At 62.5% G+C, this 113,266-nt stretch carries 114 protein-coding genes, 2 tRNA genes and 1 pseudogene (2 of these 117 cut by a window edge); 29 read left to right on the top strand and 88 right to left on the bottom strand.

Annotated features, from left to right (window positions below; translation table 11 throughout):
• From queF to rapZ, 4 genes are all read left to right on the top strand, one after another.
• On the top strand, positions 1-809 hold the 3' portion of the coding sequence (gene queF, locus NX775_RS18155; protein WP_183554115.1) for an NADPH-dependent 7-cyano-7-deazaguanine reductase QueF. The gene continues 28 nt to the left of window position 1, outside the view; the window shows 809 of its 837 coding nt (coding positions 29-837); its start codon lies off the left edge, out of view; its stop codon occupies positions 807-809.
• Positions 810-1,187: 378 nt separating this feature from the next.
• Positions 1,188-1,670 (top strand): PTS sugar transporter subunit IIA, encoded by a 483-nt coding sequence (locus tag NX775_RS18150; protein ID WP_183554119.1) that lies wholly within the window; start codon positions 1,188-1,190, stop codon positions 1,668-1,670.
• Positions 1,671-1,735: 65 nt separating this feature from the next.
• Positions 1,736-2,671, top strand: coding sequence for an HPr(Ser) kinase/phosphatase (gene hprK / locus NX775_RS18145; protein ID WP_183554122.1), 936 nt, complete (start codon positions 1,736-1,738; stop codon positions 2,669-2,671).
• Between the two features lie 59 nt (positions 2,672-2,730).
• Entirely contained in the window at positions 2,731-3,609 is an 879-nt protein-coding gene (gene rapZ / locus NX775_RS18140; RefSeq protein ID WP_258837228.1) for an RNase adapter RapZ, read from the top strand.
• Positions 3,610-3,890: 281 nt separating this feature from the next.
• On the opposite strand, the gene NX775_RS18135 is transcribed toward rapZ, so the two are convergent.
• The 7 genes from NX775_RS18135 to NX775_RS18105 form a co-directional block, all read right to left on the bottom strand.
• A complete protein-coding gene (locus tag NX775_RS18135) occupies positions 3,891-4,637 on the bottom strand; it encodes an NADPH-dependent F420 reductase (RefSeq protein WP_258837227.1) in 747 nt (248 codons plus the stop codon).
• A gap of 129 nt (positions 4,638-4,766) precedes the next feature.
• Entirely contained in the window at positions 4,767-5,060 is a 294-nt protein-coding gene (locus NX775_RS18130; protein WP_258837226.1) for a Dabb family protein, read from the bottom strand.
• Positions 5,061-5,089: 29 nt separating this feature from the next.
• Positions 5,090-5,854 (bottom strand): SDR family NAD(P)-dependent oxidoreductase, encoded by a 765-nt coding sequence (locus tag NX775_RS18125; protein WP_258837225.1) that lies wholly within the window; start codon positions 5,852-5,854, stop codon positions 5,090-5,092.
• A gap of 70 nt (positions 5,855-5,924) precedes the next feature.
• Positions 5,925-7,790 (bottom strand): tannase/feruloyl esterase family alpha/beta hydrolase, encoded by a 1,866-nt coding sequence (locus NX775_RS18120; RefSeq protein ID WP_258837224.1) that lies wholly within the window; start codon positions 7,788-7,790, stop codon positions 5,925-5,927.
• 37 nt (positions 7,791-7,827) lie between these two features.
• A complete protein-coding gene (locus tag NX775_RS18115) occupies positions 7,828-9,171 on the bottom strand; it encodes an NtaA/DmoA family FMN-dependent monooxygenase (protein WP_258837223.1) in 1,344 nt (447 codons plus the stop codon).
• A complete protein-coding gene (locus tag NX775_RS18110) occupies positions 9,171-10,391 on the bottom strand; it encodes an epoxide hydrolase family protein (RefSeq protein ID WP_258837222.1) in 1,221 nt (406 codons plus the stop codon). Before NX775_RS18110 ends, NX775_RS18115 begins: the two co-directional genes overlap by 1 nt.
• 136 nt (positions 10,392-10,527) lie before the next feature.
• Positions 10,528-11,274: an NADPH-dependent F420 reductase gene (locus NX775_RS18105; protein WP_258837221.1), complete on the bottom strand. Its 747-nt coding sequence runs from the start codon at positions 11,272-11,274 to the stop codon at positions 10,528-10,530.
• A 101-nt stretch (positions 11,275-11,375) separates the two neighbouring features.
• On the opposite strand from NX775_RS18105, the gene NX775_RS18100 reads away from it, so the two are divergent.
• Together NX775_RS18100 and NX775_RS18095 are read left to right on the top strand one after the other, a co-directional pair.
• Positions 11,376-11,750 carry a winged helix-turn-helix transcriptional regulator gene (locus NX775_RS18100; RefSeq protein ID WP_258837220.1) on the top strand — a complete coding sequence of 125 codons (375 nt, stop codon included), beginning with the start codon at positions 11,376-11,378 and terminating at the stop codon, positions 11,748-11,750.
• Positions 11,751-11,975: 225 nt separating this feature from the next.
• Positions 11,976-12,740, top strand: coding sequence for an SDR family oxidoreductase (locus tag NX775_RS18095; RefSeq protein ID WP_258837219.1), 765 nt, complete (start codon positions 11,976-11,978; stop codon positions 12,738-12,740).
• 169 nt (positions 12,741-12,909) lie between these two features.
• Here the strand turns inward: NX775_RS18095 and NX775_RS18090 are convergent, their stop codons facing one another.
• The 9 genes from NX775_RS18090 to NX775_RS18050 all read right to left on the bottom strand — a co-directional run bounded on the left by NX775_RS18090 (position 12,910) and on the right by NX775_RS18050 (position 20,689).
• Complete coding sequence (locus tag NX775_RS18090; protein ID WP_258837218.1) at positions 12,910-13,980, bottom strand: DUF5694 domain-containing protein; 1,071 nt, start codon at positions 13,978-13,980, stop codon at positions 12,910-12,912.
• An 85-nt stretch (positions 13,981-14,065) separates the two neighbouring features.
• Positions 14,066-15,142: an enoyl-CoA hydratase/isomerase family protein gene (locus NX775_RS18085; RefSeq protein WP_258837217.1), complete on the bottom strand. Its 1,077-nt coding sequence runs from the start codon at positions 15,140-15,142 to the stop codon at positions 14,066-14,068.
• A gap of 98 nt (positions 15,143-15,240) precedes the next feature.
• On the bottom strand, positions 15,241-15,597 hold the full coding sequence (hpf, locus tag NX775_RS18080) for a ribosome hibernation-promoting factor, HPF/YfiA family (RefSeq protein ID WP_183554132.1): 357 nt from the start codon (positions 15,595-15,597) through the stop codon (positions 15,241-15,243).
• 74 nt (positions 15,598-15,671) lie between these two features.
• Positions 15,672-17,159 (bottom strand): RNA polymerase factor sigma-54, encoded by a 1,488-nt coding sequence (locus tag NX775_RS18075; protein ID WP_258837216.1) that lies wholly within the window; start codon positions 17,157-17,159, stop codon positions 15,672-15,674.
• Positions 17,160-17,173: 14 nt separating this feature from the next.
• Positions 17,174-17,929 carry an LPS export ABC transporter ATP-binding protein gene (lptB, locus tag NX775_RS18070; RefSeq protein ID WP_183554134.1) on the bottom strand — a complete coding sequence of 252 codons (756 nt, stop codon included), beginning with the start codon at positions 17,927-17,929 and terminating at the stop codon, positions 17,174-17,176.
• Positions 17,926-18,474 (bottom strand): lipopolysaccharide transport periplasmic protein LptA, encoded by a 549-nt coding sequence (gene lptA, locus NX775_RS18065; protein WP_258837215.1) that lies wholly within the window; start codon positions 18,472-18,474, stop codon positions 17,926-17,928. The genes lptB and lptA overlap by 4 nt, the downstream gene beginning before the upstream one ends.
• 45 nt (positions 18,475-18,519) lie before the next feature.
• Positions 18,520-19,125, bottom strand: a complete 606-nt coding sequence (lptC, locus tag NX775_RS18060) for an LPS export ABC transporter periplasmic protein LptC (protein WP_258837214.1) — start codon at positions 19,123-19,125, stop codon at positions 18,520-18,522.
• Between the two features lie 5 nt (positions 19,126-19,130).
• On the bottom strand, positions 19,131-19,667 hold the full coding sequence (locus NX775_RS18055) for a KdsC family phosphatase (protein WP_258837213.1): 537 nt from the start codon (positions 19,665-19,667) through the stop codon (positions 19,131-19,133).
• Entirely contained in the window at positions 19,667-20,689 is a 1,023-nt protein-coding gene (locus NX775_RS18050; RefSeq protein WP_307732298.1) for a KpsF/GutQ family sugar-phosphate isomerase, read from the bottom strand. Before NX775_RS18050 ends, NX775_RS18055 begins: the two co-directional genes overlap by 1 nt.
• A 109-nt stretch (positions 20,690-20,798) precedes the next feature.
• On the opposite strand from NX775_RS18050, the gene NX775_RS18045 reads away from it, so the two are divergent.
• Positions 20,799-22,778 (top strand): monovalent cation:proton antiporter family protein, encoded by a 1,980-nt coding sequence (locus NX775_RS18045; RefSeq protein ID WP_258837211.1) that lies wholly within the window; start codon positions 20,799-20,801, stop codon positions 22,776-22,778.
• A gap of 3 nt (positions 22,779-22,781) precedes the next feature.
• Here NX775_RS18045 and NX775_RS18040 read toward each other — a convergent pair whose 3' ends face one another.
• The 4 genes from NX775_RS18040 to NX775_RS18025 form a co-directional block, all read right to left on the bottom strand.
• The gene (locus NX775_RS18040) at positions 22,782-23,900 is read right to left on the bottom strand and encodes a DUF484 family protein (protein ID WP_258837210.1); all 1,119 of its coding nucleotides are present in this window, start codon (positions 23,898-23,900) and stop codon (positions 22,782-22,784) included.
• Between the two features lie 115 nt (positions 23,901-24,015).
• The gene (locus NX775_RS18035; RefSeq protein WP_258837209.1) at positions 24,016-24,861 is read right to left on the bottom strand and encodes an MOSC domain-containing protein; all 846 of its coding nucleotides are present in this window, start codon (positions 24,859-24,861) and stop codon (positions 24,016-24,018) included.
• 181 nt (positions 24,862-25,042) lie between these two features.
• Positions 25,043-26,134, bottom strand: a complete 1,092-nt coding sequence (gene ychF / locus NX775_RS18030; protein ID WP_258837208.1) for a redox-regulated ATPase YchF — start codon at positions 26,132-26,134, stop codon at positions 25,043-25,045.
• Positions 26,135-26,276: 142 nt separating this feature from the next.
• Positions 26,277-27,374, bottom strand: a complete 1,098-nt coding sequence (locus NX775_RS18025) for a patatin-like phospholipase family protein (protein WP_258837207.1) — start codon at positions 27,372-27,374, stop codon at positions 26,277-26,279.
• A 106-nt stretch (positions 27,375-27,480) separates the two neighbouring features.
• On the opposite strand from NX775_RS18025, the gene NX775_RS18020 reads away from it, so the two are divergent.
• Positions 27,481-29,229: a DUF3857 domain-containing transglutaminase family protein gene (locus NX775_RS18020; protein WP_258837206.1), complete on the top strand. Its 1,749-nt coding sequence runs from the start codon at positions 27,481-27,483 to the stop codon at positions 29,227-29,229.
• Between the two features lie 21 nt (positions 29,230-29,250).
• Here the strand turns inward: NX775_RS18020 and pth are convergent, their stop codons facing one another.
• The 7 genes from pth to NX775_RS17985 all read right to left on the bottom strand — a co-directional run bounded on the left by pth (position 29,251) and on the right by NX775_RS17985 (position 35,407).
• Entirely contained in the window at positions 29,251-29,835 is a 585-nt protein-coding gene (gene pth / locus NX775_RS18015; protein ID WP_258837205.1) for an aminoacyl-tRNA hydrolase, read from the bottom strand.
• A gap of 125 nt (positions 29,836-29,960) precedes the next feature.
• Positions 29,961-30,554 carry a 50S ribosomal protein L25/general stress protein Ctc gene (locus tag NX775_RS18010; protein WP_183554157.1) on the bottom strand — a complete coding sequence of 198 codons (594 nt, stop codon included), beginning with the start codon at positions 30,552-30,554 and terminating at the stop codon, positions 29,961-29,963.
• A 204-nt stretch (positions 30,555-30,758) separates the two neighbouring features.
• A complete protein-coding gene (locus NX775_RS18005; RefSeq protein WP_183554159.1) occupies positions 30,759-31,709 on the bottom strand; it encodes a ribose-phosphate pyrophosphokinase in 951 nt (316 codons plus the stop codon).
• Positions 31,710-31,854: 145 nt separating this feature from the next.
• A tRNA-Gln gene (locus NX775_RS18000) sits at positions 31,855-31,931 on the bottom strand.
• 82 nt (positions 31,932-32,013) lie between these two features.
• Entirely contained in the window at positions 32,014-32,907 is an 894-nt protein-coding gene (ispE, locus tag NX775_RS17995; protein WP_258837204.1) for a 4-(cytidine 5'-diphospho)-2-C-methyl-D-erythritol kinase, read from the bottom strand.
• Between the two features lie 11 nt (positions 32,908-32,918).
• The gene (gene lolB / locus NX775_RS17990) at positions 32,919-33,548 is read right to left on the bottom strand and encodes a lipoprotein insertase outer membrane protein LolB (protein WP_502572603.1); all 630 of its coding nucleotides are present in this window, start codon (positions 33,546-33,548) and stop codon (positions 32,919-32,921) included.
• Positions 33,549-33,607: 59 nt separating this feature from the next.
• Entirely contained in the window at positions 33,608-35,407 is a 1,800-nt protein-coding gene (locus NX775_RS17985; RefSeq protein ID WP_307732297.1) for a tetratricopeptide repeat protein, read from the bottom strand.
• A 102-nt stretch (positions 35,408-35,509) separates the two neighbouring features.
• Between NX775_RS17985 and mutM the strand changes: the two genes are divergently transcribed.
• The 3 genes from mutM to mutY are packed head-to-tail and all read left to right on the top strand — an operon-like array spanning position 35,510 to position 39,429.
• Positions 35,510-36,343 carry a bifunctional DNA-formamidopyrimidine glycosylase/DNA-(apurinic or apyrimidinic site) lyase gene (gene mutM, locus NX775_RS17980; RefSeq protein WP_258837202.1) on the top strand — a complete coding sequence of 278 codons (834 nt, stop codon included), beginning with the start codon at positions 35,510-35,512 and terminating at the stop codon, positions 36,341-36,343.
• 21 nt (positions 36,344-36,364) lie between these two features.
• Positions 36,365-38,317, top strand: a complete 1,953-nt coding sequence (locus NX775_RS17975; RefSeq protein ID WP_258837201.1) for a dynamin family protein — start codon at positions 36,365-36,367, stop codon at positions 38,315-38,317.
• On the top strand, positions 38,314-39,429 hold the full coding sequence (mutY, locus tag NX775_RS17970; protein ID WP_258837200.1) for an A/G-specific adenine glycosylase: 1,116 nt from the start codon (positions 38,314-38,316) through the stop codon (positions 39,427-39,429). Before NX775_RS17975 ends, mutY begins: the two co-directional genes overlap by 4 nt.
• A 188-nt stretch (positions 39,430-39,617) precedes the next feature.
• Here mutY and NX775_RS17965 read toward each other — a convergent pair whose 3' ends face one another.
• The 8 genes from NX775_RS17965 to NX775_RS17930 all read right to left on the bottom strand — a co-directional run bounded on the left by NX775_RS17965 (position 39,618) and on the right by NX775_RS17930 (position 49,487).
• Positions 39,618-40,766: a deoxyguanosinetriphosphate triphosphohydrolase gene (locus tag NX775_RS17965; RefSeq protein WP_258837199.1), complete on the bottom strand. Its 1,149-nt coding sequence runs from the start codon at positions 40,764-40,766 to the stop codon at positions 39,618-39,620.
• Positions 40,763-42,373: a bifunctional shikimate kinase/3-dehydroquinate synthase AroKB gene (gene aroKB, locus NX775_RS17960; RefSeq protein WP_370660599.1), complete on the bottom strand. Its 1,611-nt coding sequence runs from the start codon at positions 42,371-42,373 to the stop codon at positions 40,763-40,765. The genes NX775_RS17965 and aroKB overlap by 4 nt, the downstream gene beginning before the upstream one ends.
• Positions 42,374-42,479: 106 nt before the next feature.
• Complete coding sequence (locus tag NX775_RS17955) at positions 42,480-44,384, bottom strand: Ig-like domain-containing protein (protein ID WP_258837197.1); 1,905 nt, start codon at positions 44,382-44,384, stop codon at positions 42,480-42,482.
• A gap of 40 nt (positions 44,385-44,424) precedes the next feature.
• The gene (locus NX775_RS17950; protein WP_258837196.1) at positions 44,425-46,635 is read right to left on the bottom strand and encodes a type IV pilus secretin PilQ; all 2,211 of its coding nucleotides are present in this window, start codon (positions 46,633-46,635) and stop codon (positions 44,425-44,427) included.
• On the bottom strand, positions 46,632-47,159 hold the full coding sequence (locus NX775_RS17945; RefSeq protein WP_258837195.1) for a pilus assembly protein PilP: 528 nt from the start codon (positions 47,157-47,159) through the stop codon (positions 46,632-46,634). Before NX775_RS17945 ends, NX775_RS17950 begins: the two co-directional genes overlap by 4 nt.
• Before the next feature lie 17 nt (positions 47,160-47,176).
• Positions 47,177-47,851 (bottom strand): type IV pilus inner membrane component PilO, encoded by a 675-nt coding sequence (locus tag NX775_RS17940; RefSeq protein WP_258837194.1) that lies wholly within the window; start codon positions 47,849-47,851, stop codon positions 47,177-47,179.
• Positions 47,848-48,465, bottom strand: coding sequence for a PilN domain-containing protein (locus NX775_RS17935; RefSeq protein ID WP_258837193.1), 618 nt, complete (start codon positions 48,463-48,465; stop codon positions 47,848-47,850). The genes NX775_RS17940 and NX775_RS17935 overlap by 4 nt, the downstream gene beginning before the upstream one ends.
• The gene (locus tag NX775_RS17930; RefSeq protein WP_307732293.1) at positions 48,465-49,487 is read right to left on the bottom strand and encodes a pilus assembly protein PilM; all 1,023 of its coding nucleotides are present in this window, start codon (positions 49,485-49,487) and stop codon (positions 48,465-48,467) included. Before NX775_RS17930 ends, NX775_RS17935 begins: the two co-directional genes overlap by 1 nt.
• A 361-nt stretch (positions 49,488-49,848) precedes the next feature.
• Between NX775_RS17930 and NX775_RS17925 the strand changes: the two genes are divergently transcribed.
• A complete protein-coding gene (locus NX775_RS17925; protein WP_258837191.1) occupies positions 49,849-52,182 on the top strand; it encodes a penicillin-binding protein 1A in 2,334 nt (777 codons plus the stop codon).
• A 63-nt stretch (positions 52,183-52,245) separates the two neighbouring features.
• Here NX775_RS17925 and cyaY read toward each other — a convergent pair whose 3' ends face one another.
• Positions 52,246-52,575 carry an iron donor protein CyaY gene (gene cyaY / locus NX775_RS17920; protein WP_258837190.1) on the bottom strand — a complete coding sequence of 110 codons (330 nt, stop codon included), beginning with the start codon at positions 52,573-52,575 and terminating at the stop codon, positions 52,246-52,248.
• A 40-nt stretch (positions 52,576-52,615) separates the two neighbouring features.
• Between cyaY and lptM the strand changes: the two genes are divergently transcribed.
• Both lptM and lysA read left to right on the top strand, forming a co-directional pair.
• Positions 52,616-52,798, top strand: a complete 183-nt coding sequence (lptM, locus tag NX775_RS24205; RefSeq protein WP_258837189.1) for an LPS translocon maturation chaperone LptM — start codon at positions 52,616-52,618, stop codon at positions 52,796-52,798.
• 29 nt (positions 52,799-52,827) lie between these two features.
• The gene (gene lysA, locus NX775_RS17910; RefSeq protein WP_258837188.1) at positions 52,828-54,105 is read left to right on the top strand and encodes a diaminopimelate decarboxylase; all 1,278 of its coding nucleotides are present in this window, start codon (positions 52,828-52,830) and stop codon (positions 54,103-54,105) included.
• Positions 54,106-54,348: 243 nt separating this feature from the next.
• Here the strand turns inward: lysA and msrQ are convergent, their stop codons facing one another.
• The 5 genes from msrQ to NX775_RS17885 all read right to left on the bottom strand — a co-directional run bounded on the left by msrQ (position 54,349) and on the right by NX775_RS17885 (position 60,165).
• Positions 54,349-54,969, bottom strand: a complete 621-nt coding sequence (gene msrQ / locus NX775_RS17905; protein WP_258837187.1) for a protein-methionine-sulfoxide reductase heme-binding subunit MsrQ — start codon at positions 54,967-54,969, stop codon at positions 54,349-54,351.
• Positions 54,969-55,946: a protein-methionine-sulfoxide reductase catalytic subunit MsrP gene (gene msrP, locus NX775_RS17900; protein ID WP_258837186.1), complete on the bottom strand. Its 978-nt coding sequence runs from the start codon at positions 55,944-55,946 to the stop codon at positions 54,969-54,971. The genes msrQ and msrP overlap by 1 nt, the downstream gene beginning before the upstream one ends.
• A gap of 134 nt (positions 55,947-56,080) precedes the next feature.
• Entirely contained in the window at positions 56,081-57,259 is a 1,179-nt protein-coding gene (ccsB, locus tag NX775_RS17895) for a c-type cytochrome biogenesis protein CcsB (protein ID WP_258837185.1), read from the bottom strand.
• Between the two features lie 23 nt (positions 57,260-57,282).
• Positions 57,283-59,382: a cytochrome c biogenesis protein ResB gene (locus tag NX775_RS17890; protein WP_258837184.1), complete on the bottom strand. Its 2,100-nt coding sequence runs from the start codon at positions 59,380-59,382 to the stop codon at positions 57,283-57,285.
• Between the two features lie 111 nt (positions 59,383-59,493).
• Positions 59,494-60,165 carry a c-type cytochrome gene (locus tag NX775_RS17885; protein WP_258837183.1) on the bottom strand — a complete coding sequence of 224 codons (672 nt, stop codon included), beginning with the start codon at positions 60,163-60,165 and terminating at the stop codon, positions 59,494-59,496.
• 151 nt (positions 60,166-60,316) lie between these two features.
• Between NX775_RS17885 and yihA the strand changes: the two genes are divergently transcribed.
• Together yihA and hemB are read left to right on the top strand one after the other, a co-directional pair.
• Positions 60,317-61,066 carry a ribosome biogenesis GTP-binding protein YihA/YsxC gene (yihA, locus tag NX775_RS17880; RefSeq protein ID WP_258837182.1) on the top strand — a complete coding sequence of 250 codons (750 nt, stop codon included), beginning with the start codon at positions 60,317-60,319 and terminating at the stop codon, positions 61,064-61,066.
• A gap of 19 nt (positions 61,067-61,085) precedes the next feature.
• Entirely contained in the window at positions 61,086-62,093 is a 1,008-nt protein-coding gene (hemB, locus tag NX775_RS17875) for a porphobilinogen synthase (RefSeq protein WP_258837181.1), read from the top strand.
• A gap of 218 nt (positions 62,094-62,311) precedes the next feature.
• Here the strand turns inward: hemB and NX775_RS17870 are convergent, their stop codons facing one another.
• From NX775_RS17870 to NX775_RS17850, 5 genes are all read right to left on the bottom strand, one after another.
• Positions 62,312-63,238, bottom strand: coding sequence for a hypothetical protein (locus tag NX775_RS17870; protein ID WP_258837180.1), 927 nt, complete (start codon positions 63,236-63,238; stop codon positions 62,312-62,314).
• Between the two features lie 140 nt (positions 63,239-63,378).
• Positions 63,379-66,486: an efflux RND transporter permease subunit gene (locus NX775_RS17865; protein ID WP_258837179.1), complete on the bottom strand. Its 3,108-nt coding sequence runs from the start codon at positions 66,484-66,486 to the stop codon at positions 63,379-63,381.
• Positions 66,483-67,667, bottom strand: coding sequence for an efflux RND transporter periplasmic adaptor subunit (locus tag NX775_RS17860; protein WP_258837178.1), 1,185 nt, complete (start codon positions 67,665-67,667; stop codon positions 66,483-66,485). Before NX775_RS17860 ends, NX775_RS17865 begins: the two co-directional genes overlap by 4 nt.
• 122 nt (positions 67,668-67,789) lie before the next feature.
• Complete coding sequence (locus tag NX775_RS17855; protein ID WP_258837177.1) at positions 67,790-69,145, bottom strand: ATP-binding protein; 1,356 nt, start codon at positions 69,143-69,145, stop codon at positions 67,790-67,792.
• Positions 69,142-69,870 (bottom strand): response regulator, encoded by a 729-nt coding sequence (locus NX775_RS17850; RefSeq protein WP_183554216.1) that lies wholly within the window; start codon positions 69,868-69,870, stop codon positions 69,142-69,144. The genes NX775_RS17855 and NX775_RS17850 overlap by 4 nt, the downstream gene beginning before the upstream one ends.
• Positions 69,871-70,066: 196 nt before the next feature.
• Here NX775_RS17850 and NX775_RS17845 point away from each other — a divergent pair, with 196 nt between their 5' ends.
• Positions 70,067-70,600, top strand: coding sequence for a Spy/CpxP family protein refolding chaperone (locus NX775_RS17845; RefSeq protein ID WP_258837176.1), 534 nt, complete (start codon positions 70,067-70,069; stop codon positions 70,598-70,600).
• A 41-nt stretch (positions 70,601-70,641) separates the two neighbouring features.
• Here NX775_RS17845 and dsbD read toward each other — a convergent pair whose 3' ends face one another.
• From dsbD to NX775_RS17695, 30 genes and pseudogenes are all read right to left on the bottom strand, one after another.
• Positions 70,642-72,516: a protein-disulfide reductase DsbD gene (dsbD, locus tag NX775_RS17840; protein WP_258837175.1), complete on the bottom strand. Its 1,875-nt coding sequence runs from the start codon at positions 72,514-72,516 to the stop codon at positions 70,642-70,644.
• A gap of 125 nt (positions 72,517-72,641) precedes the next feature.
• On the bottom strand, positions 72,642-73,037 hold the full coding sequence (gene rplQ / locus NX775_RS17835) for a 50S ribosomal protein L17 (RefSeq protein WP_183554222.1): 396 nt from the start codon (positions 73,035-73,037) through the stop codon (positions 72,642-72,644).
• 188 nt (positions 73,038-73,225) lie between these two features.
• On the bottom strand, positions 73,226-74,203 hold the full coding sequence (locus NX775_RS17830) for a DNA-directed RNA polymerase subunit alpha (RefSeq protein WP_159627930.1): 978 nt from the start codon (positions 74,201-74,203) through the stop codon (positions 73,226-73,228).
• Positions 74,204-74,486: 283 nt separating this feature from the next.
• The gene (rpsD, locus tag NX775_RS17825; RefSeq protein ID WP_183554224.1) at positions 74,487-75,110 is read right to left on the bottom strand and encodes a 30S ribosomal protein S4; all 624 of its coding nucleotides are present in this window, start codon (positions 75,108-75,110) and stop codon (positions 74,487-74,489) included.
• Between the two features lie 249 nt (positions 75,111-75,359).
• Positions 75,360-75,764 carry a 30S ribosomal protein S11 gene (gene rpsK, locus NX775_RS17820; protein ID WP_005663404.1) on the bottom strand — a complete coding sequence of 135 codons (405 nt, stop codon included), beginning with the start codon at positions 75,762-75,764 and terminating at the stop codon, positions 75,360-75,362.
• 14 nt (positions 75,765-75,778) lie between these two features.
• The gene (gene rpsM, locus NX775_RS17815; RefSeq protein WP_183554226.1) at positions 75,779-76,144 is read right to left on the bottom strand and encodes a 30S ribosomal protein S13; all 366 of its coding nucleotides are present in this window, start codon (positions 76,142-76,144) and stop codon (positions 75,779-75,781) included.
• A gap of 16 nt (positions 76,145-76,160) precedes the next feature.
• Positions 76,161-76,274 (bottom strand): 50S ribosomal protein L36, encoded by a 114-nt coding sequence (gene rpmJ / locus NX775_RS17810; protein WP_005663407.1) that lies wholly within the window; start codon positions 76,272-76,274, stop codon positions 76,161-76,163.
• Between the two features lie 39 nt (positions 76,275-76,313).
• A pseudogene (locus tag NX775_RS17805) lies at positions 76,314-76,522 on the bottom strand (S1 domain-containing protein).
• 21 nt (positions 76,523-76,543) lie between these two features.
• Entirely contained in the window at positions 76,544-77,878 is a 1,335-nt protein-coding gene (secY, locus tag NX775_RS17800; RefSeq protein ID WP_183554228.1) for a preprotein translocase subunit SecY, read from the bottom strand.
• Positions 77,879-77,906: 28 nt separating this feature from the next.
• The gene (rplO, locus tag NX775_RS17795; RefSeq protein WP_183554230.1) at positions 77,907-78,338 is read right to left on the bottom strand and encodes a 50S ribosomal protein L15; all 432 of its coding nucleotides are present in this window, start codon (positions 78,336-78,338) and stop codon (positions 77,907-77,909) included.
• A 28-nt stretch (positions 78,339-78,366) separates the two neighbouring features.
• The gene (gene rpmD / locus NX775_RS17790) at positions 78,367-78,546 is read right to left on the bottom strand and encodes a 50S ribosomal protein L30 (RefSeq protein WP_123069947.1); all 180 of its coding nucleotides are present in this window, start codon (positions 78,544-78,546) and stop codon (positions 78,367-78,369) included.
• An 11-nt stretch (positions 78,547-78,557) separates the two neighbouring features.
• Entirely contained in the window at positions 78,558-79,076 is a 519-nt protein-coding gene (rpsE, locus tag NX775_RS17785; RefSeq protein ID WP_183554232.1) for a 30S ribosomal protein S5, read from the bottom strand.
• Positions 79,077-79,088: 12 nt separating this feature from the next.
• Entirely contained in the window at positions 79,089-79,451 is a 363-nt protein-coding gene (gene rplR / locus NX775_RS17780) for a 50S ribosomal protein L18 (RefSeq protein ID WP_258837174.1), read from the bottom strand.
• An 11-nt stretch (positions 79,452-79,462) separates the two neighbouring features.
• Complete coding sequence (gene rplF, locus NX775_RS17775) at positions 79,463-79,996, bottom strand: 50S ribosomal protein L6 (protein WP_183554236.1); 534 nt, start codon at positions 79,994-79,996, stop codon at positions 79,463-79,465.
• Between the two features lie 10 nt (positions 79,997-80,006).
• Positions 80,007-80,402, bottom strand: coding sequence for a 30S ribosomal protein S8 (gene rpsH, locus NX775_RS17770; protein WP_183554237.1), 396 nt, complete (start codon positions 80,400-80,402; stop codon positions 80,007-80,009).
• 14 nt (positions 80,403-80,416) lie between these two features.
• A complete protein-coding gene (gene rpsN, locus NX775_RS17765; RefSeq protein WP_183554238.1) occupies positions 80,417-80,722 on the bottom strand; it encodes a 30S ribosomal protein S14 in 306 nt (101 codons plus the stop codon).
• Between the two features lie 5 nt (positions 80,723-80,727).
• On the bottom strand, positions 80,728-81,267 hold the full coding sequence (rplE, locus tag NX775_RS17760; protein WP_123069942.1) for a 50S ribosomal protein L5: 540 nt from the start codon (positions 81,265-81,267) through the stop codon (positions 80,728-80,730).
• 6 nt (positions 81,268-81,273) lie between these two features.
• Entirely contained in the window at positions 81,274-81,588 is a 315-nt protein-coding gene (rplX, locus tag NX775_RS17755; protein WP_171085179.1) for a 50S ribosomal protein L24, read from the bottom strand.
• Between the two features lie 9 nt (positions 81,589-81,597).
• Entirely contained in the window at positions 81,598-81,966 is a 369-nt protein-coding gene (gene rplN / locus NX775_RS17750; RefSeq protein WP_183554239.1) for a 50S ribosomal protein L14, read from the bottom strand.
• Positions 81,967-82,200: 234 nt separating this feature from the next.
• Positions 82,201-82,473 carry a 30S ribosomal protein S17 gene (gene rpsQ / locus NX775_RS17745; RefSeq protein WP_183554240.1) on the bottom strand — a complete coding sequence of 91 codons (273 nt, stop codon included), beginning with the start codon at positions 82,471-82,473 and terminating at the stop codon, positions 82,201-82,203.
• A complete protein-coding gene (gene rpmC / locus NX775_RS17740; RefSeq protein ID WP_183554257.1) occupies positions 82,470-82,661 on the bottom strand; it encodes a 50S ribosomal protein L29 in 192 nt (63 codons plus the stop codon). The genes rpsQ and rpmC overlap by 4 nt, the downstream gene beginning before the upstream one ends.
• Positions 82,662-82,673: 12 nt before the next feature.
• A complete protein-coding gene (gene rplP / locus NX775_RS17735) occupies positions 82,674-83,093 on the bottom strand; it encodes a 50S ribosomal protein L16 (protein ID WP_145653055.1) in 420 nt (139 codons plus the stop codon).
• Positions 83,094-83,095: 2 nt separating this feature from the next.
• Positions 83,096-83,938 (bottom strand): 30S ribosomal protein S3, encoded by an 843-nt coding sequence (gene rpsC, locus NX775_RS17730; RefSeq protein WP_183554260.1) that lies wholly within the window; start codon positions 83,936-83,938, stop codon positions 83,096-83,098.
• 11 nt (positions 83,939-83,949) lie between these two features.
• Entirely contained in the window at positions 83,950-84,282 is a 333-nt protein-coding gene (rplV, locus tag NX775_RS17725; protein WP_183555278.1) for a 50S ribosomal protein L22, read from the bottom strand.
• Positions 84,279-84,554: a 30S ribosomal protein S19 gene (gene rpsS, locus NX775_RS17720; RefSeq protein WP_119811777.1), complete on the bottom strand. Its 276-nt coding sequence runs from the start codon at positions 84,552-84,554 to the stop codon at positions 84,279-84,281. The genes rplV and rpsS overlap by 4 nt, the downstream gene beginning before the upstream one ends.
• Positions 84,555-84,563: 9 nt before the next feature.
• On the bottom strand, positions 84,564-85,391 hold the full coding sequence (gene rplB / locus NX775_RS17715; protein WP_183554262.1) for a 50S ribosomal protein L2: 828 nt from the start codon (positions 85,389-85,391) through the stop codon (positions 84,564-84,566).
• Positions 85,391-85,708 (bottom strand): 50S ribosomal protein L23, encoded by a 318-nt coding sequence (gene rplW / locus NX775_RS17710; protein ID WP_183554264.1) that lies wholly within the window; start codon positions 85,706-85,708, stop codon positions 85,391-85,393. The genes rplB and rplW overlap by 1 nt, the downstream gene beginning before the upstream one ends.
• Positions 85,705-86,325 carry a 50S ribosomal protein L4 gene (gene rplD, locus NX775_RS17705; protein WP_183554266.1) on the bottom strand — a complete coding sequence of 207 codons (621 nt, stop codon included), beginning with the start codon at positions 86,323-86,325 and terminating at the stop codon, positions 85,705-85,707. The genes rplW and rplD overlap by 4 nt, the downstream gene beginning before the upstream one ends.
• 3 nt (positions 86,326-86,328) lie before the next feature.
• Positions 86,329-86,985, bottom strand: coding sequence for a 50S ribosomal protein L3 (rplC, locus tag NX775_RS17700; RefSeq protein WP_183554268.1), 657 nt, complete (start codon positions 86,983-86,985; stop codon positions 86,329-86,331).
• Between the two features lie 276 nt (positions 86,986-87,261).
• Positions 87,262-87,338: transfer RNA gene (locus NX775_RS17695), tRNA-Val, on the bottom strand.
• Positions 87,339-87,737: 399 nt separating this feature from the next.
• On the opposite strand from NX775_RS17695, the gene ggpS reads away from it, so the two are divergent.
• Genes ggpS through NX775_RS17680 form a run of 3 tightly spaced genes read left to right on the top strand, consistent with a single transcriptional unit; the run spans position 87,738 to position 92,092 of the window.
• On the top strand, positions 87,738-90,056 hold the full coding sequence (gene ggpS / locus NX775_RS17690) for a glucosylglycerol-phosphate synthase (protein WP_258837173.1): 2,319 nt from the start codon (positions 87,738-87,740) through the stop codon (positions 90,054-90,056).
• Between the two features lies 1 nt (position 90,057).
• Positions 90,058-91,173 carry a mechanosensitive ion channel family protein gene (locus NX775_RS17685; RefSeq protein WP_258837172.1) on the top strand — a complete coding sequence of 372 codons (1,116 nt, stop codon included), beginning with the start codon at positions 90,058-90,060 and terminating at the stop codon, positions 91,171-91,173.
• A gap of 28 nt (positions 91,174-91,201) precedes the next feature.
• On the top strand, positions 91,202-92,092 hold the full coding sequence (locus NX775_RS17680) for an AraC family transcriptional regulator (RefSeq protein WP_258837171.1): 891 nt from the start codon (positions 91,202-91,204) through the stop codon (positions 92,090-92,092).
• 12 nt (positions 92,093-92,104) lie between these two features.
• On the opposite strand, the gene NX775_RS17675 is transcribed toward NX775_RS17680, so the two are convergent.
• The gene (locus tag NX775_RS17675) at positions 92,105-92,860 is read right to left on the bottom strand and encodes an SDR family NAD(P)-dependent oxidoreductase (protein ID WP_258837170.1); all 756 of its coding nucleotides are present in this window, start codon (positions 92,858-92,860) and stop codon (positions 92,105-92,107) included.
• 158 nt (positions 92,861-93,018) lie between these two features.
• Here NX775_RS17675 and NX775_RS17670 point away from each other — a divergent pair, with 158 nt between their 5' ends.
• From NX775_RS17670 to NX775_RS17635, 8 genes are all read left to right on the top strand, one after another.
• Complete coding sequence (locus NX775_RS17670) at positions 93,019-94,152, top strand: epoxide hydrolase family protein (RefSeq protein WP_258837169.1); 1,134 nt, start codon at positions 93,019-93,021, stop codon at positions 94,150-94,152.
• Between the two features lie 167 nt (positions 94,153-94,319).
• A complete protein-coding gene (locus NX775_RS17665; protein WP_183554281.1) occupies positions 94,320-94,895 on the top strand; it encodes a TerD family protein in 576 nt (191 codons plus the stop codon).
• Positions 94,896-94,980: 85 nt separating this feature from the next.
• Positions 94,981-96,000 (top strand): ATP-grasp domain-containing protein, encoded by a 1,020-nt coding sequence (locus tag NX775_RS17660; RefSeq protein ID WP_258837168.1) that lies wholly within the window; start codon positions 94,981-94,983, stop codon positions 95,998-96,000.
• Positions 95,997-97,175 carry a phosphoribosyltransferase domain-containing protein gene (locus NX775_RS17655; RefSeq protein WP_307732289.1) on the top strand — a complete coding sequence of 393 codons (1,179 nt, stop codon included), beginning with the start codon at positions 95,997-95,999 and terminating at the stop codon, positions 97,173-97,175. Before NX775_RS17660 ends, NX775_RS17655 begins: the two co-directional genes overlap by 4 nt.
• On the top strand, positions 97,153-97,917 hold the full coding sequence (locus tag NX775_RS17650; protein ID WP_258837167.1) for an HAD hydrolase family protein: 765 nt from the start codon (positions 97,153-97,155) through the stop codon (positions 97,915-97,917). The genes NX775_RS17655 and NX775_RS17650 overlap by 23 nt, the downstream gene beginning before the upstream one ends.
• Complete coding sequence (locus NX775_RS17645) at positions 97,914-99,005, top strand: cysteine protease StiP family protein (protein ID WP_343828430.1); 1,092 nt, start codon at positions 97,914-97,916, stop codon at positions 99,003-99,005. The genes NX775_RS17650 and NX775_RS17645 overlap by 4 nt, the downstream gene beginning before the upstream one ends.
• Positions 98,998-99,915: an HpcH/HpaI aldolase/citrate lyase family protein gene (locus NX775_RS17640; RefSeq protein WP_258837166.1), complete on the top strand. Its 918-nt coding sequence runs from the start codon at positions 98,998-99,000 to the stop codon at positions 99,913-99,915. Before NX775_RS17645 ends, NX775_RS17640 begins: the two co-directional genes overlap by 8 nt.
• The gene (locus NX775_RS17635; RefSeq protein WP_307732288.1) at positions 99,912-101,252 is read left to right on the top strand and encodes a TerD family protein; all 1,341 of its coding nucleotides are present in this window, start codon (positions 99,912-99,914) and stop codon (positions 101,250-101,252) included. The genes NX775_RS17640 and NX775_RS17635 overlap by 4 nt, the downstream gene beginning before the upstream one ends.
• A gap of 193 nt (positions 101,253-101,445) precedes the next feature.
• Here the strand turns inward: NX775_RS17635 and NX775_RS17630 are convergent, their stop codons facing one another.
• The 11 genes from NX775_RS17630 to NX775_RS17580 form a co-directional block, all read right to left on the bottom strand.
• Positions 101,446-102,075, bottom strand: coding sequence for a hypothetical protein (locus NX775_RS17630; protein ID WP_258837165.1), 630 nt, complete (start codon positions 102,073-102,075; stop codon positions 101,446-101,448).
• Between the two features lie 361 nt (positions 102,076-102,436).
• Positions 102,437-102,751, bottom strand: coding sequence for a 30S ribosomal protein S10 (rpsJ, locus tag NX775_RS17625; RefSeq protein WP_183554295.1), 315 nt, complete (start codon positions 102,749-102,751; stop codon positions 102,437-102,439).
• A gap of 189 nt (positions 102,752-102,940) precedes the next feature.
• Positions 102,941-104,134, bottom strand: coding sequence for an elongation factor Tu (gene tuf / locus NX775_RS17620; protein ID WP_183554297.1), 1,194 nt, complete (start codon positions 104,132-104,134; stop codon positions 102,941-102,943).
• Positions 104,135-104,218: 84 nt separating this feature from the next.
• Positions 104,219-106,324, bottom strand: coding sequence for an elongation factor G (gene fusA, locus NX775_RS17615; protein ID WP_258837164.1), 2,106 nt, complete (start codon positions 106,322-106,324; stop codon positions 104,219-104,221).
• Between the two features lie 130 nt (positions 106,325-106,454).
• Entirely contained in the window at positions 106,455-106,925 is a 471-nt protein-coding gene (gene rpsG / locus NX775_RS17610; RefSeq protein WP_183554302.1) for a 30S ribosomal protein S7, read from the bottom strand.
• A 135-nt stretch (positions 106,926-107,060) separates the two neighbouring features.
• The gene (gene rpsL, locus NX775_RS17605; RefSeq protein WP_005663517.1) at positions 107,061-107,444 is read right to left on the bottom strand and encodes a 30S ribosomal protein S12; all 384 of its coding nucleotides are present in this window, start codon (positions 107,442-107,444) and stop codon (positions 107,061-107,063) included.
• A gap of 271 nt (positions 107,445-107,715) precedes the next feature.
• The gene (locus NX775_RS17600; protein ID WP_183554304.1) at positions 107,716-108,603 is read right to left on the bottom strand and encodes a LysR family transcriptional regulator; all 888 of its coding nucleotides are present in this window, start codon (positions 108,601-108,603) and stop codon (positions 107,716-107,718) included.
• Between the two features lie 51 nt (positions 108,604-108,654).
• Complete coding sequence (locus tag NX775_RS17595) at positions 108,655-109,629, bottom strand: alpha/beta hydrolase (RefSeq protein ID WP_258837163.1); 975 nt, start codon at positions 109,627-109,629, stop codon at positions 108,655-108,657.
• A 31-nt stretch (positions 109,630-109,660) separates the two neighbouring features.
• Positions 109,661-110,155: a hypothetical protein gene (locus NX775_RS17590; RefSeq protein ID WP_258837162.1), complete on the bottom strand. Its 495-nt coding sequence runs from the start codon at positions 110,153-110,155 to the stop codon at positions 109,661-109,663.
• A gap of 62 nt (positions 110,156-110,217) precedes the next feature.
• The gene (locus NX775_RS17585) at positions 110,218-111,252 is read right to left on the bottom strand and encodes an AraC family transcriptional regulator (protein WP_258837161.1); all 1,035 of its coding nucleotides are present in this window, start codon (positions 111,250-111,252) and stop codon (positions 110,218-110,220) included.
• Positions 111,249-112,118, bottom strand: coding sequence for a GGDEF domain-containing protein (locus NX775_RS17580; RefSeq protein ID WP_258837160.1), 870 nt, complete (start codon positions 112,116-112,118; stop codon positions 111,249-111,251). The genes NX775_RS17585 and NX775_RS17580 overlap by 4 nt, the downstream gene beginning before the upstream one ends.
• Before the next feature lie 291 nt (positions 112,119-112,409).
• Between NX775_RS17580 and NX775_RS17575 the strand changes: the two genes are divergently transcribed.
• A protein-coding gene (locus NX775_RS17575) for a TonB-dependent receptor (protein WP_258837159.1) crosses the window boundary here: on the top strand, positions 112,410-113,266 show its beginning. Its footprint extends 1,645 nt past the window's final position; the window shows 857 of its 2,502 coding nt (coding positions 1-857); its start codon is at positions 112,410-112,412; its stop codon lies beyond the right edge, outside the window.

Genomic DNA, 113,266 nt, shown 5'->3' with positions numbered 1-113,266 from the left:
GCAAATCCTCCGCCTACCAGAGCCAGTACGCGCCCGAGCTGCTGTTCCCGATCGCGCGCCAGCAAAAGCGCGATGAGCTCGGCCTGTTTGCGGATGCCGGCACCATGCCGTTCTTCGGTGTCGACATCTGGAACGCCTATGAACTGTCGTGGCTGAACATGCGCGGCAAGCCGCAGGTGGCGATTGCGACGATCACGGTCCCGGCCGATTCGCCGAACATCGTCGAGTCGAAATCGTTCAAGCTGTACCTGAACTCGTTCAACCAGACCCGCCTGGCCGGTCCGGACGCCCTGCTGGCCCTGCTGCGCGACGATCTGTCGGACGGCTTCGGTGCGCCGGTGCATGTCACGCTGACCAGCCCGGAAGCATTCGGTGCGATCAAGATGGGCGAACTCGACGGCGTGCTGCTGGATCGGCTCGACGTCGAGATCGACGGCTATTCGCCGTCCCCGGAACTGCTGAGCGCAGACGACGAAAACGGCCAAGTCGAAGAAACGCTGGTGTCGCACCTGCTCAAGTCGAACTGCCTGGTCACGGGCCAGCCCGACTGGGGCACGGTGCAGATCCGCTATGTCGGCCCGCAGATCGATCAGGAAGGCTTGCTGAAGTATTTGATCGGCTTCCGTGAACACAATGAGTTTCACGAGCAGTGTGTCGAGCGCATCTTCATGGACGTACTGCGCCAGTGCAAGCCGACCAAACTGGCCGTGTATGCGCGCTACACGCGGCGCGGCGGCCTGGATATCAACCCGTGGCGCGCCAATTTCTCCACCGGCAAACCGCCGAATCTGCGTGGCGCGCGCCAGTAAATATCGCGTTTCTGACAGGATGCGACTCGCACGCCTGTACGTTTTTGGCGACAGCCGTGCGCCGGGCCTGGCAGTATGCACAGGCATGATGCAGTACTGAAACTGCTTGTTTTTTCAGCAGATCGTGTGCAAAAATCGGCCAATCTCAGCGCAAGCATGTATTTACTGGTCGCGTTCTGCGATTTGTTAAAAAAATTGCGTGGTGGCGTTAACATGAATCAACGCTGCTGTTGCCCTGTTTTGACGGGCACCATGCGACCGTCCCGCCAACTGGCCTGACGCTCGCGATTTCGAGTGTCCCGGCCATAAAACAGGCCTATAATCCGTGCTCGCAAGCACGCCACTTGTGCCGCGCACTTGTGCCACGCACCCCATGTTATGACCAATTTAAGCAAAATCCTCTCGCTCGAAAACGTCCAGCTCGACATCGAAGTGTCGAGCAAAAAGCGCGCCTTCGAGCAAGCCGGCCTGATCTTCGAGAACAATTGCGGTATTGCCCGTTCGATTGTGTCCGACAACCTGTTCGCGCGCGAGCGTCTCGGCTCCACTGGCCTCGGCCACGGCGTGGCCGTCCCGCACGGCCGCATCAAGGGCAGCAAGAGCCTGAAGGCGCCCCTGGCCGCGTTCGTGCGCCTGAAGGAGCCGATTCCGTTCGAGTCGCCCGATGGCCAGCCGGTAAGCCTGCTGTTCTTCCTGCTGATTCCGGACCACGTCACGCAGCAGCACCTCGAGATCCTGTCGGAAATCGCCGAGCTGTTCTCGGACGAAGCCATCCGCACTGCGCTGGCGACCGACGCCGACCCGAAGGCTGTCCACGAGCGCATTATCAACTGGCAACCCAGCCTGCAAGCTCTGGGTTAAACTTCACGTCACTGCAACGCGCGGCAATGATGTCGCGCGCCTTTTTTGTGACGAAGACGATGCCCATGCTGCAGTCCCCGCTGACCATTCAACGGCTGTACGACGATAACCGCGACAGCCTGCAGCTCGGCTGGTTCGCGGGCTTTCCCGGCGGCGAACGCCAGATCGCCGGCGACGCCGCGTCGGCCGCCGACCAGGTCGGCCACCTGAACCTGATCCACCCGGGCCGCATCCAGGTCTTCGGGCACCAGGAACTCAATTACTACCACCGCCTGAAAGCCAATTCGCGCACCCACGTGATTGGCGAACTGATCGGCGGCGGGCCGCCGGCGCTGATCATCGCGCAGGGGCTGGAAACGCCGCCCGACATCCTCGCGATCTGCGACGAGCAGAACATCCCGCTGTTTTCCACGCCGCTGCCGGCAGCGCAGGTGATCGACTTCCTGCGCGTGTACCTGTCCAAGAAGCTGGCCCAGCGCGTGATCATGCATGGCGTGTTCATGGACGTGCTGGGCGTGGGCGTGCTGATCACCGGCGAATCCGGCTTAGGCAAGAGCGAACTGGGCCTGGAACTGATTTCGCGTTCGCACGGCCTGGTGGCCGACGATGCGGTGGAATTCTCACGCATTGCGCCGAACATGATCGAAGGCCGCTGCCCGCCGCTGCTGCAAAACCTGCTCGAGGTGCGCGGCCTGGGCCTCTTGGACATCAAAGCGATCTTTGGCGAGACGGCGGTGCGCCGCAAGATGCGCCTGAAGCTCATCGTCCACCTCGTCAAGCGCGGTGCGCTGGACGAAGAAGTCGAGCGCCTGCCCTTCCATTTCCCGACCGAAGACGTGCTGGGCCTGCCGATTCGCAAGGTCGTCATCCCGGTGGCGGCCGGCCGCAACATCGCCGTGCTGCTCGAGGCGGCCGTGCGCAACACGATCCTGCAACTGCGTGGCATCGACACGCTGCAGGAATTCATGGAGCGCCAGCGCCAGGCCATGAGCGCCGATTGACCCGGTGCCCGCGACCTGCGGGTGTACGGAGGACCGGCGCTTGCGGTATCATCGCCCCCATGCACATCGTCCTCATCACCGGCATTTCCGGCTCGGGTAAATCCGTGGCCCTGAATGTCCTGGAAGACGCCGGTTACTACTGCGTCGACAACCTGCCGCCTGCCCTGCTGACGGCCCTCGTCAATACCGTCAGCGAAAGCGGCGGCGGCAAGATCGCCGTCGCAGTCGATGCGCGCAGCGCCGAATCGCTGGCCGAACTGCCAGTCAGCGTGCAGCGGCTGCGCGACGACGGGCACTCGGTCAAGGTCATGTTCCTGACCGCGAGCACCCATTCGCTCGTGGCGCGCTTCTCCGAGACGCGCCGCAGCCATCCGCTGTCACACGAACTGCGTCCGGGCGAAAACCCGGCATCGCGTCTTACGCTGATCGAATGCATCGCTGAAGAACGCGAGCGCCTGTCGTCGATCGAGAACCTGGGCCACGTGATCGACACGTCCGAGCTCTCGTCGAACAAGCTGCGCGGCTGGATCAAGGAACTGGCCGAAATCGACCACGCGCCGCTGACGCTGTTCTTTGAATCGTTCGCCTTCAAGGTCGGCGTGCCGCTCGACGCCGACTTCGTGTTCGACGTGCGCGCAATCCCGAATCCTTACTATGACCTGGCGCTGCGCCCGCTCACCGGCAAGGATGCGCCCGTGATCGCCTTCCTCGATGCGCAACCGAGCGCGGTCGAGATGCTGTCCGACATCCAGAACTTCGTCGCCAAGTGGCTGCCGTCGTTCAAGACCGACAACCGCAGCTACCTGACGGTGGCGGTGGGCTGCACGGGTGGACAGCATCGCTCGGTGTACATGGCCGAACACCTGGGCGCGCACTTTGGCGCGACCGAGCGCGTGATTGTCAGGCATCGCGAGCAGCCGAAGCATCGGGCGGCGTAAGACCCGCACGCTTGTTCAGGTTGGCAATTGGAGGGAAAAGATAGTTCTGATGCCGGCGACATCATCATGCAAATGATGATGACGTTCGACGATGCGCTGTATGCATAGGCATCTCGCATTTCTGCAGATGACGGATCTTGGCATGACCGTGATCCGTCGCTGGGTGAAACAGTACGACACCAGACAACAAGGCTAACCCGGCATTGGCAAACCACTTTCGGTTGAGAGACGGCGCGTTCGTCAGCAGTAGCAGCAGTGGCGGCAGCTTCGTCGATCTTGGTTCAGCTAAATAATGCTCGGTTTAGTCTTACGAGATATGCAGCATCCGGATTTGTACCGTCCCCACCGAACCTTTCTGTAATTGCTTCTACCGCAATATCGCGTCGGGCAGGAAGACGAGATTTGACCGCGGTGCCCAATGCGTCCTCCAGTTCTTTTTCCGTGAGATCCGTACAATATGCCGGTGAACCTGGTTGATGACGCCAGGATTCGGCCAAAGTACCAGAATCAACGGGATCAAACCCGATATCATCGACTAACTGCATCGCGACTCGCTTGTGTTCGGAATTGTCGCCAGCTACGGGAATGGCGAGCCTGCCAGGCGTTCCGGGCGCGGTACCAAGTCGGGCTAATGAGTCAGATCCCATTGCGTTCCAAGCTTTGACTACCTCGCGGCCGAGTAGTTCCTTTACCCAGATGCTTTCAACCTTGCCGTCTTCAATAGCATCTATTTTTTGATCGCGTGAAGGATAATAATTGGAAGTATCAATCAAGACGCACTCTCTTGACGCAACTTTTACCGCCTCTACCAATTTTGGCAGTACAACCAGTGGAACAGAGAGGATTGCGACATCCACATCAGAGAATACCTCCGTGACCTCAACCACTTGGATTCCTGAATCTTTAAGATTCTCCGGAATCAGATGGATTCCTCTCGCGTCTGAAATTCTTACGTCATGACCGGCTTGATTGAGTTTCTTAATCAAAGTTCCGCCGATATAACCAGTTCCTATGATACCAATTTTCATGATTTTTCGTCCTATTCCGTGGGAAATCAAAATTTAGAGTAATTACTTCAATGGCGAGAAATTTTTAATTTCTGCTCTGAGTCTTCGCAGTCAGAATTTATTAAACAGCCCGACTTGGAACTGAAGCAGTCAATCTGGAACTTCGTAATCGATGATTGCGATACTTGTTCGAAATCCAGAAATATAATCGGCCACTGCCAAGTGATCTGGATCCTTGGAAAATACGTCGAGTGCTGAACGATCCGTGAGGTGTGCAACCAACCCGAGCCTGCAGTTCCCCTCAATCCCCATGTCAATGTCAGCTTTTAAAGAAACGAGCCCAGGAATTTTTCCAACTAATGCGTGAAGCTGATTACGGGCTTGCATCAAGTCTTCAGTCGATGTTTCTTTAGTTATTCCGAATAGCACGATGTGTTGAATCATGACTTCCTCGATCCTGATAATGAAACGAATTATTGAGCGGTGAATCCACCATCGATGATAAAGTCAGCACCCGTCGTGAACCTTGATTCATCAGACGCCAGAAATAATACGGCGTATGCCAAATCGATCGGCTCTGCCGGAAAACCCATCGGCACTTTCGAAAGGGTACGTTCGGTAACTTCCTTGGAAAAACTATCCATGATAGGCGTACGAACAAGCCCGGGAAATACGGTATTGACACGAATGCCCTTTTTCGCGACGTCGATAGCGATTTCTTTTGTGATGCCTTGAAGTGCAGCCTTCGTCGCCGAATAGGCAACGGAGCCTCCACTGATTCCGCCAACAAGTCCAGCTGCCGAAGAAATATTAATGATCGAGCCTTTGCCGTTCTTGATCATCTCGGGCATCACGGTTTTGATACCGAGAAGCGTTCCCACCAGATTTACGCTCACAATCCGCATGGTCTCTGTTGTGTCAATGTCCCACACATTCTCATGAGTCTTCCCAGGCATCCCCGCGTTGTTGACCAGAATGTCTACCTTGCCGAATTTTTCCATGGTTTTTGCAAACACGTGCGCCCACTCTTCCTCAGTCGCGATGTCGTGCTGGACTGCAATAACCGACTCGCCGCCTAGTTCATCATTGATCTCTTTTACGGTTTTCAGAAGCATTTCGCCGTTCATGTCAGTAGCAATGACTTTGGCTCCTTCTTGCGCGAACAATTTGGCTTCAGCCTTGCCTTGTCCACCTGCCGCGCCGGTGATGATTGCAACTTTATCTTTGAGTCGATTCATGATTCATCCTTTTTGATTTGAAAAAATTCATCGCCAGACTAGCCGAACCTGATGCCCGCCATTACCAATTTCATTGGCACTTGTAGCTTGAACCTGATTGTTCCGAGCCAGTTCCGACATAACGCAACTTTTTCGGGAATAGGCACAGTGGTAATGTCAGACGGGCGTCACCCGATTGCACCTTGATATCTTGTGGTGCCTGGTCATGCTCCACCCAAGTCTGGAGTGCAGCGAACATTTCGTCGCGTCCGGACGCCGGTTGCGGAATTGGAATGAAAGGCGCTCCTTCGGAACGTCCACTATGAGTGAAACCGGGGACAAGATAAAATCGATAGAAACGCTGAGCATTCTTGATTCCGCCCATATTTTCTACAACTTTTTGGTAGTAATGTATCGAGCCCTGAACCGGGATGTATTCATCGTCCAAGCCGTGATACATCAGCAGTTTTCCTTTTGCAGCAGCAAAAGCAGAAAGGTTTGAGCTATCGGTATTAATTGCACTGAATTGGCTCTGCAATGCCAATCCCTGTGACCGCGCATTGACCAGACCGGCATAATCAAGCTCTGTGATCCAGCGATTCTCCCCATTGCCGGTCGCATTACGAAAACCAGTACTGCCGAGCAAGGGATTTTTCAATTCCAATGCCACCTGGTCCGCAGCGAGAAGTAAGCCTGGAGCACCTCCTGCAGATGTATTCTTCAGCTCCACACTGCGGGTCCAGCCAAACCATAGCCGCTTTGTGTCAGAAAGACCGATGCTCTCGCCATTGTCAACGGCAGGAGAAGGCGCGCTGCCGTCTCGCGTCTGGCCATACCAGAGCTTGTTAACCACCTTTGCTTCTTCGCGAGTGATGCAAGAAGTTGACTGTGGCGCAGCAGCTGCTCCTGCTGATGTGCTGTGTGGACACAAAACTGCGGAATCCTCCACGGGATCGTATCGGCAAGCCAGCGGGTCAAGCACGAATCCTAGCGTCGATCCTCCGCATGCCTGGATGGCAGCTTTTGTGACAACGGCAAGCTTTTCAGGAGCAATCACGCGTCCCAATTCCTGCTTCATAGCAATCTGGCCGTACAGATTTCCGGTGTGGAACGTGCTCCAGTTAATCGCCGGAGCGCCAGCAAGGATGCCGTCGAAGTCATCCGGAAAGCGCTGCGCTACCTTCAGGGCTTGTCGTCCCCCTGTCGAAAATCCATCCCAGTAAGCGAACCGATGCGGGCGACCGTAGTAGGCCCGTGTCACTGCCTTCGTCTTCTCCGCAAGTTCGTGGAGACTCCGCTCTGAAAAATCGCGCCATCCGACGGTATTGATGCTACCGTCAGGATTCATCGCGAACGATGCATCGACGGGTGAGCCAGCATGCCCGTTATCCGACGTCGCCACGACAAACCCTTTAGTGACAGCGGCTGAATGGATGTCGTCGCTGGCGACAATAGTGGGGCTAGCCTGTGGCGTACCAGACCAGCCGCTATTACCGAAGACGCGAATGCGCTGGTTCCACGTTTGTGGCGAGGGTAATAAGATTTCAATCCCAATGCCTGCAGATGTCGACGGGGCACCAGCCGGGCCGGGGTTCCCAGGACCGACAATCAGCTTAACCATACACAAATCCGTCCCGGCGATAGGTGGCTGCGCGGTACCGCCCCCCTCGACTGCCGAAGCTGATGAGGCCGCGCTTGGATCATCTGTCAACACAAGACGGTCGCCCCGCTTGAACGGCTTCGCGATCACCAACCGGGTATCGGCATGGTCTGCCAAAGCGGTCTTCAGCTCAGCCCCACAGTTCCCAAGCAATCCTGACTTCGCTTGAGTCGTCTGCGCTAACACTGCAGTCGGCGCCATGGCGGCAGTGATTGACACCATGATGATTGCCACCTTAGTGCGAACGGTGCTGTATTGATGCTCCGGTGGTTTCCAGGGCTTCGTTGTACACGCCATGCGTAATCTCCTGAGGTTATTCATGAATTGATATTGTTCAGTCGTGGAGACGCCGGTCGAGCCCGTATTGCGCCGGCGCGCCAAGGTGTTCGCGTAAGGTCGAACCACCATAATCAGAATGAAAAATTCCGCGGGCCTGCAGGATTGGAATCACCCCGTCAACGAAAGCGTCGATGCCATCATCGATGTCCGGAGATATCCAGAAGCCGTCTACAGCGCCCGCTTCGAGCCACTCCTGCATGTGATCCGCAGCTTCAATAGCCGGACCAGCGATCACCGGGTGATAGTCAATAACGCCATGAGCAAGAACGTCCTTGAGGCTCCATCCTTCGCGCGCTACTTTCAGCGCGTTCGAGGACCGCGGATCTCTGGTTGATGGCCGAGCATTGGCGAGCTGCTCGCGTGACAAAGGAGTATCGAGCTGCGAGAGGTCAAGTCTGATGCCAAGCATCTGTTGGAGGTACGCCAGCCGCTGTGGCAAAGACGTGCCCATCATGGTGATCCGTCGATCCAGTGCAGTCCGCTTGGTATCGGTGATCGACGTCATCAAGCCAGCAAAGAACTTCACCTCATTCGGATCGCGACCTGCGCGTTCTGCCGCGTTTCTCAACGCCATACGCTGGGCACGTGCATCATCGATCGTAAACACGGCGCCAATAAGCGCGTTGGCATAGCGGCCGGCAAGATCGTGACCGTTCGGGCTGCCGCCCGCATGGAAAATGACTGGCTGTCCCTGTTCAGATGGCGGGATATATAACGGGCCGCGCGAAGCGACATATTTGCCGCCTGCGGCAACCGGTTCGATATCGTCCGCCCTGGCGAACTGTCCGCTCGCCTGATCGTGAACCCATGCGTCCTTGCCCCAGCTTCCCCAAAGCGCTTGAACCAGCTGAATGGCTTCGTGCGCCCTGCCATAACGATCTGCGCTCGATGGGAGACGCTTGCCATAATTTACCGCGACATCTTCGCTACTCGATGTCACAGCGTTCCAGCCGGCGCGCCCATGGCTCATGACGTCAAGCGCCTTGAACTGACGCGCCAGATTGTAAGGTTCATTGAACGTTGTCGAACCAGTGGCGACAAGACCGATATGGCTTGTCTCGCGAGCGAGCACTGCCAGCATCAGCATGACGTCCAGGCTGTAATACGGGGGTTCGTGCTCGATGTCTCCAATGTGACTGGGGCCATCCGGCAGAAACAGGAAATGGAGCTTGCCGCGTTCCGCAGCCTGGGCATGCCTGATCTTTGCCTCGAGGCTGGTATAGCTCTTTGGATCAACACCCGGCACACGCCATGCACCGGGTTGAGACCCGTAGCCGTTTCCGAGTTGCATACCGATCAGCAGTTGAGTCGGCACGGGAAGGTTGCTCGTCATGCTCATTACCGCACCTTGCTGAACGTGGCGCGCAATTCGTCGACGAACGCGGCAGGTTGTTCCCAGGCGGCGAAATGGCCGCCTTTCGGCAGCTCGTTGAAATGAACGAGCTTCGCAAAGCGTGGTTCCGCCCACCGCTTTGAGATGCGTGCTTTCTCCCCCGGGAACATGCTGACGCCTGTGGGCAATGGCATCGGCTCCTCGATCGTCACCTGACGAGGTTTCTCCTTCGCCGTCTCCCAATACAAACGGGCTGAGCTCGGCCCGGCGTTCGGCAGCCAGTAGAGCATGATGTTGTCAATCATGTCGTCGAGTTTGAATACCCGTTCAGGTTCGCCGCCGCTGTCGGAGACGTCCGCCAGCATTTGGTAAATCCACGCCGCTTGCCCGGCTGGAGAATCGGCGACACTGTAGGCAATCGATTGCGGATGTTTGCTTTGTATCGCGAAGTATCCTGACAAATTGTCCAGATACTCTTGCATATCAGCGAGAATCTTTTGCTCTTCTGGCGTTGCGCTCGAGCGTTCAGTGTCGGTGGGCGTGAAATCAACCAGGTTCAGGTGGATGCCGATCAACCCTTCCGGTTGCATGTAACCGAGCCTGGTTGTAATTTGCGCGCCCCGATCGCCGCCTTGCGCAACCCACCGCTTGTACCCCAGTCGCTCCATGAGGACGATCCAGGCTTTGGCGATGCGCTCGTTATTCCACCCAGTCGTTGTAGGCTTGCCCGAAAAACCATGACCTGGCAGTGACGGTATGATCAGGTCAAACGCATCCGCTTCCTTGCCACCGTGCGCAACAGGATCAGTCAATGGGCCAATGACGTGCCGGAACTCCAGCACTGAGCCCGGCCAGCCATGAGTTAGAAGCAATGGCAGGGCATTCCGCTCTTTTGAGCGGATATGTAGAAAATGAATGTCGATGCCATCGATCTCGATGACATATTGCCCTGAACTGTTAAGAAGCTTTTCGCAAGAACGCCAGTCATAACCGTTCTGCCAACGTTCGACCAAGCTGCGAATATTGGCAAGTGGTGGTCCTTGCGTGGTGTCTTCAACGGTTTCTTTATCCGGCCACCGGGTCTTTGCCAGGCGCGCTTGAAGATCGATCAGTCGCGCACGTGGAACCGCAATCTTGAACGGTCGAATGCCGTTCGCAATTGCGGTAGCTGGTTGAAGTGGCGCACTGCGCAAGACCTCAGCAGCACTCGCTGTTGCAGAAAACATGGAAACGCCAGCGATAGCGCTACCCGAGAAAATGAATTGCCGACGATGCATGAGAGGCCTTTCGGTAAGCGGGTTCTGGCCAACCCACTCGTTTATTGGATGAATGTCTGCGCCTGGCGCGACGCGTATTGCACGCTTACATATTGATGGCGCGGACCAACCGAACACCCCATTCTTCGTCAGGATTCGTTGTGCTGTCCCCAAGGCGCTCCTGCATTACGGCAACGCCGAGATCTCGACGTTTGGGCAGCCTGTCTCGCTGTGCAGCATCCAGAGCCGCGCCGATCTCAGAGTAGGAAAGATCCGTGCAATACACGGGCGCGCCTGGCTGTTGGCGCCACGAGTCCGCGAGCGAGCCAGCATCGAAAGCATCAAGGCCGGTATCATTGACCAGCGACATGGCTACCTTGCGATCGTGATCTCGATCCGCGGCCACCGGAATAGCGATCCGATCAGATGCCCCGACCGGCTTTGACTTCCTGGCCAGAGACGCTGAGCCAATTGCATTCCATGCTTTGACGATTGGGCGACCAAGCTGCTCGGCTACCCACATGCTCTCGGCTTGTCCCTGCTCGATGGCGTCGATCTTTTCATCGCGGAAAGGATAATAGTTGGAGGTGTCGATGACGACAGTCTCAGCGGGAAGGCCGGCTACCAGCGATGCAATATCCCGGATGCGATTGAGTGGAATGGACAGAATGACGACCTCCACATCCGTCAGGGCGTTCTCGGTAGTCACAGCGAGCGCACCTGAAGATAGAAGTCCTTTATCAATCGTTTCAGGGCCACGCGAATTTGCGACCTTCACCTCATGCCCGGCCTGGCTCAAGCGCACAACAAGCGTCTTACCAATGTTTCCTGTTCCCAAAATACCGATTTTCATATTCCCTCCCATTGACGATTACTGTGGTGTCATAATATGGACTAACTTCTGTAACAACAAGAACCCACCAAAAAGTGGGATACACACCAAAAGGTAAGTGCATGTCGATTCGTGATTGGAAATGTGAGGACTCAAAGCAGCAGCTGGTCTGGGCGGCTGCAACAGGCGAAGCGCTACGTGTGCTTGAGGGCAAATGGAAGATCGTCATCATCTTCCAGCTCTTTGCAGCAAAACAGCCGCTTCGCTTTTCGGAACTCGAGCGCCGCGTGGAGGGCGTCAATCAAAAGATGCTCATCCAGCAACTGAAAGAGTTGGAAAAGGACGAGATTGTCATACGGAAGATTTATCCGCAGGTGCCACCTAAGGTCGAATATGCACTTAGCGAAATGGGCCTGGCGCTCGGCCCATCAATTGAATGCCTGATCGATTGGACATTTATGCGCCGAGAAACTACTAATGGCGGTTTGGAAGCTTAGTCGCTTGCAGGTTCGCATTATTTACATGCTCTGCACTTAGCCGCAGCGCACTGCTCAATCGCTTGCAAACCCTGGCAAGGTAAGTCTCGCGTTGTAGTCCTATGCGGTTTATCTAGTCCATGAACCAGTATTCATGGCCTTCGATTTGAAAGCAATAAACGAATAGATCGTCATCCGTTAGCTGGTTAGGCTGTGAGTCTCCTCCATACTTTCAAAGGATTCACGATGCTGCAGTTATCAGGGAAAGTAGCAATCGTCACTGGCGCAAGTTCAGGCATTGGATACGAAACGGCCAAGCTATTCGCAAACGAAGGTGCGAAGCTGGTCGTCACCGCTCGCCGCCACAGCGAACTTGTCAAACTGGTCGCGGACATCGAGCGGATTGGCGGTGAGGCAGTTGCCATTGCCGGGGACATCAGGGACGAGAACCTTGCGCGCTCATTGGTTGAAATGGCAGAAAGCCGCTTTGGCGGACTCGACATTGCTTTCAACAACGCTGGTACGACAGGGGATCCCGCCCCAGTGGCCGATATACCGGCTGATGCCTGGCAAGCTACACTCGATACAAATTTGACGGGCTCTTTTCTTGGTGCGAAGTACCAACTGCCCGCAATGATAAAACGAGGCGGTGGTTCGATCATTTTCACGTCGACATTTGTCGGAAGCACTGTGGGTTTTCCAGGAATGGGGGCATACGCTGCCAGTAAAGCAGGACTGATCGGTCTGATGCAGGTTATCGCCGTGGAGTATGGCATGCACGGTATTCGCGCCAATGCTTTACTCCCAGGGGGAACCGATACGCCGATGGGCCGAGCGACCGCCAATACGCCTGAGGCGCTGGCTTTTGTAAAAAGCTTGCACGCCCTCAAACGCATTGCACGGCCGGAGGAAATCGCCCGCTCGGCACTCTATCTCGCTTCGGATGCCTCCAGCTTCAGCACTGGCTCGACGCTTTTGGTGGATGGTGGCGTGTCAATCAACCGCACGTAATAGAAGAAATGCCAGTGACACCAGCATCGCTGATGCGAATGCCGCAGTCGTGTCAGATCGTATCGACTACCTTCCCACTGGTGTAGTACACGTAGGTCAACGGTCCATCAGGAATAAGCTGGCTAATTTCATTGATTGGTTCTGCTTTTAACGAACTGCGACCGTCACATTATTTCAGCACCCGTGCCGCATCCACGATCCGCACATCATGCATCTGGTGCAGATATGACTCAAGATATCCCTTGTGCGACGCGCCGACGATGACCAGCATGCGCTGGCCGGGCCGCATCCCCAGCACGTCCCGGATATTGGCCGCCATGCGCAGGTTGCGCGTTTCCCAGTAACCGACGTACTGGCGGCCGAAGCGCTGCGCTGACGGCTCGTTGATGGCCGCGCCGAAGTCGCTACGGTAAATTAGGGCCGCCTGGCCAGGCGCATTGTCAGCGCGGTACATCGCCAGCACGCCTTCGGCACCCGCCAGCAAGCTCTCCTGCGCCTTGTCCACCGCCGTGCGCTGCTTCGTGGCTGGGTTGTCCCACGCCGTCATCAGCGCATCGCCAAACGCCTTCTGGTCTTCAGACGCGCTGTCGGCGGTATGGTCGTCCATCGCATACAGGCGCTCGTGCCCGAGCCGGGCGGCCAGGCGCGCACCGATCATCAGGCTTTCGTCGCGTCTGGTTTCCAGCTTCACGAGCACGCCGACCAGTGCAGCGTCCAGGCCGTCGCCGGCACGGCGCTCGCCCTCGGGCAGGCGCAGCCACTGGACCAGCGCCGATGCCTGCTCGCCACCAGCGAGGAACAGCGCCGCCAGGCGCCGGCGCTGTGCGGGTGTAGGCGCAGCGGGCCAGGCTGCCAGCAAGGCCTCGGCGGCCTCGGTCGCCGTCGCGACATCCAGTCCCGTGGCCAGCCGCGCCGGCGCGGGATCCCGGCAGTAGGCGCCGATCGAGTCCTTGTAGCGCGCCGGGTAGCTTCGCATGAAGTCGCACTGCGGCCCGGATACCGCCTCGATCGCAATCGCCTGCGGCTTCCATGCGGCCAGGCGCTCGTTCAGCAGCGTCAGACTGGCGGCCTGGAAGGTGTTCGGCAATTGTGACAGATGGGGCGAGCCCAGCACCAGCACCTCGTTGGCAGGCCCGGAGACCGGTCCCTTGAATGCACTCGCATTGAAGTCAGGCTGCCAGGACTGGGCGGCGGCGCTGCCGCACAAGGTCATCGACAACAGCAAGGCGGTTATGCGCATCGGGGGTCCTCATCGGTTCATGAAGCCACGATGTTTGCACCGCCTGCGCGAAAAGTCACGCGTAAACGGATATGCATGGAGACGCTTACGCGAGATGCCGCAGCGGATGCGCATGCACCGGCCACACCGGCGCAAAGAAGTGCGCGACCATCGCATCGGTCACGAGCTCGAGCGACGGCGGATTCCATTGCGGCGCATTGTCCTTGTCGATGACGAGCGCGCGCACGCCTTCGAGTACTTCACCATGCTCGAAGTTGCGGCGCACGAGCGAGCGTTCCAGGCGCAGGCAGTCGGCGACGTCGAGCGACGCGCCGCGCAGCAGCAGCTCGCGCGTCACGCACATCATCAACGGCGAGCGCTGACGCATCGCGCGCAATGCCTTCTGCGCGAATGGCGTGTCGTCACCCTCGAGCGACGCCATGATTGCCGCCACCGAGTCCGCGCCGAAGTGCGCATCGATGCGCGCGCGGTTGGCCTGCAATTCGCTCTCGCCGGCATGCTGGCTGGAGAACGCGCGGATCGCCGCCGGCAGATCCGCGCCCGGCGTCGCTTCGATCAGCGCGTGCAATGCCGCCAGGTCGCTGCCTGCCACGAACACATCGGCCAGGCCCACGTACAGTGCGTCGGCCGCGCCGATCGTCAAGCCGGTCAAGCCCAAAAACATCCCCAATTGGCCCGGTGCGTGCGACAGGAAATGGCTGCCGCCGACATCGGGGAACAGGCCGATATTCACCTCGGGCATTGCCATCTTGGTGCGCTCGGTGACGATGCGCAGGCCGCAATCGGGCCCACCCTGCGCGATGCCCATGCCGCCGCCCATGACCACGCCGTCCATCAGCGCAATGTACGGCTTCGGATAAAAATGGATCAGGTGGTTCAGCGCGTATTCTTCGGTGAAGAAATCCTCGAGCAGTGCGCTGCCGCCTTGTGGCGAGGCGTTGCCGACGTCGTGGAAGAAGCGGATATCGCCGCCCGCGCACAGTGCTTTTTCGCTGCTGCTGGTGATCACGACCGCATCGACGGCGGCGTCAAGCTGCCAGCCGAGCAGGATCGCGGTCAGCGCGCGCACCATGTCCAGCGACAGCGAATTGAGCGCCTTGGGACGGTCGAGGGTGATGATGCCGGTGCGGTTGGCGATGCGGGTCAGGACGTGTTCGGACATGGCGTGATCCATCGAAAGGAAACACATATTTTACCGGCAGCGGGATGCAAAAAGGGCGTCCCGAAAAGACGCCCCTGGCGGTGGTGACCTGCGCTCGATCAGGCGGCAGCGACGTCTGCTTCGTCGACGTCCAGGCGTTTGATCGCTGTGCGGTTATGGTCTTTGAGCATCTGCTTGTGCTTCAGAATTTGTCGATCCAGTTTATCCATCAACATGTCGATCGCGGCATACAGGTCTTGCGCGACGCTCGCCACGTGCAGGGTCTTGCCCGACACTTGGACATTGATTTCAGCTTTTTGCCTTTTTTCTTTTTCAGTGAGGTTATCGACGGCCAGGAAGACGTGGGTATCTATGACTTGATCGAAATGGCGAATAATGCGTTCCAGCTTATTCTGAACGTATTCACGGATGGCAGGGGTTACTTCGAGATGGTGACCACTGATGGTGAGGTTCATACACACTCCTTTGAAGATGTCACGTCGCTTGCACCATACAGGAGCTGAAGGCACAGACTGTATGAGCGGCGTTGTTACAAGGCTTTGCGGAGACTGACGGGGGGGATCTTGAGCGCTTCACGGTATTTTGCGACCGTCCTGCGCGCAATGACCATGCCTTGTTCCCCGAGCATTTCCGCGATCTTGCTATCGGATAATGGATTCTTAGGGTCTTCTGCTCCTGTCAATTGTGCGATGAGCGCACGGATTGCCGTTGAGGATGCTTCGCCTCCCGCTTCGGTGGCAACGTGGCTACCGAAGAAATACTTCAACTCGAACATGCCGTGCGGGGTCAGCATGTATTTCTGGGTTGTGACACGAGAGATCGTGCTCTCGTGCAGACCTAGTGTATCAGCTATCTCACGCAAAACAAGGGGCCGCATGGCAACCGCGCCATGGCTGAAAAAGTTGCGCTGGCGCTCGACAATGGCCTCGGCCACACGCAGGATCGTGTCGAAACGCTGGCGCATGTTCTTGATGAGCCACTTCGCCTCTTGCATCTGCGCGCCCATCTGGCTCTCGGTGCGGCCCTGCTTGAGCATGGTGGCGTACAGGCTGTTCACGCGCAGGCGCGGCATCACGTCCTGGTTCAGCGTGACCGCCCAGCCGTTCTTGGCGCGCCGCACGATCACGTCCGGCACCACGTAATCCGACACGTTCGACGCGAACGCGGCGCCCGGGTGCGGGTTGCACTGGCGGACCACGGCCTGCACTTCGCGCAGGTCTTCGTCGTCGCAATCGAGCGCTTTTTTCAGCTTGCTGTATTCGCGCTGCGCGAACCAGGTCAGGTACCCTTCGACGATCTTCAGGGCCATGCGCCGCGTGACCATCGGCACGCCCGGCATGCGCCGGATCTGCAGCGCCAGGCATTCGGCCGCACTGCGCGCGCCCACGCCCACCGGGTCCATGCTCTGCACCATCGCCAGCGCGCAGCGCAGCTCGTCGAGGTCGACCTCGAGTTCTTCGGGCAGACGCGCATGGATGTCGTCGAGCGGTTCTTCCAGGTAGCCGTTGTCGTCGAGCGCGTCGATCACCAGTTCGGCCAGCGCGCGGTCGCGGGTCGACAGCAGCGTTTCGCGCACCTGTTCCATCAGGTGTTCGCGCAGCGTGATGGCGCACGCCTCCAGCTGCGGGCGGCCGTCTTCGTCGTCGCTGCTGCTGCCACTGCCGGACGACGCACCGCTGCCTTCGCTCCACTCATTGTCGGGCCGGTCGCCATCGACCGCGCCGCCTTCGGCGCCCTCGCCCTCGGCCGGCGCGCTGCCCTCACCTTCGGCCTGCTGGCCCGGCGCGGGTGGCGCCTCGCCGGATGCCGGCGCATTGTTGATGGCCCCATCGGCCAGCAAGCGCACCGAATGATCGAGCGGATCGTCGAGCCTTTCGAGCAGCGGGTTATCGCCCAGTATCTGCTCGATCTCCTGATGCAGTTCGAGCGTCGACAGCTGCAGCAACCGGATCGATTGCTGCAGCTGTGGCGTGAGCGCCAGGTGCTGCGAAGTGCGGAGCTGAAGGGACTGTTTCATCAATTGAGTATGGCTTACATGCGGAAATGTTCACCAAGGTACACGCGGCGCACCGACTCGTCGGCGATGATATCGTCGGGACGGCCGGATGCGAGCACCGCCCCCTGGTTGATGATGTAGGCGCGGTCGCAGATACCAAGCGTCTCGCGGACATTGTGGTCGGTGATCAGGACGCCGATCTTGCGCTCCTTGAGGAAGCGTACGATGCGCTGGATCTCGATCACGGCGATCGGATCGACGCCGGCGAACGGTTCGTCGAGCAGCACGAAGCGCGGGTTGGTCGCCAGTGCGCGCGCGATCTCCACGCGGCGCCGCTCACCGCCCGACAGCGACAGCGCCGGGTTCTCGCGCAGCTTCTCGATCTGCAGGTCGGCCAGCAAAGTATCGAGGCGGTCGCTGATCTCGGTTTTGGTGAGCGACTTGCCGTTGACCTTCTGCAGTTCGAGCACGGCGCGGATGTTTTCTTCCACGGTCAGCTTGCGAAACACCGAGGCTTCCTGCGGCAGGTACGACAGGCCGAGCACCGCGCGGCGGTGGATCGGCAGGCTGGTGATGTCGGTGCCGTTGATGCTGATCGAGCCGGCGTCCGACGGCACCAGGCCGACGATCATGTAGAACGACGTGGTCTTGCCGGCGCCGTTCGGGCCCAGCAAACCCACCACTTCGCCGCATTCGACATCGAGCGACACGTCGCGCACGACCAGGCGCTTGCCATAGCTTTTCTGCAGGCCCTTGACGACCAGCGTGCTGCGATCGTTCAGTTCCGTCATTGCGTGCCTCCGGCCGGCGCACGCTTGGGCGCCAGGATCAGCGTGCCGCGTCCGCCGCCAACCTTGCTCTCGCCGCTGACGTCATTGCGCACGGCGACGACTTCCTTGCGGTTGTCGTACGAGATGAACGGACCGGTCATCTGGTTGGTCATCCGGTCGTTTTCGAGTTCCTTGACGACGGCGTTCGAGTACAGGCGCACCAGCTCCGAACGCTCATCGTATTCGATGCGTTCGGCCTGGCCCTCAACCCACAGGTTCGGGCCGCCGTCGCGCTTCTGGCGGAACGTGGCTGGCTTGCCGTTGGCCGCGGTGAGCGTCACGCTCATGTAGCCTTCGGGCGTCTCCCGAAGAACGGCGCGCTCGGCCTTGATCAGCAGCGTGCCGCGGGTCACGATCACGTTGCCGGTAAACGTGCGAATGCCGGCGACCCCGTCGGCATCGGAATTATCAAACTCGAGAGCCGCCTGCTTGAGCGAGTCGGCCTTTTCGGCCATGGCGGTCAAGGAAAGGAGTGAAAAGAAAGCGGCAGCAAATAGTTTTTTCATTGTGGTGCTGTTCCTGGGTTAGCACGCGCGCATGGCTTGCAGCCTTCAGCGCTGGCGTGGCGGATAGACGATACGGCCGCGGCCGGACAATTTCATCTGCATGGTCGCATTGTTGGCGACCATGCCGGTGGCCTTGAGAGTGGACGCGCCAAGCTCCATGTCGATCGGCTGGTCGGTCTTGACGATTTCTTCGTCGGGCAATACGGTCATGGCCTGCGTGCGCACGCGCAGCGCTTCGCTGGTGGGCGTCTTCGGGCGCTGCAGATCGACGTCGCCGAACAGTTCGACGCGGTGTTCTTCGTGGAAGATGCGCGCGCTCTTGGCCACCACCGTCATCGGCGGACGGCCCGGTTCGACACCGCGCATCAGCGGCTGCTCGACGTTCGACACATCGCCCAGCGGGATATGGGCCAGGCGCTTGCCCGACACCACGTAGCTTGGCTGGCCGTTGGGCGTCATCCGCACGAACGAGAAATTCTCGACGATGTAATCCGGCTCGTCGGGCGGGCCGCCCAGCTGCGCGTCGATGTCGGTCGCCTGCATCAGCTGCAGCAGCCAGAAGCTGCCAAAGGCGAAGAACACGCCGATCACGATCATCGCCAGCAGATTCCAGCGATGCGAGGTGCGCTTGTTGGAGACGAGAGTAGCCATGACGCTCAGGCGAAATACGGCGCGAGCGCCTGGTCATAGGTGCCCTGCGCGCGCATGACCAGGTCGCAGATCTCGCGCACCGCGCCACGCCCGCCACCGTTCTTCGTCACGTAATGCGCGCGGTGCTGCACGTCCGGATGGCCGGACGGTACCGCAACGGCAAAGCCCACGCGCGCGAACAGCGGCAGGTCGATCACGTCGTCGCCGATGTAGCCGCATTGGTCGGCGGTAAAGCCGGTGGCTTCGAGCAGATTGGCAAAGCCGATGCGCTTGTCGTGGTTGCCCTGGTAGACATGCGAGATGCCAAGGTCGGCGGCGCGCCGGACGACGATCGGCGACAGACGCGCACTGATGATCGCAGTCTGCACACCGGATTTACCCAGCATCTGAATGCCCAGGCCATCGAGCACATTGAAGGTCTTGGTGACTTCGCCATCGGGGCCATAAGTCAGGCTGCCGTCGGTGAGCACACCGTCGACGTCGAAGATCATGACCTTGATGCGCGCGGCGCGCTCGATGTGGGCCAATACAGGAATAGTCATCAAATCACCTTTGCGCGGGTCAGGTCGTGGATGTGCAGCGCGCCGACCAGCTGGCCCGCCTCATCGATCACGAGCATCTGGTTGATGCGGAATTCTTCCATCACGGCGACCGCGTCGACCGCCAGCTGCTCGGGGCGCACGCTGCGCGGATTGGCGTGCATGACGTCGCGAATCAGCACGTTCGAAAAATCGTGCATGCGCTCGATCACGCGGCGCAAGTCGCCGTCGGTGAACACGCCCAGCGGACGGCCATCAGCGTCGACCACGGCGGTCATGCCCATGCCCTTCTGGCTGATCTCGAGCAGCGCCTTGACCAGCGGGACATCCAGGCCCACCGACGGGATGGCGTCGCCAGTGCGCATCACGTCGCGCACGTGCGTGAGCAGGCGCCGGCCCAGCGCGCCGCCCGGATGCGACAGTGCGAAATCCTGCTCGCGGAAACCCCGCACGTCGAGCAGCGCCACGGCCAGCGCGTCGCCCATGGCCAGCGTGACAGTGGTGCTGGTGGTCGGCGCCAGGTTGAGCGTGCAGGCTTCTTTCGCCACCGCGATATTCAGATGGACGTCGGCCAGCTTGGCCAGACGCGAGGCCGGCTTGCCGGTCATGGCGATCACGCGCGCGCCCAGGCGCTTCACGGCCGGCAGGATGTCGAGCAGTTCGGACGATTCGCCGGAATTCGAAATCGCGATCAGGATGTCATTCGCCGTGACCATGCCCAGATCGCCGTGCGCGGCTTCGCCCGGGTGCATGAAGAACGCCGGCGTACCGGTGGACGACAGCGTGGCGGCGATCTTGCGGCCGATGTGCCCCGACTTGCCCATCCCCGAAACGACCACGCGGCCGGTGCCGGCGTAGATCAGCTGCGCGGCGTCGACGAAGCTGCTGTCGTCGCCCAGGCGCGCGTGCAGCGCCACGATGGCGTCGGCCTCGATGGCAAGCGTCTGGCGACCCAGTTCCAGCACGCGCTGCGCCAGGGTTTCGTCAAAACTTTTCAGCATTATTTGGTCATCAGTTACACTCATTCCAGAAGTATAAACGAATTGCGAAAGCAAAAAACTTGCCAGTCGTAACATTCGATGACAAGCACGCCTCACGGCGCATCGCCACCACAACCACCGCCCGTTTCACCCCATGCATTCTGGTCTCGAACTTACCCTGTTGCTGCTTGGCTGCGCCGTCCTCGGCGTGGTGGCCTTTCGCACGCTGCAACTGCCGCCGATGCTCGGCTACCTGGCTGTCGGCGTTCTGATCGGCCCCCACGCCCTGGCCCTGGCCGAAGACAGCCCCACCACCCATGCGCTGGGCGAATTCGGCATCGTCTTTTTGATGTTTTCGATCGGGCTCGAATTCTCGCTCGGCCAGCTGCGCTCGATGCGGCGCATCGTGTTCGGGCTGGGACTCGGCCAGGTGGTGACGACGGTCGCTGCGGCCATGGGCATCGGCCTGCTGGCGGCCTACCTGATGCCCCACCTCACGCTTGCCTGGCAGGCCGCGTTCGCACTGGGCGGGGCGCTGGCCATGTCGTCCACGGCGATTGTCGTCAAGCTGCTCACCGAGCGCCTCGAGCTCGAGAGCGAACATGGGCGGCGCATCATCGGCATCCTGCTGTTCCAGGACCTGGCGGTGGTGCCGCTGTTGATCATGATCCCGGCGCTGGCGCGCGATCCGGAAGACATGGCCATCACGCTGGGCCTGGCCGCGCTCAAGGCAGGCCTGGTGCTGGCACTGCTGCTGTTCTTCGGCCAGAAGCTGATGGGTCGCTGGTTCACGATCGTGGCCAAGCGCCGCTCGCAAGAGCTGTTCATGCTCAACCTGCTGCTCGTCACACTGGGGTCGGCCTGGATCACCGAGCAGGCCGGTCTGTCGCTGGCCCTGGGCGCTTTCGTCGCTGGCATGCTGATCTCCGAAACACCCTACAAGCACCAGGTGGAAGAAGACATCAAGCCGTTTCGCGACGTGCTGCTTGGCCTGTTCTTCATCACGATCGGCATGCTGCTCGACCTGCGCCTGGTGAGCCAGTACTGGTGGCAGGTCACGCTGCTGCTGGCGCTCGTGGTGCTGCTCAAGGCGGGCCTGATCGTGCTGATGGCGCGCGCATTCGGCGCGCCGCTGGGCACCGCGCTGCGCACGGGTCTCGCGCTGGCGCAGGCCGGTGAGTTCAGCTTCGTGCTGCTCAGCCATGCATCCGGCTCGAAGCTGATCGATCCGTTCGTGATGCAGCTGGTGCTGGCCTCGATGGTGCTGTCGATGCTGCTGGCGCCCTTCATCATCGGCTACATGGACCGGATCGTGATGAAGGTCGCGGCCAACGAGTGGATGATGCAGTCGCTGCAACTGACGCAGCTGGCCACGCGCACCATGACCACGCAGAAGCACGTGATCATCGCCGGCTTCGGGCGCAGTGGCCAGAGCCTGGCAACGCTGCTGAAAGAAGAAGCCTTGCCATGGTATGCACTCGACCTGGATCCGGAGCGGGTGCAGAAAGCGCAGGCGGCCGGCGCGTCAGTGTCGTACGGCGACGCGGCGCGCCGCGAAAGCCTGATCGCAGCTGGCGTACACCGCGCCAGCGCGCTGGTGATCACGTTCGCCGACACGCGCCAGGCGCTCAAGGTGCTGCATCTGGTGCACGAACTGGCGCCCGCCCTGCCCGTGATCGTGCGCAGCCACGACGATGGCGACATGGACGTGCTCAAGGCAGCCGGCGCGACCGAGGTGGTGCCCGAAGCGCTCGAGAGCAGCCTGATGCTCGCCTCGCACGCGCTGGTCACGCTCGGCGTGCCGCTGCGCCGCGTGGTGCACCGGGTGCAGGCCGCGCGCAAGGGCCGCTACGCCACGCTGCGCGGCTACTTCCACGGCGCGGACGACAGCGGTGCGGACCTCGAACATGGCCAGGTGAAGCTGCATTCGGTGCGCCTGCACGCGCAGGCCGGCGCAATCGGCCTGTCGCTGGGCGCGTTGCAGTTGCAGGATGTGGCGGTGGAGGTAACGGCCTTGCGGCGCGGCGGCCAGAATATCGCGCCTGGCCCGGCCGTGCTGCTGGCGGCGGGCGACGTCGTGGTGCTGCGCGGCGACAGCGAGGCGGTCAGCCGCGCCGAGGAGCGACTGCTGTAGGCATCACGTGAACGTGACGACCTGATTGCGACCCGCGGCCTTGGCCTGGTACAGCGCTGCGTCGGCCGACGCGATCAGCTCCTGTGCGACGCCTTCAATAGCGTGATCGCGCTCGAAATCGGTCAGCGCCGCCACGCCGATCGACACCGTCACGTCCACCTGTTCCCCTGTGCTCAGGTCCACCGGCAAGCCGGCTACGCTCGTGCGGATGCGGTTCGCGACGATGCTGGCGTTTTCCAGGTCGGCGTCGATCAGCAGAACGACGAATTCTTCGCCGCCGAAGCGGCACAATGTATCGGACATCCGCAGTTCGGCCTTGATGCGGGTGCACACCTCGCGCAGCACGTCGTCGCCGCCCTGGTGGCCGACCGTATCGTTGACGCGCTTGAAGTGGTCGATGTCGATGTACATGCAGGACAGGCGGTAGCCCTGGCGCCGCGCGCGCGCGATTTCTTCGGCCAGGCGCCGGTCCATGTAGCGCCGGTTGTAGGCGCCGGTGAGCGAATCGGTCAGGCCGATGTACTTGAGCATTTCGTTGCTGATCACGTTCTCGAGGCAGATCGCGATGATCGAACCCATGTGCTCGACGAAATCGGTGCCCAAGGCCGGCGTAAAGCGGCTTGCGTCGGCGCTGCCCAGGTTCAGGCTGCCGATCAGGCGCTTGTTGCGCAGCAGCGGCACCAGTGCCACGCTGCGCAGGTCGACCGGCGGCTGCGGGAACATCGCGCGATGCCGGCCCGGCGCATAGGGGCCCAGGATGGGCCGCGGCTGGCGCTCCGGCGCCATGTCAAAGCCAAGCTCGACCGCGTGCTCGCAGAACATCAGGTTGGGCAGCGTTTCAAAATCGACGCCGAGGCGGTGCATGACCGTATAAATATCGGCGTTCTGGTCGATCAGCGACAGCGTGACGATATCAAGGTCCGAGATCACGGGCAGCGTGCTGAAGATCGTGCCGACCAGGTCGGGAAAACTGCTGGCGCCGACGATTTGCAGGTCGAACGCCTGGTGGCGGCACATGATTTCGTGATTGCGCTCGGCCTGTTCGAGCACATACGCCATGCGTGCACGCAAGGTCTCGTTTTCCGCCATCAATTCCCGCGACGACACGCTCGGCTCGTGCATGAAGAATTCCTTTCAGCAATAACCGTAACATTACGCCATGTTCCTGAGCTTGGATACGAAAAACCGCCTGATCATGCAGGCGGTTAGGCGATTTTGCGACAGTAGCGCGGTCCGTCTAGAAAGCGAGCTCGACGTTCAATGGCTGGCCGACGCGCAGCGTCTGGCCGATGCCCTCCTGCACGATCACGTTCATGCCCACCGTGACGGCGCCGTCCATGCGCGGATTGGCGCGCCAGGCTTGCAGGATGTCGAGCGGATCGGGGCCGGGAATGCCGGTGGCCTGATCAACCGCCGGGATCGGGCAGCGCGCGCACGGCTTGACGGGGCGCAGCGTCATTCCGTCGCCGTGGAAGGCAGCCACGAAATCTTCCTCGAACGCGGCGATGCCATCGACGACGACGTTCGGGCGGAAGCGGTTCATGGGCAGCTTGGCGCGGCCGGCCTGCGCGAGTTTTTCGTTGATATCGTCGAGCGACGCCTGGCCGATCAGCAGGATCGGATAGCCATCCGAAAAGCGCGTAGCGGCCGGGACGCCTTTTGTCCATTTGGTGCTGGTCGGGCGGTGGACGTCGGGGCGAAAGCGCACCAGGCGGCATGGGGCTTTGAGGGCGGTGGTGAACCAGCTGGCGGCCGCGTCGCCGCAATCGGCGGCGGGGATGCGGTCTTCCCAGAGCAGCACTTCGACAGTGGGTGCGGCAGCGTCGTGCGCCAGTGGCAGGTGCAGGGGTGGCATGCCGGGGGCGTTGACAATCAGCGCTGTGGCGTCGATGCGCGGCGTGACCGTGGCCATGCGCGGTACTTCGCGCTGGGTCAGGAACAGGCCGTCGGGCGTCACCAACATCCATTCGCGGTCGTGCACGCCGTTGGCCGAGAGGCCGTCGAGGGCGAGACGGGCTTCAGGGACGGACAGGCCAGCGCAGGATTTGATCGGGTAGATAACGAGTTCGGTGAGGGTGGCCATGTGCTCAATCTCGGGCGGCGTAAAAAAAGGCCCAGCAGGGCCAATGTCGTAGCGTGGGCGGGTTTCCCGCCCACGCGTTCAACCCGCTTTCGCCATACCACGGCGCGAGGTTGGTTTGAACGCGTGGACGGCATAGCCGTCCACCCTACTTTGGTAGCGCGCCGGGTATCCAGGGCGCAGATCAGACGTTGAACAAGAAGTTCAACACATCGCCATCCTTGACGACATATTCCTTGCCTTCAGCGCGCATCTTGCCCGCTTCTTTCGCACCGGCCTCGCCCTTGTACGCCAAAAAGTCGTCATACGCGATCGTCTGCGCGCGGATGAAGCCGCGTTCGAAGTCGGTGTGGATCACGCCAGCCGCCTGTGGCGCGGTGTCGCCCACGTGGATGGTCCAGGCGCGCACTTCCTTCACACCGGCGGTGAAATACGTCTGCAGGCCGAGCAGCTTGTAGGCGGCGCGGATCAGGCGGTCCAGGCCCGGCTCTTCCATGCCCAGGTCGGACAGGAAGTCGGCCTTGTCGGCATCGTCCATCTCGGCGATTTCGGACTCGATCGCGGCGCTGATGGCCACGATCGGGGCGTTCTGCTCCTTGGCGTACGCGGTCAGCAGGTCCAGCAGCGGGTTGTTGGTGAAGCCCGTGTCGGACACGTTGGCCACGAACATCGCCGGCTTGGCCGTGATCAGGTGCAGCGTCTTGATCATTTCCATTTCGTCGGCGTCCAGCCCCATGGTGCGCACTGGATTGCCCTGGTCAAGGTGCGGCATCAGGCGTTCGCAGATGGCAACCAGCTTGGCCGCATCCTTGTCGCCCGAGCGCGCTTTCTTGCCTTCGCGGTGGATGGCTTTTTCGACGGCGGTCATGTCGGCCAGCGCCAGCTCGGTCTGGATGACTTCGATGTCGTCCAGCGGGCTGACCTTGCCGGCCACGTGGATCACGTTGTCGTCCTGGAAGCAGCGCACGACGTTGATGATGGCGTCGGTTTCGCGGATGTGCGACAGGAACTGGTTGCCCAGGCCCTCGCCCTTCGATGCACCGGCGACCAGGCCGGCGATGTCGACGAATTCAACGATGGCGTTGACCATGCGTTCCGGCTTGACGATGGCCGACAGCGCATCCATGCGTGGATCCGGCACTTCGACGACGCCGACGTTCGGTTCGATGGTGCAGAACGGATAATTTTCAGCCGGGATGCCGGCCTTGGTCAGCGCGTTGAACAGGGTGGACTTGCCGACGTTTGGCAGGCCGACGATGCCGCATTTGAGGGTCATGAGAACTCTTTCTGATTCGGTAAAAAGCGAGCGATCAATGAACCGCTCTAAACCCTGCATTGTAACCCGGACCGGCTTTTCTGCTGAAAAAAAAGGCGCACCGCCCCCGTGCTGCAACGCTCGCGATTGCCCCAGTGACAAGCTAGATTGGCTGGATGCGCGCCAGGTCGGGCCGCAGCGCGAATTCGGCCAGCTCATCGCGCAGGCGCTCGCCCTCCCCGATCGCGCGGCGCCAGACGCGGATGCGCTCGTCGTGGTCGAGGCCGAATGACGTGAAGTCGGTCCGGTCCGGCAATTTGCCGCGCGGTAGCGAGCGCAGGAATTCCGCAGAAGGCGTCACCAGCAGCACATTCTCCAGCCAGCTGCGGTTGGGGCCGCGCGCCGCGCGTCGCCACGGCATGCTCTTGTCGAGCCAGCCTGGCACGATGTGATCGGTGAAATGCGGATACAGCACCAGTTCGCTCTTGTCCGCGCCGGCCGCGCGCGCATACGGCAAGGCCAGGTGGTAGTCGATGATGCCGCCATCCCAGTAGCTGCCGGGAGGCGCCTCGGCGATATCCGTCACTGCTTTCATGATCAAGGGCAGCGTGCCCGAGGCCAGCAGGCCAGAGGCCAGATTTGCGCGCGTCAGTGCCGAAAAATGCGTCGTGAAACGGTCGAACGGCTCGCGCAACCATGGTGCCTGGCTGCGCGCATCGTGGATGACCACCCTCTCCATCAAGCGCCCCAGCCAGGCCCGCGAGCCGGCATTGTGCAGCGCGGCCGAGGCGAAGCCGCGCAGTTCGGCGTGGCGGCCGACCGGTGCGGCGAGCGAACGCAGGCCACGGTCAGCCAGGATGTGCAGGCGGTGATGGGGATGTCCGATGATGTCGTCTTCATGCCCGCTCACCAGTTCGGCCAGCAGGGCTTGCACGACATCGTCGATCTCCTGCGCACTGGGTTTCAGGCGCGTGTAGCGCTGGCCGGTGTAGAGTTCGGCCAGGCGGGCAAACGCCTTTGCCGGATCCTTCTGGCACGCGGCGGCCATGCGCCAGGCGCCGATGGAGGCGCCGATCAGGGTCCGTTCGCGCGGCGCCGTGGGCAACCACTCGCCGAACAGCCACGCATCGAGCGATGCGAAGATCAGGCCCTTGGGGCCGCCGGCTGCAGCCGGCACGATGGCAATGTCCTGCGCGCGCAAGCCATGCGCGGCGATCTGGGCCATGGCAAGTGGGCCAGCCTGGAAGGTAAGCGCTCTCATCGTGAAATTATCGCAGAAGTCCGGCCAGCAGCAGCCGCTTGCGCGACATCAATCCTGCATGGACGCCGCCCCGTACCATGGGTCGGTCGTGTGTCGGGAGATTGTCATGATGCTGCGCTTTGTCGTCATGCTGTGTCTGCTTCTGTGGCCATTACTGGGCCTGCAGCCGGCATGCGCGCGTGATACGGGCGTCGACCGCCACGTACGGCACTTTGTGGTCGAACCCAGTGGCGCCTACCTGCTCACGGTCGAACAAACCAGAACCATCGCCCAGCGCGATGCGCTGCACGACCACGCCCGGTACGAGATCGGCTACAACCAGGCGCTCGAGGGCATCATCGCCATCGAGGCGCATACCGAAAAGGCCGACGGGCGCCGGCTCGCTGTGCAGCCGCACCAGATCCGCGACCAGCAACAAGCCGCTTCGGTCGACGCTCCAATGCTCCAGAACACACGCCTGAAGATTGTCGTGTTTCCCGATGTCGGCGTGGGTGACCAAGTGGCGGTGCGCTATGTCGTGCGGCGCCATACGCCGCTGTTTCGCGGCCACTTCGAAGACCTGTCCAGTGCCAGGCTCCAGCGCCAGCGCGACTTCCGGCTGGTCTATGACATGCCGGCCGCGATGCTGCTGCATGCCGACGCCGCCGGTTTCGTCCCGACCGCCGCCGCTGACCTGCCCGCGCCCGCCGCCGGCAAGCGCCGCTACGCCTGGCGCTATCTCGATGGCGACAATGCCCGGATCGAGGTCGGCTCGGTCAGCGAACTTGACCACGGCAATCGGCTCGCCGTCTCCACCTTCGCCGATTACGCCGCCCTCGCCCGCGCCTACCAGGACCGCGTGGGCGCACGCGTGCTGACCGACGACATGGTGGCGGCGCTTGCAACGCGCGTGACTGGTGATGTGACCGAGCCCCGTGCGCGTGCGATCGCGTTGTCCGACTGGGTACGCCGCAACGTGCGCTATGTGGGTGTGCACCTTGTTCCCGGCGGCGTGGTGCCGCACGCGGCGGCCACCGTTCTGGCGAACCGCTACGGCGACGCCAAGGACCACGCGACGCTGCTCGTCGCCCTGCTGGCCAGCGCCGGCATTGACAGCACCGTTGCCCTCGTCAACAACGGCAACGCCTACCAGTTGCCTGCCGCGCCGACGCTGGGCGTGCTCAATCACGCGATCGTCTACGTGCCGTCGCTGCAGCTGTATCTCGATTCGACGGCCAACAGCGTGGCCGGCGGCTTCTTGCCAGCGACCTTGCTCGGCAAGCCGGCGGTGCTGACGCGCTCGGGCGAGTTCGCGATGCTCCCCTTCTTCCAGCACGCGCAAAGTCGAACGCTCACGCAGTTCACCATCCAGCCCGATGGCAGCAGCCGTTTTACGGTCACGCGCACCGGCAGTGGCGCCCTGGCAGAACCGTACCGAAACGTCCCGGGCGGCGATGCCGCAATATCGTCGCGCGGCGCCAGAAACGGTTTCACGCAACCACCGGGCCCGGCGCGGCTGGCCACGACCTACGATCTAAAGGGTAGCCTGGGCGATGCCGTATTGACGTTCGCGCAGGAGCACGAGCGACACCAGGACTTCGTGTGCCCGGCAATCGATGCCGAGGACGAAGTGCGCTTTCATCTGCCGACGCGCTCGCTTGTGCAGGCACTGCCCCGCGCCGTGCATGTAGACGACGCCAACTTTGCCTACCACTCGCGCTATGCACGGCGCGGCGCGCTGGTGACGGTGCAGCGTCAGCTCAAGTTCCGCCACACGGCGGCAACTTGCACGCCTGACGACTACCGGCGCATGCGACCCGCACTTGAGCGCATGCTACGCGACCTGCGCTCACAGGTCGTGTTCAGGCGCGGCTGAAGCTGGCCGTGCACCTGTCTGTCAGGCAGTGTGCAAACGCATCGTGGCCGTGTCGAACTTGCCTTCGCAGACCAGCGGAATGATGTGCAGGCTCTTGTCGATCGATTCCTCGATCAGGCTCTGCTCTTCGCGGCGCGGGCGGTGCAGAACGAAGTCAGCCACCACCTGCTGCAGGTTCATCGTGCGCGGGTGGCCGATGCCAAGGCGCAGGCGCCAGTAGTCCTGGGTACCCAGCGCGGCCGTGATGTCCTTCAGACCGTTGTGGCCACCGGATGAACCACCCTTCTTGAGCTTGGCAACGCCCGGTGGCAGGTCGAGTTCGTCGTGCACGACCAGCACTTCATCCGGATTGATTTTATAAAAACGCGCCAGGCCGCCTACCGACTGGCCGGAACGGTTCATATAGGTCTGCGGCTCGAGCAGCCAGACGTCGTTGCCGGCAATCGACGTCTTGGCGACCAGGGCGTTGAAACGCGATTCGCGCTGCAGACGGCAGCCAGGCAAGCCATTGGCGAGATTGTCCACGAGCCAGAAGCCGGCATTGTGGCGGGTTTGTTCGTACTCGGGGCCGGGATTGCCGAGGCCAACGATCAGTCGAATGGACATGCGTGAGATTCTGTCGAGAAAAGGCGATTATCGCCGAAACGTGCAAATCAAAAAATAAAAACCCGCCGGGCAAGCCGCGGCGGGTTTCTGTGCGATGCGTCGCCGGAGCGACGCGTCAGCTGCGATTACTCGGCAGCTGGGGTCTCTTCAGCGGTGACTGCGCCGCGTGGGATGGTTGCGGTGACGATGGTCAGGTTCTGGCCATGGGTCAGTGCGGTGACGCCTTCTGGCAGGACCAGATCGTCGGTGTGGATCGAGTTACCGGCTTCCAGGTTTGCCAGGTCGACTTCGATGAACTCTGGCAGTTGGCCTGGCAGGCACGACACTTCCAGCTCGTTCAGCACGTGCGAGATGACAGCGCTGTTCAGCTTGACGGCTGGCGAGTTCTCGGCGTTGACGAAGTGGAAAGCGACCTTGGTGTGCACTGGCTTCGACGAATCGACGCGCTGGAAGTCAGCGTGCAGGACCAGTTGCTTGAACGCGTGCATCTGGAAGTCACGCAGCAGGACTTGCTGGGTCTTGCCGTCGATTTCCAGGTCCAGAACCGAACCGTGGAACGCTTCTTTTTTCAGCGCGTGCCACAGGGCGTTGCCGTCCAGGGCGATCAGCTCAGGCGTACCTGCGCCACCGTAGATGATGCCTGGCGTTTGACCAGCTTTACGCAGGCGGCGGCTCGCTCCGGTCCCCTGCAGAGTGCGGTTGAATGCGACTACTTTCATGTGATACTCCAAAAATAAAACAGGCCCGAATGCCGAAGAAAACGATCAACAGCCCGGTAGCCAAGTGGCGACCACCCCCGCGACCAGGGGCAGTCAGGAAAGAGCGCATTGTTACGCGCTCAAAAGATACAGAAAACCTGGATGCTACAACGGCGCGCCGGCTGTTTAGCCAGGCGCGCCGTGAAAAACGACGTCGATATGAACTTAGTCGACGAACAGCGAAATGACCGAGTCACCCTTGACGATCCGCTTGAAGGTCTCGGCCAGCAGCGGTGCGCAGGTCAGCTGGCGGATCTTGCCGCAAGCGGCGCCGGCGGCGCTGAGCGGGATCGTGTCGGTGACGACCAGTTCATCCAGCGGCGAGTTCGCGATGCGTTCGATCGCCGGGCCGGACAACACGGGGTGCGTACAGTAAGCAACCACCTTCTTGGCGCCGCGCTCCTTGAGCACTTCGGCAGCCTTGCACAGCGTGCCTGCGGTGTCGACCATGTCATCCATGATCACGCAGTTACGGCCTTCGACTTCACCGATGATGTTCATCACTTCGGACACGTTCGCCTTCGGGCGACGCTTGTCGATGATCGCCAGGTCGCAACCCAGGCGCTTGGCCAGGGCGCGGGCGCGCACCACACCGCCGACGTCTGGCGAGACGACCAGCAGGTCGTCGTAGTTGCGCTTCTGCAGATCGCTCAGCAGGATTGGCGATGCGTAGATATTGTCGACCGGGATATCGAAGAAACCCTGGATCTGGTCAGCGTGCAGATCCATGATCAGGACGCGCTCGACGCCGGCTTTTTCCAGCATGTTTGCTACGACCTTGGCCGAGATCGCAACGCGCGCCGAACGCGGGCGACGATCTTGACGGGCATAACCGAAGTAAGGAATCGCTGCAGTGATACGGCCAGCCGAGGCGCGCTTGAGAGCGTCGACCATCAGGATGATTTCCATCAGGCTGTCGTTGGTCGGTGCGCAGGTCGATTGCAGGACGAAGACATCCTTGCCGCGCACGTTCTCATTGATTTCGACCATGACTTCGCCGTCAGAAAACTTCGAGACGACAGCCTTGCCGAGTGGAATACCGAGGCTTTTTGCGACCCCTTCTGCTAGCGCCGGATTGGCATTGCCGGTAAAAACCATCAGGTTTTCGTAAGCCATGGGAGTCCCAAAAGGTAAGAAGCGTTAATACAGTAGAAAAACAATCAGCCGGCTATACCGGCTGATTAACATGCTGATGTGGCGCTTGGCACCGCATCGCGATTCTCTTGCTGGACGCATCGGCATCGACAGAACAAGAAAACTTTGGCAGGGGAACAAGGATTCGAACCTTGGAATGCCGGAATCAAAATCCGGTGCCTTAACCAACTTGGCGATTCCCCTACACGACCTGTAGTGCTTGCCGCTTCACATTGTGCTGCACATCTTCTGTGCTGCTCAGCGTCGCGACAGGCAAAATTTTATTCTACAACTCACTGATTTGCAAGAGCGATTTTTTCAGTGGGTGTGTCTTCAACGACTTCGCTTTCCATGCCGCATACTTCTGCGGCACTTGCGCCAACACCTGGTTGGCAGCGTCTTCGCTGGAGACTGCGCAAAACACGCATGCCCCTGAGCCAGTCATCCTGGCATCACCGTAGCTGCTCAACCATTCAACCGCTTCAGCTACCGGCGGGAACAGGCGCATCGCCACGTTCTGCAAATCATTTTTACCAAACCCCACCATGCTGCCTGAATTGGTGTGGCTGGAAAAGTCCGCTATTCTGACCGGCTTTGCGTCTCTTGTCAAATCTACCGCAGAAAAAATGGCAGGCGTTGGCACGGCGACGCCGGGCTCGAGCACGACATACCAGCAATCGGGGCCGTCCACGGCCTGCAAGGCCTCCCCTACCCCTTCCGCAAACGCCGTCTCGCCAAACAAAAAGAACGGGATATCGGCGCCCAGCGGCAAGCCCAGCGCCATCAATTCTTCGCGGGTGAGGCCTGCCTGCCACAGGTGGTTTGCGGCCATTAGCGCCGTGGCGGCATCGGACGAACCACCACCCAGCCCGCCCCCCATCGGCAGGATCTTGTCGACCGCTACATCGATGCCAGGCGGCAGGCGCCCATGGCGGCGTGCAAATTCTGCCTGCAACAGGCGCAGCGCGCGCACGATCAGGTCCTGGTCATGTGGCACGCCAGGCACATCGGTCGTGCGCACGATGCGTTCATCGTCGCGCAGGTCGAAGTGCAGACGGTCGGTGCGGTCGATTAATTGAAACACGCTTTGCAGCAGGTGGTAGCCATCGGCGCGCCGGCCGATGACATGCAAAAACAGGTTGAGTTTGGCCGGGGCCGGGCAATCGTGCAGGGAACGCATGCGCATGGGGGTCAAGCCGCCGGATTGACGACGATGCGGATCGCCAGATCCTGGATGTCGCCCGAAGCGGCGCGCTCGGCCTGGATCAGGCGCGGCACCGGGGCAGCCGCGGCAGCGCCGGCCGCTGCGTCACCACCGCCGGCCGCCTGCCAGTCGACAAAGCGCAGGCGCCAGCCATCCTTGGTCGTCACGCTGTTGCTGGCCGGGGAAGCGCGGAAACGCTTCCCCTCTGCATCGACCGCATAGCCCTGCAGCCAGTCGCGCAGGCCTGACACGGGCAGTGGCCAGCCAAGCGTCTGCTGGGTCAGGCTATCGATGTCGGCCGCTGTGCGCGGTTCCTGGCCGGCCTGCGTGAGCGTGGCCGAGCCTGGCGTGACATTGATCGCAGCGACCGTCTGGCCCAGTGGCGACATCAGGGTGACGTCGATCGTGCCCGGACGCTGCTCCCAGTTGAAACTGCCACTGATCGATTCCGGCCGGCCATCCTTTTGATAGTTCACCGACAGGCGCCCTGCCAGGTCAATGGTTTCGCGATACGCGCCGACCGTGGCGGTGGACAGGTTGGCGGTGCTTGTCGCGCAACCGGTCAAAACCGTGGCGGCAAGGGCGAGGATGGCGAGGCGTCGGGTAAGCAGCATCATGGGGCAGCGAAAAGGGGCAGCAAAAGAGCGCCCCGAAGATTTGAAGGAAGTGGATTATTTCACAAGGACAGGCCAAGGCGGGTCAGCGTCTCGCGCAGGGCCTCGTTCTGCGGGTCCTTGGCGCGGGCATCGCGCCAGAGTGCCTGAGCAGCCGACTTATCGCCCTTCTGCCACAGCACTTCACCCAGGTGAATGCCGATTTCAGCATCCTTGCGCACGCCATACGCGCGGCGCAGGAACTTTTCGGCTTCGTTCAAGTTGCCCATGCGGTAGTGAATCCACCCCATGCTGTCCATGATGAAAGGATCGTCCGGCGCCATCTCGAGCGCCTTCGCGATCAGCCCGTAGGCTTCCTGCAGGCGCACATTGCGTTCAGCCAGCGAGTAGCCGAGCGCATTGTAGGCGTGGTGATTGTCGGGTGCCTGCGCCATCACTTCGCGCAACTGCGCCTCCATCACATCGACCTTGCCCATTTTTTCGGCCAACAGCGCGAAGTCGTACAGCAGATCCGGATTTTTCGGGAAGCGCTGCGCCGCCGCTTCCATCACGGCGTACGCCTCCGGCAGCTGATTAGCCTGACGCAGCAGTTGCGCGTCGGCCGCCATCAACTGGGCCTGGCGCGCCGGCTCGGTCGGCTTGACCTCGGCCAGCAGCGCACGGGCAGCAGCCAGGTCGCCGCCCTTGCCCGTCAAATGCGCGCGGCGCAGTTGTGCGCTGAAGCGCGTTTGCTCGTCGGTGTTCTCAGGCACCTTGTTCAGCCACAGCAGCGCGCCAGCCAGGTCGCCCCGCTCTTCAGCCAGTTGCGACAGGATCAGCAGCGCGCGCGACGGGTCGCGTTCATCGTTCGGATTGCGGCCGAGCACGTCCACGAAGCGCGTGAAATAGGTTTCGGCGCCAGGCGCATCGTCCGTCTGGGTGGCGAGGATGCCCAGCGCATACAGCGTCGCCGCATTGTCCGGCTGCACCTTGAGCAGCGACTCAAACTCGCGCCGCGCCGCAGGATAATCCTTGCGGTTGACCAGCACGCGGGCATAGGCGGCGCGCACATCGTTCGCTTTCGGATAGGTCTTGAGGAATTTCTCCATCATGGCCACCACCTGCGCCTCGTCGTCGGTGACCTGCGCCAGCATCAACAGCGCGATCTCGGCATCGGGCTTGGCGGCCAGCGCCGACTGGGCGTAAGTGCGGGCCAGCGCCTTGTCGCCGCGTACCAGCGCGATCTGGGCACGCACGATGCGCGCTTCCATCATCTTGTCGTAGGGCTCGATCAGGCGCTCGAGCATGGCCAGCGCGGCGTCCTTGTCCTTGGCCCGGCCCAGCAACTGCTGGACCTGGAACATCAGGACACCACGCCGGGCGGCCGGCGCTTCGCGCAGGCGTTCTTCGAACACGGGCTCGAGCTCGGCGATCTTTTCGGACGTGACCACCATGCCGACGAAATACTGGGTCGCTTCGTCGGATTCGGGATCGAGCCGGTACCACAGGCGCACCGCGGCGAGCGTGTCGTCGGCCTGCTTGGCAGCGACGGCCATCTCGGCAGCGCGCCGGGCCAGGCGGGGATCGCGCGTCTGCTGGGCCAGGCTCAGTACCGTGAGGTACGGACCTTGCCAGTCGCCATTGCGAAACGCAAATTCGGCCTTAAGTAACTGGTCGAGCATGACCGGGGTCATTTCGACTTTCGGCAGGCGGGCTTCTTCCTCGGCTTTTTGCTTGGCGGCCTGTGCTTCGTCATCGAGCAAGGGCTCGGCGGCGGGGGTGGACGCGGCCTGGACATCGGCGGCAAAGGAGTGCTGTTGCGGTACGACAGCACATGCCGTCAACAGACCGGAGAGGGTTACAATGGCGAAAGCGTTTTTCAAAGCAAGTCCAGAAGTCCAAAGTGAGTTTGATTCTACGCTCATGCGCAGACCTGCCGCGCATGCGCTGCGCCGTCAACTGACTCTACACGAATCCCCTTAGGCATGCCTGAACTCCCAGAAGTCGAAGTTACCCGGCGCGGCGTCGCGCCCCATCTCGAAGGCCGCATCGTCGAGCACGTCATTTGCCGTCGCGAAGGATTGCGCTGGCCCTTCCCGCCCGGTCTGTCCGCGTTGCTGGAAGGCCGCCGCATCCTGGACATCGGGCGGCGCGGCAAATATCTTTTGATCAATTTTGAGCACGGCACCCTGATCATCCACCTCGGGATGTCGGGCCATCTGCGCGTGCTGCCCCCGGGCATCGAGCCGCGCACGCACGATCACTTCGATCTGGTCGTGGACGGTCCCGAGGGCCGGCAAGTGCTGCGCCTGAACGACCCGCGCCGCTTTGGCGCCGTGCTGTGGCATGCCAACGAAGACGGCCCGCTGGCCGAGCACGTGCTGCTACGCGGCCTGGGCGTGGAGCCGCTGGCCGATGGCTTCGACGGCGCCCTGCTGTTTCGCGAAACGCGCCGCCGCAGCGCCCCGATCAAGCAGGTGCTGCTGGCCGGCGACATCGTCGTTGGCGTGGGCAATATCTACGCGTGCGAAAGCCTGTTCCGGGCCGGCATCAACCCGAAGACGGCGGCTTCGCGCATCAGCCGCGCACGCTACGACCGGCTGGCCGAAGCGATCCGCGTCATCCTGGCCGAAGCGATCGTCCAGGGCGGCAGCACGCTGCGTGACTTTATTGCTGTAAATGGCCAGTCTGGATATTTCCAGCAGACATATTTCGTCTATGATCGTGCAGGCGTGCCCTGCCGCCAATGCGCGCTTCCGGTACGCCAGATCAAGCAAGGGCAACGTTCGACGTTCTACTGCGCCCAGTGCCAGCGCTAGTCATCCCTACGAGCAAACACGATGCAGGATTTACAACAGTACGGCGCCTGGCGCGCCCGGGTCGCCGCCTCCCTCACTGGTTACGGCAGCGCACTGCGCGACGCCGGGCTGATCGATGCGGCCGGCGAGCAGCTGCTGGCGCGCGCGCTGGGGCGCCTGCGTGACGACCGCCTGTCGGTGGCCTTTGTGGCCGAATTCTCGCGCGGTAAAACCGAGCTGATCAACGCACTGTTCTTCGCCGACTACGGCCAGCGCATCCTGCCGTCCAGCGCCGGCCGCACCACAATGTGCCCGACCGAACTGCTGTGGGATGCAAGCCTGGCGCCCTGCCTGCGCCTGCTGCCGATCGACACCCGCGCCGGCCACCTGTCCACCGGCGACTACCGCGACGACCCTGCCGCCTGGACCGTGTTCCCGCTCGATCTTGACTCGCCGGCGGCCATGCACGACACGCTGCGCCAGGTCAGCCAGACGCGGCGCGTCTCGACCGTCGAAGCGCAGCGCTACGGCCTGTACGACGCCGACGATCCCGACCTGGCCGCCAGCCTTGACCCGGATGGCACCATCGAGATCCCGCGCTGGCGTCACGCGATCATCAACCTGCCGCACCCGCTGCTCAAGCAGGGCCTGGTGATCCTCGATACGCCGGGCCTGAACGCCATCGGCACCGAGCCCGAACTGACGCTGAACCTGATCCCGAACGCGCATGCGGTGCTGTTCGTGCTGGCCGCCGAGACGGGTGTGACCAAGAGCGACATCGAAGTCTGGCGCACGCACATCGGCGCCGGGCCGGGGCGCCTGGCTGTGCTCAACAAGATCGACGCCATGTGGGATGAGCTCAAGTCGCTAGAGGCGGTGGACGCCGATATCGCGCGCCAGCAGCACGACGTGGCACGCCAGCTGGGCCTCGCGGCCAGCCAGGTGTATCCGGTGTCGGCGCACAAGGCGCTGGTTGGCCGCATCGGTGGCGACATGGCCCTGTTCGAGCGCAGCCGTCTGGGCGCGCTCGAAGCGGCGCTGTTTCATGAACTGATTCCGGCGCGGCGCGCGATCGTCGAGCGCCAGCTGCACACCGATCTTGATGCGCTGGTGGCCAGCCAGCAGATGCTGGTGGCCACGCGCCTGCGCGAGCTGGTCGAGCAGTTGCAGGAACTGCGCAGCCTGCGCGGCAAGAACCAGGGCGTGATCGCGCACATGGTGCGCCGGGTCGAGGCCGAGAAGAAGGAATTCGATGCCGGCCTGTTCAAGTTGCAAGGCACGCGCGCCGTGTTCACACGCCTGTCGACCGAGCTGTACACGCTGCTGGGCATGGACGTGCTGCAGGACCGGACCGAGACCGTGCGCGTGGCGATGAGCGCGGTGCGCTTTGCCACCGGCATGCGCGCGCCGGTACGCAACTACTTCGACGGCGCCCGCGCCGGCCTGGCCGAGGCGGACGCCAAACTCACGGAAATCACGTCGATGATGGACGCGATGCACCGCAAGTTCGCCGCCGAGCATGGCATGAGCCTGGGCCTGCCGCCGACCCTGTCACTGGCGCGCCACCGCGACGAGATCGACGCCATCGAAGAACTCTTTTCGCGCCAGTTCGGCACCGCCACCTTGTGGATGAACAGCCGCGCCACGCTACTCGAGCGCTTCTTCGATTCGATCGCTTCGCGCGTGCGCCGCGTGTACCGCGCCGCCAACGCCGATATCGAAGCATGGCTGAAAGTGGCCAACGCACCGCTCGAAGCGCAGATCCGCCAGCACCGCGACAACCTGCGCCAGCGTCAGGCAACGGTGAAACGCATCCACGAAGCCAGCGACAGCCTGGAACAGAAAATCGGCGCCTTCGAGAGCGGCCAGGCTGAACTCGACGTCACGCGCACGCGCCTTGGTGCGCTGGCCGCCGGCGTGACCGCGACCTTGTCCGACACCCTACCCAACTCCGCGACGGCCACCAGCGCCGAAGCCCACTACACGACTGCATGAAGCGACTGACCGAGTTTGACCAGCTGGCCGATCCGACCTTTTCCCGGGCCGTGATCGACTGGCAGCGCAGCCATGGCCGCCACACCCTGCCATGGCAAAACACCACCGACGCGTATCGCGTCTGGCTGTCCGAAATCATGCTGCAGCAGACCCAGGTCGCCGCGGTGCTGGGCTACTACGCCCGTTTCCTGGAACGCTTCCCGACCGTGCACGCGCTGGCGGAAGCGCCGGCGGAGGACGTGATGGCCCACTGGAGCGGCCTGGGTTACTACACCCGTGCGCGCAACCTGCACGCCTGCGCCAAGCGCATTGTGGCGGATTACGACGGCGTGTTCCCGAGCGATCCGGCGCTGCTGGCCGACCTGCCCGGCATCGGCCGCTCCACTGCCGCCGCCATCGCCGCCTTCTCGGGCGGCGTGCGCGCCGCGATCATGGACGGCAACGTCAAGCGCGTCTTCGCGCGCGTGTTCGGCATCGACGCCTACCCCGGCATCAAGCCGGTCGAGGATGCGCTGTGGCGCCGCGCCGAAGCGCTGCTGCCGGAAGATGGCGGCATCGAATCGTACACACAGGGCCTGATGGACCTGGGCGCCACGCTGTGCACGCGCTCGCGCCCCGACTGCGGCCGCTGCCCGCTGCAGGCGCGCTGCGTGGCCTTCGCCACCGGCCGCACGGCCGAACTGCCGGTGCGCAAACCCAAAAAAACGACGCCCGAAAAACGCACCGCGATGCTGGTGCTGATCGACCGCGGCGAAGTGCTGCTCGAACAGCGCCCGCAAACAGGCATCTGGGGCGGCCTCTTGTCGCTGCCGGAAGTGGGCGGCCATGTGGCGATGGACGGCGATGCCGATCCTGTCTGCACGGCGGACATTGCGGCCGCCAGCAGCACGTTCGGCACGATTGACGAAGTGCGCGCGCTCACGCCGTTGATGCACGGGTTCACGCACTACAAGCTGCACATCGCGCCGTTCGCGGTGACGCTGGCCACGCGTGGCGAGCATGGCGCCGGGCACGTGTGGTGGAAGCTCGATGCGATTGCTGATGCGCCGTTGCCGGCGCCGGTCAAGAAGTTGTTGCTGGATTTGTCGCAGCCAAGCCTGTTCAGCCAGTAAGACTCATTGGTCGTAGGGTGGGTGGCTATGCCGCCCACGCGTTCAAACCGATCTCGCTCTGTGGCCTTGGCTAACTGAACTCCATTCGAGGAACCGACGTAAATTTCAATTTTTATGAGATTTCACGCTCCGTGAAAAATTAAATAAATTGAAAATCCGAAGCCATTAACTTGTGGCTGCGCGCGGCCCTAGAAGTGATCGAGCGAGAAAATGCGGCGGTGCTCACGGATCGCATAGCGATCGGTCATGCCCGCAATGTAGTCGGCGATCTTGCGCGCCTGCTTGTGCGGGTCGCCCTGCACCTGGTAGTCGCCCGGCAGCAGAACGGGATCCGCCAGAAACGCTTCAAACAGTTCGCGCACGATGCGGCTGGCTTTCACGCGCATGCGGTTGACCTGGAAATGGCGGTACAGGTTCGCGTACAAGAAGCGTTTGAGTGCCACGGTCTCGGCGCGCATCGCGTCCGAGAAGCGGATCAGCGGCGGCGCGGCGCGCACGTCGTCGATGGTCGCTGGCGCTGCCTCGGCGATCAGGCGCGCTGATGTTTCGACCAGGTCGGCCGTCATCGCGGTGATCATCAGGCGGATCGTCTCGTACAGCGCGCGCCGGCCCGGCAAGCCCGGATAGCGCGCCTCGACCTCGCGATGCAGGCGCGCGAACAGCTCGACTTCTTCCATCTGCGCCATCGTCAGCAAGCCCGAACGCAGGCCGTCGTCGATGTCGTGGTTGTTGTACGCGATCTCGTCGGCCAGGTTGGTCAGCTGGGCTTCGAGGCTGGGCTGGCTGCGCTCGATGAAGCGCTGGCCCAGGTCGCCCAGCTGGCGCGCATTGTTCAGCGAGCAGTGCTTGAGGATGCCTTCGCGCGTCTCGAACGTCAGGTTCAGGCCATCGAAGGCGCCGTAGTGTTCTTCGAGATGGTCGACCACGCGCAGGCTTTGCAGGTTGTGCTCGAAGCCGCCGAAGTCCTTCATGCATTCGTTGAGCACATCCTGGCCCACGTGGCCGAACGGCGTATGGCCAAGATCGTGCGCCAGCGCCGTGGCTTCGACCAGGTCTTCGTTCAGGCGCAGGCTGCGCGCCAGCGTGCGGCCGATCTGGGCCACTTCGATGCTGTGCGTCAGGCGCGTGCGAAACAGGTCGCCTTCGTGGTTGATGAAGACCTGCGTCTTGTACTCAAGGCGGCGAAACGCGGTCGAATGGATGATGCGGTCGCGGTCACGCTGGTACTCGCTGCGCGAACCGGGGCCCGGCTCGGCATGCGTGCGGCCACGCGACTGGGCCGAATGCGCTGCATACGGGGCCAGGCCGGCGTCGAAGTCGCGTATCAGGCTACTCATGCGCTGCAGGCCGCAAGCGTCGAGCGCAGCACGTCCAGCGGCGCGGTCGTGATCGACGGGCTGCCCAGTGGCTTGAGCAGAATGAAGCGGATTTCGCCGCCCTCGTTCTTCTTGTCGACTTCCATCAGCTCGATCCAGCGCGCTTCGCCCAGATCCGGCGCCACGGCCGGCAGGCCGGCGGCGCGCACCAGCGCGCGCACACGCTCCACGGCGGCCGGCTCGATCAGGCCCAGGCGCGCCGACATGTCAGCCGCCATCACCATGCCGCAGCCGACGGCTTCGCCGTGCAGCCAGGCGCCGTACCCGAGGCCATTTTCAATTGCATGACCGAAGGTATGGCCGAAGTTGAGCACCGCGCGCAGGCCGCCTTCACGCTCGTCCTTGCGCACGACGTCGGATTTGATTTCGCACGAACGGGCGATCGCGTAGCCGATGGCGTGCCGGTCGCGCGCGATCAGCGGCTCGATATTGGCTTCGATCCAGTCGAAGAAATCGGCGTCGAGGATCGCGCCATGCTTGATCACTTCGGCCAGGCCCGCCGACAGCTCGCGCGCCGGCAGCGTGGCCAGCGTGGCGGTGTCGGCGATCACGGCGCGCGGCTGGTAGAACGCGCCGATCATGTTCTTGCCCAGCGGGTGATTGATGCCGGTCTTGCCGCCGACCGACGAATCGACCTGCGCCAGCAGCGTGGTCGGGATCTGCACGAATGGCACGCCGCGCATGTAGCTCGACGCGGCAAAGCCGGTCAGGTCGCCGATCACGCCGCCGCCCAGCGCCACCAGCGTGGTCTTGCGGTCGCATTTGTGCTGCAGCAGCGCGTCGTAGACGAGGTTCAGCGACTGCCAGTTCTTGTGTTCTTCGCCGTCGGGCAGAACGATTTCGAGCACGTCGCGGCCCGCCGCGCGCAGGTGGCCGGCGACCTTGTCGAGGTACAGAGGGGCAACCGTGGTGTTGGTGACGATCGCGACCTTGTGGCCGCCGATGTGGCGTGCCAGCAGCGCGGCGTCGTCCAGCAGGCCGGCGCCGATCTCGATCGGGTAGCTGCGCTCGCCGAGTTCGACGTTGAGAGTGATGTGTGCCTGTTCGTTCATTGCTGTCCTTGCATGCTTGCGCGCGCGGGCGTTTTCCTGCGCGGCCAGCTGGTCCAATATGGTTTGAACCATCGATTGTACGTTAGGCCTGCCGGTGTCGATGACGAGGTCGGCGATCTCGCGGTACAGCGGATCGCGTTCGGTCCAGAGTTGCTCGAGTTTGCCGCGCGGGTCGGCAGTCTGCAGCAGCGGGCGGTTCTTGTCGTGCGCGGTGCGCTGCAGGATGCTGCCGATCGACGCGCGCAGGTAGATCACGGTGCCACGCTCGGCCAGCAGCGCGCGGCTCTTCGGATCGAGCACGGCGCCCCCGCCGGTGGCCAGCACCAGCCCCTGCTGGGCCGAGAGATCGCGGATCACATCGGCTTCGCGCCGGCGAAAGCAGGCTTCGCCCTCGATCTCGAAGATCCACGGAATGGTCGCGCCGGTGCGCGCTTCGATCTCGTGATCGGCGTCGACGAAGCGGCGATTGAGCTTGCGAGCAAGCAATCGACCGATCGTGGTCTTCCCTGCCCCCATCAGGCCAACAAGGAAGATATTGTTGTTCTTGGGATGTGGCACAACCAGACCCGTTGAGATGAAAAAGACGGCCAGTATAGACTGGCCGCCTCTCATTCCGCCAATTTTACGGGCAGGTGAAGTTCAGCGTGAATGGCAGCGAGCTGACATCGCCACGCGGGGTGGTGACGGTCACGTTGAACGTAGCCCGGCTTCCTGCAGTACATGGCTTGGCACTAGTGGCATTGAGCGTAACCCGGTGCAACGAGCCTTGCGGCCCCGTACCGGCGCCAGCAAAGATGCTTGGCACCTTGGCCGGGCTGATTTCCACCAGTGCGGCATTGGCCAGACCCGTGATCCCGACGGTCGAATCGGCTGGCAGTGGATTGCCGTTCAGGTCAGTCAGCTGGAGCAGGAAGACTTTCGGGTCATTGGCACTCGAGCTGCCCAGGTCGCCGTTCGATGGCGTCGCGCTGCCATTGACGTAGGCGCGCGCCAGGGTTTCATCGCTGAACGTGATCGTGGTGCTGGCGAACTGGGTGTTGGTGCCGTCGGTCGTACTGGCACAGATCGTGGCTACGCCGGCGCGCGTCGTATCGGGGCTGGAACCGGTGCCGGTATTGCATGGCGTGGCCGGTGTACCTGGTGTTGCCACACGGGGATTTTGAGTACGGAACGGTACCGAGCAACCGCCGTTGACCGTGGTGCAGCCGCCCGAATTCGACGTGCCGATCGCGCCCAGATTGGTCTGGAACACGATTGGCGTGCCGTCTGCGACCGGATTGCCGAAGGTATCGGCCAGCAGCACGGTGACAGTCGCTGCCGGGGTGGTCGTGCCGCTGCTGAAGTCCCAGCCATCCACGTTGGCCTGGGAGACGCCCAGCGTGAACGCACGTTGCACTGGCAGGCCGGTAGTGACGACGATCGAATCCGAGGTGGTGACGATGTCCGGACGGCTGGCCGTTGCGGTGCCTGGCAACAGTGCCTGAACGCGGAACGAGGTTGGCGTCGTGCGTGAATTGACGGTCGTGATGACTTCGCCATTCTGATCGGTGATGTCCGTTTCCTTGTTCAGATCAACGGCGCCAGCAGGCAAGATACTGAACTGCACCTGCTTGCCGGTCAGCGGCCGGTTGAACACATCGAATACCCGGAAGCGCAGCGTTGCCGTCTCCGTGCGGTTGTTGCCGCCCTGGCCCCGGATCACGATCGATTTGTCGTTCGGAATCGCTTCAACAAACTGCACCGACGCGGCGCCTGGTGCGGCGATCTCGAGCGTGCGGTTGACGGAAGCGGCGACGCCGTCTGCCGTGGCGGTGATGATGTCATTGTTGCCGCAACCCTGGTCGCGGTAGACCGCCTTGGCCGTGCCGTCATTCGTCGCTACCGTGGCCGCCAGCGTGGCTTTGCCAGCCGTGACGCAGGCCGAACTGAAATTGACATTGACTTGCTGTCCGGTGTATTTCACACCATTGGCCAGCAAGCCGACCGAGACCATCGTCGATTCATAGGCATTGATGCTCGCTGGTGTCAGCGTGAGTTCGCTGAACTTCAGCGACGTCGCATTGACCGAGTAGTTCGCCTCGCCCGTGATGGCCGCCCCGGCCACGCTCGTGGTGGCGGTGACCTTGCCTGCACCGCCGGCGGCCAGGCTGGCCGCGCGCAGCGTGATGCTGGCCGTGCCGGTGGCGTCGGTCAGCGCGGTACCGGCGCCCGGCGTGAACGCGCCCAGCCCCGCATCGGTGGTGAACGTGACCACCGCGTTCGCCAATGGCTGCTTGTTCGCATCGAGCACTACCGCGCGAACCGTCAGCGGCGTCGCGCCACTGAGCGAATTGCCGTTGGCGAAGCTCACGCCGACGGTGGGCGTGGCCGGTGTCGCAGGCACGGCCGGCGTGCTGCCGGTGCCGGTGCCGGTGCCGGTGCCGGCTCCCCCGGTGGTGCCCGGGCTGCCGCCGCCGCCGCCGCACGCACTGAGGGTGGCAGCCAGGAGCAGCGCCAGGCTGCTGTAGGTGATTGTCTGGTTTTTCATATCGGTTCGTTGTTGTTATCGGTGGTTGATGAAACAAGAATCAGCGTGCGCCGGCCACGTTGTCGTTCACGATCTTCGGGGTGATGAAGACCAGCAGTTCAGTCTTGCTGCTTTCACGTGCGGTGGTCTTGAACAGATAACCCAGCAGCGGCACGTCGCCCAGAAACGGCACCTTGCTCTCGTTGGTGCGCTCGGTCTGCTGGTAAATCCCGCCCAGTACCACGGTGCCGCCGTTTTCGACCATCACCTTGGTCTTGACGTGCTGCGTATTGATAGCAAAGCCCGCGCGGGTGTCTTCGCCCTTCGAATCCTTGCTCACGTCCACTTCCAGCACCACGTTGCCGTCCGGCGTGATCTGCGGCGTGACTTCCAGGCGCAGATTGGCCTTCTTGAATTCAATCGCGGTGGCGCCGCTGCTGGTGCTGTTTTCGTAAGGCAGCTCGACGCCCTGCTCGATCAGCGCGACCTGCTTGTCTTCGGTGACCACGCGCGGGCTCGAGATGATCTTGCCCTTGCCGTCCGCTTCCAGTGCCGACAGTTCCAGGTTCAGGAAACGGTTGGCGGCCGACGAGAACAGCGAGAACGCCAGTGACGACGCTGGAATGCCGCCGATGCCGGCTGCCGGCAGGTTGACCATCGTCGTGTTGTTGAAGCTGTCGGCGCTGTTGACTACCTGGCCGGTGGTCTGGCCCACGCCGACCAGGTTGCCGCCGATGGCGATGCGTTCGTTGCCATTGACCTGCCAGCCAGAATCGCCGCCGCGCATCGTGCGCATGTCGGCAAAGCCCAGCTTGGCGCCGAGGTTGCGCGAGAAGCCGTCATTGGCTTCCACCAGACGCGCTTCGATCAGGACCTGCTTCGAGGCGACGTCGGTTTTCTGGATCAGCTTGCGGATGTCTTCGATCTTCGACGCGATATCGGTCACGAACAGCTGGTTGGTGCGCGGATCGATGATCGCGCTGCCGCGCCGGGACAGCACGCGGTTGCGGCCGGTGTCGCCGGCAGCGCCAGTACTGGCGCCGCCCTGGTCCAGCCCGAACACGTTACGGAACGATTCGGCTTTCTGGTAATTGAGCTGGAAGATTTCGGAGCGCAGCGGCTCCAGTTCAGCAATCTGGGCGCGCTGCTCGAGTTCGAGCTTTTCCTTGGTCAGCAGTTCTTCCTTCGGCGCGATCCACAGCACGGTGCCGTTCTTGCGCATGTCCAGGCCCTTGGCGGTCAGGATCACGTCCAGCGCCTGGTCCCATGGCACGTCCTTCAGGCGCAGCGTCAGAAAGCCCGCCACCGAATCGCTGGCGATGATGTTCAGGCCCGAGATGTCGGCCACGGCCTGCAGCGCGGCGCGCACTTCGACGTTCTGGAAATCGAACGAGAGTTTTTCGCCGCGGTAGCCCTGTGGATTGTTACTCGAGCCGGGGCTGTTGCGGTTTGGGTCTTCCACCACCGGGCGCACTTCGACCACCAGTTGCGAGTCGCTCTGGAACACCGACTGCTCCCAGGCGCCCTGTGCCTCGATCGTCATGCGCACGTTGTCCCCCTGGGCACTGGTGGCCACGCGCGTGACAGGCGTGCCGAAGTCGGTCACGTCCAGGCGGCGGCGCAGTGATTCAGGCAGGCGCGCGCCGATGAAGTCGACCGTCACGCCAGTGCCGGTCTGGCGCACGTCAACGGCGACCTGGTTGTTGGGCAGGTCGACCACGACGCGCCCGGCCCCGTTGGCACCGCGCTTGAAGTCGAGGTCGCGCAGTTGCGGCCGCGCCGCCAGCGCCGAAGCCACCGGTGCGGCCGGTGCTGCGACCGGCAGGCCGCTGGCGTTGACCGCGCGCGCCACGCCGCCCGTGCCTTCGACGGTCACGATGATCGACTTGCCGTCGATGGCCGTCGCGTAGTTCAGCGCGCGCGCCAGGTTCACCACCATGCGGGTGCGCTCGCCGGCCTGCACCAGGTTCAGGCTGCGCACGTCGCCCAGGTTCAGCTCTTGCATGTTCTTGCCGGTGGCGTTCGCGGTGGCGCCGAAGTCGAGCGCGATGCGCGCCGGGTTGGTGATGGCAAAACCGATCGGCGCGCGGGTTGGCACATCGCGCATGGTCACATTGATGACCACATTGCTGCCTTGCTGGCTGGCCGTGATCGATTCGATCGCATTGCCCTGGGCCAGGGCGGCGCCGGCGCACGTCAACAGCACGAGTGCGGTGGCAGCGCGCGCCAGCCAGGCCGGCATGGCGAAGCGAATCTGGACGTTGGGGGTCATTTACTGCTCTCCTGGTTGTGCTGCAGCTCGATGTTGGCTAGTCGTTCCACCCAATCGCCGGTGGCGTCCTGCACCGATTCCCTGATTTCGATTGCCTCGTCACTCACGCGGGTGACGCGGCCATAATTCTGTCCCAGCCGCTGGCCGGGCCGGACGCGGTACAGCGCCCGGTCGATCTGTACCAGCGCGTAGCTCACGCCGCCTTTTTTCATCGTGCCGACCATCCGCATCGTGTCGAGCGGGAAGTTCTCGAGCGGCTCTTTGGGGCGGTTCAGGTCAGGCTGGTTGGCGTTGGGGCTGGACTGCGCCATGCGCGCCAGTTCGCCCAGCAGCTTGGTCTGGTCGAACGGGTCGAGCGCTTCGCCCGGCAGGTAGGCGTGCGGCTGGAACGTCTTCGGTTCCGGCAGCGGCTTGACCTTCGAGACGGTGCGGCCCTCGACCTCTTTCATCCAGGCGCGCGTTTCGCCGACGCCGCCATCGCCGCAACCGGCCAGCAGGGCCGCGGCGGCGAGCAGCGCAATCACGTGAGCTCGTATCATCACTAGCCTTTACCCTTGCCTTTGGCGGCCTTCTTTTCGGCCGCGCGCGCGGCGCGCTGGGCGATCAGTTCTTCCTGGTCGAGATAGCGGAAGGTCTTGGCGATCGCTTCCATCTCGAGGTTGCCTTCCTTGACGCTCACCAGCGACAGGTTGTTGAGCGTGACGATGCGCGGCAGGTTCGCCATGTCAGCGGCGAACGCGCCCATGTCGTGGTACTGCCCGCTCACCTTGATACTGATCGGCAGCTCGGCGTAGTAGTCGCGCACCACTTCCTGGCCCGGCTTGAACAGCTCGAACTGCAGGCCGCGGCCCACGCCGGCCTGGTTGATGTCCGACAGCAGTGCAGCCATTTCCGACTTGCTCGGCAACTGCTTCTCCAGGCGCACCACGTACTGGTCGACCTGCGCCTTCTGCGCCTTGAGCGCTTCCAGGTTGATCGCCTGCGCCATCTTGGTTTCGTACTCGCCGCGCAGCCGCACTTCTTCCTGCGCGAGTGTTTCCTGCTCGGCGAACTGGTCGCTCCAGTAGAAGTAGTAGCCCAGGCCGACCACCAGCGCCACCACGCCGGCCGCGCACAACAGGCGCGGCGCCAGCGGCCACTGGCCCGGCTGGCGGCCCTGCAGGTCCTCGAATTGCGCCGCGAGCTGGGCGAACTGCGCCTTGATATCGATGTTCATGATTTTCCCGACGCGCCAGGTTTGGCTGTGGCACCGTCGTCCAGCGCATCGCTGTTGCGGGCGCGCTTGATCGACACGGCCAGCGTGAATTCGACGACCTTGCGCGCGCTCTTGCTCTGGGTGACGGTCGCGGCGCGCACTTCGGTCAGGTCGGGCTTTTCCAGCCACGCCGACTGGCTCGACAGATTGCGCAGCAGCTCGGCGACGCGCTCCTGCGACTGGGCGGCGCCGCTCAGGATCACGCGCTGGCCATCCTGCTTGATGGTCTTGAGGTGCACGCCGTCGGGCGTCTGGCGCACCAGTTCGTCGAGCAGGTAGACCGGCTGGTTGCGGTCACCCTGCAAGTCCTCGACCGCCTGCTGACGTGCCTGCAGCGCGGCGATTTCTTCCTTCAGCGTCGTGATCTCGCCGATTTTCTTGTCGAGGTCGGCACTGGCCTGCTTGAGCACTTCGTTGCGCTCGTTCTGGACCGAAATCTGGCTGGCGTTGTAGCCGCCCACCAGCAGCACGATGCCGGCGCCGACCAGGCCGCCAAGCGCCATCAGCGCCACGAACGCCGATTGCTTCTGCTTGCGTTTTGCCTCGCGGTGAGGCAACAGGTTAATGCGGATCATCAGCCGAACCTCCGCAACGCCAGGCCGCAGGCGACCAGGTAGGCCGGCGCTTCCTGGCGCAGCTGGTGTTCACGCACGCCGGGGCCGAACGCCATATTGTCGAAGGGCGACGCCAGACTGGTGGCGATGCGGGTGCGGCCGGCCACGATGTCCATCATGCCCGGCAGCAGCGCGCAGCCGCCGGCCAGATAGATGCGATCGATGCGCGTGTACGGCGTCGACGTGTAGAAGAACTGGATCGCACGCGTGACTTCCAGCGCGGCGTTTTCCAGGAATGGCGCGAGCAGGTCGGCGCGGTAGTTTTCCGGCAGGTCGCCCGCCTTCTTGCGCGTTTCGGCTTCTTCGAACGCCATGCCGTAGGCGCGCACGATGTCTTGGGTAAGCGTATTGCCGCCGAACGGCTGCTCGCGTTCGTAGACCGCTTCCCCATTGAACAGCACCGACACGTGGGTGGCTTGGGCGCCGATCTGGAATAGCGCCACGATCTGGTCTTGCATCAGGCCGGCGGCGTTTTCCAGCGCACTGCGCGCGGCGTACGATTCGATGTCCATCACGGTCGCCAGCAGGCCCGCGCCTTCGGCGATGGCGATGCGGTCCTCGACTTTTTCGCGGCGGGCGGCGGCCAGCATTACTTCCATGTCGTCCGCCGAGTTGAGCGCCGGGCCGATCACGTCGAAGTCGAGGCTGACTTCATCGAGGGCGAACGGGATGTACTGGCTGGCTTCGGATTCGACCTGCACTTCGAGCTGGTCTTCGGACAAACCGGCCGGCAGGATGATTTTCTTGGTGATCACGGCCGCGGGCGGCATGCCCAGCGCGACGTGCTTGGCGCGCGTGCCACTCTTTTTCCAGACCCGGCGCACGGCGTCGGCCACCTGGTCCATGTTTTCGATGTTGCCATCGACCACGGCGCCGCGCGGCAGCGATTCGGTCGCATAGCGCTCGAGACGCACGAGTCCCTTGCCGGCGTCGGCCAGCTCGACCAGGCGAACGCCGGACGTGCTGATATCGAGCCCGATCATTGGCGGACTCGACTTTCCAAACAAGGAACCCAGATTGATCACCAAACACTCCTTGACACCGATTGGGGCAGAATCTGGCTGTAGACGCCCTTGCAAGGGTCGTTGTCGTTAACCAAACACCTGTTATTTTCTTATAAAAATCCGATACTTACGTGAAAGCACCGTCTCGGATCGTAGCAATAAAGGATGATGCCGGACAAGATATTTCTACTTGGGAACATCAGAATGCGGGGCATGCGCACCACACTTTGTCGATTCGTTGCCAGCTAAATATTGCTCTGTAGTTCGATTAAGCTCGGGCCAGTATCGGGTGCCAAACTGCTGTCTTATAATGAGGCGGATCAACAAAGCGAAAGTCAGCATGAAAGAGAAACAGGCAGCACCTTCTTCCTCCTCGAAGTTCAGCCCAAAGCGCCTGATCCTCATTGCATTCGCCAGCCTGTTCGGTCTGGGTGCGATTGGCGTACTCGTGCTCGTGTTCGCCCTGGCCATGGCGTACCCGAACCTGCCGGCGCTGGACACGATCACCGATTACCGGCCCAAGATGCCACTGCGGATCTTCACGGCCGATAACGTCCTGATCGGCGAATTCGGCGAAGAACGCCGCACGCTGGTCCACTTCAAGGACATCCCCGATGTCATGAAGAAGGCCGTGCTGTCGATCGAAGACGACCGCTTCTATGAACACAGCGGCATCGATTACCTGGGCATCCTGCGCGCGGCTGTGCGCAACGCCACCGGCGGCGCGCGCCAGGGCGCCTCGACCATCACCCAGCAGGTGGCGCGCAACTTCTTCCTGTCGTCGGAACAGACCTTCAAACGCAAGGCATATGAAGCGATGCTGGCCTGGAAGATCGAGAAGAACCTGTCCAAGGACCAGATTCTCGAGCTGTACATGAACCAGATCTACCTGGGCCAGCGCGCCTTTGGCTTCCAGTCGGCGGCCCAGATCTATTTCGGCAAGGACCTGCGCGACATCACCGTGGCCGAAGCGGCCATGCTGGCCGGCCTGCCGAAAGCGCCGTCGGCCTACAACCCCGTGGTCAATCCGACACGCGCCAAGACGCGCCAGCAATACATCCTGGTGCGCATGCACCAGCTGGGCTATATCAGCGACGCCCAGTTCGCCCAGGCCAAGGTCGAGCCACTCAAGATCAAGACCGACAGCGCCGCCTTCGGCGTGCACGCCGAGTACGTGGCCGAAATGGCGCGCCAGCTGGTGTATGAGCAGTTCAAGGAAGACACCTACACGCGCGGCCTGAACGTGTTTACCACCATCACCAAGGCTGACCAGGACGCTGCTTACCTGGCGCTGCGCCGTGGTGTGATGGACTATGAACGCCGCCGCGCCTATCGTGGCCCGGAATCGTTCATCGACCTGCCATCGGGTAAAGCGGCCGCCGACGAAGCGATCGAAGCCGAGCTGGCCGAGCATCCGGACAGCGACAACATCATCGCCGCCGTCGTGCTGCAGGCGTCGAGCACGCAGGTCCAGGCAGCGATCGCCTCGGGCGAGACGATCACGCTGTCGGGCCCGGGCCTGGCGTTTGCCAAAGCCTGGTTGTCGGACAAGGCGGCGCCGAACCGGCGCGTGCGCCGCGGCGCCGTGGTCCGCGTGATGCAGGACGACGAATCGAAGTGGCTGATCACGCAGATGCCCGAAGTGGAATCGGCCTTCGTGGCGGCCAATACCGAAGACGGCGCGATCCGCGCGCTGGTGGGCGGCTTCGACTTCAACCGCAACAAGTTCAACCACGTGACGCAAGCCTGGCGCCAGCCCGGTTCGTCATTCAAGCCGTTCATCTATTCGGCCTCGCTCGAGCGCGGCCTGTCGCCAGCCACCATCATCAACGATGCGCCGATCAGTTTCGATGCCGGCCAAACGGGCGGCCAGGCGTGGGAACCGAAGAACTACGACAGCAAGTACGACGGTCCGATGACGATGCGGCGCGGTCTGATGCAGTCGAAGAACATGATCTCGATCCGCATCCTGAACAAGATCGGTGCGCGCTATGGCCAGGAATACGCGGCCCGCTTCGGCTTCGAGCCGGAACGCAATCCGGCCTACCTGACGCTGGCACTGGGCGCAGGCGCGACCAATCCGTTGCAGATGGCCGGCGCCTACGCGGTGTTCGCCAACGGCGGCTACCGCGTCAGCCCGTACCTGATCTCGAAGGTCACCGACAGCGACGGCAAGGTGCTGTCCGAAGCGCGGCCGGCGCGCGCGGGCGACGAAGCGAACCGCGTGATCGATGCGCGCAATGCCTTCCTGATGGACAGCATGCTCAAGGACGTGGTCCGCCACGGCACCGCGAACAAGGCGATGGCCCTGAAGCGCACCGACCTGGCCGGCAAGACCGGCACCACCAACGACTCGATCGACGCCTGGTTCGCCGGCTACCAGCCAAAGCTGGTGGGCATTGCCTGGATGGGCTACGACAAGCCGCGCAACCTGGGCGCGCGCGAGACCGGTGGCGGCCTGGCCCTGCCGATCTGGATCGGCTACATGCAAAAGGCGCTGAAGGATCAGCCGATGGTCGAACGCGAGGTGCCGGCCGGCCTGGTGCAGTACGGGTCCGAGTACTATTACGCCGAGACGCCGCCGGGCAGCGGCGTCGAAGCGCTCGACGTCGGCCAGCCGCCGCCGGCGCAGCAACAGCAGGAACGTGACGCGGTGAGGAACGAGTTGTTCTGATCACCCGGGCATGAAACGACAAAGGCGGCCAATGGCCGCCTTTGTTTTTATTGCGAGACCCCGTTACACCAGGTTGACTGGCGCCCCGCCCTGCTCGCTCGCATAGCGCCCGAGCGCCGCAAAGAACTCGCTGTCGTCGCGCGTGTTGCGCCACTCGTCACCCACGCGCTTGTAGTGGTAGCCACCCGAGCGCGCGGCCAGCCACATCTCTTGCAGCGGGGCCTGGCTGTTGATGATGATCTTGGTGCCGTTGTCGATGAACTCGATTTCGAGCACGTTGCCGCTGCGCTTGCACTCGACGTCGACGATGTCCTCGTCGTTCAGGCGGTCAAAGGCCGTTTCGATCCGTTTCAGGGTCAGGTCGGCCAGGTCCAAAAATTCGGTTTCGGTCATGCTACACTCCAAATCTGCTAATCAAACCTTGATTCTAATCGTGAAGTCCTCCCTCGCGCTTCCTTTCGGCGCTGCGCTGCTCGCCTCGGCCCTCGCCGGCTGCGGCCAGACCGGCCCGCTGTACATGCCCAACCCACCCGCCAGGCCCGCGCCGGTCGTCGTCGACCAGCCAGCCCAGCCCGTCCCGTCGAACAACGCGTCCACCCCGGCGCCATACCGCTAACCGTCCGCTTCCACCTTCGCTTTTACCTTATGCCCCACTTCTTGTACCAGGACGGCGTGCTGCACGCCGAAGGCGCTTCCCTGTCCGCCATCGCCGACGAATTCGGCACGCCGACCTACGTCTATTCCAAGGCCACGCTGCTCGAGAACTTCAACGCCTACCAGGATGCCTGCGCCGGCCGCGACGCGCTGGTCTGCTATGCAATGAAGGCCAACTCGAACCTCGCCGTGCTCGACCTCCTGGCGCGCCAGGGTGCGGGCTTCGACATCGTCTCGGGCGGCGAACTGCTGCGCGTGATCGCTGCCGGCGGCGACCCTGGCAAGACCATTTTCTCGGGCGTGGGCAAGACCGAGGCCGAGATGACGCTGGCACTGGAAAAAGGCATCCTGTGCTTCAACGTGGAATCGATCCCCGAACTGCACCGCCTGAACGCCGTGGCCGGCAAACTCGGCATGCGCGCACCGGTCTCGCTGCGCGTGAACCCGAACGTGGACGCCAAGACCCACCCGTACATCGCCACCGGCCTGAAGGCCAATAAATTCGGCGTCGCCTTCGACGAAGCGCTCGACACCTACCGCGCAGCCGCCGCACTGCCGCACCTGGACGTGGTCGGCATCGACTGCCATATCGGCTCACAGCTGCTGGACGACGCGCCGCTGCTCGAGGCCCTCGACAAGCTGATCGACCTGATCGACACGCTGCACGCCGAAGGCATCCACCTGCACCATCTGGACATCGGCGGCGGCATTGGTGTCGACTACGGCGTGGCCGGCGACGCGCCGCCAGTGCCGGTGGGCGATTACCTTGCCCGCCTGTTCGCGCGCATCGACGCCTGGCGCTCAGCAAAGTACGACGGCCAGCCGCTCAAGGTGATCTTCGAGCCGGGCCGCTCGATCGTTGCCGAAGCTGGCGTGCTGCTCACGCGCGTGGAATACCTCAAACCGGGCGCCGAAAAGAACTTCTGCATCGTCGACGCCGCGATGAACGACATGATGCGTCCGACGCTGTACGGGGCCTGGATGGGCCTGCAGACAGTGACGCAGCGCGAGAGCGAAGCACTGATGTGGGATGTCGTGGGACCGATTTGCGAATCCGGTGACTGGCTGGCGCGCGAGCGCGAGCTGGCACTGGAACCGGGCGACCTGCTGGCCATGATGACGGCCGGCGCCTACGGCATGACGATGGCGTCGAACTACAACACGCGTGGCCGCGCAGCCGAAGTGATCATCGATGGCGATGCCATCCACCTGGTGCGGCGCCGCGAAACACCCGCCGAGACCTTCGCGCTCGAAACGCTCATCAAATAAACAAAGCTGGGGTCAGGTCTGACATTCGGACACGGCCTCAGCTTTAGCCAGTCTCAATCTTTCCTGACAGTAGTAGCATGGCGCCATGCCAGCTAGTTCCAACTATAAGACTGTCGAGGTCGTGTCCGAATGTCAGACCTGACCCCGGCTTTTCACTGAGCGAGATTGGTTTGAACGCGTGGGCGGCATAGCCGCCCACCCTACGTAGCAAATAAAACAAAGCCCGCGCGATGCGGGCTTTTTTTATGGGCGTACTGCCTGCGACTTGCTCCTGACATTCCACCAGACGCGCCATGCAAGCAGCAGCGCAATGATCGAGCCGAAGATGATCGGTCTGGCGAAATCGTTCTTGCCCTCTTTCATCCACCAGAAGTGCAAGATCGACAGCGGCGCGATCACGTAGATCAGGCGGTGCAGCCACTGCCAGCGCTTGCCGCCCAAACGCTTGATCATCGCGTTGGTCGAGGTTGCGGCCAGCGGAATGAGCAGCACGAAAGCGATGAAGCCCACCAGGATGAACGGCCGCTTGATGACATCGGCCAGCATCGCCGGCACATCGAAGAAGTGATCGAACCACAGGAATGCCGTGAAGTGCACGAACGCATAGAAAAACATGAACAGACCGATCATGCGGCGTAGCTTGACGAGCCAGTTCCAGCCCGTCAGGCGCCGCAGCGGCGTCACTGCCAGCGTGATGCACAGGAAATACAGCGCCCATTCGCCGCTGCCCTTGGTGATCGCTGCCAGCGGATCCGAAAAGCTCCCGCTGGCAGTGCCCCAGACCAGGCGTGCGAAGGGGATCAAAGCCAGCACGAGCACCAGCGCCTTGACCCACCCGACCTGTTTGCTGTTCAACCCTGCCATCAGAAATAACGCTTCAGATCCAGGCCGGTATACAGCGACGACACCTGGTCGTAGCCATTGAACATCAGGGTCTTGCGCTTTGGTGCAAACAGGCCCGATTCACCGATGCGGCGCTCGCTGGCCTGCGACCAGCGCGGGTGGTCCACGTTCGGATTCACGTTCGAGAAGAAGCCGTATTCGCGCGGCGCCATGTCGTTCCAGGCGGTCTTGGGCTGGCGCGAGAGCAGGCGAATGCGCACCAGCGACTTGGCCGACTTGAAACCGTACTTCCATGGCACGACGAGGCGCACCGGCGCGCCGTTCTGGTTCGGCAGCACCTGGCCGTACATTCCCATCGTGAGCATCGTCAGCGGGTGCATGGCTTCGTCGATGCGCAAGCCCTCGACGTATGGCCAATCCAGCACGCCGCTACGCAGGCCCGGCATCTGCTTGGCGTCGGCCAGCGTCGTGAATTCGACGAACTTGGCGTTGCCGGTCGGTTCGACCTGCTTGAGCAGGTTCGACAGCGAATAACCGACCCATGGAATCACCATCGACCAGCCTTCGACGCAGCGCAGGCGGTACACGCGTTCCTCTAACGGCGCGAGTTTCAGCAGGCTGTCGATGTCGAGCGTGAGCGGCTTCTTGACCTCGCCCTCGATGCGCACGGTCCAGGGCCGGGTGCGCAGCGTGTGCGCGTTCTCGGCCGGGTCGCCCTTGTCGAGGCCAAACTCGTAGAAGTTGTTGTAGCCGGCAGCGTCCTTGAACGGGGTCTGCTTTTCGTCGGTCGACAGCGCCACATTGGCGCGCGCCGCGAGCTTCTGGCCGGCGGTTTGTGCAAAGGCTTCGCGGTTGGCCATCTCCCAGACGCCGCTGCCGACAGCGGCCGTGGCGGCCATGCGGGTGATGAACTCACGCCGGCCGGTATAGATCTCTTGCGGCGTGATTTCGGAAGGGTACGGAAGATCGAGTCCGTTGGGATTGCGTTTGAAGAGCATGGCTGGCCTCGCGAGCTTGGGAAGCTTCACATTACACGAAGTTCCCTTAAGCTGGCGTTAGGGTGGACGGCTCCGCCGTCCACGCGGTGATCGTTAGCAGCACGCTCACACGGACAGCGAGCGCCTCTGACTCATCAAAGCTCGCCGTACGAGTGCAGACCCGACAGGAACATGTTCACGCCCAGGAAGGCGAACGTGGTCACCAGCAAGCCGACCACTGCCCACCAGGCCGCGACACGGCCGCGCAGGCCCGTCATCAGGCGCATGTGCAGCCACGCCGCGTAATTGAGCCACACGATCAGCGCCCACGTCTCTTTCGGATCCCACGACCAGTAGCCGCCCCATGCTTCAGCGGCCCACAGCGCGCCGAGGATGGTGGCGACGGTGAAGAACGCGAAACCGACCGAAATCGACTTGTACATCACGTCGTCCAGCACCTCGAGCGAAGGCAGGCGGTCGACCAGCATGCCGTGCGACTTGAGCAGGTAGGCCGACGCGACCATCGCGGCCAGCGCAAAGGTGCCGTAGCCGATGAAGTTGGCCGGCACGTGGATTTTCATCCACCAGCTCTGCAGCGCCGGCACGAGCGGCTGGATCTGGGCGGCGTCGCGCGAGACCGTGTACCACAGCAGGAAGCCGACGGCGGCGCCAATGATCAGCATCACGAACGGGCCAAGCTGACGCGTGGCGTAGTGTTCTTCGTAATACAGGTGGAACAGCGCGGTGATGAGGGCAAACAGGATGAACACTTCGTACAGGTTCGACACCGGGATATGGCCAACGTCCGGGCCGATCAGGTACGACTCGTACCAGCGCACCATCATGCCGACCGCGCCGATCACGACTGCGGCCCAGCACAGCGCCGCGCCCACGCCGCCACCGAACTTGCCGCGGCTCAGCAAGCCAACCCAGTAGAACACGGTCGAGAATACGAACAGCGCACTCATCCACAGGATGGCCGACTGGCTCGACAGCATGTACTTGAGGAAGAATTTCTGCTCGGCAGCGGCCAGATTGCCGTCGTACAGCGCGATCGCGCCCAGCGACAGCACGGCCACCAGCGGCAGCAGCCAGCGCATCGGTTTCCAGTACCAGCCCAGCACGGCGAACACGGGCGCCGTGCACACCAGGATCACCTCTTCATAGATGTCCATGAAGTGGCCGTACCGGTTCAGCGCGAACAGCGCCGCGGCGCACAGGGCAAGCGCGTACAGCCAGTCGGCCGGACCCAGGCGGCGGAAATAGCCCGGCGCTTCCTGGTATTGATCGGTCGGGCGCGCTGGGGCGCCAGTCTTGGGTTGTGACAGTTCCATTGTTTTCTCCAGGCCCGCGCAGCTTACGCCGGTTGTGGCAGCTTTACAGACAAGTCTTCGTACTCACGCTCGAAATCGAGCGTCTTGCGTTGCGTGCTCATCGCCATCAGCGCCTCGGCGCCAGCCTCCGGGTTACCGGGCACATCACGCACCCAGATCCAGACGCGCCGCTCGCGAATGTAGAACATCGCGAACACGCCCAGCACCAGCAGGACACAGCCGAAGTAGACCACGTTCTTGCCCGGCGAGCGCGTCAATTGCAGCACCGAGGCCTTCACTTCGGTGAAATCGTCGAGCTGCAGATACACCGGTGCGCCGTACAGATAACTGTCCGACAACGCATTGGTGGCCAGTTGCAGGAAGCGCCCATTGGCGTCGGTTGGCGCGGCCGCGGCGTCGCCGTGTTTTTCGCGCGCCACTTGCCACAGCTCCCACAGCGTGCCGTTGAGCATCTTCATGAAGATGCCGGCTGCTTTCTCCTGCTCGGCCTGCGGAATCTTTTCCAGGAACTGGGCCACGCCAACGAAGCCGCCGCGACCGTCGCCGCCGGCAAAGATGCCGAGCGTGCGCGCCGCCGATTCCTGCAACTGGCCAGCCAGCGCGCTCCCTTGGTTACCGCCCAACGCCCGCGCGGCATAGCGGCGCGCCGCCACGGCGCGTGCTTCGGGATCGGCCAGCGCCGCGCGCAGGCGCATCCAGTCGCCCACGCCGTAGCGTTCATCGACGGGAATGCGCAGGAAGCTGAAGCTCTCCGACGGGTTCGCGCGCACGCCCGCCAGATAGACTTGCGCGCCATCGAGCGTCATCGGCTGCATGTAGTTCATGAATTCGCGCGCCTGGCCGCTGGCGTCGCGCAGCTTGTATTGCACACTGGGGCCGACGTTCTTGAGGTCTTTCGTGGCATCCGGATTGGCGGCAGCACCCGAAGCCTTGCCCAGCGTGGCGGCGAACTGTTCGTTGAACGTTTTGCCCTTGCTCACCGCGCGCACGTCATTGCCCTGGCTGATGTTTTCGACGTTGAACGGACGGAAGCCCGACCACTCGACGGCATAGGTCTGGCCGCCGATTTTGAGTTCGGTGGCGCCATTGACTTCGCCTTCGATCGGGAAACTGGCGCTGGCGGCGCCGTTCATCGGATACCCCGTCAGCCGCAGTTTGCTGCCGCCATCGTCAAAGCTCGACTGGTAGACGGCGATGCCCTTGTAGATCAGCGGATGATTGACCTTGATGGTCGATTCGAACGTGTGGCCGTTTTCCAAATCGCGCACGACCACGTCGCTGGCAAACAGTTTCGGCATGCCGGTCGAATAGAACTCGATATGGAATTTCTTGAGCTGCAGCGAGAACGGCAGTTCCTGCACCAGGACGCCCGTCGGCTGGTTCAGGATCGCCGTGCGGCTGGCCTGCCCTTCGGCAATCGCGGTATTGCCACGGAAGGTCGGGTTGCCCGTGCCCAGGCGGTGCTGGGCCGGAATGTCGGCGATCACGCCACTGCCGGTGAACGGCGTCTTGTTGAACAGCCACTGCTGGATGCGCACCGGCAGGTCGGAGTCGAGCGTGCCGCCCACCAGGATCACGATGATCGACGAGTGCGCGAAGATGTAGCCGAACTTGTTGCCCGCGCCCTTCTTGGCTGTGACCAGCGTGCCGCCATCCTTCTCGACAATCTTGGTGGCGTAGCCGGCGTGGCGCAGGCGCAGTGCGCTCTGCTCGGCCAGCGCGCTTTTGGACAGCGGCGCCTGCCATTCGAGCTTGTGGTGGAAGTTGCGCAGCGAATCGAAGCGCACGTTTTCACGCCAGCTGCGCATGTCGCGCATCATTTTCGGCGCGTTGCGGATCAGGCACAGCCCGGTGGACATGACCAGCACCACCAGGATCACGAGGAACCACCAGCTGGAATACACGCTGTACAGGCCGAACTTGTTGAAAATCTCGAACCAGAACGGACCGAACTGGTTGACGTAGTTCGACATCGGCTCGGCTTGCTTGAGCACGGTGCCGATGATCGACGAGATGGAGATGATGGTGAGAAGACTGATCGCAAACCGCATCGATGAGATCAGTTCGACCGCCTCGGCCAGACCACGGCGGCGGGTGTTCAATGTAATTCCGGTGGTGCTCATGCTTTACAACTTTCTTCCTGCGCGGCGGGTAGCCGCTTGCAGGAAGGGGGTCAGCCCGTTGCTGCCGCCCTTCCTGCGTTCAATATTGCTTATGCGAGATCGTGGAGTCTCTTAGCGCAAGCCGGCGATATAGTCGGCCACCGCGCGCATTTCAGCCGTCGACATGCGCTGCGAGAGCGTGGTCATTTGCGGGCTGTTGGCGCGGGTGCCACTCTTGAATGCTTCGAGCTGGGCGGTCGTGTAATCCTGGTGCTGGCCTGCAAGGCGCGGATATTGGGCGGGGATGCCGCTGGCGTTGGCGCCATGACAGCTGGCACAGGCCGCCACGCCACGCTCGGCGATACCGCCGCGATAGATCTTGCGGCCTAGTTCAACGGTGTCCTTGTTCTTGGCCGCGCCCGGCTTGTGCACCTGCGCCGCCAGCCACGCCGCGATGTCTTTCTTCTCGGCGTCGGTGAGCATTTTGGCGTAGGTCGTCATGATCGGCTGCTGGCGGTTCGGGGTCGTGAAATCGACCAGTTGCTTGTGCGTGTAGCTGGCGAACTGACCCGACAGCTTGGGATTGGCAACGATGGACGAATTGCCCGCCGCACCGTGGCATGAAACGCACGCCGGCAGGCCGCGCGCCGGGTCGCCCGCATCGTACAGCGCGCCGCCCCGGGCCGGATCGGCCTTGACGGCAGGCGCTGCAGCGGGCGCCGCTGCTGTCGCCGCCGGGAGTCCCCCGAAAACAGTTAGTGTGACCAACAGTGTTTTGAGCAGGGGGGACGACAAGCGGTTCATACTAGCACCTTAAAAAGTCAATAATTGAAGGTTCAGTGCAGCGCCCTTGATTGCTTGGGCCATAGGGCTGGCAGGCAGCAATCAACCCCTTATTGTACAATAGCTTTGTTTCTCCAACGCCATTTCGTAGTCCTCTTATACCTTCTCCCCAATGTCCAGATTATGGCAAGCCCGGTTCTTTACGACCGTGAATCAGTTGCGCGACCTTCCCGACACCAATGTGCCGGAAATCGCCTTCGCCGGGCGCTCCAACGCCGGCAAATCCACAGCGATCAATATCCTCACGAACCAGAAGGGTCTTGCGTTCGCGTCGAAGACGCCAGGTCGCACGCAGCACATCAACTATTTCTCGATCGGCGGCGCCCACGTGGGCCAGCACCGCAAGGACGCGGTCCGGGTCGATGAAATCGAAGCGCTGCTGGTCGACTTGCCGGGCTACGGCTACGCCGAAGTGTCGGGCACGGCCAAGCTGCACTGGCAAAAGCTGCTGGGCGACTATGTCCAGCGCCGCGACCAGCTCGCTGCGCTCATCCTGATCATGGATTCGCGTCGTCCGTTCACCGACCTGGACGTCCAGATGCTCGAATGGTTCGCCCCTACCGGCAAGCCGATCCACTGCATCCTGACCAAGGCCGATAAGCTCAACCGCAACGAATCGACCAACGCCCTGCGCGAAGCGCGCGGCGTGCTCGAAAGCTACGTCGATGAAGATGGCGTGGGCTTCCCGTTCACGGTGCAGCTGTTCTCGGCACTCAAGCGTATCGGCATCGAAGAAGCCGATGCCAAGATCCTGGCGCTGGCCGGGCTGGACGGCGTTGCCGGCGAGCACGAGGGTGAGGAAGAAGAAGAGCACGACGAATCTGGCGCGCCGTCGGCGGACGACGATCAAACCTCCGCCTGATCCTGCAAGGAGCCATTCGATGAGCATCATCACTTCCGCCTATCCGGCGGCCCGGCCGCGCCGCATGCGCCGCGACCCGTTCTCCCGCGCCATGATGCGCGAGAACACGATTACCGCATCCGACCTGATCTACCCCGTGTTTGTTCTGGAAGGCCAGAACGTGCGCCAGGAAGTCGGCTCGATGCCGGGCGTGGCCCGTGTCTCGCTCGACCTGCTGCTGAAAGTGGCCGAAGAATGCGTCGCGCTCGGGATTCCCGCGCTGGCCCTGTTCCCGCTGGTCGACCAGTCGGTGAAAACCTATGACGGCGTCGAAGCCACCAATCCGGACGGGCTGGTGCCGCGCGTTGTCCGCGAGCTCAAGCGCAACTTCCCCGAGCTGGGCATCATCACCGACATCGCGCTCGACCCGTACACGACCCACGGCCAGGACGGCCTGCCGGACGAGAACGGCTATATCGTCAATGAAAAGACGATCGAGATGCTGGTCAAGCAAGCGCTCACCCACGCCGATGCCGGCGTGGACATCGTCGCACCATCGGACATGATGGACGGACGCATTGGCGCGATCCGCACCGCGTTCGAGGCGCAGGGCCATATCCACTCGCGCATCATGGCGTATTCGGCCAAGTATGCGTCCGCATTCTATGGACCGTTCCGCGATGCGGTCGGCTCGTCGGCCAATCTCGGCAAAGCCGACAAGAACACCTACCAGATGGACCCGGCCAACAGCGACGAAGCGCTGCGCGAAGTGGCGCTGGACCTGGCCGAAGGCGCCGACATAGTGATGGTGAAACCAGGCATGCCGTACCTGGACATCGTGCGCCGCGTAAAGGATGAGTTCAGGGTGCCGACGTTTGCCTACCAGGTCAGCGGCGAGTACGCGATGCTCAAGGCAGCCGCACTCAACGGCTGGCTGGACCATGACAAGGTCATGATGGAATCGATGATGGCGTTCAAGCGCGCTGGCGCGGATGGGGTGCTGACGTACTTCGCGCTGGATATTGCCCGCAAGTTAAAAGCGGGTTGATTGGCTCCATACCAACAAAAAACCGTGCCAAGGCACGGTTTTTTTACGTCTGAAAACAGCTGGGGTCAGGTCTGACATTCGGACACGGCCTCAGCCTTTGCTACATTTAATGCTGTCATGCCTAGTGGCATAGCAGGGTGCCAGATGGTTCCGACTGTCCGACTGTCGAGCTCGTGTCCGAATGTCAGACCTGACCCCGGCTTTTTTTGCCACACTCATCATCCTCCCGGTGGCGGGCGGTACTCCGGGAACATTTCTTTGTACAAGAACTCGGTCAGGCGTGCTTCGTCTGCCGGCCGCGCGCTGAGCTTGACCACGCGGCCCAGGCGGTGCGAATCCCACTCGAAGTCGCCAGTCTTTTCCTTGCGGATCAGCTCGATCATTTTCTTGATGACGGCCGTTTCGATGTCGCGTGCGCTGCCCTGCTCCACCGTGACCGCTGTCAGCCAGCGCCGCTTGAAGCTCGGGTTCCAGCCGCGGAACTTCAGGTCCATCGTGTTGAACGTCTTGTTCGATATCGAGAAGATGCCGCCCGACTCGTTGCTGTCGTCGCGGCCGCGGCCGTTGATCGCGGCGATGTTGGCCAGCGCGTTGCGGTTGCCGCGGACGGCGTCGCTTTCCGGGGTTTCCACTTCGCTGCCGGTCGGCGCGCCGCGGCGCTCGCGCTGCGCTTTGACGTAGGCGGCCATGTCCATGTCGGGCGGGACTTCGGTTTTGGGCTGCGGCGGCTGGGGTGGCGGCGGCCTGCGCTCGACCGGCTTTTCGTCGGGAATCGTGATCGTGTCAGGCAGGCGCTTGACGATGACGCGCTCCGGCGGCGTTGGCCGCGGCGTGTCGCGTCGTGGCGTTGGCTTCGGCGCGGGCTTGGGCTTTTGCTCGCGCTGCGCCTTGGTCGGCTGCTGCAGCGGCTGGACAAAGAAGACGTCGGTTTCGCGGTCAGACGCCGGACGCGCTGTCTTTTGCTCTTTTTCGGGCGGCTTGAAGATGAAGATCGCGAGCAGCAGCAAGTGCAGCACGATCGTGCCGATCAGGCCGCCGCGCTTGGAGCCCTCGCGCTCGTAATGCGGCCCCGGGCGTACCAGTGGCTGCCCGCAGTGGGAGCAAACTTCGCTGTCCTGATCGTAGGAGTGGGGATGGTCACGCAAGGTAGATCGGTATCCTGGAAGCGACGTCTAAAAAAACAGCAGAGGGGGCAGTCTAACCGTTTTACAGTACCAACGCATCACGCCAGCGAGCGGACTGCACCGCTGCTGGCGTTGATGGTTGTTACCAAATGTTTCCAAGGTTAAGCATGCTGGGCAACCGGAACATCGTCGGCCTTCGCGAGCTGGTCGTCCGTCATCGGTCCCGTGCCGCTGAAGCGGTCCAGGTACAGGTAGATGACTGGCGTGATGTACAACGTAATGACTTGCGAGAAGATCAAGCCGCCGCACACCGCCAGGCCCAGTGGCTGGCGCAGCTCGGCGCCGGCGCCGATGCCCAGCGCGATCGGCAGCGCGCCCATCAGCGCGGCCAGCGTCGTCATCAGGATCGGCCGGAAGCGCAGGATGCACGCTTCGCGGATCGCCTCTTGCGGGCTCATGCCGAGCGTGCGCTGCGCATCGAGCGCGAAGTCGATCATCATGATGGCGTTCTTCTTGACGATACCGATCAGCATCAGGATGCCGATCATCGCGATCAGCGTCAGGTCCTTGTCAAAAATCCACAGCGTCAGCAGCGCACCGACCGCTGCCGACGGCAGGCCTGCCAGGATGGTCAGCGGGTGGATATAGCTTTCGTACAGCACGCCCAGCAGCACGTAGATGACGCCGATGGCCGTCAGGATCAGGATCAGCTGGCTCGACTGCGTGTCCTGGAACACGGCCGCGTCGCCGCCATAGGTGGCAATCACCGAGGCTGGCAACTTCATCTGCGTGCCCATCTGTTCGATGGCGGCGGTGGCGTCGCCCAGCGGCACGCCCGGCGCCAGGTTGAACGACAGCGTGATCGCCTGCAACTGCCCTTGGTGATTCACTTGCAGCGGACCGACCGTGCGGCGCACCGTGGCAATGCTCGACAGCTTGACCAGGTCACCCGACTTGCTGCGCACCGACACGCGCGACAGCGCTTCGTCATAGTAACGGTCGCTGGCGGCCGCTTCCAGGATCACGTAGTAGCTGGCGGCCGTCGAGTAGATGGTCGAGACCTGGCGCTCGCCGAACGACGCGTACATCACGGTGCGGATATCGTCCATTTCCAGGCCCAGCAGTGCAGCCTTGTCACGGTCGATGTCCACGGTGGCTTGCAGCGCCTTGTTCTGCGAGTCGCTGTTGACGTCGCGGAAGCGCGCATCCTGCCGCATGCCTTCCAGGAACCGTTCGGCCCAGCCGCCGATCTCGCCGCCCGACACGCTCTGCAGCGTGTACTGGTAGCGCGCCTTGCTCTGGCGGCCGCCCAGTTGCAGGTTTTGCTGGGGCGACATGAACACCTGCACGCCCGGCACGGCGCGCGTGGCCTTGCGCAGGTCGTCGATCACGAGGTCCATCGGTGGGCGCTCGCCGCGGGGTTTCAGTACCAGGAACATGCGGCCCGTATTGCCGCCGCCGCTGAACGAGGTCGTGTCCTGCACGTACGGATTGGCGCGGACGATGTCGACCACCTTGCCCTGCAGTTCGGCCAGCGCGACCGACGACGTGTCTTCGGACGCTTCGACGTTCACGCGGATCTGGCCGATGTCTTCTTCGGGGAAGAAGCCCTTCGGCATCGTCATGTACAGCACGGCGGTCAGCACGAAGGTGCCCAGCGCCAGCATCAGGACCAAAAAGCGGTGGCGCAGCGCGGTGTCGAGCGTGCGGCCGTAGCCGTTGCGCACATTGGTGAACATGGCTTCGAACCGGCGGCCGATCCACGACATGTCTTTTGGATCGACGTGGCCGCCATCCTTGAGCAGGCGCGAGCACAGCATCGGCACCAGCGTGAGCGACACGATCGCCGACACCATCACGGCCAGACCGACGATCACGGCAAACTCGCGGAACAGCAGACCGATCACGCCCGGCATGAAGAAGATCGGGATGAACACGGCCACCAGCGAAATCGAGATCGAGATGATGGTAAAGCCCATTTCGCGCGCGCCGACGAGCGACGCGTGCATCGGCTTCTTGCCCATCTCCATGTGGCGCACGATGTTTTCCAGCACCACGATCGCATCGTCGACGACCAGGCCGACGGCCAGCGTGATGCCTAGCAGCGAAATATTGTCGAGGCTATAGCCCAGCCAGTACAGCAGCGAGAGCGCGCCCAGCAGCGAGATCGGCACCGTCACGGCCGGAATGAAGGTGGCGGCCGCGCGGTGCAGGAACAGGAAGATGACCAGAATCACCAGCATCACCGTGCCCAGCAGCGTCAGGTTGACGTCGTGGATCGCTTCGCGGATCGACAGCGAACGGTCGTTGACGAGCTCGATCTTGATCGAGGCTGGCAACTGCCCTTCAAAGCGCGGAATCAGCGCGCGCACGGCGTCGACCACTTCGACCGTGTTGGCGTTGGGCTGGCGCTGCACCATCAGCGAGATCGAGCGCTCGCCGTTCAGGCTACCCATGGCCTTGACCGACTGGTAGCTGTCCTGGACGTCGGCGATATCGCGCAGGCGCACTGGCATGCCTTCGCGCGTGGCGACGATCAGGTTGGCGAAGTCGGCCGCCTTCATCAGCTGGCCGCCGCCCTGGATCGTCAGCGCCTGGGTCGGGCCGTCGAGGATGCCCAGCGGCGTGTTCGAGTTGGCCGCGCGCAGTGCTGCCGCCAGCTCGTCCATCGAGATATTGCGCGCGTTCATCAGATCGGACTTGGCGCGCACGCGCACGGCGAAACGCTTGCCGCCGTTGATCGAGACTTGCGACACGCCCTGCACGGTCGAGATCGCCGGCGAGATCAGATTCTCTGCGTAATCGTTCAGCTCCGACAAGTCCATCGACGGCGAGGTCAGGTGCATGAACAGGATCGGGGCGTCGGCCGGGTTGACCTTGCGGTAGGCCGGCAGTTCCGTCATCTCGAGCGGCAGCCGGCGCTGCGCGACCAGCAGCGCGGCCTGGACGTCGACCGCAGCCTTGTCGACATCGATCGCGGTGTCAAATTCAAGGGTGATATTGGTATCGCCCTGGGTGCTGCTCGACGTGATCAGCTTGATGCCGGCAATGGTCGAGAACTGTTTCTCGAGCGGCAGCGCGACCGACGAGGCCATCGTCTCGGGACTCGCGCCCGGCAGGTTGGCCGAGACGTTGATGACCGGCGTGTTGTAGCTTGGCAGCGCGGCGACCGGGATCTTCATGTATGACAGGATGCCCACCAGCACCAGGCTGATCGACAGCAGCACCACCATCACGGGACGGCGGATACACAGTTCGGACAGGTTCATGCCTGCTCACCCTGCTTGGGTTGCGCGGTGGTAGCCGGCTTGTCGGTGGCAGGCTTGGCCGCCTGCGCCAGGCGCACCTTGCCGCCCGGCCGCAGATTCTGCTTGCCTTCGGTGATCACTTGCTCGGCGCCGCTCAGACCCGTGACGGCGGCGTGGTCGCCGAACGCATACACACGCTTGACCGGCACCTGGCGCGCCGAGTCGCCTTCGGCCAGCACGTAGACGAACGTGCCGTTGGTCGACGTGATGATCGCCGTCTGCGGGATCACGAGGGCGTCCTTGAGCGTTTGCACGACCACGCGCGCGGTCACGTACTGGCCCGGCCACAGGCTGGTGTTGTTGTTGGAGAACTCACCCTTGACGCGGATGGTGCCGGCCTGTGCATCGACGGCGTTGTCGATGAAGCTCAGACGGCCGGCAACCGGTTTCGCGTCGGCGCCGCTCGTTACGTGCACGTCGACATTGCCGGCCCTCTGGGCGCCGAGCAAGGCGCCGAGCGTCGATTCCGGCAGCGTGAACGAGACATTGATCGGGTCGAGCTGGGTGACGGTGGTCAGCGACGTCGTCATCTGCACCAGTGCGCCCGGATGGACGTCAATGGCGCCGACCCGGCCCGACATCGGCGCGCGGATTGACGTATAGCTGGCGCTGACCTGGGTGGCGCGCATCGCGGCCTGGTTTGACTGCACCAGCGCGCGCTGGGCTTCCACCTGGCTCAGCAGGGAGTCGAGCGCGCTCTGGGCCAGGAAGTTCTGCGACACCAGTTCCTGGCTGCGCTTGTACTGACGATCCAGGTCGGCCAGCGTGGCGCGGTCGCGCGCCACCTGCGCTTCGGCGCGTGCGACGTTGGCCTGGTCGGCGCGATCATCGAGCGAGAACATCAATTCGCCTTCCTTGACGAACTGGCCTTCGCGGATATGGACCTTGCGGATGGTGGTGACGGTCTGCGGATGCAGGTTCACGGTGCGCACCGGCGTGACGGTGCCGTTGGCAAACAGCTCGACGCCGACATCGCGCCGCTCGGGCTTGACCACGTTGACGGTGACCGGTGGCTGGCCGCCGCCCTGCCCTTTGGCGCCTGGCGCCTGTGCCTTGGCATCATGGCCCTGATTGAAGTACCAGCCGCCAGCGACGACCAGCGCCGCCACGACGGCGACGACGCCGACATTCTTCTTGTTCATGCTTGTCCCTTGCCGCCAGTGCCGACGGCTCTCTCAGTGATGCTGCTTGGTGATGTGGCCATTGCGCGCGCGCATTGTCCCACACTGTCGTTACGGCTTTATTTTGCTTGTTGGTTTTTTTACTATTTGTTCGGGTAATACGTGGGCAGCATCAGCGTGACTTCCAGCCCGCCTTCCGGATGGTTGGCCAGGCTGATGCTGCCGCCGTGCTGCTCCGTGATATTGCGTGCGATCGTCAGGCCCAGGCCGGTGCCGCCCGATTCGCGCGAGCGCGATGTCTCCACGCGGTAGAACGGATCGAACACGCGCACCAGCTCGCTGCGCGGAATGCCCGGCCCGCTGTCGCGGATGCGGATGCGCGCGGTGCCGTTGGCGCGGTCGACGCAGACGCGCGCATCGCGCCCGTACTTGACCGCGTTGTCGATCAGGTTGACTAGGCAGCGGCGCATGTCGATCGGCCGGCCCAGCACTGCGATCGAGGCCTTGCCGGCCAGCGTCACGGTCTGGCCGGCATCGGTCGCATCGGCGCACACGGCTTCGAGCAGCGAGTCGAGATCGAGCATCTGCATCGTCTCGGTCGTGTCCATGCTGCGCGCCAGCACCAGGCCTTCGCGCACCATTTCCTGCATCGCCGACAGGTCGCCGATCAGCCGGTCCTGCAGGTCGGCGTCGCTGACCTTCTCGAGCCGCAGGCGCATGCGCGTGAGCGGCGTTTGCAGGTCGTGCGTGATCGCGGCGAGCATCTGCGTGCGCTGGAAGATGTACTGGCGGATGCGCGCCTGCATCGCATTGAAGGCAGCGCTGGCCTGGCGGATCTCGATCGCGCCGACCAGGTCGAGCGGCGCGCGGTTGATGTCCTGGCCGAGGTCTTGCGCGGCTTGCGCAAGCTGCTTGAACGGGCGCGCGGTCATGCGTGCCACGAAGTAGGCCAGCACCGCGATGCTGACCAGGAACATCCCGAGGATGATGCTCGTGTCGACATCCTCACCGACCAGCCGCGGTGGCAGCACCGACAGTTGCAGTTCGGCGCCGTCGCGCAGCCGCACGTCGATCGACTCGCAGGCGCCCTCCCACTTCATGCTCAGCAAGCCGTACATCACCGGCTGCGTCTGCACGACGCCACAGGCAGTCGGGCGCGTTGCGCGTGAGGCAACCAGATAGCCCTTGCCCAGACGCTTGGCCAGCGACGCGGCAAACGGCGTCAGGGGCGCCGCTTCCGGCGGCATGTCGCCCACCTGGAGCTGCAGGCCCGGGCGGTTGGCGACATCGAGGTAGATCGAGCGGGCCGACGCCGGGACGATCTCGGTGGCCATGATCAGCTGCTCGGCGCGTTCAAGCACATGCGCATCGCGCTGGTTTTCGAAGTCGCGCAGGCGCTGGTAGTCGGCCGCCAGTTGCGTCAGCGCAGCCGAGGTCAGAATGCCCAGCAGCAGCGTGAGAAACACGCGCCCGGTCATCGACCCGAAGAAGGCTTTCACGCCGCTGGCTCCACGGTGACCTGGCCGGCCAGCACGTAGCCGCCGTTGCGCACGGTCTTGATAATCTGCGGCATGCGCGCGTCTTCGCCGAGTTTCTGGCGCAGGCGGCTGATCTGGATGTCGATCGAGCGGTCGAACGGATCGGCGTCGCGGCCCTGCGTGAGGTTGAGCAGCTGGTCGCGATTGAGCACGCGGTTCGGGTGTTCGAGGAACACGCGCAGAAGGCGGAACTCGGCGCCCGAGAGCATGATGACGATGCCGTCCGGGTTGAGCAGGTGGCGCGCGGTCAGGTCCAGCGTCCAGCCCGAGAAGCGCATCTGCTGCACGTTCTCGGACGGCGTGTTCGACGGCATTGCGTGCGAGCGGCGCAGCACGCTGCGGATGCGCGCCAGCAGCTCGCGCGGCTCGAACGGTTTCGGCAGGTAGTCGTCGGCGCCCATTTCCAGGCCCAGGATGCGGTCAAGGGGTTCGTTGCGGGCGGTGAGCATGATGACGGGCAGGCTCGAGGTGGCGCGCAGCTTGCGGCACAGCGTCAGGCCGTCGTCGCCGGGCATGTTCAGGTCGAGCACGATGAGGTCGGGACGCGTTTCGTCGAGCGTCTTCCACATCGCGGTGCCGTCGGCGGCGCCGAGCGTCCGGTAGCTGTTGGACTCGAGGTAGTCGGCCAGCAGCGTGCGGATGTCGCGGTCGTCGTCGACGATCAGAATCGTAGAGGGATTATCCATAACCGCAATTATCCGAATTTATGACAAGACTGGCGGAAGTATTTGTATCGCTGTGTATATGCCGATGGGCGCGAAACATATGGATACAAAGTGCCCGGCAGGGGAAATCCCATGGTTACAGTTTTGACCCAGGATGGGTCCTGTGCAGCGAGCGTTTCGGATGCACTTCACCAGACTCTCACACAAAGGACCTACCATGAACACCCTTCGCAAACACCTCGTGATCGCCTTCACCGCTGCCGGCCTGTTCGGCGCCACTGTCGGTGCCCAGGCCCAGAGCGCTGCCCCGGCCGAGGGCCGCCAGGCGTCCACGCTGACGGCTGAACAACGCCTGGCCAAGAAGGCCGAGTGGCAAGCCAAGGCGGGCGAGCGTCACGCAAAGATGGCGCAAAAGCGCGCCGAGCATCAGGCCAAGCTGCAGGCGTCGCTGAATCTGACGGCCCAGCAAAAGCCGGCCTGGGATGCCTTCGTGGCCAGCCGCGCACCCGTGAAACACGGTGAGCGCGCCGGGCGTGGCGACCGCGCCGCCTGGGCCAGCCTGAGCGCGCCGCAGCGCATGGAAAAGCAGATCGCGATGCAAAAAGCGCACACTGCGCAGATGGAATCGCGTTTGAGCGCCCTGAACAGCTTCTACGCGGTGCTCACGCCAGAGCAGCGCAAGACGTTCGATGCGCAGGCCCAGCACCGCAAGGGCGGGCGTCATCAGCAACACCATCGCGCCAACGCATAAGCGCTTGCTTCATCTGACGCTGGCGGCCACGCCGCCGGCGTTCATTGTCCCAGACGTTCCAGCGACGCCGAAAACTTTTCCGCATTCTGGTAGCCGATCACGCGGCTATCGGCGATCTCCTTGCCCTGCGCATCAAACAGGATGATGCCCGGCGGTCCGAACAGGCCGAAGCGCTTGAGCATCGCCTTGTCGGCCGCATCGTTGGCGGTCACGTCGACCTGCAGCAACGCAGTATTGGCCAGCTTGGCCTGCACCTTCGGATCGACGAAGGTAAACTTCTCCATCTCCTTGCACGACACGCACCAGTCCGCATAAAAGTCGAGCATGACGGTCTTGCCGGCATTGGCGGCCAGTGCTGCGTCGAGCTGATCGACCGTCTTGATGCGGGTGAACACCAGCCCGTGGTGCTGCGGCGTGCCGCTCAGGTGCGCCAGGGGTGCGAACGCATCGCGCCCGCCACTGGCCACGCCCACCAGTTGCATGCCGCCCATCAGCGCGAACGCAGCGCCAAAGGCCATCGACGCCCAGTGGCGCGTGTGGCGCAGCAGATAAAAGCCGTAGCCCAGCAGCAGCGCGGCCCACAGCAGCATCTGCGCGACCGGCGGAATCACGGGCGAAACGAGCCAGATCGCCATCGCCAGCATCAGGACGCCGAACAGACGCTTGACCGACTCCATCCATGCACCCACGCGCGGCAGTAGCGAGCCGGCCGATACGCCTACCAGCAGCAGTGGAATGCTCATGCCCACGGCCATCGAGAACAGTGCCGCGCCGCCCAGGAACACGTCGCGCGTCTGGCTGATGTAGACCAGTGCGCCGGCCAGTGGCGCGGCCACGCAGGGGCCGACGATCAGCGCCGAAATGGCGCCCATTGCAAACACGCCGGCCAGCTTGCCCGACTGCTGGCGGTTCGACACATTGCTCAGACTGGTCTGCAATGCGCCTGGCAGTTGTAACTGATAGAAACCGAACATCGACAGCGACATCGCCACGATCAGCAGAGCGAAGGTGCCGAGCACCCACGGGTTCTGCAATGCTGCGGCAAGGCCTTCGCCGGCCAGACCTGCGCCAACGCCCAGCAGCGTGTAGACGATTGCCATACCCAGCGAGTACGTCACCGACAGCAGGAAGCCGCGTGCACGGCTGACGTTCTTGCCTTCGCCCACGATGATCGACGACAGGATTGGCACCATCGGCAGCACGCATGGCGTGAAGGCCAGGCCAAGGCCCAGCAGGATGAACGCAGGGATAACGGCGATCAGGCTGCCGCCGCCGAGGATGCCGGCAATATTGGAGAGGTCGGATTGTGCAGGTGGTGCTGGTGCTGCTGCTGCCGGGGCTGGCGGGGTGGTTGCAGCGATTGGTGCTGACGGCGCGCTCTCGGCCATTGGCGTGGACGACAACGGTGTCGACATGCCGCCCTGCGGGGCTGCGGCGCCAATTGGCAGGGCCGGTGCGGCGGCGCCGCTCTCCCCTGCGCTCAGGCTGGCGGTGTGATCCTGCGGCGGGTAGCACAGGCCGGCGTCGGCGCAGCCCTGGCCCGTGGCTGTCAACGTGAACGCGCCGTCGCCCTCGACCGGGATGCGGATCGTCAGTGTTCCCTTGTAGGTTTCCACGTCCTTCTCGAACGTCTGGTCGTACTTCACGGTGCCCGGTGGAATGGCCGGCGTGCCCAGCTTGACCGCCGGATTGCTCGACTTGAAGGCGAAGCGCTCGCGGTACATGTAGTACTTCGGCGCGATCGTGTACGTGACTTCGGCCGTCTGCGGATCGGCCATGCGTGCTTCGAACCTGAAGGCGATGGCAGGATCGAGAAATTCCTCGGCGGCGCGGCCTGGCGCGACGGCGAACAGCGTGAATAAGGCAAACAGCGTCAGGCAGGCAGCAAGCCAGTGCCGTGCAGGGAATCGGAGCATGGAGGTCGAGTCAGTTGTAATGAGGCACGGGCATGGTACACCGGCTGTCCAGGGCGCGCAGAGGAGGCTCGATCGACAGACGAAAAAAAACCAGGCCGAAGCCTGGTCTTTTCAACGACAGTCGATTACTCGGCGGTCGGTGCTTCTTCTTCCGAAGTCACTTCTGGACGATCCAGCAGTTCAACGTAAGCCATTGGTGCATTGTCGCCAACGCGGAAACCCATCTTCAGGATACGCAGGTAGCCGCCGTTGCGGTTTGCGTAGCGTGGACCCAGCTCAGCGAACAGCTTCAGGACCATTTCGCGGTCGCGCAGGCGAGCGAAGGCCAGGCGCTTGTTTGCCAGGGTGTCGGTCTTGCCCAGGGTCAGGATCGGTTCGATGACGCGACGCAGTTCCTTGGCTTTTGGGACGGTGGTCTTGATGGCTTCATGACGCAGCAGCGAAACAGTCATGTTGCGCAGCATTGCCAGACGGTGGGACGAGGTACGATTCAGCTTACGAAGGCCGTGACGGTGACGCATGGTAATTCCTTTCGGGTGTTTTCAATGCCAGTTCTTCGATCGTTCGTGCCCTGTTTTCAGGGCACGTCCGCGGACCGGTTCAGTTAGGGTTGTTTTACTACGCTTTTTCATCCAAAAAGGAGCTGGCTCTGCCAGTCCTTTTTGGCTGTTCCACCCGAAAGTAGGTGTGTACTTTCGGGTGAATATTCTTACTTCTCCAGACCGGCTGGTGGCCAGTTCTCGAGCTTCATGCCCAGGGTCAAGCCACGCGAAGCAAGGACTTCCTTGATTTCGTTGAGCGACTTGCGGCCCAGGTTTGGCGTCTTGAGCAGTTCGTTTTCCGAACGCTGGATCAGGTCGCCGATGTAGTAGATGTTTTCTGCTTTCAGGCAGTTGGCCGAGCGGACGGTCAGTTCCAGGTCGTCGACTGGACGCAGCAGGATCGGATCGACCAGCGGTGCGCGCGATGGCGCTTCCGCGGCGGCTTCAGTGCCTTCCAGAGCAGCGAACACGTTCAGCTGATCAACCAGGACGCGGGCCGACTGGCGGATCGCTTCTTCTGGCGTGATGACGCCGTTCGTTTCGATGTTGATGATCAGCTTGTCCAGGTCGGTACGCTGTTCGACACGGGCCGATTCAACAGCGTACGACACGCGGCGCACTGGCGAGAACGAAGCGTCCAGGATGATGCGGCCGATGGTCTTGTTGGTGTCTTCCGACAGACGACGGACGTTACCTGGCACATAGCCACGGCCTTTTTCGACCTTGATCTGCATGTCCAGCTTGCCGCCAGCGGTCAGGTGAGCAATCACGTGATCCGGGTTGACCAGCTCGACGTCGTGCGGCAGGTCGATGTCCGATGCCAGGACGGCGCCTTCGCCTTCCTTCTTCAGGGTCAGGTTGACCGAGTCACGGTTGTGGACTTTGAAGACCACGCCCTTCAGGTTCAGCAGCAGGTCGACGACGTCTTCCTGAACGCCATCGAGCGACGAGTATTCATGCACGACACCAGCGATCGTCACTTCGGTCGGCGCATAGCCAACCATCGACGACAGCAGCACGCGACGCAGTGCGTTGCCGAGGGTGTGGCCATAGCCACGCTCGAACGGCTCCATCACGACTTTCGCGTGGCCGGCGCCTAGTGCTTCGACGTCGATGATACGTGGCTTCAACAAACTATTTTGCATGAACGTAGTCCTTTTCAATACCCTCGGCTCGTTACACCGATAAGGCTGATGGCTTGATGGAAAACGCCTGCCGGAGCAGGCGGTAAAACGAATTGGGTTACGACGGGAAGAGTAGGAATCGATGATTCATTGCGAGGCCAACCCTGGGTTGCTGCTCTTGCACGACCACTCCCGTCGTTCCCGCGTAGGCGGGAACCCAAGCTGCTCGATCTAGCCGGCAAACTTGGGTCCCCGCCTGCGCGGAGATGACATGCAGGGCGGCTTGCGCCACCCATCATGTCAATTAACGCGAGTACAGTTCGACGATCAGCGCTTCGTTGACGTCAGCAGCGATTTCGTTACGCTCTGGGAACGAACGGAAGGTGCCTTCCAGCTTCTTGGCATCGACCGACACCCAGCTTGGGAAACCGATTTGCTCCGCCAGCGACAGGGCTTCAGCGATACGTACTTGCTTCTTGGCTTTTTCGCGAACAGCAACGACGTCGCCGGTCTTGACCTGGTACGAAGCGATGTTCACGACCTGGCCGTTGACGGTGAAGGCTTTGTGGCTGACCAGCTGACGTGCTTCAGCACGGGTCGAACCGAAACCCATGCGGTACGTCACGTTGTCCAGACGCGCTTCCAGCAGCTTCAGCAGCGTTTCGCCGGTGTTACCCTTGCGACGCGAAGCTTCTGCGAAGTAGCGGCGGAACTGGCGTTCCAGGATGCCGTACATGCGCTTGACTTTTTGCTTTTCGCGCAGTTGGTTGCCGTAGTCCGAGGTGCGGGCACCCGACTTGACACCGTGCTGGCCTGGCTTGATGTCCAGTTTGCACTTCGAGTCGAGCGAGCGACGTGCGCTCTTGAGGAACAGGTCAGTGCCTTCACGGCGCGACAGTTTTGCTTTTGGTCCGATATAACGTGCCACGTTAGATTCCTTTAATAATTGATCACGCCCCAGAGTGCAGAAGCACCCAGGCGCTAGTCCAGCTCTGGAAAGTCAGGCCGGACGTGGCTTGCATCACCCACCGCTAGAGCAGCAGGCGACAAGAGCCGGGCAGTATATCCCATTTACGGGCAACTGCACCGGCTTTTCTTGAAAACACAACGGGGCTATGCGCCCCGAGCATCGATTACCAAGTACACGGGCTGGCGGCAAGCCGCCCTGCCCTGCAACTTAGATACGGCGACGCTTTGGTGGACGGCAACCGTTGTGTGGAACTGGGGTGACGTCCTGGATCTCGGTGATCTTGATGCCGAGGTTGTTCAGTGCGCGCACAGCCGATTCACGGCCTGGGCCTGGGCCCTTGATACGCACTTCCAGATTCTTCACGCCCGATTCCTGAGCGACCTTGCCAGCAGCTTCGGCAGCAACCTGCGCTGCGAACGGGGTCGATTTGCGCGAACCCTTGAAGCCGGCGCCGCCGGAAGTTGCCCACGACAGGGCATTGCCCTGACGATCGGTGATCGTGATGATCGTGTTGTTGAAGGACGCGTGCACGTGGGCGATGCCCTCGGCAACGTTCTTCTTGACTTTCTTGCGGACGCGCGCTGCTGCCGCGCTGCTTTGTTGCTTGGCCATAGTCGGTTCCTAGATTATTTCTTGAGCGATTGAGCTGCCTTACGCGGGCCCTTACGGGTACGCGCGTTGGTGCGGGTACGCTGACCGCGGACCGGCAGGCCCTTACGGTGACGCATGCCGCGGTAGCAGCCCAAGTCCATCAGACGCTTGATGTTCATGGACAGTTCGCGGCGCAGATCGCCTTCCACGACAAACTTCGCGACTTCGTCACGCAGCTTCTCGAGTTCGTTATCGTCCAGGTCCTTGACTTTTTTGGTGGTCGCGATACCGGTTGCGTCGCAGATTTTCTGCGAACGCGGACGGCCAACACCGTAGATCGCCGTCAGGCCGATAACAGTGTGCTGATGATTTGGGATGTTAACCCCTGCAATACGTGCCATTCGTTATTCCTCGAAATTAACCTTGACGCTGCTTGTGACGCGGCTCGACGCAGATCACACGGACCACGCCCTTGCGCTTGATGATCTTGCAGTTGCGGCAGATCCGCTTGACTGAAGCGTTAACTTTCATTTTGCACTCTCTTCGGTTCGTTTACTTGATGATGTGTTTTTACTTGGTGCCGAATACGATGCGGGCCCGGGACCACGATAACGGGGTCAACTTCACCATTACCGGGTCACGCAGGCAGAAGCGAACACGCATTCTACCCGAGATCGACCCCAGGCTCACATTTCGTTTTCCAGCTTCACGCGGAACGTCGCGTTTGGGAGATCCTTTCGGACCTCCCCTTGCATTCGGATGACATCGTCTTCTGCCATTCGCGCCATGCACCCGACTACTTATCGCGTCGGGACGCCACCCTTGAAGTTCGCCTTGCGCAGCAGTGAATCATATTGCTGCGACATGACGTAGTTCTGTACTTGTGCCATGAAGTCCATCGTCACCACAACGATGATCAGGAGCGACGTGCCACCGAAGTAGAAGGGAACCTTCCACTGGGCGGTCATGAACTCCGGCACCAGGCACACCAGGGTGATGTAGACAGCACCAGCCAGGGTCAGGCGCATCAGGATCTTGTCGATATAGCGAGCGGTCTGATCACCCGGACGGATGCCCGGTACAAACGCGCCACTTTTCTTCAAGTTGTCCGCCGTTTCCTTGCTGTTAAATACCAGCGCGGTATAGAAGAAGCAGAAGAACACGATCGCCACCGCATACAGCAACGCGTGGATTGGTTCGCCCGGCGCCATCGACGCCGCCAGATCCTTCAGGAACCCGATCACTGGGCCGCTGGAATCCTTGCCACGGGTGAACCAGTCGACAATCGTCGCCGGGAACAGAATGATCGACGACGCGAAGATCGGCGGGATTACGCCTGCCATGTTCAGCTTCAAGGGCAGGTGGCTGGTTTGGCCACCGTAGATCTTGTTGCCGACCTGGCGTTTCGCGTAATTAACCAGAATCTTGCGCTGTCCGCGTTCCACGAACACCACCGCATACGTTACCGCAGCGATCAGCAGAACGATCAGGATGGCCGAGAAGCTGCCGATCGAACCGTTTGACACCAGAGTGAACAAGCCACCCAGCGCCGACGGCAAACCTGCTGCGATACCGGCAAAGATGATGATCGAAATGCCATTGCCAAGACCACGCTCGGTGATCTGCTCGCCCAGCCACATCAGAAACATGGTGCCGGTCAGGAGGGTCACGATGGTGACGAAACGGAAGCCGAGACCCGGGTCAATGACCAGGCCAGGCTGCGCTTCGAGCGCGACTGCGATACCGAACGCCTGGAACAGTGCCAGCGCAACCGTGAAGTAACGGGTGTACTGGGTGATCTTGCGGCGGCCGGACTCGCCCTCTTTCTTCAACGCCTCGAGTTGCGGCGAAACGATCGATGCGAGCTGCATGATGATCGAAGCCGAAATATAAGGCATGATGCCGAGCGCGAACACGGTAAAGCGGGACAAGGCGCCACCCGAGAACATGTTGAACATGCCCAGGATGCCGCCTTCGTTCTGCTTGAACAGCGCAGCGAGCTGCACCGGGTCAATCCCGGGGACCGGAATATGAGCACCGATGCGGTACACGACCAACGCGCCAAGCAAAAACCACAGCCGGGCCCATGGGAATCCGGAAGCGGCGCTTTTACCAAGTTGTGAATTAGTCGCCAATTTTTGCTCCGATCAGGCAGCGATCGCTTTACGCGACCGAGCCGCCAGCTGCTTCGATTGCCGCTTTAGCGCCGGCGCTCACTTTCAGGCCTTTGAGGTTCACCGCTTTGGTGATCTCGCCGGACAGGATGACGCGCACGTCACGTGCCAGAACCGACAGGACGCCAGCCGCTTTGAGCACCAGGATGTCGACTTCGCCGACGGCCAGGTTGTTCAAATCGGACAGACGCACTTCAGCCTTGAACGTTGCGTTCAGCGATTTGAAACCACGCTTTGGCAGACGACGCTGCAGAGGCATTTGACCGCCTTCGAAGCCGACTTTGTGGAAGCCGCCCGAACGCGACTTTTGACCCTTGTGACCACGGCCGGCAGTTTTGCCGATGCCGGAGCCGATACCGCGGCCGACGCGACGCTTGTAGTGCTTGGCGCCGTCAGCTGGTTGAATGGTATTGAGTTCCATTGATTTCTCCGTTCGCAAGCCCGAGGGCTTACGAAACCACTTTCACGAGGTACGATACTTTGTTGATCATGCCACGCACGGACGGGGTGTCTTGCAACTCGGAGACCGAGTTGACGCGACGCAGACCCAGACCGCGCACGGTGGCACGGTGATCCTGACGGGTACCGATCAGGCCCTTGACGAGCTGAACTTTAACGGTGTTAGCCATGTGATTTCCCCTTAACCCAGGATGTCTTCGACCGACTTGCCACGCTTGGCGGCGATGTCGGAAGCAGTGCTCATTTTCGACAGACCGTCGAGAGTTGCGCGCACCAGGTTGTATGGATTCGACGAGCCGGTCGATTTAGCGACCACGTCCGTCACGCCCATCACTTCGAAGATAGCGCGCATTGCGCCACCAGCGATCACGCCGGTACCAGGCTTAGCTGGCATCATCATGACGCGCGAGGCGCCGTGACGACCGGACACGGTGTGATGCAGGGTACCGTTCTTGAGTGGCACCTTGATCAGGTTGCGGCGGGCTTCTTCCATCGCTTTTTGCACGCCGACTGGAACTTCCTTCGACTTGCCTTTGCCCATGCCGATGCGGCCATCGCCGTCACCGACAACGGTCAGCGCTGCAAAACCCATGATACGACCACCCTTGACCACTTTGGTCACGCGGTTGATCGCGATCATTTTCTCGCGCATGCCATCATCCGGCTTGTCGCTTGCCATTTTCGCTTGCATTTTTGCCATGACGATTCTTCCTTAGAACTTCAGACCGGCTTCACGCGCGGCTTCCGCCAGCGCCTTCACCCGACCGTGGTAACGGAAACCGGAGCGATCGAACGCAACTTCGGTGATTCCTGCTTGCAGTGCTTTTTCTGCGACGCGCTTGCCGACCAGAGCGGCTGCTGCAGCGTTGCCGCCGGCGCCAGTCTGACCTGCCAGCTCGGCGCGCACTTCAGCTTCCAGAGTCGAAGCCGACACCAGTACTTTTGCGTCCGGGCTGATCAGGTTCGCATAGATATGCAGGTTGGTGCGATGAACCGACAAACGGTTCACGCCCAGCTGCGAGATCTTGATGCGGGTCTGACGTCCACGACGCAGACGTGATTCTTTCTTGTCCATGTCAGCTCCGATTATTTCTTCTTGGTTTCTTTAAGCTTCACCACTTCGTCCGAATAACGGACACCCTTGCCTTTGTAAGGCTCAGGCGAGCGGTAAGCGCGAACTTCAGCGGCAACCTGGCCGACCTTTTGACGATCGATACCCTTGATCAGGATCTCGGTCGGGGTCGGAGTTGCTGCAGTAACGCCTTCCGGCATTGCGTGCAGCACCGGGTGCGAGAAGCCCAGGGACAGGTTCAGGGCGTTGCCCTGCACTGCTGCCTTGTAGCCCACGCCGACCAGGTTCAGCTTCTTCTCGAAGCCCTTGGTCACGCCGGTTACCATGTTGTTGACCAGAGCACGCAGGGTGCCGGACATGGCGTTCGATTCACGCGAATCATCGACTACGTCGAAGGTCAGCGTGCCATTGTTGTTTTCCACTTTGACCAGGCCGTTCAGGGCCTGGGTCAGGGAGCCCAGCGGGCCCTTGACGGTGATCGACGACGCGTTGATCGCGACTTCGGCACCGGCAGGGACGGCGATAGGCATCTTAGCTACTCGAGACATCGTCTACTCCTTAAGCCACGTAGCAAATCACTTCGCCACCGACACCGGTAGCGCGCGCTTTGCGATCAGTCATGACGCCTTGCGGAGTCGACACGATTGCCACGCCCAGGCCGTTCATGACGGTTGGAATCTCGTCTTTACCTTTGTAGATACGCAGGCCTGGACGGGACACGCGCTCAAGGCGCTCGATGACCGGACGGCCAGTGTAATACTTCAAACCGATTTTCAGTTCCGCTTTACCACCTTCGGAGGTGACAGCGAAATCCTCAATGTAACCCTCGTCCTTCAGGACGTTGGCAATGGCAACCTTGACTTTTGACGACGGCATTGCGACCGTGGTTTTCTGAACAACTTGTGCGTTGCGAATGCGGGTCAGCATATCGGCGATAGGATCGCTCATACTCATTGCATATTCTCCTATTACCAGCTTGCTTTGGTCATACCAGGAATTTCGCCCTTCATGGCGAATTCGCGGACTTTGGTACGTGCCAGACCGAATTTACGGAATGTGCCACGTGGACGGCCAGTGATGGCGCAGCGGTTACGCTGACGGGTCGGCGCCGAGTTGCGCGGCAGAGCCTGCAGCTTCAGACGCGCTTCGTAGCGTTCTTCTTCCGTCTTCGACTGGTCGTCGATGATCGCTTTAAGAGCGGCACGCTTCGGGGCGAATTTCTCCACCAGGTCTGCACGCTTCTTTTCGCGGTTAATCAGTGAAAGTTTTGCCATTGCTCTTAGTTCCTGAACGGGAATTTGAAGGCGGCGAGCAGCGCTTTGGCTTCTTCGTCGGTCTTAGCAGTCGTGGTGATCGAGATGTTCATGCCACGCAGTGCATCGATCTTGTCGTAGTCGATCTCTGGGAAGATGATCTGTTCCTTGACACCGATGTTGTAGTTGCCGCGACCATCGAACGATTTACCATTGACACCGCGGAAGTCACGCACGCGCGGCAGAGCCACGGTGATGAAACGGTCCAGGAATTCGTACATACGGGCGCCGCGCAGGGTCACCATCGTGCCGATCGGGTAGCCTTCGCGGATCTTGAAACCAGCGATTGCCTTGCGTGCCTTGGTGATCACTGGCTTCTGGCCGGCGATCTTCGTCAGGTCGCCAGTGGCGTGCTCGATGATCTTCTTGTCAGCGACTGCTTCCGACAGACCCATGTTCAGGGTGATCTTGGTCAGACGTGGCACTTCCATCACCGACTTGTAGCCGAATTTCTCGGTCAGCTCGGCGACGACTTTTTCTTTGTAAATTGCTTGGAGACGGGCCATTTATTCTTACCCCTTCACTACTTCGCCGCTCGACTTGAAGACGCGGACTTTTTTGCCGTCCTGGTCTTTGAAGCCAACGCGATCTGCCTTGCCGGTCGCTGCGTTGAACAGCGCGACATTCGACACGTGAATCGGCATTGTCTTGTCGACGATACCACCAGTAACACCGGTCATCGGGTTAGGCTTGGTCGCTTTTTTAGCGACGTTGACGCCTTCGACGATGACGTGTTCAGCGTCTACACGCTGTTGAACGACACCGCGCTTGCCCTTGTCTTTCCCGGCCAGAACGATGACTTCGTCGTTTTTACGAATCTTATCCATGTCGTATCCTTACAGAACTTCAGGTGCCAGCGACACGATCTTCATGAACTTTTCAGTGCGCAGCTCGCGCGTCACTGGTCCGAAGATACGGGTACCGATTGGCTCCAGCTTGGCGTTCAGCAGGACAGCGGCATTGCCGTCGAACTTGACCAGGGAACCATCCGGGCGACGCACACCTTTTGCGGTGCGCACAACCACGGCATTGTAAATTTCACCTTTTTTGACGCGACCACGTGGGGCTGCGACTTTAACGGTGACCTTGATGATGTCGCCAATGCTCGCGTAACGGCGCTTTGAGCCGCCCAACACCTTGATGCACAGAACTTCCTTTGCACCCGTGTTGTCGGCTACTTCGAGCCGGCTTTCGGTTTGAATCATAGTATTTTCTTTCCCAACTTAAGCCGAAGAAACCCCACAATTTGTGGGCCTGCGGTCAGTCTTGGTCCCGCCGTAACGCCCCTGCTGGAGCACCACGATTGGGTGATTGGACTTTCCAATAACGCTCTTCGTTACAGGCCGCACTTGCCGAGGGGGACAAACTGCGGCAACACATGAACGAAGCCCGCTAGTATCTCAGATACCAGCGGGCCACGCAAGACAATTTTTTAAAGCTTAGAGGACTGGTGCTACCAACAGCACCTGGGTGACCGTCCAGGCTTTCGTCTTCGAGATCGGGCGACCTTCTGCGATCTCGACGGTGTCGCCAATTTTCGCTTCGTTCGCTTCGTCGTGCGCGTGATACTTGTTCGAGCGCACGATGATCTTGCCGTACAGCGGATGCTTGACGTGACGTTCGATCAGTACGGTTACCGTCTTGTCCATTTTGTCGGACACGACTTTACCGACCAGCGTACGCTTCAGCGCCGTTTTAGTGGTGTCGTTCATTTGGCTTCCTTCGTGTTCATCACAGTCTTCACACGCGCGATATCGCGACGTACTTTCTTGAGCTGCGAGGTATTCCCGAGCTGCTGGGTGGCGACTTGCATGCGCAGACCGAACTGGGCCTTGAGCAGCTCGTTCAGCTCCTTCTGCAGCGCGTCCTGGTCCTTGCCGCGGAGTTCCGATGCTTTCATATACAACTCCTGTTATTGACCGACCTGGCGAACCACGAACGTGGTAGCCAGTGGCAGTTTGGCAGCGGCCAGGCGGAATGCTTCGCGCGCCAGGGTTTCATCAACGCCGTCCATCTCATACAGGACTTTGCCTGGCTGGATTTCAGCGACGTAGTATTCCGGGTTACCTTTACCGTTACCCATACGAACTTCAGCTGGCTTGTTCGAAATCGGCTTGTCCGGGAAGATACGGATCCAGATACGACCGCCACGCTTGATGTGACGGGTCATGGCGCGACGTGCCGCCTCGATCTGACGTGCAGTGATACGGCCGCGGGCAACTGCCTTCAGACCGAATTCACCGAACGAGACCGCGGTGCCGCGGGTGTGCGAAATGCCGGTGTTACGGCCTTTCTGCTCTTTACGATACTTCCTGCGCGATGGTTGCAGCATGCTTATTCTCCTGCTTTCTCAGCTGGGGCAGCAGCAGGTGCAGCGGCAGCCGGGGTCGCCAGCTTGACAGCTGGACGAGCGCGGACAACTGGTGCTGCAGTGGCTGGACGTGCGCCGCCTGCTGGGCGTGGGCCGCGCGATGGCTTGCCATCGTCACGACGTGGGCCGCGTGGCTTCTTGTCGTCCGGCGGGGTGTCGATGACTGGTGCTTCGCCGGTGACCGAACGGTCGCCCTTGTAGACCCAGACCTTGACGCCGATGATGCCGTACGTGGTCGATGCTTCGCTGGTGCCGTAGTCGATATCGGCGCGCAGGGTGTGAAGTGGCACGCGACCTTCGCGGTACCATTCGGTACGTGCGATTTCGATGCCGTTCAGGCGACCCGACGACATGATCTTGATGCCGACAGCGCCCAGACGCATTGCATTTTGCATCGCGCGCTTCATTGCACGACGGAACATGATGCGCTTTTCGAGCTGTTGCGAGATCGAATCGGCGATCAGCTGCGAATCGATCTCAGGCTTGCGGATCTCTTCGATATTGACGTGCACTGGCACGCCCATGATCTTCGCCAGCGACGACTTCAGCACTTCGATGTCTTCGCCTTTTTTACCAATCACGACACCAGGACGCGACGAGTAAATGGTGAAACGCGCATTCTTGGCAGGACGCTCGATGACGATGCGACCGACCGAAGCGTTCTTCAGCTTCTTTTTCAGGAAAGCGCGTGCTTCCAGGTCTTCCAGCAGCATGGCTGCGAAGTTGCCGTTACCAGCATACCAACGCGACGACCAGTTACGGGTGACCGCCAGGCGGAAGCCGGTTGGGTGGATTTTCTGACCCATTCTGTGACTCCTTAGTTACCGACAGTCACGTAAATGTGACAGGATTGTTTAGAAATACGATCGCCGCGGCCTTTTGCACGTGCCGTGAAACGCTTCAGGATCGGGCCCTTTTCGACATAGATCTGAACGATTTTCAGTTCGTCGATGTCCGCGCCATCATTGTGTTCCGCGTTGGCGATAGCCGACTCGAGAACCTTCTTGATGATCGTCGCGCCCTTTTTTGGGCTGAATTGCAGAATGTTGAGTGCTGCGTCAACTTTCTTGCCGCGGATCAGATCGGCCACCAGGCGGCCTTTTTGTTCCGACAGGCGCACGCCTTTGAGGATAGCTTTAGTTTCCATTATTTTTTCGCCTTCTTGTCAGCGGCGTGGCCCTTGAACGTACGGGTCAGCGCGAACTCGCCGAGCTTGTGGCCGACCATGTTCTCCGACACATACACAGGAACGTGCAGCTTGCCGTTGTGAACAGCGATCGTCAGACCGATGAAGTCTGGGGAGATCGTCGAGCGGCGCGACCAGGTTTTGACTGGCTTTTTGTCTTTGTTCGCTTGCGCGGCTTCGACTTTTTTCACCAGGTGGGCGTCAATAAACGGCCCTTTTTTCAATGAACGAGTCATTTTTTATCCTTATTTCTTGCCGCGGCGCGAAACGATCATCGACGAAGTACGCTTGTTCGAACGCGTCTTCTTACCCTTGGTCTGCTGGCCCCATGGGGACACTGGGTGACGACCGGCTGCAGTTTTACCTTCACCACCACCGTGCGGGTGATCGACAGGGTTCATGACCACACCGCGAACGGTTGGACGAACACCACGCCAGCGCATCGCGCCAGCTTTACCGATCTTGCGCAGGCTATGCTCGGCATTGCCGACTTCGCCAATGGTAGCGCGGCACTCGATGTGCACGCGACGGACTTCACCCGAGCGCAGGCGGACCTGAGCGTAGGTGCCTTCACGTGCCATCAGCACGACGCCGGCGCCGGCGGTACGGGCCATCTGGGCACCCTTACCTGGCAGCATTTCGACGCAGTTCATGATGGTACCGACTGGGATGTTGCGGATCGGCAGGCAGTTACCGGCCTTGATCGGCGCTTCCGAGCCATTCATGATGCTATCGCCGACAGCCATGTTCTTGGTGGCGATGACATACTGACGCTCACCGTCCGCGTAGCACAGCAGTGCAATGTGCGCGGTACGGTTCGGGTCGTATTCGATACGCTCGACCTTGGCAGGGATGCCGTCCTTCTGGCGCTTGAAGTCGACCAGACGGTAATGCTGCTTGTGACCGCCGCCCATGTGACGGGTGGTGATGTGACCGTTGTTGTTACGGCCGGCAGTTTTCGATTTCTTTTCAACCAGGGCTGCGAATGGACGACCTTTGTACAGGCCTTCAGTCACAACTTTCACCATGCCGCGACGGCCTGGGGAGGTTGGCTTCATCTTAACGAGTGCCATTATTTAGCCTCCTCGACAAAATTGATTTCCTGGCCTGGCTTCAGGCACACGAAAGCACGCTTGGTGTGGTTGCGACGACCGTTGAAACGGCCCGAACGCTTCTGCTTGCCTTCACGGTTCAACGTCTGGACCGATTCGACCTCGACTTTGAACAGCAGTTCGACAGCAGCCTTGATTTCTGGCTTGGTCGCGTCAGGCATGACCTTGAACACGATCTGCTCGTTCTTTTCCGCGACGAAGGTAGCCTTCTCGGAAATGATCGGAGCCAGCAGCACCTTCATCAGACGCTCTTCGCTAAATTTGATTGCGGCGCTCATGCGTACATCTCCTCGATCTTGGCCAGAGCAGCTTTCGTGACCAGGATTTTCTTGTAGAACACCAGCGACATCGGGTCAGCGTGCTTAGGCTCAACGACCAGAACGTGCGGCAGATTGCGCGATGCCAGCTCGAGGTTTTCATCGATGGTATCGGTGATCACCAGGACCGAGTCCAGACCCATGCCCAGCAGTTTCTGCGACAGCAGCTTGGTCTTTGGTGCTTCGATCGACAGGTTCTCGACGACACTCAGACGGCCTTCGCGGGCCAGTTGCGAGAAGATCGAGCAGATACCTGCGCGGAACATCTTCTTGTTAACTTTGTGCGTGAAGTTTTCTTCTGGGCTGTTCGGGAAGATACGACCACCGCCGCGCCACAGTGGCGACGACGACATACCAGCACGAGCGCGGCCGGTACCTTTTTGGCGCCATGGCTTCTTGGTCGTGTGGTGGACTTCTTCACGATCTTTCTGCTTGCGGTTACCGCCACGTGCGTTAGCAGCGTAGGCGACGACGACTTGGTGAATCAGGGCTTCGTTGTATTCACGACCGAACACTTCATCGGCGGCTGCAACATTGGCGCCGTCTTGACCTTGCTCATTCAGGAGCTTCAGTTCCATGGCTTACGCTCCTTTCTTGAGTTTGGTTTTAACAGCAGGCTTGACGACCACTTGGCCGTTCTTCGCGCCAGGTACGGCACCTTTGATCAGCAGCAGCTGACGTTCGGTGTCGATGCGAGCAACTTCCAGGTTCTGGGTGGTGACGGTGACGTCGCCCATGTGACCGGTCATGCGCTTGCCTGGGAACACGCGGCCTGGATCCTGGGCCATACCGATCGAGCCAGGAACATTGTGCGAACGCGAGTTACCGTGGGTAGCACGGCCCGATGCGAAGTTGTGACGCTTGATGGTACCGGCGTAGCCTTTACCGATCGAGGTGCCTTGCACGTCGATTTTCTGGCCCACTTCGAACAGCGAAGCATCGATGGTGTCACCGGCTTTGAGTTCGGCGGCTTTGGTGGAATCGATGCGGAATTCTTTCAGCATCGTACCGGCTTCGACGCCAGCTTTGGCGTAGTGACCGGCAGCGGCTTTCGTCACGCGCGAAGCACGACGTTGACCGTAGACGACCTGAACTGCGGTGTAGCCATCAGTTTCAGGGGTTTTGATTTGTGCGACACGGTTGTTCGACACATCCAGCACGGTGACAGGGATTGAATCACCCTCGTCCGTGAAGATACGCATCATGCCAACCTTGCGACCGAGAAGGCCCAAGCTCATTTTTTCTCCATTCCCACCTACGATTGGGCGGGGGTAGTTGAACTACTAAATAATACGGGCAATAAAAGACGCACCCGTACCGAAGCCGGCTAGTATAGCGCGCAAACGGCAACGGCGCAACAGGAAAAATCGGCATCGAGACCGGTCCTGTTGCGCTTTTCGCAGTATCTGGAGAATGAAGAATCCGTTCGAGCTGAACGGCACAGACAGGCACAGCATCGTGCGCCTTGTCTCTACAGGCATCAACCATTGCTGGGAGCCTGCGACTTGAATTTCTGGTGGGCGGTGCAGGATTCGAACCTGCGACCCCTTGGATGTCGACCAAGTATTCTAACCAACTGAACTAACCGCCCGGGGAGCCGAATTATACGAGGCATGCTGGAACTTTTGCAATAGCTTTTTTCGGTGTTTCAACTTTCGGCAGAAGATTGGCATCGCCGGAGGCCAGCGGCCGAGGCGAATCGCCGGTTGTGCCTGCCCCATCAAAATGTTATTGTACAAATGTATTTCGAGGACGGGCTTCGTCGTGCGCACCTGGCGCACGTGGTCTCCGGCACCCATGCCGGCGCTGCCCTTTCTTCTCCGCCCGGCGGCCCCTGTCGAACGCGCACTTCTTCGTACAACAAAGCGCGCTTCGCGCCATCCGCCTTTCCCCGGCCCGCGCGCCTCCCCGGCGACTTCGCGGGCCCCGACCTGCGCCGTCAGTCCACCCCTGGTCTGCTGGCGGACGCATTGCTGCAAGGATGTACAACATGACTGTCATTGATACACGACGCTGGCCCCGCCTGCTCGACCCTTCCCGCCTTGTCCTCGCTACCGATCTCGACGGCACGCTGCTGGCTGGCACCCATGAGGCGCGGCGCCGCATCCGCGAACTGTTCTCCGGCGCCCTGCCCGGCGCCAAGCTGGTCTTCGTCACTGGCCGCGGCCTGGAAACCGTCATTCCGCTGCTGAGCGATCCGACTGTCCCGCGCCCCCATTACATCATCGCCGACGTCGGCGCGACAATCGTCGACGCCGACCTGCGCCCGGTCGAGCCGCTCGCGCACGAGATCGCCGCCACCTGGCCCGGCACCCATGAAGTGCTGCGCGCGCTGAGCGGCTTCCCGCAACTGGTGCGCCAGCTCGTGCCGCAGGAGCGGCGCTGTTCGTTCTATGCGACCGAGTCCGCCATCACGCCGGAACTGCGCGCGGCGGTCGATGCCCTCGGGTGCGATCTGCTGTTCTCGGCCGGGCAGTACCTGGACGTGCTGCCGCGCGGCGTCGGCAAGGGCGCCGCCGTGCGCCGCCTGGCCGAGGTGGCCGGGTTCGATCCGGCCCATATCCTGGTGGCGGGCGACACGCTGAATGACCTGTCGATGTTCGAGGCGGGCTTTCGCGGCGTGGTCGTGGGCGCCGCCGAACCGGCACTGGTCGAAGCCGTGCGCAAGTCGCCGCGCGTGGTGGTGGCCGATGCCGCCGGCTGCGGCGGCATCCTCGAAGCACTTAGCCGCCATGGCCTGCGCTTCGATGGCGACGACAGCCCTGCCCCCGCTCCAGCCTGCGGCGACGCCGAGCTGGTGATGGTGTATCACCGTCTGCCCTACGACGAAGTGGTCGAGGATGGCGTGACGTACGCGCGGCGCCCGAAAAGCCCGAACGGCATCATGCCCACGCTGCTGAGCTTTTTCGCAGGGGGACGCAAGGGCTCGTGGGTCGCCTGGTCGCAGCAGAACAGTCGCAACCCGGCCGGCTTCGTCCCGCATGTCGCCGTCGATGCGGCGCGCTATCCGCACCTGAAAGCAGCCCGCATCGCGCTCACGCCGGACGATATCGACCAGTTCTACAAGAAGTTCTCGAAAGAGGCGTTCTGGCCGATCATCTTTTCGTTCCCCGACAAAGCCGTGTTCCGCCAGGACCACTGGGAACGCTACCTCGAGATCAACCGCCTGTTCGCCGAGCAGACCGCGCGCGAAGCGGCGTACGGCGCCACCACCTGGATCCACGACTACAACCTGTGGATGGTGCCGGCCTTCCTGCGCCCGCTGCGCCCCGACCTGAAGATTGCGTTCTTCCACCACACGGCGTTCCCGTCGAGCGACGTCTTCAACATCCTGCCATGGCGGCGCGACATCATCGGCAGCCTGCTGCAATGCGACTACGTGGGCTTTCATATTCCGCGCTACGTCGAGAACTTCGTCGACGCCGCCCGTTCCTGCGCGCCGGTGCAGGTCGTCGACGGCGTGGGCTGCGCGCCGCGCTTCCTGACCTTCGGCTGCGCGCTGGGGGTCGATCACATGACCACCGCGCTCGAGGTGAATGGCCGCCAGGTCGCGCTGGGCGCGCACCCGGTCGGCACCAACACGGACCTGATCGACACGCTGGTGCAAACCGACGCCGTGCAGCAGCAGATTGCGGAGATCGACGCCTACCTGGACGGCAAGACCGGGATCGTCTCGATCGAGCGTCTCGACTACGTGAAAGGCTCGCTGGAAAAGCTGCAAGCCTATGAACGCATGCTCGAACAGCACCCGGAGCTGTTGGGCAAGGTCACGCTGCTGAACATCATCACGCCGGCCGCCAGCGGCATGGACATCTACGACAGCCTGCGCGAAGACCTGGACCGCATCGTCGGGCGCATCAACGGGCGCTTCTCCACGATGGACTGGGTGCCGGTACGCTACTTCTACCGCAGCCTGCCGTTCGAGCAGGTTGTGGCCCACTACGCCGCCTGCGACATCGCCTGGATCACGCCGCTGCGCGATGGCCTGAATCTGGTGGCCAAGGAATACGTCGCCACCCGCCATGCAACGGGCCGGCCCGGCACGCTGGTGCTGTCCGAGTTTGCTGGCGCCGCCGTCGAGCTGCACGGCGCGCTCCTGGTCAACCCGTACGACGCGAATGCGATGAGCGCGACGCTGTACGACGCGCTGACGATGGGCGCCGACGAGGTAGTGTACCGCGCCGGGCGCATGGCGGCGATCGTGCGCGGTCATGACGTGAAGCGCTGGGGCGACGACTTCCTGGCCGCGCTGGCGGCACTGCCGGCGCCGGGCGCCGAACAACCGATCGAAGAACGCGCTGCGGCCTGACATGAACTACATCATCCTTGCCAATCCCGTGGCCGACTGGCTGATCGCCCTGGCAGCCATGGTGGCTGTCACCATCGGCCTGGACGCCCTCAAGTCCATCATCGCGCGGCGCCTGGGCGCGGGGGCCACGCAGACCGAAACGGGCACGCCCGCGCTGCTGCACGACATCGCCGCCGCCACGCTGCGCTCGACGAAGCTGGTGGTGCTGGGCTTTGTCGGCCTGTATGTCGGCGCCAGCCTGCTGACCCTGCCCGCCAAAGCGGACCTGTTCATCGGCCGCTTCGCGATCACGGCGCTCTTGGTCCAGGTCGCGCTGTGGGGCGATACGGGCCTGCGCACCTGGCTGCGCGTCACGCGCGCGCAGCGCAGCAGCGAAGACCCCGACCGCGTCACCTCGTCGGCCGCCGTCACCTTTTTAGTACGCGTCGCCCTGTGGGCCATTGTCGCGCTGATGGTGCTCGACAACCTGGGCGTGAACATCACCACGCTCGTGGCCAGCCTGGGTATCGGCGGTATCGCCATCGCATTGGCGGTGCAGAGCATCCTGGGCGACCTGTTCGCGTCGCTCTCGATCGTGCTCGACAAACCGTTCGTCGTGGGCGACTTCATCATCGTCGACAAGATGCTCGGCACGGTCGAGAAGATCGGCCTGAAGACCACCCGCGTGCGCAGCCTGGGCGGCGAGCAGATCGTGTTTTCGAATAACGACCTGCTCAAGAGCCGTATCCAAAACCTGCGCCGGATGGCGTCGCGCCGCGTCGTGTTCGGGTTCGGCGTGTCGCACCGCACGCCGGAACCGATCCTGCGCGCGCTGCCGGCTCTGCTGGAAGAGATCGTACGCGCCCAGCCGCAGGTACGCTTCGACCGCGCCCACCTGAGCGGCCTGGCCGCGCCGAGCTTCAACTATGAAGTCGTGTACTACGTCGACAACACCGACTACACGATCTACATGGATATCCAACAAGAGATCTACCTGCGCATCGTGGCGCTGCTGCAGGCGCAGGACGTGGCGCTGGCCTTGCCGGTGCAGACCGTGCAGCTCACGCGTGAAGCGCGGCCGCACGACAGCGCCCAGGCGGGCAACGACGCCGATGCATCGCTCGGAAAGGCTGCCTGACGCGGGTTCGTCGCGCTACACTTGGCGCATGCACACGCCACTTCTCGCACGCGTCCTGCGCTACGCCGCCCACCAGGCCGACCGCGACGGGATCGCGCCCACGCCGATCGCCGGCCTGGTCGCGATCCGCGTGAACGAGCGCAGCGCTTTGACCAGCCAGATCGCCCGCCCGCTGGCCTGCCTGGTCCTGCAAGGCAGCAAAGAGGTCAGCACGGGCGGGCAAACGCTCACCTTCCATGCGGGCGATTCTCTCTTGATCATGGCCGACGTGCCCACCCTCAGCCAGATCACGCAGGCCAGCAGCGCGGCGCCCTATTGTTCACTGGTGCTCGACCTGAATCCCGCCGTGATTGCCGATCTGGCCACCGACATGGCCACGATCGAAGAAACCACCGGCGCGCCGGTGCGCAGCGCGCCGACCGATGCGCACCTGGCGGACACCGCCCTGCGCCTGATGGGATTGATCGAGCGGCCCGCCGCGCTGCCGGTGCTGCAGGCATCGCTCATACGTGAATTCCATTACTGGCTGCTGGCCGGCCGCCATGGCGCGGCAGTACGGCGTCTTGGCCTGCCCGACAGTCATGTGCGGCGTGTGGCGCGCGCCGTCGCGCTGCTGCGCACCGACTATGCGCGCCGGCTCCCGGTGGAGCAGCTGGCCGGCCTGGCCGGCATGAGTCCTTCCTCGTTTCACCAGCACTTTCGCGCGGTGACGTCACTCACGCCGCTGCAATTCCAGAAGCAGCTGCGCCTGATCGAGGCGCGCCGCCTGATGCTGGCCGACGGCGTCAACGCCAGTACGGCCGCCCATGCGGTCGGCTACGAGAGCGTGCAGCAATTCACGCGCGATTACGGGCGCATGTTCGGGCTCCCGCCGATGCGCGACGTGAGCGCCGCGCACGAGCGCCTGCACGCGGCCTGAGCTCAAGGCGCCTCAAATCGCCTGTCCACCCGAGACCTCAATGCGCTGGCCGTTGATCCAGCGATTGTCCTGCCCGAGCAAGCTGGCGATCATCGGCCCGATATCGTCCGGCACCCCTACCCGGCCCAGCGCCGTCATGCCGGCAAACACGCCATTCAGGTCCGGCGTGTCGCGCACCGCGCCACCGAGGAAATCCGTCTCGATCGCGCCGGGCGCCACGGTATTGACCGCGATGCCGCGCTCGCCCAGCTCCTTGGCGAGATAGAGGCTCAGGATCTCGACCGCGCCCTTGACGGCCGCATACGCACCAAAGCCCGGCAGCGAGACGCGCGTCAGGCCGGACGACAGGTTCACGATGCGCCCGCCGTCGGCCAGCAACGGCAGCAGCGCCTGGGTCAGGAAGAACACACCCTTGAAGTGGACGTCGACCAGATGGTCAAACTGCGCCTCGGTGGTGTCGGCGATGGGCGCCATGGCGCCGTGGCCGGCATTGTTGACGAGGTGATCGAACTGTTCGCGGCCCCAGGTAGTGGCCAGCGCCGCGCGCAGGCTGGCGGCAAACGCGGGAAAGCTGGCGACGTCGCCCACGTCGAGCTGCAGCGCCAGCGCCTGGCGGCCCAAAGCGCGCACCTCGTCGACCACGGCCAGGGCCTCGGCTTCGCGGCTCTGGTAGGTAATGATCACGTCGCCGCCGCGGCGGGCGATGTGCAGTGCGGTGTTGCGTCCCAGGCCGCGGCTGGCGCCGGTAACGAGAGCGATGGTGGTCATGATGGTGATTCCTTGTGTGTTGGAGAGAGCCACCAGTATGTGAGCCGCGCCGCCCGCGCCGTTGCCGGAAGCTGGCCGGTCTTTGCCTGATCCTCCAAATCGTGCGTCGACCCCAGGGCACCTTACAATCGGCACTACCTTCCCAGCTCCCGACCGCCATGCACATCGCACCGTTTCATATCGCCGTTCCCGAGGCCGACCTGGCCGATCTGCACGCGCGCCTGGCGCGTACCCGCCTCGCGCCAGCCATCGCCGGCCAGGGATCGAGCGAAGGCATCGATCCCGCCTTCCTGGCGCAGTTGCTGGCGCACTGGCGCGACGGCTTCGACTGGCGCACGGTCGAAGCGCGCTTGAATCGCCTGCCGCAGTACCGTGCACGCGTGCAGGACCACACCATCCACTTTGTCCACCAGCGCGGCGCCGGGCCCGATCCGATGCCGCTGGTGCTCACGCATGGCTGGCCCGGCTCGTTTCTCGAGATGGAAGCGATCATCCCGCTGCTGGCCGACCCGGGCGCGCACGGCGGCGATCCGCGCGACAGCTTCCACGTGGTGGCGCCGTCGCTGCCCGGCTTCGGCTATTCGTCGCAACCCACGCACAAGGGCATCGGCGCATTCGAAACCGCGGGCCTGTGGGCCGAACTGATGACGGGCCTGGGCTACCCGCGCTTCGGCGCGCAGGGCGGCGACATCGGCGCCGGCGTGAGCGCCTGGCTGGGCCAGCGCTTCCCGGAGCAGATCATCGGCATGCACCTGAACTACATCCCCGGTTCGTTCCGGCCACCGCTGGCCGAGGGCGAACAGCTGACGGACGACGAACAGGACTTCCTGCGCCGCGCTGCCGAGTTTCTGGACCGCGAAGGCGCCTACGCGCGGCTGCAGGGCACCAAGCCGCACACGCTGGCAGTTGGCCTGAACGATTCGCCGTCCGGCCTGGCCGCGTGGATCGCCGAAAAATTCCAGGCCTGGAGCGATGGCCCCATCGACCTCGACACACTGTTGGCCAATATCAGCCTGTACTGGTTCACGGGATCGATCGGGTCATCCTTTCGCATGTATGTCGAAGGCCGCGCGCGGCCCATGGCGCTGACAGCGCGCGTTGCGCCGCCGCTGGGCGTGGCCCTGTTCCCGTTCGAGCTGCCGATGCCGCCGCGCAGCTGGGTCGCACGCAGCTTCGATGTGCGGCAATGGAACACGATGCCGGCGGGCGGGCATTTCGCGGCGCTCGAGCAGCCTGCGATGCTGGCCGAAGAGATCCGCGCGTTCTTTCGCCCACTGCGTGCGCGGGCCTGACTTTTGTGGGCCCCAAGTACGTACATCCTCCTATGAAAAACGGTTGAAATCCGCGCGCCGTGGCCCCATGTACAATTGATAGCTTACCGCCTGTATTGGCGGCACCATCCCCGAGGTTCGCCAGTCCACCGGCGGCCAGTCAACCCTCAACGGAACAAGGAGTTCGTATGGCAATCAGTCTGCAAAAAGGCGGCAACGTCAACCTGAGCAAGGAAGCACCGGGCCTGACCAAGGTCATCATCGGCCTGGGCTGGGATCCCCGCTCGACCGACGGTTCCGCTTTCGATCTGGACGGCAGCGCCTTCCTGCTCAAGACCGACGCCAAAGTGCGCGGCGATACCGACTTCATCTTCTATAACAACCTGAAATCGACCGACGGTTCCGTGGTCCACGCAGGCGACAACACCACCGGCCAGGGCGAGGGCGACGACGAAAAGATCGCCGTTGAACTGAACCGCGTGCCGGCCGACATCGACAAGATCTCGTTCTGCGTCACCATCCACGATGCCGAGGCGCGCCGCCAGAGCTTCGGCCAGGTCAGCAAGGCGTACATCCGCTGCCTGAACGCCGCCGGTGAAACCGAGATCGCGCGCTATGACCTGTCCGAAGACAGCTCGACCGAAACCGCGATGATCTTCGGTGAACTGTACCGTCATGGCAGCGAATGGAAGTTCCGCGCCGTCGGCCAGGGCTTCAAGGGCGGCCTGGGTCCTCTGGCCCGCTCGTTCGGCGTCAACGTCTGAGTCGTTCGTCTCGCCGTTCGCCATGTAATCCCCCGGGCCCGCGCCACATGCGGGCCCTGTCTGCAACATCTTCAGGAAATAGCGCATGCGCGTTTGGTACAACAGGACTTTTTCGTCCGTCAATGCTGCGATCAAGCTGATTCGCGAGGCCGATACCGATGGCCGCTTTACGATCGTTCACAGCAACGCCAACCGCCATGCGCCCGCTGCGCGCCTGGCCCACGAATTCCATATCGAGCCGGTCGGCCTGAAAAGCGAGGCGTATATCGACTGGTGCCTGGCCTTCTGCCGCGAGCAAAAGATCGACATCTTCGTGCCGGGCCGTGAAGCCACGCTGCTGGCGTCCGAGCTGGGGCGCTTCGCCGAGATCGGCACGCGCGTGTTGTCGGCCGCGCCGCCGGCCGAACTAAAACGCATCCACGACAAGGCCGACTTCTACGCCGAAACCGTGCTGCCCGACGCGCCGGTTGCGGAATTTCGTGTCTTTGAAAACATCGCCCAATTCGACGCCGCCTGGGCCGAACTGCGTCCGCGCTACGCCAAGCTGTGCGTCAAGCCGTCGCATTCGATCTATGGCCTGGGCTTTGCCATCGTCGACGAAGCGCGCAGCAGCGCCGCGCTGCTGCTGGCCGGCGCCGAGTACCACGTCGGCTACGACGACCTGCGCCGCGGCCTGGCCGAGATGGGCGAATTTCGCACCATGCTCCTGATGGAGTTCCTCGAAGGCCCCGAATACAGCGTCGACTGCGTCGGCGACAACGGCCGCCTAGTGACCGCCGTCGTGCGCCGCAAACTGCCGCAGGCAGGCAGCGGCCAGCTGATCGACATGCGCCAGGACATCCTGGACGCCACCACGCGCCTGTGCGCCGACTACCGCCTGAACGGCGTGTTCAACGCCCAGTTCCGCGAAGGCGGCGGCCGTCCGCGCCTGTTGGAGATCAACCCGCGCATGTCGGGCGGGATCGCCATGGCCTGCCTGGCCGGCCCCAACCTGCCGTACATCGCGCTGCGCTGCTTTGCCGACGGTTTCGACAGCGTCACCGTGCCGCCGGTAGCCAACGGCATGCGCGTGGCCGAAGTCAGCGTCGCCACGGAACTGGCATGACCATGGCTGCGCCCTCCTCCACCCTGCAGCGCATCGAACTGCCCACCGGCACGCTCGAACTGCGCATCGACAGCGGCGCGGCCGAGGTCGACGACCTGCTCGGCTTTGCCGCGCGCGCCAACGCCAAGCGCGGGTTCCTTTTCTTGAGCAAGGTGCTGGGCAAGCACTGGCCGGCGTCGCCCTGCGCGATGCTGGCCGTGCACGAGCGCCTCGCGACCACGGTGCCGCCGGTCGATGGCCCGGTGCTCTTCATCGCCATGGCCGAAACCGCGATTGGCCTGGGCCAGGGCGTGTTCGAGGCCTGGCTGCGCGCGCATCCGGCGCAGCAGGCGCTGTTCCTGTACACCACGCGCTACCGCGTGGGCGCCGGGCCACTGATCGAATTCGCCGAGGCGCACAGCCACGCGCCGCGCCAGTTCCTGCACGAGCCCACCGATCCGGCGCTGCACGCGCTGTTCATGGCGGCGCGCACGGTCGTGATGGTCGACGATGAGGCCAGCACTGGCAATACCTTCGTCAACCTGGCCGCCGCCTGCCAGCGCCTGAACCCCGGCATCGAGCGCGTGCACCTGGCCACGATCACCAATTTCATGGGCCCGGCCGCCCCCGGCGAACTCGATGCGCGCTTTGGCCTGCCGGCCACCATCGGCGCGCTGGTCGACGGCCAGTTCACGTTTGCGCAAGGCCCGCTGCCGCCGGACCAGGGCGCGGCCCAGCGTTTCGAGCACGATGCCGACCGCGGCGCCAGCAGCGCGTTCGGCCGTCTTGGCATCGACCACGCCGTGCAAGCGCCGACCGCCCTGGCCACGTGCCTGGCCGGCGAGTTCACGCCTGGCAGCCGCGTGCTGGTGCTGGGCACCGGTGAATTCATGCACGCGTCCACACTGCTCGGCGCGGCCCTGCACGAGCGTGGCGTTGACGTGGTGGTGCAGTCGACGACCCGCTCGCCGATCCTGACCTGGGGCGCGGTGGGCCATGCCTTGACCTTCCCCGACAACTACGGCGAAGGCATTGCCAACTACCTGTACAACGTCGCACCCGGCCAGTACGACCATGTCCTGCTGTGCTTTGAAACTGCCCCCGGCCCCGCGCTGTTCGCGCTGGCCGATACCCTGCGCGCGCGCCTGTTCCACTTCCAGTCCGAGGACCACGTTGAAGAAGTTCCTGTTCGCTGACCTGGACGACACGCTGTTCCAGACCTTCGGCAAGTGCGGCACGCACCGGGATGCCCCCGATGCGCTGCAGCCTGCTGCGTACTACAAGGATGGCAGCATCTGTTCATACACCACCCCGGCCCAGCGCTCGTTTCTCGCGCTGCTGCAGGACGGGATGACGATGATCCCGACCACGGCGCGCGACCTCGATGGCCTGCGCCGCGTGCACCTGCCATTCAACAGTTACGCCGTCATCAACTACGGCGGCGTCGTGCTCGAACCGGGCGGCGCGGTCGACTGGCCCTTTCTGGAAGGCGTGCGCACGGCGATGCACACCGCGCTGCCCGGCCTGCTGGAACTGGCGGCCCACATCGACGCCCATGGTGAACGCACCGGCTACGCCGGCCGCGCGCGCATGATCGAAGATATCGGCACGCCGTTCTTCCTGGTCGTGAAAGACCCGGACAAGCTGAGCGAGCGCCTCGCGCCGCTCGAAGAACACGTGGTGCGGCCGTGGATTGCGGACGGAAACCGCGACTATGTCGTGCACCGCAACGGCAACAACCTGGCGATCCTGCCCAAGGCGCTGGACAAGGCCCATGCGGTCGCGCACATCACGGCGCGGCTGAAGGCCGAACACGGCGAGATCGTCACCTTCGGCATGGGCGACAGCCGCTCGGATGCGCGCTTCATGTCTGCCTGCGACTACGCGATCATCCCGCGCGGCACGCAGCTGGCCGGCGTCACCGTGGGGGCGCTGTGATCTCGCATGCCCCCTTCCCGGGCAGCTATCGCGCCGGTGACGTCGACTTTTTGCTGCGCCGCCTGCCGCAGCAGGACTTCGTCGACGTCGCCGAAAAGGAAGCGCTGATCCAGAGCGGACAGCGTCACTACAGCCAGATGCTGTCGCCGGAATCCGCACCGTCCGGGCGCTATATGCGCCTGTTCGACGCCGCCTGCGCCGCCAATAGCCCGCGCATGGCGCAGGACTGCCTGCGCCTGGCGGGCCTGATCGCAGAGCGCCGCGCGCAGCAGATCACGATCGTCTCGCTGGCGCGCGCCGGTACGCCGGTGGGCGTGGTCGTCACGCGCCTGCTGCGCGAGCGGTTCGGGCGCGACGCCGTGCATTACTGCGTGTCGATCGTGCGCGACCGCGGCATCGACGCGGCCGCCCTGCGCCACATACTGGCCCAGGGCCACGCGCCCGAATCGATCGTGTTCGTTGACGGCTGGACCGGCAAGGGCGTCATCGCGCGCGAACTGGCCGGCTCGGTCGACGCGTTCAACGTGCGCCACGGCGTGGCAATCGACACGGGCCTGTACGTGCTGTCGGATCTGGCCGGCGCGGCCGCCTGCGCCGCCTCGTGCGACGATTACCTGATCCCGTCGAGCATCCTGAATGCGACAGTGTCCGGTCTCGTGAGCCGCACCGTCATGCCCGACGATCTGGGCGCGGACGATTTCCATGGCTGTGTGTTCTATGCGGACTTTGCCGGCATCGACCGCTCGCAGACGTTCGCCGACGACCTGACCGCGCTGGCGCTGGCAGTGGATGTCGTCGAGACACCGCCAGTGGATGCACACGCGGCGTGCGCACGCTCGCAAGCCTATCTCGGCGCCGCGATGGAGCGCCATGGCGTGGCCGACATCAACCTCGTCAAGCCGGGCATCGGCGAAGCCACGCGTGTGCTGCTGCGGCGCGTGCCGCGCCTGCTGGTGCTGCGCAATGCGGATGCGCCGGATGTGGCGCACCTGGCCGCGCTGGCCGAAGAAAAACAGGTCCCGGTCGAGATCGACCCGAGCCTGCCCTACCACGCAGTATCCTTGATCAGGAGTGCATCCGATGGCTAAATCACTGGGCGCGTCGTTGTATGTGCCGGCCAATCACAAGGACCTGGCGGAGATCGCCAATGGCGACCTGATCCCGCAGGCGCGGTCACTGATCTTCTGCACCGAGGACGCGATCGCCGACCGGGAGCTGAGCTACTCGTTGTTCAACCTGTCGGTGGTGCTGGCCAATATGCGCGTGGATGTGGCGGCCGACCGCTTCGTCCGGGTGCGCAATACCGAAGTGCTGGAGCGCGTGCTGGCGATGCCGGGCGCCGACAAGCTCACCGGCTTCGTGCTGCCCAAGATCACCCGCCACAACTTCGACAACTACTACCGGCTGCTGCGCCACACCGAGCACGTGTTGATGCCGACGCTGGAAACGGCCGAAGCCTTTGACGACCAGGAGATGCAGGGACTGCGCGCGGTGCTCGAAGCGCCCGGCGTACGCCATCGCATCCTGGCGCTGCGCATCGGCGGCAACGATTTGCTGGCGCTGCTGGGCCTGCGCCGGCCGCGCGGCATGACGCTGTACCGCACGCCGCTCGGCCCCGTCATCTCGCGCTTGGTCACCACGTTCCGGCCCTACGGTTTCATGCTGACCGCGCCCGTGTTTGAATACCTGGATCTGCCCGAGCTGCTGGACCAGGAAGTTATCGAAGACCTGGCGCACGGCATGATCGGCAAAACCGCCATCCATCCGACCCAGATCGCACCGATCGAGCAGCACTTCAAGGTGTCGCCGCAAGACCTGGCGGTGGCGCGAGCGATTCTCGACCAGTCGGCACCGGCCGTGTTTCGCATGAACGACGCCATGTGCGAAGTCGCCACCCATCGCGCCTGGGCCGAACGCACGGTCGAGCAATCGCGCCTGTTCGGTTTCCACGGCGCCGAACTGGATCACAAACCATTCCTGGAAGGGGAACCCTCATGAACATGACCACCTATTCGCGCGGCCAGAAAGGCAAGCTGGCCGATCTGGGCAGCGGCCACGTCTTCAACGTCGACGTCGAGATTGCCGCCAACGGCGCCTCGGTCGATGTCTCCTGCTTCGGCCTGGACGCCAACGACAAACTGTCCGACGACCGCTACATGGTCTTCTACAACCAGCTGGCCAGCCCGGAGGGCGCGGTGCGCCTGAACCAGTCGCCGGGCCGCGCCAGCTTCGCCGTGAACCTCGACCAGCTGCCGGCATCGATCGCCAAGCTGGTATTCGTCGCCGCGATCGACGGCGCCGCCAGTATGCGCACGCTGGGCGCGAGCGCGCTCACGCTGGGCAGCGCGCTGCGCTTCCCATGGTCGGGCGCCGACTTCGGCGACGAGAAAGCCGTGATCGTGGCGGAGTTGTATCGTCGCGACGGCCAGTGGCGCTTCGGCGCGGTCGGCCAGGGTTTCAGCGGCGGCCTGTCGGCGCTGCTCGCGCACTTCGGTGGTGCCGAGGCGGGATCGTCATCGAAGCCTGCAACGCCAGCGCCGACGCCGATGTCGACGCCGGCACCTGCTCCCGTTGCGACACCAGCCGCGCCACGCGTCTCGCTGTCGAAAATCACGCTCGACAAGCGCGGCGACAAGGTCTCGCTCGACAAGCGCGCGGGCGGCGGCTATGGCCGCATCCACGTCAACCTGAACTGGAACCAGGCCGCGATCGCGCCGCCGCCGGCACCATCCACCCCGCCACCTGCTGCAGCGGCCAGGGGCGGCGGCTTCCTCGACCGCCTGACCAGCATGGCCGGCGACCTCGCGCACAAGGCCGGCGAGATGGCCAACAAGGCGCAAGCGTCACGCAAGGGCCGCACCGGCATCGATCTCGACCTGGGCTGCATGTATGAGCTGACGGATGGCCGCCGCGGCCTGGTGCAGGCACTGGGCAACACGTTCGGCGACTACGAGCGCGACCCGTTCATCAAGCTCGACGCTGACGACCGCACGGGCGCCGCCGCGAATGGCGAAAACCTGTTCATCAACGGCGAGCGCTTCGACCAGATCAAGCGCGCCGTGATCTTCTCGTTCATCTACGAAGGCGCGGCCAACTGGAGCGTGACCAACGGCGTGGTGACGATCACGGCCCCAGGCCAGGCGCCAGTGGAAGTCAAACTCGACGGCGGCGACCGCCAGATCATGTGCGCGATCGCGCTGATCGAAAACCGCGGCGGCCAGCTCGTCATCACCAAACTGGCCGAATACTTCCAGCAGCAAGGCACCACCAGCGCGCACGAGCTGATGGACCGCCACTTCGGCTTCGGCATGCGCTGGAAAACCGGCAGCAAATAAGCTGGCCATAACAAAGCCGGGGTCAGGTCTGACATTCGGACACGACCTCAGCTTTAGTGAATGTTGGACGAGTCGACGGGGCAAGTCGGCCCGCAAGCACGCATTTATTTCTGTTACCAGTCGACATAGGGTAGAGGTCGTGTCCAAATGTCAGACCTGACCCTCGCTGTTGTGACACTCGCTGTTGTGACTGCTACCACTTGCAGCCGGTGTCGGTGATCGTATCGATTGCCAGCGGGATCAGGCGGATCAGATCCAGCTTGTCGCCGCCGGAATACTTGGTCTGGCAATCCGGGCGCTTCGCTTCGTTGATTGCCCGTGACAGTTTGTTGTCGTCGCGCGCGCGCATTTGTTCAGCGGTGCGCACGCGTTCCAGTGCGGTTGGCACCCGCTCTTTTTCCACCTGCCGGGCCAGGCCGCGCAGCGACTCCATGTCCAGTTTTCCGGTTGGTGCCGATGCCGATGCCGGCGCCGGCGCCGGCGCTGTCAAACTCTCGGTCGGCATGGCCGATGCAGCTTGCTCCGATGGCGTGATAATCGTCATCGGCTCAGGCGACGCTGGCATCGCACGCGGTGTGGCAATGCGGGGTGGCCGCACAACCTGGACAGCAACTGGTGGCGGCGCGCTGCGCGCCTGCGGTACCGGCACCGGTTTCTCCGGCGCCACGATGAACGCAAATGCGATGTAGTCGACCGGCGTGCTGGCGTTGTCAGGCCGGGGACTGGCGTAGTGCACCAAGGCGAGCACGAACAGCACGTGCGCCAGCACGATGAATGCGACGGAGCCGACGCGGCTTGTTGCGCCTTGCTCCTGCATCAGCATGGCATGCTGAAGGTTGGCGTCATCATATGACGCCCTTCCCGGCTGTACCGGCGGCTTCCCGGCACCCATGCCTGCGTGTATGACACCGCGATTGCCAGGCCAGCGAGTTCGCGCCAGGTCGTGGTGCGCAAAAGGGAAACAACGTGCATCTGGCGCATGGGCGGGAAATTGAACAAGTAAACCCGTCGATTACATCACGCCCTGCCGGGGCCGACAATGCCTGATGGCTGTCAGAGCGCAGATCATGCACCCGGCATGATGCTGACTCGATCCCACAATGACAAAAGCCAGGTTACCCGCAATGCGGTCAACCTGGCTTCTTGCAGCATCGGCGGCCAATGCCGCCAACACTTAAATGCGATTACTGCAGTTTGATTTCGACATCGACGCCAGCTGGCAGGTCGAGCTTCATCAGTGCGTCAACGGTCTTGTCGGTTGGGTCCACGATGTCCATCAGACGCTGGTGCGTACGGATTTCGAACTGGTCGCGCGAGGTCTTGTTCACGTGTGGCGAACGCAGCACGTCGAAACGCTGGATACGGGTTGGCAGTGGGACTGGGCCTTTGACGACGGCGCCGGTGCGCTTCGCGGTCTCGACGATTTCCAGGGCCGACTGGTCGATCAGCTTGTAGTCGAATGCTTTCAGGCGAATACGGATTTTCTGGTTAGCGGACATGCGATTTCCTTTAAAAGAACGTTCCGGCTTGGTGCCGGCAATGTGGTCGAGATACTTCGTTACTGCACAAGAGGCGGGAGTATAACATCGTTCCCACCCAAACAGATGGGGACAGACCGAAAAGTCTGTCCCCATCGTTGTGTCAATCAGACTCTCCCGAAAGAGAGCCGATCCACCATCTTGCCCTGATTAGTTAGGCAGGATTTTTGCAACAACGCCGGCGCCGACGGTACGGCCGCCTTCGCGGATTGCGAAGCGCAGACCTTCTTCCATCGCGATCGGGTTGATCAGCTTGACGGTGATCGACACGTTGTCGCCTGGCATGACCATTTCTTTGTCTGCTGGCAGCTCGATCGAACCGGTCACGTCAGTCGTACGGAAGTAGAACTGTGGACGATAGTTGTTGAAGAACGGGGTGTGACGGCCGCCTTCATCTTTCGACAGAACGTAGATCTCGCCGGTGAAGTGGTTGTGCGGCTTGATCGAACCTGGCTTTGCCAGGACCTGACCACGCTGGACATCTTCACGCTTGGTACCGCGCAGCAGCAGGCCGACGTTGTCGCCAGCTTGACCCTGGTCCAGCAGCTTGCGGAACATTTCCACGCCGGTGCAGGTGGTTTTGACGGTGTCGATGATGCCGACGATTTCGATTTCTTCGCCGACTTTGACAACGCCGCGCTCGACACGACCGGTCACAACGGTACCGCGACCCGAGATCGAGAACACGTCTTCCACTGGCATCAGGAACGCGCCATCAACAGCGCGCTCTGGCGTTGGGATGTAGGTGTCCAGTGCTTCGGCCAGACGGGTGATGCATTCTTCACCCATTTCGCCCGGCTTGCCTTCGAGGGCCATACGTGCCGAACCCTTGATGATTGGGACGTCGTCGCCTGGGAACTCGTACTTCGACAGAAGCTCACGAACTTCCATTTCGACCAGTTCCAGCAGTTCTGCGTCGTCGACCAGGTCGCACTTGTTCAGGAACACGATGATGTACGGAACGCCAACCTGACGCGCCAGCAGGATGTGCTCGCGGGTCTGTGGCATTGGGCCGTCAGCAGCCGAGCACACCAGGATCGCGCCGTCCATCTGCGCAGCACCGGTAATCATGTTCTTGATGTAGTCGGCGTGGCCTGGGCAGTCAACGTGAGCGTAGTGACGGTTTTCGGTCTCGTACTCAACGTGCGCGGTGTTGATGGTGATGCCGCGTGCTTTTTCTTCCGGTGCCGCATCGATCTGATCGTAGGCCTTGGCTTCACCGCCGAATTTCTTCGACAGGACAGTTGCGATAGCAGCCGTCAGGGTGGTTTTGCCGTGGTCAACGTGACCGATGGTGCCGACGTTGACGTGCGGCTTGGTCCGTTCGAATTTACCTTTTGCCATTTCCAGATTCCTTTAAAGAAACGATATGTTCTGTTTAAAGGGAGACAGGACGTCCCGTCTCCCTTGAATTGCTTGTATTGCTGATTACTTCGACTTGGCAGTGACGATGGCGTCAATCACGTGCTTAGGCGCTTCCGAATAGTGCTTGAATTCCATCGTGTAGGTCGCACGGCCCTGGGTCGCCGAACGCAGCGAGGTCGAGTAACCAAACATTTCCGACAGTGGCACTTCGGCTTTGATGATCTTGCCGCCGCCGCCTGGAATTTCATCCATGCCCTGCACCATACCGCGACGCGACGACAGATCGCCCATCACCGAACCGGCGTAGTCTTCCGGCGTTTCGACTTCCACGGCCATCATCGGCTCGAGGATGACCGGGCTGGCCTTGCGGCAGCCGTCTTTGAACGCCATCGAACCGGCCATGCGGAATGCATTTTCGTTCGAGTCAACGTCGTGGTACGAACCGAAGGTCACGGTGACCTTGACGTCAACGACTGGGTAACCAGCCAGCACGCCCGAGGTCAGGGTTTCGCGCACACCTTTTTCGACTGCAGGGATGTATTCGCGAGGAATGACACCGCCCTTGATCGCGTCGACGAACTCAAAGCCTTTGCCCGGCTCTTGTGGCTCGATCGTCAGGACTGCGTGACCGTACTGACCACGACCGCCCGACTGCTTGACGAACTTGCCTTCGACGTCGGTGACTGCCTTGCGGATCGTTTCGCGGTATGCAACCTGTGGCTTGCCGACGGTTGCTTCCACGTTGAATTCGCGCTTCATGCGGTCAACGATAATTTCCAGGTGCAGCTCGCCCATACCACCGATGATGGTCTGGCCCGATTCTTCATCGGTACGCACGCGGAACGACGGATCTTCTTGTGCCAGGCGGTTCAGTGCCAGGCCCATTTTTTCCTGGTCGGCCTTGGTTTTTGGCTCGACTGCCTGCTGAATCACCGGCTCAGGGAAGACCATCTTTTCCAGCGTGATGATCGACGATGGATCGCACAGGGTTTCGCCCGTGGTTGCATCTTTCAGGCCGACCGCAGCGGCGATGTCGCCGGCGTGGACTTCCTTGATTTCTTCGCGCTGGTTAGCGTGCATCTGCAGAATACGACCAAGACGCTCTTTCTTGTTCTTGATCGGATTGTAGACGGTGTCGCCCGACTTGATCGTGCCCGAGTAGACGCGGAAGAAGATCAGCTGACCAACGAACGGGTCGGTCATGATCTTGAATGCCAGCGCCGAGAACTTCTCGTCGTCTTCTGCCTTGCGGGTGACTGGCTGGTCATCTTCATCGGTACCCGTGACTGGCGGGATGTCGATTGGCGATGGCAGGTATTCGATCACGCCGTCGAGCATGGCTTGCACGCCCTTGTTCTTGAACGCGGTACCGCACATCATCGGGACGATTTCCGACGCGATGGTACGCTGGCGCAGAGCGGCCTTGATCTCTTCTTCCGAGAGGTCGCCTTCTTCCAGGTACTTGTTCATCAGCTCTTCGGTCGCTTCAGCAGCGGTCTCGACGAGCTTTTCACGCCATTCGTTGGCTTCGTCCTGCAGTTCTGCAGGAATGTCGCGGTAGTCGAACTTCATGCCCTGCGACGCGTCGTCCCAGTACACGGCCTTCATCTTGACCAGATCGACCACGCCCAGGAAGTTCTCTTCGGCGCCGATCGGGATCTGCAGCGGAATCGGGTTTGCCTTCAGGCGAGCACGCATCTGCTCGTAGACCTTGAAGAAGTTCGCGCCGGTACGGTCCATCTTGTTGACGAAGGCCAGACGTGGAACTTTGTACTTGTTAGCCTGACGCCACACGGTTTCCGACTGTGGCTGCACGCCGCCGACTGCACAGTAAACCATGCAGGCGCCGTCGAGCACGCGCATCGAGCGTTCGACTTCAATCGTGAAGTCAACGTGGCCCGGGGTGTCGATGATGTTGATGTGGTGTGGGGCGAAGTTGTTGGCCATACCGCTCCAGAAGCAGGTCGTCGCTGCCGAGGTAATGGTAATGCCGCGCTCTTGCTCTTGCTCCATCCAGTCCATCGTCGCTGCGCCATCGTGCACTTCGCCGATTTTGTGGTTGACGCCCGTGTAGAACAGGACGCGCTCGGTGGTGGTGGTTTTACCAGCATCGATGTGAGCCGAAATACCGATGTTGCGGTAGCGCTCGATGGGGGTCTTGCGTGCCATAATTTTTCCTAAATCTTTGAATGGACAAAACCGAGCATCATCTTGATGATCAAAATGAGCCCGGCCTGAACAACAGATACTACGGGGACGTTAGCACAAGGAAATAATCCCCCTACCTTCGCCCTTTTGCTTAGAAGCGGAAGTGCGAGAACGCCTTGTTCGCTTCTGCCATACGGTGCACTTCGTCACGACGCTTCATCGCGCCGCCGCGGCCTTCAGCCGCTTCCAGCAGTTCACCACCCAGACGTTGCGGCATGGATTTTTCGCTGCGCTTGTTTGCGGCTTCGCGCAACCAACGCATGGACAGCGCCATACGACGAACCGGACGAACTTCCACTGGCACCTGGTAGTTGGCGCCACCGACACGGCGGGACTTGACTTCCACCAGCGGCTTAGCGTTGTTGATCGCGGTCGTGAACACTTCCAGCGGGTCTTTGCCCGACTTGGATTGAATGTGTTCGAATGCACCGTAGATGATGTTTTCTGCAACCGACTTTTTGCCGGACAGCATCAGAACGTTGACGAATTTGGCGACATCCTGGTTACCGAATTTTGGATCCGGCAGGATTTCGCGCTTGGGTACTTCACGACGACGTGGCATTTCGATTCCTTCATGTCTTCAGTTGAGTGCACGCTGTGCACTCGCGAAAGGCCCTCTTGACCCTTCACTTACTCGGCCTTGCGGCCGGCTCAACTTATCTAATTAATGTGACGTGTCTGTGACACGACCATAGAATTACTTCTTGGCAGCCTTGGCACGCTTCGCGCCGTACTTCGAGCGAGCTTGCTTACGGTCTTTGACGCCCTGGGTATCCAGTGCACCGCGAACCATGTGGTAACGCACACCTGGCAAGTCTTTAACACGACCGCCGCGCAGCAGCACGACACTGTGTTCTTGCAGGTTGTGGCCTTCACCGCCGATGTACGAAATGACTTCGAAACCGTTGGTCAGACGCACTTTGGCGACTTTACGCAGCGCCGAGTTTGGCTTCTTAGGCGTGGTGGTGTACACACGGGTGCACACGCCGCGCTTTTGCGGGCAGTTTTCCAGTGCCGGCGACTTGCTCTTCACAACCGCAGCTTCACGCGGTTTGCGAATCAGTTGATTGATGGTTGGCATCGTTCCTAATCCAACAAAGTACTACTCATTAATGACCCGAACCTGCAAGGTGCTGATCCGGGGACTGAAACCTAGTCCCGATGACAATGACAAAGACAGGCGACGAAAGCCACTCGGCAAATGGAGCGGCTGCGAATGCGTATACGATGTGCAGAATAAATCGAGAACCTGCGAGTATAGACGCATTGTGATGATGGGTCAACCAGTTTGCTGATTTTGCAGGCAGTAGTTCGCCATCTTGACGCAGACCGTGGTCGATGTGGCATCACTGCTACAACTCGGCGTGGCGGGCGATCTCGACAAACGCATCCAGGTAGGTGGTGCCGGCATCGACCTCGCGCGTGCCCAGGAAAATCTGCTTGAACACGCCCGCCTCCCCCAGCCGCACGGGCGCTACCGGCATGCGGCCCGCGTACTCCTCGACCAGCCAGCGCGGCAGCGCCGCCACGCCGCGGCCGCTGGCCACCATCTGCAGCATGATGTCGGTAGTCTCGATCGCCTTGCGCTCGCGCGGCGCGCAGCCGGCCGGCACGAAGAACTGATTATAGATGTCGAGCCGCTCGATATCGACCGGGTACGTGATCAGGACCTCATCGGACAGGTCGCGCGGCGCCGCATGTGCGCGCCCCGCCAGCGGATGGCCGCTGTGCACCACCAGCACCTGCTCGAAGTCGAACACGGGCACGAAGCGCAGCCCCGGCTTGAACAGCGGATCGGGCGTGACGAGCAGGTCGATCTCGTAGCCCAGCAGCGCTTTCAGGCCGCCGAACTGGAAGCGCTGCTTGACGTCGACATCCACCTCGGGCCACGCCGCCAGGTAGGGCTCGACCACTTTCAGCAGCCACTGGTAGCAGGGATGGCACTCCATCCCGATGCGCAGCGACCCGCGCTCGCCACGCGCGTAGGCCAGCATCTGGCCTTCAGCGTGTTCAAGCTGCGGCAGCACCCGCTCGGCCAGCGCCAGCAGCGCGTGGCCGGCCTGGGTCAGGCGCAGCGAGCGGCCCTCGCGCGTCCACACTGGCGTACCCAGCCCCACTTCGAGCTTCTTGACCGCGTGGCTCAGCGCCGACTGAGTCAGGCACAGCACGTCGGCGGCAGCGGTCAGCGAACCGCGGCGATCGACCTCGCGGATGATGGACAGGTGAATACGTTCGATCATGGGCAGGCGCAGAATGGATGGATGGGCATATCGATGTGGCCGGGCCAGCCATCAAGGTGCGGGCGCGCTGCCCTGCTGCAAAAAGTCGGCGATCGACTTCACCAGCAAGGGCGAGACCGGCAGGCTCGGGTCGCCATAGCTGGCCACCTGCAGTTCCGGCACCGCGCGTACATGCTTGAACACGTGGTTCATGCCCGGAATGATCGCCAGCTTCGCCCCCGGGCGGGCGCCGTGCAGCCGGTTGGCCTGCACCACGTCCACCTGGATATCGGTATTGCCCTGCACGACCAGCACCGGCATCGTCAGCTCCGCGATGCGCTGCGCCGGCACATACTTGAACCACGAAATCAGATACGGCTGCACGCTCGGCCGGAACAGCGTCGCCAGCGCCGGCGGCACCGGATCGACGACCACGCCGCTCTCCAGCGACACCAGAATACGCTCGCTTTCCTTCTCCAGCTCGGGTGGCAGTTTGCCTTCGAGCTGTTTGCGCAGCAGGGTCGAGGCACCATCGGCAATGCCGGCAATCGACACGAATGCCGCCGCATCGGCCTGCCGCGCCGCCAGCATGCCGATCAGCGAGCCTTCGCTGTGCCCGATCACGGCCACTGATGCGAAGCGCGGATCGGCCTTGAGTCGGGCAATCCAGGCCGCCGCATCGTCGACGAACATCTCGAAGCGCAGCGCCGATTCGGCAGGACCGGCCGCATGGCTGCCACCGATGCCGCGCTTGTCATAGCGGACCGTCGCGATGCCGGCGTCGGCCAGCCCGGCCGCCAGCAGCTTGAGACTGTCGTTGCGGCCCGGGATCATCGAGCTGTTGCCGTCACGGTCGGTCGGGCCCGAACCGGCGATCAGCAAGGCCACGCGCGGCTTGTCGGCCCCCGCCGGCAGTTCGAGCGTGCCGGCCAGCTGCCCGGTGGGCGTGTCGAGCGTGATCTGCGTCTCGGCGGCATAGGCCTGTGACGCGATACCACCGATGAGCAGCAACAGGCTGCAAAGACGAACGGCAAAGTTGGCGGACATGGTATCCCTCATGCGTGATTGGACTGCGCTTTCAGGCCGCGGCGGCAACAATGCCCTGCTCACGGCAAAATTCGATGATGCGCTGCAGCGCGGCTTCGGCCTCGTGCTCTTCCAGGCCGATGCCGAAGTGATAGCGATGGGTGGCGGTATCGATCTCGATGCGGCCCTGGCCAAACCCCAGCGCATCCCATTTGCCCTCCGGTGTCCATGCCTCATGTTTGGGTAACAGGCGCACGGCGCGTATCTCGTGGACCATGAGCGCCAGCGGCACCGACGACGGCAGGCTGCCTTCGCGCGCAATGTACAGCGCATCCCGGAACACGAAATTGCGATACAGCGCCCACGCCGCCAGGACCATGATGACCAGCGCGCACACCGTCAGCAGCATGAATCCGAACGACGGATCGTGTTGCCAGCCATTGCCCAGGCCGGACGCCACGACCCAGACGAAGATCACCGACATGAATGCCGGGAAGCCCCGTTTCTGGGTGGGACAAACGATATGCAGGGTAGGACTGGGGCGCATTCCTCTTCTTCGGCGGCGACAATGACCGCGCACGATACCATTTTCGCGGCAGTGCAGCGAAATCAGGCGTGCTGCAGGCGCCCCGCGAACCAGCCCAGCTCTCCGGCCAGGGCAGCGCGGATCGGCCCCGGGGTGAGGCCCGTCCAGCGCTTGAACGAGCGCCGGAAGTTGGCCACGTCATGAAAGCCCAGGTGGCGCGCCACCGCGTCATTGTCGGCTCCCTCGGCCTGGAACAGCCACAGCGCCACATGCGTGCGCACCTGATCGAGCTCTCCCTGGAAATGGGTGTGATGACGCAGCAACTGACGCTTGAAGGTGGCCGGGCTGACGCCGAAGTCGCCCGCCGTGCGCTCGAGCGTGGGCGCGTCGCGCACGCGCGCCAGCAGGTAATCGTAGAACGCCGCCAGCAGGCCGGGCGCCTCGCGGGGTTCCAGTTCGGCCGCCTGATGCGCCAGGCGCGCCGCCATCTCGCTGGCGCGCGGCCATGGCCGGTCGAGCCAGCTGGATGGCAGCAGCATCGCGTCGAGCTGGCAGCCGAAACGCAGCTCGGCGCCAAGATGCACATGATGCTGCTCGATGTGGCGCGGCGCGCCGCGATTGAAGCAGAAGCGCCATGGCAGGCGCTCGCCGCCCAGCCAGCGGCACAGCGCCACTACGGCCGTCATGTGCATTTCGACCAGCGCCGGCCGGAGGCTCGGCGCGCCATACGCATCGACCCAGTACAGCAGCGCCACATCGTCCCAGGTCTCGAAGCGCGGACGCAGCAGCGGCGTCAGGCCGGCATGGAAGCGGCACAGGGTCTGCAGCAGCGTGCGCAGGTTGGGCGCCTGCGCCAGCGCGTGGCTGGCCGCACCGTCGTGCCCCGGCAGCAGTTGCTGGCCCAGCATGAAGCTGGTGTCCGGGCTGTCCAGCAGGCGCAGGGTGTTCGCCAGCTGCTGCAGATACTGGCCAGGGGTCGTTGCGCTGTCCGCGCCCGGATCGCATCCACGCAGCAGGTCGGCGTCAAGCGCATCGCGCGAGCGGCCATATTCCAGTGCCAGCGCGCTGTGCCGGCGCGCCGCGGGCGAAGCTGCCGTGGCGGCCTGCCAGGCGATCACGCGGGGTCCATCTGGCGGTCCATCTGGCGGCATAGGGTAGCCAGCAGCGCATCGGGCGCGCCGCGCGCCGGCGCGCAGCCATGGCGCAGCGTGATGTGCACCCGGCCGCCCGGTGCGTGGTGGCGCATCGACGACACCATGCGGCACAGATGGTCGGCGGCGGCGCGCGCCTCGGGTTCGGCCAGGCCCGGCATCAGCACGGCAAAGCGGTCGCCCGCATAGCGGCATAGCAGGTCGTCGTTGCGCAGGTTCAGCAGCAGCATGTGGGCGACGGCCTGCAGCGCGCGGTCGCCCTCGGGCTGGCCATGCTTGCGGTTGATGCGGTGGAAGGCGTCGATATCGAACAGCACCAGCGAGCCAACGCCGTCCGTCCGCTTGCTCTCGATGTGCAGTTGCGCGCGCAGGTAGGCCGCGTCGGCCAGCTGGGTGATGCGGTCGAATGGCCGGTGGTTGCGAAACAGCCGTTCGCGCTTGCGCATATGGTCCGACAGCGTGGCCTGCTCGCGCCGCCAATACACCATGCCGGCAGTCAGGACCAGCATCCCCAGCGGCAGCAGCGCCTCCAGCACGTTGTCCCACAGCGCAGATTTCTCGACATCGAACACTTCATCCAGGCAGTCGGCCCACGACCCCAGCATGATGCAGGCCAGGCCACCGGCCAGCAGGCGCGTGACCACCCCGTCGGGCCGGCTGGCCAGCACCAGTCCGCACCACAGCGCCGCCAGCAGGGCCGTGCCGCCCTCGCTGGCGATGTCCACCAGGTCCCATGCTGCGAACGGGATGGCCGGACCGGCGCCGGTAAACAGGAACACGACGGCGCCGAGCAGGCCGGCGATCAACAGAGCTTGGCGAATCAGGGGAGACATGGGCGGCGCGGTCAGGAAAGATCGCCGGAACATAGCGCAACCAGATGACCGCAGGATGACAGGATGGCAAAGCTGTGGCGCCGCGGCACAGGGTCAAAACAGCTCACCGTGATCCGTACTGCGCATCCCGGCGCGGCTCCCGTCCCATGGTATCGCCAGAACCGGCAGGGTCAATTCGGCTCAGGCACACCGTGCACCGCGCCAGATACCGGATAGCGACCGATCGTGGTCACCGATAGGTCACATTCAGGCACCAGAATCCGCCGCATCCCAACCTATTGGACTGCCCCCATGCGCCACTTTGCCCTCCCCGCTCTTACCGCCGGCCTGCTGGCCACCGCTGGCGTACATGCCGCCGAACCGGCCAGCGTGATCGTCACCGGCCAGCGCGCCAGCCTGGCGCGCGCCATCGCCGCCCAGGAGCAGGCTGACAATATCGTCAGTGTCGTCAGCAGCGACGATATCGGCCACCTGCCGGACAAGAACGCGGCCGAGGCGCTGGCACGCATGCCGGGCGTGTCGGTCCAGCGCGACCAGGGCGAAGGCCGCTACGTCGTCGTGCGCGGCCTGGATGCGGACTACAACAGCGTGACCATCAACGGCGCGCTTGTACCGTCGCCGGAAGCGACGCGCCGCGCGGTGGCGCTGGACGTGCTGCCGGCCGGGATGATCCGCTCGCTCGAAGTGACCAAGTCGGCCACGCCGGACCAGGATGCGAACTCGCTCGGCGGCAGCGTGGAGGTCAAGACCTTGTCCGCGTTCGACCTGCCGGGCAAATTACTGAACGTCGGCGCTGCGGTCGGCCACGACACCAACACGAGCCAGAACAGCCCAAGCGCCAACCTGCTCTGGGCCCAGCGCTTCATGGACGGCAAACTTGGCGTGGCCGCCGGCATCTCGGGCGAAAAGCGCAAGTTCGGCTCGGACAACGTGGAAACGGGCGGCGACTGGAACGGCAAGCGCCTCGCCGGCTTCGAGCTGCGCGACTACCTGCCCACGCGCGAACGCAGCGCCGGCGCCATCAATCTCGATTACCGCCCGGACGCCGCCACGAGCTACGCGCTGCGCGGCTTCATCAGCCGCTTCTCGGACGAAGAATCGCGCGACCGCATGACGATCGGCGACTTCGAAGGCAATGAAGACGGCGT

It is taken from the genome of Massilia aurea, assembly GCF_024753205.1.
Classification (GTDB): domain Bacteria; phylum Pseudomonadota; class Gammaproteobacteria; order Burkholderiales; family Burkholderiaceae_D; genus Telluria; species Telluria aurea.
This window is presented reverse-complemented; position numbering and strand designations above follow the sequence as displayed.

Coding starts and splice junctions, on each gene's coding strand:
- NX775_RS17845 (WP_258837176.1), top strand. CDS start 70,067: ATGAACACCCTTCGCAAACACCTCGTGATCGCCTTCACCGCTGCCGGC.
- NX775_RS17925 (WP_258837191.1), top strand. CDS start 49,849: ATGAAAGAGAAACAGGCAGCACCTTCTTCCTCCTCGAAGTTCAGCCCA.
- NX775_RS18095 (WP_258837219.1), top strand. CDS start 11,976: ATGCTGCAGTTATCAGGGAAAGTAGCAATCGTCACTGGCGCAAGTTCA.
- hpf (WP_183554132.1), bottom strand. CDS start 15,597: ATGAACCTCACCATCAGTGGTCACCATCTCGAAGTAACCCCTGCCATC.
- rpsN (WP_183554238.1), bottom strand. CDS start 80,722: ATGGCAAAACTTTCACTGATTAACCGCGAAAAGAAGCGTGCAGACCTG.
- rplX (WP_171085179.1), bottom strand. CDS start 81,588: ATGGATAAGATTCGTAAAAACGACGAAGTCATCGTTCTGGCCGGGAAA.
- rpsM (WP_183554226.1), bottom strand. CDS start 76,144: ATGGCACGTATTGCAGGGGTTAACATCCCAAATCATCAGCACACTGTT.
- rpsK (WP_005663404.1), bottom strand. CDS start 75,764: ATGGCCAAGCAACAAAGCAGCGCGGCAGCAGCGCGCGTCCGCAAGAAA.
- rplN (WP_183554239.1), bottom strand. CDS start 81,966: ATGATTCAAACCGAAAGCCGGCTCGAAGTAGCCGACAACACGGGTGCA.
- rplE (WP_123069942.1), bottom strand. CDS start 81,267: ATGGCCCGTCTCCAAGCAATTTACAAAGAAAAAGTCGTCGCCGAGCTG.
- NX775_RS18045 (WP_258837211.1), top strand. CDS start 20,799: ATGCATTCTGGTCTCGAACTTACCCTGTTGCTGCTTGGCTGCGCCGTC.
- rpsE (WP_183554232.1), bottom strand. CDS start 79,076: ATGGCAAAAATGCAAGCGAAAATGGCAAGCGACAAGCCGGATGATGGC.
- rplB (WP_183554262.1), bottom strand. CDS start 85,391: ATGGCACTCGTTAAGATGAAGCCAACCTCCCCAGGCCGTCGCGGCATG.
- NX775_RS17590 (WP_258837162.1), bottom strand. CDS start 110,155: ATGCGCCCCAGTCCTACCCTGCATATCGTTTGTCCCACCCAGAAACGG.
- NX775_RS18115 (WP_258837223.1), bottom strand. CDS start 9,171: ATGAGCATGACGAGCAACCTTCCCGTGCCGACTCAACTGCTGATCGGT.
- hemB (WP_258837181.1), top strand. CDS start 61,086: ATGAGCATCATCACTTCCGCCTATCCGGCGGCCCGGCCGCGCCGCATG.
- rplD (WP_183554266.1), bottom strand. CDS start 86,325: ATGGAACTGAAGCTCCTGAATGAGCAAGGTCAAGACGGCGCCAATGTT.
- rpsL (WP_005663517.1), bottom strand. CDS start 107,444: ATGCCAACCATCAATCAACTGATTCGCAAACCGCGTGAAGCTGCGGTT.
- NX775_RS17660 (WP_258837168.1), top strand. CDS start 94,981: ATGCGCGTTTGGTACAACAGGACTTTTTCGTCCGTCAATGCTGCGATC.
- NX775_RS17685 (WP_258837172.1), top strand. CDS start 90,058: ATGAACTACATCATCCTTGCCAATCCCGTGGCCGACTGGCTGATCGCC.
- aroKB (WP_370660599.1), bottom strand. CDS start 42,373: ATGGGGGCAGGGAAGACCACGATCGGTCGATTGCTTGCTCGCAAGCTC.
- NX775_RS18050 (WP_307732298.1), bottom strand. CDS start 20,689: ATGAGTGTAACTGATGACCAAATAATGCTGAAAAGTTTTGACGAAACC.
- NX775_RS17950 (WP_258837196.1), bottom strand. CDS start 46,635: ATGACCCCCAACGTCCAGATTCGCTTCGCCATGCCGGCCTGGCTGGCG.
- rpmJ (WP_005663407.1), bottom strand. CDS start 76,274: ATGAAAGTTAACGCTTCAGTCAAGCGGATCTGCCGCAACTGCAAGATC.
- rapZ (WP_258837228.1), top strand. CDS start 2,731: ATGCACATCGTCCTCATCACCGGCATTTCCGGCTCGGGTAAATCCGTG.
- rpmC (WP_183554257.1), bottom strand. CDS start 82,661: ATGAAAGCATCGGAACTCCGCGGCAAGGACCAGGACGCGCTGCAGAAG.
- NX775_RS18010 (WP_183554157.1), bottom strand. CDS start 30,554: ATGAAAGTAGTCGCATTCAACCGCACTCTGCAGGGGACCGGAGCGAGC.
- NX775_RS18150 (WP_183554119.1), top strand. CDS start 1,188: ATGACCAATTTAAGCAAAATCCTCTCGCTCGAAAACGTCCAGCTCGAC.
- NX775_RS18135 (WP_258837227.1), bottom strand. CDS start 4,637: ATGAAAATTGGTATCATAGGAACTGGTTATATCGGCGGAACTTTGATT.
- NX775_RS17635 (WP_307732288.1), top strand. CDS start 99,912: ATGAACATGACCACCTATTCGCGCGGCCAGAAAGGCAAGCTGGCCGAT.
- NX775_RS17865 (WP_258837179.1), bottom strand. CDS start 66,486: ATGAACCTGTCCGAACTGTGTATCCGCCGTCCCGTGATGGTGGTGCTG.
- NX775_RS18020 (WP_258837206.1), top strand. CDS start 27,481: ATGATGCTGCGCTTTGTCGTCATGCTGTGTCTGCTTCTGTGGCCATTA.
- tuf (WP_183554297.1), bottom strand. CDS start 104,134: ATGGCAAAAGGTAAATTCGAACGGACCAAGCCGCACGTCAACGTCGGC.
- lptB (WP_183554134.1), bottom strand. CDS start 17,929: ATGACGGAACTGAACGATCGCAGCACGCTGGTCGTCAAGGGCCTGCAG.
- yihA (WP_258837182.1), top strand. CDS start 60,317: ATGTCCAGATTATGGCAAGCCCGGTTCTTTACGACCGTGAATCAGTTG.
- cyaY (WP_258837190.1), bottom strand. CDS start 52,575: ATGACCGAAACCGAATTTTTGGACCTGGCCGACCTGACCCTGAAACGG.
- rpsS (WP_119811777.1), bottom strand. CDS start 84,554: ATGACTCGTTCATTGAAAAAAGGGCCGTTTATTGACGCCCACCTGGTG.
- rplP (WP_145653055.1), bottom strand. CDS start 83,093: ATGCTGCAACCATCGCGCAGGAAGTATCGTAAAGAGCAGAAAGGCCGT.
- rpsJ (WP_183554295.1), bottom strand. CDS start 102,751: ATGTCCGCTAACCAGAAAATCCGTATTCGCCTGAAAGCATTCGACTAC.
- msrQ (WP_258837187.1), bottom strand. CDS start 54,969: ATGGCAGGGTTGAACAGCAAACAGGTCGGGTGGGTCAAGGCGCTGGTG.
- NX775_RS18090 (WP_258837218.1), bottom strand. CDS start 13,980: ATGCGCATAACCGCCTTGCTGTTGTCGATGACCTTGTGCGGCAGCGCC.
- rplC (WP_183554268.1), bottom strand. CDS start 86,985: ATGAGCTTGGGCCTTCTCGGTCGCAAGGTTGGCATGATGCGTATCTTC.
- NX775_RS17975 (WP_258837201.1), top strand. CDS start 36,365: ATGCAGGATTTACAACAGTACGGCGCCTGGCGCGCCCGGGTCGCCGCC.
- NX775_RS18035 (WP_258837209.1), bottom strand. CDS start 24,861: ATGGCCACCCTCACCGAACTCGTTATCTACCCGATCAAATCCTGCGCT.
- NX775_RS17655 (WP_307732289.1), top strand. CDS start 95,997: ATGACCATGGCTGCGCCCTCCTCCACCCTGCAGCGCATCGAACTGCCC.
- NX775_RS17640 (WP_258837166.1), top strand. CDS start 98,998: ATGGCTAAATCACTGGGCGCGTCGTTGTATGTGCCGGCCAATCACAAG.
- NX775_RS17595 (WP_258837163.1), bottom strand. CDS start 109,629: ATGTCCGCCAACTTTGCCGTTCGTCTTTGCAGCCTGTTGCTGCTCATC.
- NX775_RS17860 (WP_258837178.1), bottom strand. CDS start 67,667: ATGAACAAGAAGAATGTCGGCGTCGTCGCCGTCGTGGCGGCGCTGGTC.
- NX775_RS18040 (WP_258837210.1), bottom strand. CDS start 23,900: ATGCACGAGCCGAGCGTGTCGTCGCGGGAATTGATGGCGGAAAACGAG.
- NX775_RS17670 (WP_258837169.1), top strand. CDS start 93,019: ATGCACATCGCACCGTTTCATATCGCCGTTCCCGAGGCCGACCTGGCC.
- NX775_RS18075 (WP_258837216.1), bottom strand. CDS start 17,159: ATGAAACAGTCCCTTCAGCTCCGCACTTCGCAGCACCTGGCGCTCACG.
- ispE (WP_258837204.1), bottom strand. CDS start 32,907: ATGCGTTCCCTGCACGATTGCCCGGCCCCGGCCAAACTCAACCTGTTT.
- dsbD (WP_258837175.1), bottom strand. CDS start 72,516: ATGCTCCGATTCCCTGCACGGCACTGGCTTGCTGCCTGCCTGACGCTG.
- NX775_RS17665 (WP_183554281.1), top strand. CDS start 94,320: ATGGCAATCAGTCTGCAAAAAGGCGGCAACGTCAACCTGAGCAAGGAA.
- rpsH (WP_183554237.1), bottom strand. CDS start 80,402: ATGAGTATGAGCGATCCTATCGCCGATATGCTGACCCGCATTCGCAAC.
- NX775_RS18025 (WP_258837207.1), bottom strand. CDS start 27,374: ATGAGAGCGCTTACCTTCCAGGCTGGCCCACTTGCCATGGCCCAGATC.
- NX775_RS18130 (WP_258837226.1), bottom strand. CDS start 5,060: ATGATTCAACACATCGTGCTATTCGGAATAACTAAAGAAACATCGACT.
- NX775_RS17600 (WP_183554304.1), bottom strand. CDS start 108,603: ATGATCGAACGTATTCACCTGTCCATCATCCGCGAGGTCGATCGCCGC.
- NX775_RS18110 (WP_258837222.1), bottom strand. CDS start 10,391: ATGTTTTCTGCAACAGCGAGTGCTGCTGAGGTCTTGCGCAGTGCGCCA.
- NX775_RS17935 (WP_258837193.1), bottom strand. CDS start 48,465: ATGATCCGCATTAACCTGTTGCCTCACCGCGAGGCAAAACGCAAGCAG.
- NX775_RS18125 (WP_258837225.1), bottom strand. CDS start 5,854: ATGAATCGACTCAAAGATAAAGTTGCAATCATCACCGGCGCGGCAGGT.
- NX775_RS18055 (WP_258837213.1), bottom strand. CDS start 19,667: ATGACTATTCCTGTATTGGCCCACATCGAGCGCGCCGCGCGCATCAAG.
- NX775_RS18105 (WP_258837221.1), bottom strand. CDS start 11,274: ATGAAAATCGGTATTTTGGGAACAGGAAACATTGGTAAGACGCTTGTT.
- lptC (WP_258837214.1), bottom strand. CDS start 19,125: ATGGCTACTCTCGTCTCCAACAAGCGCACCTCGCATCGCTGGAATCTG.
- rpsC (WP_183554260.1), bottom strand. CDS start 83,938: ATGGGTCAGAAAATCCACCCAACCGGCTTCCGCCTGGCGGTCACCCGT.
- NX775_RS17965 (WP_258837199.1), bottom strand. CDS start 40,766: ATGAGTAGCCTGATACGCGACTTCGACGCCGGCCTGGCCCCGTATGCA.
- rplF (WP_183554236.1), bottom strand. CDS start 79,996: ATGTCTCGAGTAGCTAAGATGCCTATCGCCGTCCCTGCCGGTGCCGAA.
- mutY (WP_258837200.1), top strand. CDS start 38,314: ATGAAGCGACTGACCGAGTTTGACCAGCTGGCCGATCCGACCTTTTCC.
- NX775_RS17630 (WP_258837165.1), bottom strand. CDS start 102,075: ATGCTGATGCAGGAGCAAGGCGCAACAAGCCGCGTCGGCTCCGTCGCA.
- rpsQ (WP_183554240.1), bottom strand. CDS start 82,473: ATGAACGACACCACTAAAACGGCGCTGAAGCGTACGCTGGTCGGTAAA.
- lptA (WP_258837215.1), bottom strand. CDS start 18,474: ATGAAAAAACTATTTGCTGCCGCTTTCTTTTCACTCCTTTCCTTGACC.
- NX775_RS17680 (WP_258837171.1), top strand. CDS start 91,202: ATGCACACGCCACTTCTCGCACGCGTCCTGCGCTACGCCGCCCACCAG.
- NX775_RS18085 (WP_258837217.1), bottom strand. CDS start 15,142: ATGTCCGAACACGTCCTGACCCGCATCGCCAACCGCACCGGCATCATC.
- lysA (WP_258837188.1), top strand. CDS start 52,828: ATGCCCCACTTCTTGTACCAGGACGGCGTGCTGCACGCCGAAGGCGCT.
- NX775_RS17955 (WP_258837197.1), bottom strand. CDS start 44,384: ATGAAAAACCAGACAATCACCTACAGCAGCCTGGCGCTGCTCCTGGCT.
- NX775_RS17930 (WP_307732293.1), bottom strand. CDS start 49,487: ATGATCGGGCTCGATATCAGCACGTCCGGCGTTCGCCTGGTCGAGCTG.
- NX775_RS18120 (WP_258837224.1), bottom strand. CDS start 7,790: ATGGCGTGTACAACGAAGCCCTGGAAACCACCGGAGCATCAATACAGC.
- rpmD (WP_123069947.1), bottom strand. CDS start 78,546: ATGGCTAACACCGTTAAAGTTCAGCTCGTCAAGGGCCTGATCGGTACC.
- rplR (WP_258837174.1), bottom strand. CDS start 79,451: ATGGACAAGAAAGAATCACGTCTGCGTCGTGGACGTCAGACCCGCATC.
- hprK (WP_183554122.1), top strand. CDS start 1,736: ATGCTGCAGTCCCCGCTGACCATTCAACGGCTGTACGACGATAACCGC.
- rplW (WP_183554264.1), bottom strand. CDS start 85,708: ATGAGCGCCGCAATCAAATTTAGCGAAGAGCGTCTGATGAAGGTGCTG.
- NX775_RS17830 (WP_159627930.1), bottom strand. CDS start 74,203: ATGCAAAATAGTTTGTTGAAGCCACGTATCATCGACGTCGAAGCACTA.
- NX775_RS17850 (WP_183554216.1), bottom strand. CDS start 69,870: ATGGATAATCCCTCTACGATTCTGATCGTCGACGACGACCGCGACATC.
- NX775_RS17580 (WP_258837160.1), bottom strand. CDS start 112,118: ATGTCTCCCCTGATTCGCCAAGCTCTGTTGATCGCCGGCCTGCTCGGC.
- rplO (WP_183554230.1), bottom strand. CDS start 78,338: ATGGAACTCAATACCATTCAACCAGCTGACGGCGCCAAGCACTACAAG.
- NX775_RS18005 (WP_183554159.1), bottom strand. CDS start 31,709: ATGGCTTACGAAAACCTGATGGTTTTTACCGGCAATGCCAATCCGGCG.
- rplQ (WP_183554222.1), bottom strand. CDS start 73,037: ATGCGTCACCGTCACGGCCTTCGTAAGCTGAATCGTACCTCGTCCCAC.
- NX775_RS17675 (WP_258837170.1), bottom strand. CDS start 92,860: ATGACCACCATCGCTCTCGTTACCGGCGCCAGCCGCGGCCTGGGACGC.
- NX775_RS17885 (WP_258837183.1), bottom strand. CDS start 60,165: ATGAACCGCTTGTCGTCCCCCCTGCTCAAAACACTGTTGGTCACACTA.
- msrP (WP_258837186.1), bottom strand. CDS start 55,946: ATGCTCTTCAAACGCAATCCCAACGGACTCGATCTTCCGTACCCTTCC.
- NX775_RS18100 (WP_258837220.1), top strand. CDS start 11,376: ATGTCGATTCGTGATTGGAAATGTGAGGACTCAAAGCAGCAGCTGGTC.
- ggpS (WP_258837173.1), top strand. CDS start 87,738: ATGACTGTCATTGATACACGACGCTGGCCCCGCCTGCTCGACCCTTCC.
- ccsB (WP_258837185.1), bottom strand. CDS start 57,259: ATGGAACTGTCACAACCCAAGACTGGCGCCCCAGCGCGCCCGACCGAT.
- pth (WP_258837205.1), bottom strand. CDS start 29,835: ATGTCCATTCGACTGATCGTTGGCCTCGGCAATCCCGGCCCCGAGTAC.
- ychF (WP_258837208.1), bottom strand. CDS start 26,134: ATGACCCTCAAATGCGGCATCGTCGGCCTGCCAAACGTCGGCAAGTCC.
- rpsG (WP_183554302.1), bottom strand. CDS start 106,925: ATGCCACGTCGTCGTGAAGTACCCAAGCGCGAAATCCTGCCGGATCCA.
- NX775_RS17940 (WP_258837194.1), bottom strand. CDS start 47,851: ATGAACATCGATATCAAGGCGCAGTTCGCCCAGCTCGCGGCGCAATTC.
- lolB (WP_502572603.1), bottom strand. CDS start 33,548: ATGATGCTGCTTACCCGACGCCTCGCCATCCTCGCCCTTGCCGCCACG.
- mutM (WP_258837202.1), top strand. CDS start 35,510: ATGCCTGAACTCCCAGAAGTCGAAGTTACCCGGCGCGGCGTCGCGCCC.
- fusA (WP_258837164.1), bottom strand. CDS start 106,324: ATGGCACGCAAGACCCCCATCGAGCGCTACCGCAACATCGGTATTTCG.
- NX775_RS17890 (WP_258837184.1), bottom strand. CDS start 59,382: ATGAGCACCACCGGAATTACATTGAACACCCGCCGCCGTGGTCTGGCC.